General features: G+C 40.9%; 93 protein-coding genes (2 of these 93 cut by a window edge). 61 read left to right on the top strand and 32 right to left on the bottom strand.

What is annotated here, in order from left to right; genetic code table 11:
• From prc to MTF66_RS05850, 15 genes are all read left to right on the top strand, one after another.
• On the top strand, positions 1–1405 hold the 3' portion of the coding sequence (prc, locus tag MTF66_RS05920) for a carboxy terminal-processing peptidase (RefSeq protein WP_058585112.1). It extends 620 nt beyond the left edge of the window; 1405 of the gene's 2025 nt are visible here — the last part of the coding sequence; the start codon falls outside the window, past its left edge; the stop codon is at positions 1403–1405.
• Between the two features lie 178 nt (positions 1406–1583).
• Entirely contained in the window at positions 1584–3065 is a 1482-nt protein-coding gene (nhaC, locus tag MTF66_RS05915) for a Na+/H+ antiporter NhaC (protein ID WP_248526720.1), read from the top strand.
• Between the two features lie 41 nt (positions 3066–3106).
• The gene (pepN, locus tag MTF66_RS05910) at positions 3107–5701 is read left to right on the top strand and encodes an aminopeptidase N (protein WP_248526719.1); all 2595 of its coding nucleotides are present in this window, start codon (positions 3107–3109) and stop codon (positions 5699–5701) included.
• Entirely contained in the window at positions 5701–5922 is a 222-nt protein-coding gene (locus tag MTF66_RS05905) for a DUF2835 domain-containing protein (RefSeq protein ID WP_082401568.1), read from the top strand. Before pepN ends, MTF66_RS05905 begins: the two co-directional genes overlap by 1 nt.
• 298 nt (positions 5923–6220) lie before the next feature.
• A complete protein-coding gene (locus MTF66_RS05900; RefSeq protein ID WP_248526718.1) occupies positions 6221–8305 on the top strand; it encodes a DUF1302 domain-containing protein in 2085 nt (694 codons plus the stop codon).
• A gap of 12 nt (positions 8306–8317) precedes the next feature.
• Positions 8318–9682, top strand: coding sequence for a DUF1329 domain-containing protein (locus MTF66_RS05895; protein WP_248526924.1), 1365 nt, complete (start codon positions 8318–8320; stop codon positions 9680–9682).
• Between the two features lie 123 nt (positions 9683–9805).
• On the top strand, positions 9806–10810 hold the full coding sequence (locus MTF66_RS05890; protein ID WP_248526717.1) for a YCF48-related protein: 1005 nt from the start codon (positions 9806–9808) through the stop codon (positions 10808–10810).
• Positions 10810–13134, top strand: a complete 2325-nt coding sequence (locus MTF66_RS05885) for an RND family transporter (protein WP_248526716.1) — start codon at positions 10810–10812, stop codon at positions 13132–13134. Before MTF66_RS05890 ends, MTF66_RS05885 begins: the two co-directional genes overlap by 1 nt.
• Positions 13135–13346: 212 nt before the next feature.
• A complete protein-coding gene (locus MTF66_RS05880) occupies positions 13347–18185 on the top strand; it encodes an NAD-glutamate dehydrogenase (protein WP_248526715.1) in 4839 nt (1612 codons plus the stop codon).
• Positions 18186–18299: 114 nt separating this feature from the next.
• Positions 18300–19310, top strand: coding sequence for a quinone-dependent dihydroorotate dehydrogenase (gene pyrD / locus MTF66_RS05875; protein WP_054561585.1), 1011 nt, complete (start codon positions 18300–18302; stop codon positions 19308–19310).
• A 120-nt stretch (positions 19311–19430) separates the two neighbouring features.
• Positions 19431–19961: a cell division protein ZapC domain-containing protein gene (locus tag MTF66_RS05870; protein WP_055022164.1), complete on the top strand. Its 531-nt coding sequence runs from the start codon at positions 19431–19433 to the stop codon at positions 19959–19961.
• Between the two features lie 78 nt (positions 19962–20039).
• Positions 20040–22157 carry a bifunctional 23S rRNA (guanine(2069)-N(7))-methyltransferase RlmK/23S rRNA (guanine(2445)-N(2))-methyltransferase RlmL gene (rlmKL, locus tag MTF66_RS05865; protein WP_248526714.1) on the top strand — a complete coding sequence of 706 codons (2118 nt, stop codon included), beginning with the start codon at positions 20040–20042 and terminating at the stop codon, positions 22155–22157.
• The gene (locus MTF66_RS05860; RefSeq protein ID WP_248526713.1) at positions 22150–22383 is read left to right on the top strand and encodes a glutaredoxin family protein; all 234 of its coding nucleotides are present in this window, start codon (positions 22150–22152) and stop codon (positions 22381–22383) included. The genes rlmKL and MTF66_RS05860 overlap by 8 nt, the downstream gene beginning before the upstream one ends.
• 14 nt (positions 22384–22397) lie before the next feature.
• Positions 22398–24308 (top strand): ABC transporter ATP-binding protein, encoded by a 1911-nt coding sequence (locus tag MTF66_RS05855; protein WP_062564472.1) that lies wholly within the window; start codon positions 22398–22400, stop codon positions 24306–24308.
• A gap of 11 nt (positions 24309–24319) precedes the next feature.
• The gene (locus tag MTF66_RS05850; protein WP_248526712.1) at positions 24320–26056 is read left to right on the top strand and encodes a DUF3466 family protein; all 1737 of its coding nucleotides are present in this window, start codon (positions 24320–24322) and stop codon (positions 26054–26056) included.
• A gap of 92 nt (positions 26057–26148) precedes the next feature.
• Here MTF66_RS05850 and MTF66_RS05845 read toward each other — a convergent pair whose 3' ends face one another.
• Positions 26149–26658, bottom strand: coding sequence for a DUF2062 domain-containing protein (locus MTF66_RS05845; RefSeq protein WP_054561579.1), 510 nt, complete (start codon positions 26656–26658; stop codon positions 26149–26151).
• 309 nt (positions 26659–26967) lie between these two features.
• On the opposite strand from MTF66_RS05845, the gene MTF66_RS05840 reads away from it, so the two are divergent.
• Genes MTF66_RS05840 through tcdA form a run of 7 tightly spaced genes read left to right on the top strand, consistent with a single transcriptional unit; the run spans position 26968 to position 34089 of the window.
• Positions 26968–28908 (top strand): DNA internalization-related competence protein ComEC/Rec2, encoded by a 1941-nt coding sequence (locus MTF66_RS05840; protein WP_248526711.1) that lies wholly within the window; start codon positions 26968–26970, stop codon positions 28906–28908.
• Positions 28909–28967: 59 nt separating this feature from the next.
• Positions 28968–30710 carry a lipid A export permease/ATP-binding protein MsbA gene (gene msbA, locus MTF66_RS05835; protein ID WP_248526710.1) on the top strand — a complete coding sequence of 581 codons (1743 nt, stop codon included), beginning with the start codon at positions 28968–28970 and terminating at the stop codon, positions 30708–30710.
• Positions 30710–31687 (top strand): tetraacyldisaccharide 4'-kinase, encoded by a 978-nt coding sequence (lpxK, locus tag MTF66_RS05830; RefSeq protein ID WP_248526709.1) that lies wholly within the window; start codon positions 30710–30712, stop codon positions 31685–31687. The genes msbA and lpxK overlap by 1 nt, the downstream gene beginning before the upstream one ends.
• Complete coding sequence (locus MTF66_RS05825; RefSeq protein ID WP_248526707.1) at positions 31677–31874, top strand: Trm112 family protein; 198 nt, start codon at positions 31677–31679, stop codon at positions 31872–31874. Before lpxK ends, MTF66_RS05825 begins: the two co-directional genes overlap by 11 nt.
• Complete coding sequence (kdsB, locus tag MTF66_RS05820) at positions 31862–32617, top strand: 3-deoxy-manno-octulosonate cytidylyltransferase (RefSeq protein ID WP_248526706.1); 756 nt, start codon at positions 31862–31864, stop codon at positions 32615–32617. Before MTF66_RS05825 ends, kdsB begins: the two co-directional genes overlap by 13 nt.
• 2 nt (positions 32618–32619) lie before the next feature.
• Positions 32620–33294: a TIGR01621 family pseudouridine synthase gene (locus MTF66_RS05815; RefSeq protein WP_248526705.1), complete on the top strand. Its 675-nt coding sequence runs from the start codon at positions 32620–32622 to the stop codon at positions 33292–33294.
• Positions 33295–34089, top strand: coding sequence for a tRNA cyclic N6-threonylcarbamoyladenosine(37) synthase TcdA (gene tcdA, locus MTF66_RS05810; protein WP_054561573.1), 795 nt, complete (start codon positions 33295–33297; stop codon positions 34087–34089).
• A 3-nt stretch (positions 34090–34092) separates the two neighbouring features.
• On the opposite strand, the gene MTF66_RS05805 is transcribed toward tcdA, so the two are convergent.
• The 3 genes from MTF66_RS05805 to MTF66_RS05795 all read right to left on the bottom strand — a co-directional run bounded on the left by MTF66_RS05805 (position 34093) and on the right by MTF66_RS05795 (position 37132).
• Positions 34093–34506, bottom strand: coding sequence for a SufE family protein (locus MTF66_RS05805; protein ID WP_054551375.1), 414 nt, complete (start codon positions 34504–34506; stop codon positions 34093–34095).
• 13 nt (positions 34507–34519) lie between these two features.
• Positions 34520–35734, bottom strand: a complete 1215-nt coding sequence (locus tag MTF66_RS05800) for an aminotransferase class V-fold PLP-dependent enzyme (RefSeq protein WP_248526704.1) — start codon at positions 35732–35734, stop codon at positions 34520–34522.
• Between the two features lie 111 nt (positions 35735–35845).
• On the bottom strand, positions 35846–37132 hold the full coding sequence (locus MTF66_RS05795) for a citrate synthase (RefSeq protein WP_054551373.1): 1287 nt from the start codon (positions 37130–37132) through the stop codon (positions 35846–35848).
• 409 nt (positions 37133–37541) lie between these two features.
• Between MTF66_RS05795 and sdhC the strand changes: the two genes are divergently transcribed.
• The 9 genes from sdhC (at position 37542) to argA (ending at position 49091) form a co-directional block, all read left to right on the top strand.
• On the top strand, positions 37542–37919 hold the full coding sequence (gene sdhC, locus MTF66_RS05790; RefSeq protein WP_082401567.1) for a succinate dehydrogenase, cytochrome b556 subunit: 378 nt from the start codon (positions 37542–37544) through the stop codon (positions 37917–37919).
• Positions 37910–38257: a succinate dehydrogenase, hydrophobic membrane anchor protein gene (sdhD, locus tag MTF66_RS05785; protein ID WP_054551371.1), complete on the top strand. Its 348-nt coding sequence runs from the start codon at positions 37910–37912 to the stop codon at positions 38255–38257. Before sdhC ends, sdhD begins: the two co-directional genes overlap by 10 nt.
• On the top strand, positions 38258–40030 hold the full coding sequence (sdhA, locus tag MTF66_RS05780) for a succinate dehydrogenase flavoprotein subunit (RefSeq protein ID WP_058585092.1): 1773 nt from the start codon (positions 38258–38260) through the stop codon (positions 40028–40030). It abuts the gene before it with no gap.
• 10 nt (positions 40031–40040) lie between these two features.
• Positions 40041–40757, top strand: coding sequence for a succinate dehydrogenase iron-sulfur subunit (locus MTF66_RS05775; RefSeq protein ID WP_058585091.1), 717 nt, complete (start codon positions 40041–40043; stop codon positions 40755–40757).
• Positions 40758–40841: 84 nt separating this feature from the next.
• Positions 40842–43661, top strand: coding sequence for a 2-oxoglutarate dehydrogenase E1 component (locus tag MTF66_RS05770; RefSeq protein WP_055021956.1), 2820 nt, complete (start codon positions 40842–40844; stop codon positions 43659–43661).
• A 3-nt stretch (positions 43662–43664) separates the two neighbouring features.
• Positions 43665–45176 (top strand): 2-oxoglutarate dehydrogenase complex dihydrolipoyllysine-residue succinyltransferase, encoded by a 1512-nt coding sequence (odhB, locus tag MTF66_RS05765; protein ID WP_248526703.1) that lies wholly within the window; start codon positions 43665–43667, stop codon positions 45174–45176.
• Between the two features lie 177 nt (positions 45177–45353).
• The gene (sucC, locus tag MTF66_RS05760) at positions 45354–46520 is read left to right on the top strand and encodes an ADP-forming succinate--CoA ligase subunit beta (RefSeq protein ID WP_054561566.1); all 1167 of its coding nucleotides are present in this window, start codon (positions 45354–45356) and stop codon (positions 46518–46520) included.
• The gene (sucD, locus tag MTF66_RS05755) at positions 46520–47392 is read left to right on the top strand and encodes a succinate--CoA ligase subunit alpha (protein WP_054561565.1); all 873 of its coding nucleotides are present in this window, start codon (positions 46520–46522) and stop codon (positions 47390–47392) included. Before sucC ends, sucD begins: the two co-directional genes overlap by 1 nt.
• A 358-nt stretch (positions 47393–47750) precedes the next feature.
• Positions 47751–49091: an amino-acid N-acetyltransferase gene (gene argA / locus MTF66_RS05750; protein WP_217876624.1), complete on the top strand. Its 1341-nt coding sequence runs from the start codon at positions 47751–47753 to the stop codon at positions 49089–49091.
• A gap of 286 nt (positions 49092–49377) precedes the next feature.
• Here argA and MTF66_RS05745 read toward each other — a convergent pair whose 3' ends face one another.
• Positions 49378–50448: a DUF3083 family protein gene (locus tag MTF66_RS05745; protein WP_058585090.1), complete on the bottom strand. Its 1071-nt coding sequence runs from the start codon at positions 50446–50448 to the stop codon at positions 49378–49380.
• A gap of 228 nt (positions 50449–50676) precedes the next feature.
• Here MTF66_RS05745 and glnS point away from each other — a divergent pair, with 228 nt between their 5' ends.
• Complete coding sequence (gene glnS, locus MTF66_RS05740; protein WP_248526702.1) at positions 50677–52344, top strand: glutamine--tRNA ligase; 1668 nt, start codon at positions 50677–50679, stop codon at positions 52342–52344.
• A 247-nt stretch (positions 52345–52591) separates the two neighbouring features.
• Here the strand turns inward: glnS and MTF66_RS05735 are convergent, their stop codons facing one another.
• On the bottom strand, positions 52592–55006 hold the full coding sequence (locus tag MTF66_RS05735) for a TonB-dependent receptor domain-containing protein (protein ID WP_248526923.1): 2415 nt from the start codon (positions 55004–55006) through the stop codon (positions 52592–52594).
• Between the two features lie 154 nt (positions 55007–55160).
• Between MTF66_RS05735 and MTF66_RS05730 the strand changes: the two genes are divergently transcribed.
• Positions 55161–55688, top strand: a complete 528-nt coding sequence (locus MTF66_RS05730; RefSeq protein ID WP_248526701.1) for a YaeQ family protein — start codon at positions 55161–55163, stop codon at positions 55686–55688.
• Here MTF66_RS05730 and yfaE read toward each other — a convergent pair.
• The 5 genes from yfaE to ubiG all read right to left on the bottom strand — a co-directional run bounded on the left by yfaE (position 55685) and on the right by ubiG (position 61220).
• On the bottom strand, positions 55685–55957 hold the full coding sequence (gene yfaE, locus MTF66_RS05725) for a class I ribonucleotide reductase maintenance protein YfaE (protein ID WP_248526700.1): 273 nt from the start codon (positions 55955–55957) through the stop codon (positions 55685–55687). The two genes, MTF66_RS05730 and yfaE, sit on opposite strands and share 4 nt — an antisense overlap.
• Entirely contained in the window at positions 55957–57087 is a 1131-nt protein-coding gene (nrdB, locus tag MTF66_RS05720) for a class Ia ribonucleoside-diphosphate reductase subunit beta (RefSeq protein WP_248526699.1), read from the bottom strand. The genes yfaE and nrdB overlap by 1 nt, the downstream gene beginning before the upstream one ends.
• 70 nt (positions 57088–57157) lie before the next feature.
• Complete coding sequence (nrdA, locus tag MTF66_RS05715) at positions 57158–59443, bottom strand: class 1a ribonucleoside-diphosphate reductase subunit alpha (RefSeq protein ID WP_248526698.1); 2286 nt, start codon at positions 59441–59443, stop codon at positions 57158–57160.
• Positions 59444–59835: 392 nt separating this feature from the next.
• A complete protein-coding gene (locus MTF66_RS05710; protein ID WP_063528553.1) occupies positions 59836–60510 on the bottom strand; it encodes an HAD family hydrolase in 675 nt (224 codons plus the stop codon).
• A complete protein-coding gene (gene ubiG / locus MTF66_RS05705; protein ID WP_058585083.1) occupies positions 60510–61220 on the bottom strand; it encodes a bifunctional 2-polyprenyl-6-hydroxyphenol methylase/3-demethylubiquinol 3-O-methyltransferase UbiG in 711 nt (236 codons plus the stop codon). Before ubiG ends, MTF66_RS05710 begins: the two co-directional genes overlap by 1 nt.
• Before the next feature lie 176 nt (positions 61221–61396).
• Here ubiG and gyrA point away from each other — a divergent pair, with 176 nt between their 5' ends.
• The 10 genes from gyrA (at position 61397) to MTF66_RS05655 (ending at position 72913) form a co-directional block, all read left to right on the top strand.
• Complete coding sequence (gene gyrA, locus MTF66_RS05700) at positions 61397–64093, top strand: DNA topoisomerase (ATP-hydrolyzing) subunit A (RefSeq protein WP_175082000.1); 2697 nt, start codon at positions 61397–61399, stop codon at positions 64091–64093.
• Positions 64094–64162: 69 nt separating this feature from the next.
• Positions 64163–65251, top strand: coding sequence for a 3-phosphoserine/phosphohydroxythreonine transaminase (gene serC, locus MTF66_RS05695; protein WP_248526697.1), 1089 nt, complete (start codon positions 64163–64165; stop codon positions 65249–65251).
• A gap of 2 nt (positions 65252–65253) precedes the next feature.
• Positions 65254–66534 carry a 3-phosphoshikimate 1-carboxyvinyltransferase gene (gene aroA / locus MTF66_RS05690; RefSeq protein ID WP_248526696.1) on the top strand — a complete coding sequence of 427 codons (1281 nt, stop codon included), beginning with the start codon at positions 65254–65256 and terminating at the stop codon, positions 66532–66534.
• A 104-nt stretch (positions 66535–66638) separates the two neighbouring features.
• On the top strand, positions 66639–67346 hold the full coding sequence (gene cmk / locus MTF66_RS05685; protein ID WP_058585079.1) for a (d)CMP kinase: 708 nt from the start codon (positions 66639–66641) through the stop codon (positions 67344–67346).
• Positions 67347–67444: 98 nt separating this feature from the next.
• Positions 67445–69112, top strand: a complete 1668-nt coding sequence (gene rpsA / locus MTF66_RS05680; protein ID WP_054551350.1) for a 30S ribosomal protein S1 — start codon at positions 67445–67447, stop codon at positions 69110–69112.
• A 65-nt stretch (positions 69113–69177) separates the two neighbouring features.
• The gene (ihfB, locus tag MTF66_RS05675) at positions 69178–69465 is read left to right on the top strand and encodes an integration host factor subunit beta (protein ID WP_036968575.1); all 288 of its coding nucleotides are present in this window, start codon (positions 69178–69180) and stop codon (positions 69463–69465) included.
• A 20-nt stretch (positions 69466–69485) separates the two neighbouring features.
• A complete protein-coding gene (locus tag MTF66_RS05670; RefSeq protein WP_054551349.1) occupies positions 69486–69767 on the top strand; it encodes a lipopolysaccharide assembly protein LapA domain-containing protein in 282 nt (93 codons plus the stop codon).
• A 2-nt stretch (positions 69768–69769) separates the two neighbouring features.
• Positions 69770–70906 carry a lipopolysaccharide assembly protein LapB gene (gene lapB, locus MTF66_RS05665; protein ID WP_058585078.1) on the top strand — a complete coding sequence of 379 codons (1137 nt, stop codon included), beginning with the start codon at positions 69770–69772 and terminating at the stop codon, positions 70904–70906.
• Between the two features lie 32 nt (positions 70907–70938).
• Positions 70939–71643, top strand: coding sequence for an orotidine-5'-phosphate decarboxylase (gene pyrF, locus MTF66_RS05660; RefSeq protein ID WP_248526695.1), 705 nt, complete (start codon positions 70939–70941; stop codon positions 71641–71643).
• 343 nt (positions 71644–71986) lie between these two features.
• Positions 71987–72913: an FRG domain-containing protein gene (locus MTF66_RS05655; protein ID WP_248526694.1), complete on the top strand. Its 927-nt coding sequence runs from the start codon at positions 71987–71989 to the stop codon at positions 72911–72913.
• Between the two features lie 253 nt (positions 72914–73166).
• Here the strand turns inward: MTF66_RS05655 and MTF66_RS05650 are convergent, their stop codons facing one another.
• From MTF66_RS05650 to MTF66_RS05635, 4 genes are all read right to left on the bottom strand, one after another.
• Positions 73167–73880: a hypothetical protein gene (locus tag MTF66_RS05650; RefSeq protein WP_248526693.1), complete on the bottom strand. Its 714-nt coding sequence runs from the start codon at positions 73878–73880 to the stop codon at positions 73167–73169.
• 64 nt (positions 73881–73944) lie between these two features.
• Complete coding sequence (locus tag MTF66_RS05645; protein WP_248526692.1) at positions 73945–74601, bottom strand: hypothetical protein; 657 nt, start codon at positions 74599–74601, stop codon at positions 73945–73947.
• A gap of 563 nt (positions 74602–75164) precedes the next feature.
• A complete protein-coding gene (locus MTF66_RS05640; protein ID WP_239963304.1) occupies positions 75165–75995 on the bottom strand; it encodes a S1 RNA-binding domain-containing protein in 831 nt (276 codons plus the stop codon).
• Between the two features lie 2 nt (positions 75996–75997).
• On the bottom strand, positions 75998–77323 hold the full coding sequence (locus MTF66_RS05635) for a DEAD/DEAH box helicase (RefSeq protein ID WP_248526922.1): 1326 nt from the start codon (positions 77321–77323) through the stop codon (positions 75998–76000).
• A gap of 199 nt (positions 77324–77522) precedes the next feature.
• Between MTF66_RS05635 and MTF66_RS05630 the strand changes: the two genes are divergently transcribed.
• The 6 genes from MTF66_RS05630 (at position 77523) to MTF66_RS05605 (ending at position 86039) form a co-directional block, all read left to right on the top strand.
• Positions 77523–78530 carry a rhodanese-related sulfurtransferase gene (locus MTF66_RS05630; protein ID WP_054561544.1) on the top strand — a complete coding sequence of 336 codons (1008 nt, stop codon included), beginning with the start codon at positions 77523–77525 and terminating at the stop codon, positions 78528–78530.
• A gap of 162 nt (positions 78531–78692) precedes the next feature.
• Positions 78693–79121, top strand: a complete 429-nt coding sequence (locus tag MTF66_RS05625; RefSeq protein WP_248526691.1) for a hypothetical protein — start codon at positions 78693–78695, stop codon at positions 79119–79121.
• 131 nt (positions 79122–79252) lie between these two features.
• Positions 79253–80269: an efflux RND transporter periplasmic adaptor subunit gene (locus MTF66_RS05620; protein ID WP_282454036.1), complete on the top strand. Its 1017-nt coding sequence runs from the start codon at positions 79253–79255 to the stop codon at positions 80267–80269.
• Between the two features lie 2 nt (positions 80270–80271).
• On the top strand, positions 80272–83349 hold the full coding sequence (locus tag MTF66_RS05615) for an efflux RND transporter permease subunit (protein ID WP_130166322.1): 3078 nt from the start codon (positions 80272–80274) through the stop codon (positions 83347–83349).
• Between the two features lie 84 nt (positions 83350–83433).
• Positions 83434–85332, top strand: coding sequence for a DUF294 nucleotidyltransferase-like domain-containing protein (locus tag MTF66_RS05610; protein ID WP_248526690.1), 1899 nt, complete (start codon positions 83434–83436; stop codon positions 85330–85332).
• On the top strand, positions 85332–86039 hold the full coding sequence (locus MTF66_RS05605) for a 3'-5' exonuclease (RefSeq protein WP_248526689.1): 708 nt from the start codon (positions 85332–85334) through the stop codon (positions 86037–86039). Before MTF66_RS05610 ends, MTF66_RS05605 begins: the two co-directional genes overlap by 1 nt.
• Before the next feature lie 104 nt (positions 86040–86143).
• On the opposite strand, the gene MTF66_RS05600 is transcribed toward MTF66_RS05605, so the two are convergent.
• From MTF66_RS05600 to MTF66_RS05580, 5 genes are all read right to left on the bottom strand, one after another.
• Positions 86144–87718, bottom strand: a complete 1575-nt coding sequence (locus tag MTF66_RS05600; protein ID WP_248526688.1) for a BCCT family transporter — start codon at positions 87716–87718, stop codon at positions 86144–86146.
• A gap of 331 nt (positions 87719–88049) precedes the next feature.
• Complete coding sequence (asnB, locus tag MTF66_RS05595) at positions 88050–89717, bottom strand: asparagine synthase B (protein WP_248526687.1); 1668 nt, start codon at positions 89715–89717, stop codon at positions 88050–88052.
• Positions 89718–90086: 369 nt separating this feature from the next.
• On the bottom strand, positions 90087–91022 hold the full coding sequence (locus MTF66_RS05590; RefSeq protein WP_248526686.1) for a biotin-dependent carboxyltransferase family protein: 936 nt from the start codon (positions 91020–91022) through the stop codon (positions 90087–90089).
• The gene (gene pxpB / locus MTF66_RS05585; protein ID WP_248526685.1) at positions 91019–91687 is read right to left on the bottom strand and encodes a 5-oxoprolinase subunit PxpB; all 669 of its coding nucleotides are present in this window, start codon (positions 91685–91687) and stop codon (positions 91019–91021) included. Before pxpB ends, MTF66_RS05590 begins: the two co-directional genes overlap by 4 nt.
• A 152-nt stretch (positions 91688–91839) precedes the next feature.
• Positions 91840–93363, bottom strand: coding sequence for a leucyl aminopeptidase (locus tag MTF66_RS05580; protein ID WP_248526684.1), 1524 nt, complete (start codon positions 93361–93363; stop codon positions 91840–91842).
• A gap of 157 nt (positions 93364–93520) precedes the next feature.
• Between MTF66_RS05580 and msrA the strand changes: the two genes are divergently transcribed.
• On the top strand, positions 93521–94798 hold the full coding sequence (gene msrA / locus MTF66_RS05575; protein WP_248526683.1) for a peptide-methionine (S)-S-oxide reductase MsrA: 1278 nt from the start codon (positions 93521–93523) through the stop codon (positions 94796–94798).
• Positions 94799–94859: 61 nt separating this feature from the next.
• Here msrA and MTF66_RS05570 read toward each other — a convergent pair whose 3' ends face one another.
• Together MTF66_RS05570 and MTF66_RS05565 are read right to left on the bottom strand one after the other, a co-directional pair.
• Positions 94860–95324, bottom strand: coding sequence for a hypothetical protein (locus MTF66_RS05570; protein ID WP_248526682.1), 465 nt, complete (start codon positions 95322–95324; stop codon positions 94860–94862).
• 195 nt (positions 95325–95519) lie between these two features.
• On the bottom strand, positions 95520–95939 hold the full coding sequence (locus MTF66_RS05565) for a hypothetical protein (RefSeq protein WP_055197213.1): 420 nt from the start codon (positions 95937–95939) through the stop codon (positions 95520–95522).
• Positions 95940–96478: 539 nt separating this feature from the next.
• Here MTF66_RS05565 and MTF66_RS05560 point away from each other — a divergent pair.
• From MTF66_RS05560 to MTF66_RS05540, 5 genes are all read left to right on the top strand, one after another.
• Entirely contained in the window at positions 96479–96907 is a 429-nt protein-coding gene (locus MTF66_RS05560) for a hypothetical protein (RefSeq protein WP_248526681.1), read from the top strand.
• A gap of 96 nt (positions 96908–97003) precedes the next feature.
• Positions 97004–97444, top strand: a complete 441-nt coding sequence (locus MTF66_RS05555) for a DUF695 domain-containing protein (protein ID WP_239964823.1) — start codon at positions 97004–97006, stop codon at positions 97442–97444.
• Positions 97445–97483: 39 nt separating this feature from the next.
• Positions 97484–97927, top strand: a complete 444-nt coding sequence (locus MTF66_RS05550; RefSeq protein WP_248526680.1) for a hypothetical protein — start codon at positions 97484–97486, stop codon at positions 97925–97927.
• Positions 97928–98031: 104 nt separating this feature from the next.
• On the top strand, positions 98032–98556 hold the full coding sequence (locus tag MTF66_RS05545) for a hypothetical protein (RefSeq protein WP_248526679.1): 525 nt from the start codon (positions 98032–98034) through the stop codon (positions 98554–98556).
• A 75-nt stretch (positions 98557–98631) separates the two neighbouring features.
• The gene (locus MTF66_RS05540; RefSeq protein ID WP_248526678.1) at positions 98632–99549 is read left to right on the top strand and encodes a DUF5700 domain-containing putative Zn-dependent protease; all 918 of its coding nucleotides are present in this window, start codon (positions 98632–98634) and stop codon (positions 99547–99549) included.
• Positions 99550–99618: 69 nt separating this feature from the next.
• On the opposite strand, the gene MTF66_RS05535 is transcribed toward MTF66_RS05540, so the two are convergent.
• Positions 99619–100041 carry a hypothetical protein gene (locus MTF66_RS05535; RefSeq protein ID WP_248526677.1) on the bottom strand — a complete coding sequence of 141 codons (423 nt, stop codon included), beginning with the start codon at positions 100039–100041 and terminating at the stop codon, positions 99619–99621.
• Between the two features lie 344 nt (positions 100042–100385).
• On the opposite strand from MTF66_RS05535, the gene MTF66_RS05530 reads away from it, so the two are divergent.
• Both MTF66_RS05530 and MTF66_RS05525 read left to right on the top strand, forming a co-directional pair.
• The gene (locus tag MTF66_RS05530) at positions 100386–100838 is read left to right on the top strand and encodes a hypothetical protein (protein ID WP_248526676.1); all 453 of its coding nucleotides are present in this window, start codon (positions 100386–100388) and stop codon (positions 100836–100838) included.
• A 98-nt stretch (positions 100839–100936) separates the two neighbouring features.
• The gene (locus tag MTF66_RS05525) at positions 100937–101284 is read left to right on the top strand and encodes a hypothetical protein (RefSeq protein ID WP_248526675.1); all 348 of its coding nucleotides are present in this window, start codon (positions 100937–100939) and stop codon (positions 101282–101284) included.
• Positions 101285–101329: 45 nt separating this feature from the next.
• On the opposite strand, the gene MTF66_RS05520 is transcribed toward MTF66_RS05525, so the two are convergent.
• The 9 genes from MTF66_RS05520 to MTF66_RS05480 all read right to left on the bottom strand — a co-directional run bounded on the left by MTF66_RS05520 (position 101330) and on the right by MTF66_RS05480 (position 110905).
• Positions 101330–102208: a LysR family transcriptional regulator gene (locus MTF66_RS05520; protein ID WP_062564433.1), complete on the bottom strand. Its 879-nt coding sequence runs from the start codon at positions 102206–102208 to the stop codon at positions 101330–101332.
• Positions 102209–102596: 388 nt separating this feature from the next.
• On the bottom strand, positions 102597–103253 hold the full coding sequence (locus MTF66_RS05515; RefSeq protein ID WP_054561524.1) for a 3-oxoacid CoA-transferase subunit B: 657 nt from the start codon (positions 103251–103253) through the stop codon (positions 102597–102599).
• Positions 103254–103264: 11 nt separating this feature from the next.
• Complete coding sequence (locus MTF66_RS05510; protein ID WP_248526674.1) at positions 103265–103963, bottom strand: CoA transferase subunit A; 699 nt, start codon at positions 103961–103963, stop codon at positions 103265–103267.
• Between the two features lie 11 nt (positions 103964–103974).
• Positions 103975–104880, bottom strand: coding sequence for a hydroxymethylglutaryl-CoA lyase (locus MTF66_RS05505; protein WP_248526673.1), 906 nt, complete (start codon positions 104878–104880; stop codon positions 103975–103977).
• Positions 104880–106844, bottom strand: coding sequence for an acetyl/propionyl/methylcrotonyl-CoA carboxylase subunit alpha (locus MTF66_RS05500; RefSeq protein WP_248526672.1), 1965 nt, complete (start codon positions 106842–106844; stop codon positions 104880–104882). Before MTF66_RS05500 ends, MTF66_RS05505 begins: the two co-directional genes overlap by 1 nt.
• An 8-nt stretch (positions 106845–106852) precedes the next feature.
• The gene (locus MTF66_RS05495; protein WP_058585053.1) at positions 106853–107623 is read right to left on the bottom strand and encodes an enoyl-CoA hydratase/isomerase family protein; all 771 of its coding nucleotides are present in this window, start codon (positions 107621–107623) and stop codon (positions 106853–106855) included.
• Between the two features lie 10 nt (positions 107624–107633).
• Positions 107634–109241, bottom strand: a complete 1608-nt coding sequence (locus MTF66_RS05490) for a carboxyl transferase domain-containing protein (protein ID WP_187489625.1) — start codon at positions 109239–109241, stop codon at positions 107634–107636.
• 9 nt (positions 109242–109250) lie between these two features.
• Positions 109251–110426, bottom strand: a complete 1176-nt coding sequence (locus MTF66_RS05485; protein WP_054561519.1) for an isovaleryl-CoA dehydrogenase — start codon at positions 110424–110426, stop codon at positions 109251–109253.
• A gap of 44 nt (positions 110427–110470) precedes the next feature.
• On the bottom strand, positions 110471–110905 hold the full coding sequence (locus tag MTF66_RS05480) for a MerR family DNA-binding transcriptional regulator (RefSeq protein ID WP_054553803.1): 435 nt from the start codon (positions 110903–110905) through the stop codon (positions 110471–110473).
• A gap of 341 nt (positions 110906–111246) precedes the next feature.
• On the opposite strand from MTF66_RS05480, the gene MTF66_RS05475 reads away from it, so the two are divergent.
• The 4 genes from MTF66_RS05475 to MTF66_RS05460 form a co-directional block, all read left to right on the top strand.
• Entirely contained in the window at positions 111247–112428 is a 1182-nt protein-coding gene (locus MTF66_RS05475) for an acetyl-CoA C-acyltransferase (protein ID WP_248526671.1), read from the top strand.
• 91 nt (positions 112429–112519) lie between these two features.
• Positions 112520–114010, top strand: coding sequence for a CoA-acylating methylmalonate-semialdehyde dehydrogenase (locus MTF66_RS05470; protein WP_248526670.1), 1491 nt, complete (start codon positions 112520–112522; stop codon positions 114008–114010).
• A gap of 109 nt (positions 114011–114119) precedes the next feature.
• A complete protein-coding gene (locus MTF66_RS05465) occupies positions 114120–115277 on the top strand; it encodes an acyl-CoA dehydrogenase family protein (RefSeq protein WP_248526669.1) in 1158 nt (385 codons plus the stop codon).
• Positions 115278–115287: 10 nt separating this feature from the next.
• On the top strand, positions 115288–115343 hold the start of the coding sequence (locus tag MTF66_RS05460) for an enoyl-CoA hydratase (protein ID WP_135924626.1). 724 nt of this gene lie beyond the right edge of the window; only the first 56 of its 780 coding nucleotides appear in the window; the start codon lies at positions 115288–115290; the stop codon falls past the right edge of the window.

The following is a 115343-nucleotide window of genomic DNA, read 5'->3' as shown; positions in this document are numbered from 1 at the left end:
AGATGCGTTTCAAATCGTGATGAATTCATTCGCACGAAGCATTGAAGCGCATACCTCTTATTTATCACCTCGTCGCGCTGAGCAATTCAAGATGGACATGGATCTTGAATTAGAAGGTATTGGTGCGGTACTTAGTTATGACGAAGATTACACGGTAATCCGTAGCCTAGTACCTGGCGGTCCGGCTGATAAGTCTGAACAAATTAAAGCAGATGACCGAATTATTGGTGTTGCCCAAGAAGGTGAAGAATTTGTTGATGTGATTGGCTGGCGTTTAGATGACGTAGTTGATTTAATCAAAGGCCCTAAAGGGACAAAAGTTCGCCTGCAATATCTAAAAGGGGCTGATGCTCACGGTACACCAAAAGTGGTTGAAATCACGCGTGATAAAATTCGCTTAGAAGACCGCGCTGCAAAATCTGAAGTATTTGAAGCAAAATATTCAGACTTAACCAGCAAAATTGGTGTGATTGAAATCCCTGGTTTCTACAACAATTTATCACAAGACGTTAAAGTTGAAATTGCAAAATTAAAAGAAGCCAAAGTAGACGGTATCATCATCGATTTACGTCAAAACGGCGGCGGTTCACTTTACGAAGCGACTCAGCTTTCTGGCTTATTTATCGATCAAGGTCCTGTAGTACAAATTCATACGCTAAATAATCGTATTGAAGAGCAAAAAGACCGTGACGGCGTTACTTTTTATGATGGCCCATTGACTGTGTTAGTTGACCGCTACAGTGCATCTGCATCAGAGATTTTTGCAGCTGCAATGCAAGATTACGGCCGTGCTATTGTGATTGGTGAGCAAACCTTTGGTAAGGGTACTGTACAGCAGCACAAACCACTTGGCCGTGCTTATGACCTATACGACCACCCATTAGGTAGCGTGCAATATACCATTGCAAAATTCTACCGAATTAACGGCGGAAGCACACAGCACAAAGGCGTTATTCCAGATGTGTCATTCCCATCGGCAATTGAGCCATCAGAGTGGGGCGAGAGTCAACAAGATAACGCCTTACCTTGGGATAGCATCATACGTGCTAAGTACAACTCTGTTGATAACCTAAAACCAGCGATTGCTTACGTTAATAAGCTTCATGATGCGCGTATTGCAGATGAGCCTGAATTTGGTTATGTGTTTGCTGACATTGAGCGCTATCAAGAAGAGAAAGACCGTAAGACTATCTCATTGGTTGAAGCGACGCGTCTAAAAGAGAAAGACGAAGGTGAAGAACGCGCGTTAGAACGTGCTAATGAACGACTTGTTCGCCTTGGTGAAAAGCCAGTAGAGAAGCTTGACGATTTACCTGATAGCCTTGACGAGCTAGACCCTTTCTTAGAAGAAGCGGCATTAATCACCCAAGATTATATAAAATATGGTCGTATCGCTAAGAAATGATTAGCAATTAATTAGCAATATCGATTAATAAAAAGGCGCTTAAGCGCCTTTTTTGCTACCTAAAACAGGTTAGATTGGTATAATCACAAAATCTGGCTGCATAAGGCCACTGAAGTTTTGCGTCAAAGCTTACAATAATAATTAAACACGCCACATAAGACGTGTAGGAGACTATCTTTTGAATTCAATTGAAGAGAAGCCAATTAAACAGGCCAGTTTTTTAGATGCTTTAATCCCAATTACTGTGCTCGTGTGCCTACTAGGCGCTGCTGTTTATTTATTCGGTGATAACTCATCATCGGGTCCTAACCAAATCGCTTTATTATTCGCTACATTTACCGCGGCATTAATTGGCTTAAAAAATGGTTACACCTGGAAGAAACTAGAACAAGCCATGATTGAGGGGATCACCTTATCCCTTGGAGCAATTATTATACTGTTAATGGTTGGGGCCTTAATCGGTACTTGGTTGTTATCAGGAACTGTACCCACTCTAATTTACTATGGCTTACAAATTATCAATCCAAGCTGGTTCTATGCCGCTAGCTGTTTGATTTGTGGCATTGTGGCTATGAGTATTGGTAGCTCTTGGACTACAGCCGCGACTATTGGTGTGGCGTTATTAGGTGTTGCAACTGGTCTTGGTTTAGAGCAAGTCGTCACGGCAGGGGCGGTGATTTCCGGTGCCTACTTTGGTGATAAATTAAGCCCGCTTTCTGAAACAACGAACCTAGCACCAGCAGTGGCAGGGGCTGATTTATTTGAGCATATCCATCACATGCTTTGGACTACAGTGCCAAGCTTCATTATTGCGTTAATTATTTTTATTTTTATGGGCTTTAATGCCGGCGGTTCTGCTGAAGCTGGACGTATTGATGAAATCGTTAATTTATTAGAACAAAACTTTAATATTGGTTTTGAAATGCTAGTACCACTGGTGGTGTTGCTGTTTTTAGCAATTCGTAAAATGCCAGCTTTCCCAGCTATTTCGATTGGTGCGGTGTTAGGTGCAATTTGGGCTATGTTATTTCAATCAGATTTAATTAATAGTCAAATTGATGCATCACAAGGCCAAGCAATTGGTTACTTCAAATTAGTTTGGACAACATTCTTCGATGGTTTCAGCATTAACACTGGCGATGAAAAAATGGATTCACTATTAAGCGGTGGTGGTATGGCTGGCATGCTCACAACCACTTGGCTGATTATGACGGCCTTGATGTTTGGCGCTATCATGGAAAAAACCGGCTTACTTGATATGTTCGTTAAGAGCATCTTAAAAATTGCTAAAAGCACGGGTTCTCTTATCACTGCAACGATTGCAACCTGTATTGGTACCAATGCGGTTGCAGCTGACCAATATATCGCGATTGTTGTTCCTGGACGTATGTTTAAAGACGAATATGAAAAACGCGGTTTAAAGCCTGTTAACTTATCTCGCACATTAGAAGATGGTGGCACAATTACTAGCCCACTTATTCCTTGGAATACCTGTGGTGCCTACATGCAAAGTGTTTTACTAATCAATCCATTTGACTATGCAATGTACGCGTTCTTTAATTTAATTAATCCATTCTTAGCGGTTGTTTATGCCTATTTTGGTATTAAAATTTTACGTATTACCCCAAAACATCTTAAACAAGAAGCTAACGCCGAATAAACTATTTAGGCCCTGCTAAGCAGGGCCATTTGGAGTCAGTAATGTCTGCTACGAGTAAACCTCAAGCTCAATATTTAAAAGATTACCAAGCCCCACAATTTTCAATCCAACATATCGATTTACGCTTCGAATTAGCCCCTTTAAAAACATCAGTGCAGTCAACAATGACAATCAATCGTACCGATGAAAGCAATGCAGATCTTGCGCTAGATGGTGTTGATTTAACGCTAATTTCATTGATGGTTGATGACAAAGCGTATGATGATTACACGCTTGAAGATGAAAAGCTGATCATCCATAACTTACCTGAAAGCTTTATTCTGAAAATTGAAAACCATATTGATCCGCAAACGAATACCTCTTTAGAAGGTTTGTACTTGTCGGGTGGTGCTTACTGTACGCAATGTGAAGCTGAAGGTTTTAGAAAGATTACCTATTACCTTGACCGCCCAGACGTACTTGCCAGCTTTGATGTCACAATTATTGCCGACAAAAAGTACACTCACTTACTGTCTAATGGTAACCAAATTGAATCAGGTAACTTAGATGACGGTCGTCATTTTGTAAAATGGCAAGACCCATTTAAAAAGCCTAGCTACTTATTTGCATTAGTCGCCGGTGATTTTGACGTATTACGTGACCACTATACGACACAGTCTGGACGAAAAGTTGAATTAGCTTTGTTTGTTGATAAAGGTAATTTATCAAAAACGCCTCATGCCATGACTTCTTTAAAGAAATCAATGCAATGGGATGAAGAGCGCTTTAACCTTGAATACGATTTAGATATTTACATGATTGTTGCCGTTGATTTCTTCAACATGGGCGCAATGGAAAATAAAGGCTTGAATATCTTTAACTCTAAATGTGTTCTGGCGAATCAAGAAACAGCCACAGACAAAGATTACCATACGATTGAATCTATTGTAGGGCACGAGTACTTCCATAATTGGACCGGCAACCGTGTTACTTGCCGTGACTGGTTCCAACTGTCGTTAAAAGAAGGCTTAACAGTTTTCCGTGACCAAGAGTTTAGTAGTGATTTAGGCTCTCGTGCACTTAATCGCATTGATGCGGTTAAAGTCATGCGTACTCACCAGTTTAGTGAAGATGCAGGCCCAATGGCGCACCCAATTCGCCCTGAAAAAGTTATTGAAATGAATAACTTTTATACTGTGACTGTGTATGACAAAGGGGCTGAAGTTATTCGCATGATGCACACCTTACTGGGAGAAGATAAGTTCCAGCAAGGTATGGCATTGTATTTCGAGCGCCATGACGGACAGGCTGTTACCTGTGATGATTTTGTGGCTGCCATGAGTGATGCATCTGGCATTGATTTAACGCAATTTAAGCGCTGGTATAGTCAAGCGGGTACACCTAAGCTCAATGTTGAGCAAGCGTATGATGAACAAAACCAGACTTTCACATTAAGTATTGAGCAGTTTGCACCTGATAATCAGCCTAACAATGCCTTACTGCATATTCCTTTTGCTATTGAGCTTTTAGATAGTGAAGGGCAGTCGTTACCCCTTGTGATTGATAATCAGCCACAAGATTCGGTATTGAATGTCACAGAAAAAACACAGCAGTTTGTTTTCGAGGGCATTAAACAGCGCCCAGTCGCAGTGCTACTAGAAGATTTCTCTGCGCCATGCATCGTTAATCAAAATACATCTGCCGCTGATCTGTTACATATTATGCGTTTTGCTCGCAGTGACTTTTCACGTTGGGATGCTCAGCAGCGCTTATTTACTAATGAAATGAAAGCGGCGATTGCCAGTGGTGAAGCTTGCTTATCTGATGATATCTTGTCGGCATTAAAGCTATTAGTTGATAATCGTGAAGGTGACCTTGCATTGATTGCTGAGCTGTTAAAACTGCCTAGCTACGATACTCTTGCAGCAGAATATGCCGTCATCCCTGTTGATGACATTATTGCTGTTCAAAATGCATTTGAATCGCAAATTGCCAACTTCCTAACAGAATCATTGGTTAATTGTTATAACGCGCTTGAAGATGATGGTTCAACATCTGCTACAGCCGTTGCAGTGCGTGCTCTTAAGCAACTTTGTTTACACTATTTAGCGAAAACAAATCACAGCGATGTTAATGGCCTTATCGAAGAGTCTGCCCACAGTAATAATATGACCAATGCACTTGCTGCATTAAGTGCTGTTGTAAAAGCAAATCACTCACTATGTGATACGCTTTTAACAGAGTTTGATGCGAAATGGCGTCATGATGTGCTCGTTATGGATAAATGGTTTGCATTGCAAGCGATGAAAGATTCAGCAACGAGTATCAGCGATATTAAAGCGCTCTATGATCACCCAAGTTTTGACTTTGGTAATCCTAACCGTGTTCGTGCTTTGGTTGGTAGCTTTAGTCACTTTAATATTACTCAATTCCATCGAGCCGATGGTGAAGGGTACCAGCTATTAGGTGACTTATTAGTGAAGCTTAATGATATTAACCCGCAAAATGCATCACGCATGCTAACGCCATTTATGTCATGGAAACGCTATGATGAAAATCGTTCTGCGGCAATGAAAGCACAACTTCAACGTTTAGCTGATTTAGACGGCCTCAGTGATGATTTGTTTGAAAAAGTAGAGAAAGCACTCGAAAGTTAATGACAGAGTACTATTTTGCCTTGTATCTGAGTTACTCAGAGTGTCTTGATTACTATCATGGTAAATATAAATCTGTGCAAGTCACAGAAGATGGTGGTAAGACAGTTCGCTTTGACGCTCACCATTTGCGTCCTTTTATTTCTTCACTAGGAATAAGAGGGCGCTTTAGGTTGACATTAACGGCTGAAAATCAGTTTTTAAAACTCGAGAAAATTAGTTAAAAAAGCAGCATTAGCTGCTTTTTTTGTAATATTTGTCGTCCAAAATGCTAAATTTCACTGTCCCCAATTCGCTAAATTTATTATATTTTTGTTAATTCGATTTGTTCTATTGTTAATTTACGTGTATAAAATATCTGGTATGACGTCTTACCAATACGTAAACGTCACATTTTTAAATAAATATTAACCGATTGAACGCGTTCTATATTGTAATTTTACTGTTTCGCTTCTATCGTTAGAAAGATACTAAAAACAACAATTTGATCACAAAACAACCCGTTACAGGGGGATGAACACAATGATAAAACGATCGCTTTTTGTTAAAAACAAAATAGCTTTGGGACTCGCGGTGGCTACACTCGGACTCTCAAGCACATCTTTGCATGCGGCAAACTTTGAGTTAGGTGACTTCGATATACGTTTTGACTCTAACTTTTCTTATGGCCAAAGCATTCGTGTTGAAGACCGAGATTTTCAACATATAGGTAAGAGTAATAATCCTTCATTTGACTGGACGGGTTATCATTCTGCTTTAAATCCAATTTATTCTTCTGCTGATGTATGGAACCAACCAGGTGCATACTCAAATAATGGTGATGCAGGTAACCTCAATTTTGATAGTGGTGATTCATTCTCAAAATTATTAAAAGGTAACCATGAGTTATCAATCAGCAAAGATAATTTTGGTTTCTTCACTCGCTTTATGTACTTCTACGACTTTGCCTTGATGGATGGTGATTACGCTTATAGCAACCCAACATCAGGTAACAAAGTTGACCCATGTGACGATGACGACACAAAAGAACAAGTGTGTGCTGATTTACGTTTACTAGACGCTTATGTTTGGGCAAACTTTGATTTAAATGAAGGCCGTAACCCGCTGTCTATTCGTTTAGGCCAACAAGTTGTGAACTGGGGTGAGAGTACCTTGATTTCTCATGGTATTAACGTTAACCCAGTTGATATCGATCGTTTAAAAGCGCCAGGTGCAGAGTTAAAAGAAGCTTTCATACCTGTTGGTATGCTTTGGGCATCACTAGGCATTACAGATAACTTAACGCTAGAAGGTTTCTACCAATATGAATGGCATGAAACACGTCTTCCAGCGGCTGGTACATACTTCTCGACCAATGATTTCGCGTCAGAAAATGGTTATCAGCAAAATATCCAATTGGGCTTCACGTCTAACCCGGATATCGATTTAGCATTCTTAACTGAAAGCTTAAATAATTTAGATGACATTGTTCGCTCGCAAGGTGTTGATCCTACATCTGCACAAGGCCAAGCAATGATGGCGCAAATGTACCTAGCTTACCCAACCAAAGTGGCGTTAAAAGGCAAAGGTGGTGCAGGTAAAAATGAGCCAGACGATGGTGGCCAGTATGGTTTACGTTTAGGTATGTACTTACCTGAATTAAACGACACTGAAGTGGCGTTATACCACATTAACTATCATAGCCGTCGTCCGGTAATTTCTGGTCAGGTATCAAACTTCACTGATGCGGCAATCGCTGCTGATATCGGTATGTTATTAACTACAGATATCACAGAAGATAATGTAACTAATCTTCAAGCATTCACTAAAGGTCAGTTAGAATACCCAGAAGATATTAAACTGTACGGTCTTAGCTTCAATACATCAGTAGGCGAAACGGCACTTGCTGGTGAATTTGCATTCCGTCAAGATGAGCCTCTGCAAATTGATGACGTAGAGCTTTTATATGCGGGTATGCCAGAGCAATTAGCAGTTGCAGGTATTCGTCCTGACTTTGCTGGTATTTCACAAATGAGCCCAGGCGATGCTACAAGCGTTGTAGGCCCTGGTGAAGTAGCACAAGGATTTATCCTACGTAACACTGCACAATTACAATTTACAGCAACACACCTATTTGGCCCTTCACTTGGAGCTGATAGCTGGGCGGTAGTTGGTGAAATTGGTGGTGTACGCATTAACGATATGCCAGATTACGATGAGCTTCGTTTAAATGTTGCTGGTACTGGTCGAAGCGGTATTATGCAAGGCCCATTAAGTGATGATTATTCAACTCTTCACTTAGGTCTTTCTAATGGTCCTGAAACGAATCCGTTCCCAACGGCTTCTGCATGGGGTTATCGTTTAATTGCGAAAGGTGATTATTATAACTTCTTCAGTGGTGTTAACTTCTCTCCACGTTTTGTGTTCTCGCACGATGTGAATGGTATTACACCTGATCCAATGTTCTTATTTGTTGAAGACCGTAAATCGCTCGGTGTTACTATGAACTTCAACTATCAAAATGCGTGGTCGTTCGACTTTAGCTACAACTCATTCTGGGGTGGTGGCGCAACGAATACTTTCTCTGACCGCGATTATGTATCTTTCAATATTAAATATTCAATCTAAGGGTAAATTATGATTATTAGAAAACCTACCCTCATTGCTGCAGCATTTTGTGGCGTTTTCGCAAGCTCAAGTGTACTTGCAAAAATTACCGCTGATGAAGCGGCACGTTTAGGTAAAGATTTAACACCAATTGGCGCAGAAAAAGCTGCGAATAAAGATGGTTCTATCCCAGCTTGGGATGGTGGTATCACAACACCACCTGCTGGTTATAAAGCGGGAATGCATCATCCTGATCCGTATGCTGATGATAAAATCTTATTCACGATTGATAAATCGAATGTAGCTGAGTACAAAGATTTCTTAAGCCCAGGTCAAATTGAATTATTCAATACTTATCCTGATACGTTTAAGATGAACATCTATCCAACACGTCGTAGCGCGTCTTATCCTCAGTTTGTATATGATGCAACTAAAAAGTATGCAACGACAGCTGAGTTAGTAGAAGGCGGTAACGGTATTAAAAATACTGCTGTGGGTGTTCCGTTCCCAATCCCTAAAGATGGCTTAGAAGCTATTTGGAACCACTTATTACGTTTCCGTGGTTTATCAATTGAGCGCTCTGGTGGCCAAGCTGCACCGACAGCATCTGGTTCATATAACTATGTAGGTTTTGATGAGCAACTGTTAGTTGAGTATTCATCACCTGAAGCAACGCCTGAAAAGCTACAAGAATCTAATATTTTGTTTAAGTTTAAGCAAAAAGTAACTGAGCCAGCGCGTCTTGCCGGTACTGCGTTACTAGTTCATGAAACAATGGACCAAATCTTAACGCCACGCCAAGCATGGACATACAACTCAGGTCAGCGTCGTGTTCGTCGTGCACCTAATGTTGCCTATGATGCACCGGGAACAGCAGCTGATAGCTTACGTACAACTGATGACTTTGATATGTTCAACGGTTCTCCAAATCGTTACAACTGGACATTAAAAGGTAAGCAAGAGCTTTATATTCCTTATAACAGCTATAAGCTTCACAGTGACAAACTAAGCTACGATGATATCCTGCAAGCAGGCCATATCAATCCTGATCATGTTCGTTATGAAAAACACCGTGTTTGGGTTGTTGAAGCGAATCTGAAAGAAGGCACGCGTCATATTTATAAGAAACGTGTTTTCTATATTGATGAAGATAGCTGGCAAGTACATGTAGCGGATATCTATGATAACCGTGATCAAATGTATCGTGTAGCGATGGCGCATGGTCTTAACTACTATGAAGTACCGACTCATTGGAGTACGCTAGAAGTTTACCATGACCTTAACTCTCGTCGTTATTTAGCGATTGGTTTAGACAACCAAGAAAAAATGTATGATTTCTCACAATCATTCAACGATAACGAGTTTACTTCAAGCGCATTACGTCGCGAAGGTCGTTAATCAAATTAAGGCACCTGACTCCAGGTGCCTTTTGCAATTCGCGTAAGTCATCAGTACACGCAATAGATTTCTCAGTGGCTTTTTTGACTTCTCTTTTTATTTTTTCGAAGGCGATTTATCTTTATGAAGTATTTGCTTTATGCCTGTCTTGCTTATAGTGCTTCATGTTTTGCTCAAGACATGCCTATGCCGCAACAAGCGATTAGCGCTGTTAACGCAAACAAAACTCTTCTCACCGACATTGAACTAGCTGGCCCAAATCTCATTGCAGTTGGCAAACACGGTGTAGTTATTACAAGTACAGACGCTCAAACCTGGCAACAAGCTAGTGTGCCTACTCAAGTGCTGCTAACAGCCGTTGATTTTTATAATAACGATTTAGGCTGGGCCTGTGGTCATGATGCAACCATCATTAATACTGTAGATGCAGGAAAAACCTGGCAGTTACAGCAATCTTTACCAAACATGGATAAGCCATGTTTAGATATTTTATTTACAACTGAAAAACATGGCTACGCAGTTGGTGCATATGGAATGTTTTTTGAAACTAACGATGGTGGCCAAACTTGGCAGAAACGTTTTTTAGATAGTCTGTTATTTGAAGAAGACCGTGAATACCTAAATGATTTAAAAGACAGTGACCCAGAAGGCTATGAAATTGAAACTGCTTCAATACTGCCGCATTTTAATCGCATCGTTAAAACTGAGGAGAGTTTGTTTCTAGCCGGTGAAATGGGTTTAATGGCACAAAGTTCCGATAATGGTCAAACATGGCAGCGTCTTGAAGAGATCTATATGGGCTCTTTCTTTACGTTTGCGTCAACTGCAGATCAAGGTGGTGAAGATCTAGTTGCAGGCCTTCGAGGCAACATTTTCACTCGCCAAGCAGGCAGTGATCAATGGCAACAAATACCACACGACAATTATGCAACCGTGAATAGCGCGATTAAATACAACAACCAGTGGTTATTATTTGCCAACAGCGGGGTGATTTTCCAAATTGAGGATGGCCAATTATCAGAACAACAAATGGCCGATGGTAAATCGTTACTTGATGGTGTTGTGTTTCAAGACAAACTAGTTATGGCTTCAGAAAATGGCATTAAAGTGAAGGAGTTGAATCCGTAATGCGTGGTTTTTTAGATATTTTAGAAAGAGCGGTGTTTCGTCATCGCTTATTCGCAATTATTTCCTTTGCTTTGATCACTTGCTTCTTATTATTCAAAGCAACACAAATTCAATTAGACGCGTCGTTTAATAAAAATATTCCGCTTAATCATGACTACATGAAAGTTTACACCAAACATGAAAAACAGTTTGGCGGAGCTAACAGCATTTTAATTTCTGTCTGTGATGCAGATGGTGATATTTTTAATGAGGAATTTTTCACCCAACTTAAAGCAGTTCATGATCAGCTTTACTTTATTCCTGGTGTAAATCGCCCATTAGTAAATTCAATCTTCGCACCGAGTGCGCGTTTTGTTGAAGTGGTTGAAGATGGTTTTGCTGGCGGTCCAATTATTCCGGCAAACTTCACTGCTGATAAACGTGGTCTTGCAGTTGTAAAAGAAAACATCGAAAAAGCAAAAGTCGTTGGCCGTATGATTGCCAGTGACTATTCGTGTGCAATGGTAACCGCCCAACTACTCGAAACTGATCCACAAACGCAAGAAAAACTCGACACTTTAGCGTTTGCAGAAAAGCTAGAAACACAAGTTCGTGAACCGCTAAGTACTGACAAGGTCAGTATTCATATTATTGGTTTTGCGAAAATGGCAGGGGATGTAGCAGAGGGTGCTAAAGGGGTACTGTTATTTTTTGCTATTGCCATTGCTTTCACATTCGTAATGGTTTGGCTGTTCTGCCATTCTTTAAAACTGACTATTTTACCAATTGCCTGTTCAATCATTGCTGTTGTTTGGCAGTTAGGCTTGCTTTCAAGCTTAGGCTTTGGTTTAGACCCTATGTCAATTTTAGTGCCGTTTTTAGTGTTTGCGATTGGTGTAAGCCATGGCGTGCAAATGATTAATGACATCGGTAAAAAAGTGTCTACGGGTAGTTCAACTCGGGTTTGTTGTCAGGCAAGCTTTAGAGCACTTCTGATCCCAGGTGGTATTGCACTGCTATCAGATACAATTGGTTTTTTAACCTTACTCACCATTGATATTGGTATTATTCGTGAACTTGCTATCACAGCGAGTTTGGGTGTAGCGGTAATTATTTTCACTAACTTAATTTTATTACCTGTATGGGCATCGTACATGCGCTTTGAAGGCTCTGTGCATATTCAAGCAGGTACTCACACTGACAAACCAAATCTACTAGACAAGTTACGCGAGCTATTAGTAAAAGCGACTGATCGTAAAACAGCTGGTTTTATTATCGTCTTAACGGCTGTGTTATTTGCAGTGGGTTACTGGCAAGCTGACAAAATGCGTATTGGTGACTTACATGCTGGTGCGCCATCTTTGCACCAAGATGCTCGCTACAACCAAGACACCTTTTTGATTTCTGATAAATACACTATTTCATCAGATATCCTAAAAGTGATTGTTGAAGCTTATCCTGCTGCGTGTACTGAGCATGATGTTATGGAGCGTATTAGTCGTTTCCAATGGCAGATGGAAAACGTTGATGGGGTACAATCCGCTGTGAGCTTAAGCTCAGTTGCGCAATCTGTGAATGCCGGCTTCAACGAAGGTAACCTAAAATGGCAAAGCCTGCCGCGCAACACGGCAAGTTTAGTGCAAGCTACTTCACGGGTTGAAACAAGCTCAGGTTTACTTGATGGAAACTGCTCTGTAATGCCTGTGATTATTTTCTTAAATGACCACAAAGCAGAAACAATTGACCATGTGGTAGCTAAAGTTAAAGAGTTTGCTAAGGCTGAAGAAACCGATGAATTAAAGTTTAAGTTAGCGTCAGGCCCTGTCGGTGTAATGGCTGCAACGAACGAATCTGTATCAGCTGCACAGCTACCTATGATGCTTTACGTTTACGGCGCCGTAATCCTGCTATGCTTAATTAGCTTTAGAAGTGTTAAGGCAACGGTCGCGGTTGTATTACCTCTGTATATTGTATCAACCTTAGCGCAAGCGTTGATGGTACAACTTGAAATAGGTTTAACAGTATCGACATTACCTGTTATCGCTTTAGGCGTTGGTATTGGTGTCGATTACGGGATTTACATACTTTCATCAATGATGGGGCAGCTAAAACAAGGTGTGGCACTGGAAGTAGCTTATCGTAATGCATTAGCAGAGCGTGGTAGTGCAGTGCTGTTCACAGGTATTACCTTAGCCATTGGTGTTAGCACATGGATTTTCTCTGATCTGAAGTTCCAAGTGGATATGGGTATTCTGCTAACCTTCATGTTTTTGGTTAACATGTTGGGTGCAGTACTACTTTTACCTGCAATTGGTAGCTTCCTCTGGACTGACCAGAAAAAATAATGTGAATAATTGTGCTCCAATATGGCCAGTAATGGCCATTTATATCTATATTTTGTGAATAGATGACCAAATAGCTGAAAAGCTTAAAATGATTTCATCGAAAAGGCTGTTTATTAGCTGTAAAAGAGTTAGAATTTACCTGACTCCACGCTAATAAATGGCTGTACAAATATTCTACTAATCGATAAGTAGTATAGATTAAGGAACATACAATGACACGAAATGAAGGGCAAGCCTCGGTTATCTTAGATAATGTCTGTAAGCTGATCCAGAAAAAAGTTCACGCTGATAATGTGTTACTCGTTGAGAAATTCGCCAAAGCCTTGTACAGCAATATGTCTAAAGAGGATTTGGCTCATCGCAACGATAGTGACTTATATGGCGCTGCACTAAGCCTATGGAACTCGCTAGAAAAAAATAATTCTGATGACGCGGTTGTCCGTGTTTTCAATCCTGAAGTAGCAAAAGATGGCTGGCAGTCATCGCACACTATTGTTGAAATCATCGCGAAAGACATGCCTTTCCTCGTTGATTCTGTGCGCATGGCCATGACTCGCGCAAACATCGCTTCTCACTTATTACTTCACTCTCCGCTGAAAATCCAGCGTGATAAAAATGCTAAAATCACCGGTATTTCAAGCTTAAAAGCAGAGCAAGAATCAACGTCGACAAAAACTGTGTTCTTTATCGAAATTGATCGTCAAACAGATGCAAAAGTAATTGAGTCTTTCAAAAAAGAACTTGAGTCTGTGTTAGTTGACGTATCTATCGCTGTAGAAGATTGGCAGCCAATTCGTGAAAAGCTAATTGCGGTTACGAAAGACTTACCTAAACGCCACCATAATAATAACGAAAGCGAAGTTGCAGAAACGGTAGAGTTTTTAGACTGGTTAGCTAAAGATAACTTTACGCTAATGGGTTACCGTGAGTATGAACTTTCGCCAGTGCAAGGTGATTACCAGTTAAAAGGTAAAAAGGGCACTAGCCTTGGTCTAATGAAAAACACAGACGAAGAGCATAGCCGTTTACTTTCTGAGTTACCTGAAGTAGCTCGCCAAGAAGCGCGTAGCAGTAACTTATTAATTTTAACGAAAACAAATTCAGTGTCTCGTGTACATCGACCTGCATACATTGACTACGTGGGTATTAAGCGTTTTGATGATGAGGGCAATGTAATTGGTGAAGACCGCTTCCTTGGTTTATTCTCATCAAGCTTTTACAACAACAGCGCCGCTGATGTACCTGTACTGAAAAGTAAGATTAACCGCATTATGGAAATGTGTGACTTTGCTAAAGGCACTCATGCATACAAAGCGGTATTAAATATTTTAGAAACGTATCCACGTGATGAGCTTGTGCAAGCACGTGAAGCTGAACTACTTGAAGTTGCCATGGGCGTATTACAAGTACAAGAGCGTGATATGTGCCGTATTTTTGTGCGTAAAGACGCATATGGCCGTTTCTTCTCTTGCATGGTATATGTTCCGCGTGAGCGCTATAACACGGCTCTACGTCGTGAAACGCAACGTATCTTAGCCAATGCATTTAATTCTGACGAAAAAGTCGAATTTACTACTTTCTTCTCTGAGTCAACATTAGCCCGTACACATTACACGGTGCGTGTGACTGACAATAATATTGAATATAACGTGAAAGACATCGAAAACAACCTAATTGAAGCTGCCCGTACTTGGGAAGATAGACTCCAATCTGCACTACTTGAAAGCGCAGGTGAAGCACGCGGTAAAGAACTAAACCGTAAATATGCACAAGCGTTTGCAAGTGCCTATAAAGACCAGGTTCTACCAAGTGCAGCGGTTGTTGATATTGAAAAGCTAGAACTTCTAAACGACGAGAACAAACTTGAGATGTTGTTCTACCGTCCACAAGAAGAAGCAAACACCAATGTTGTTCGTCTAAGCTTATTCCATAAAGATGTACCAATTCACTTATCTGACGTAATGCCAATGTTAGAAAACTTTGGTTTACGTGTAGTAGGTGAAACACCTTACTCAGTGAAAACGACTGACGGTAAAGTTAATTGGATCATGGACTTCACCATGCTAATTGACAACAAAGGCATTGCTGACTTTGATAAAGTGTCAGCGCGTTTCCGTGCTGCATTAACAAATGTGTGGAATAACCGCTTAGAAAACGATGGTTTCAACCGTTTAGTATTAATGGGTGGCTTAACAGGTCGTGAAGCGTCTATTCTTCGTGCCTACGCTAAATACATGCGTCAAATTGGTGTAACTTTCTCGCAAACTTACATCGAAAGCACATTTGCAAATTACCCACACATTGCATCGCAAATCGTTAACTTATTTACTAAAAAGTTCTCAGTTAAGAACCCTGGCAGTGAAAAGACACTTGAGAAGCTAGTTGCACAAGTTAACCTTGAACTAGAAAACGTAGCAAACCTAGATGATGACCGTATCATCCGTTTATACGTTGATATGATCAATGCAACTCTTAGAACGAACTTCTTCCAAAAAGAAGCGGACGGCCAATTTAAATCATACGTATCGTTCAAAGTTCAACCTTCTATGATCCCTGAAATGCCATTACCACTGCCTGCGTTTGAGATCTTTGTATACTCGCCGCGCGTTGAAGGTGTGCATTTACGTGGTGGTAAAGTTGCTCGTGGTGGTTTACGTTGGTCTGACCGTCGTGAAGATTTCCGTACTGAAGTGCTGGGTCTTGTTAAAGCGCAACAAGTTAAAAACACGGTTATCGTGCCAGTAGGTTCGAAAGGTGGTTTCGTCTGTAAACAGCTACCGACAGACCGTGAAGCATTCTTCAAAGAAGGCCAAGAGTGTTACAAGATTTTCATCCGTGGTTTATTAGATATCACAGATAACATTGAACGTGGTGAGATTGTTCCACCAGTTAATGTTGTTCGTCATGATGAAGATGACCCGTATTTAGTTGTTGCTGCCGATAAGGGTACTGCGACTTTCTCTGATATTGCTAACGGCATCGCAAATGAATATAACTTCTGGCTAGGTGATGCATTCGCATCAGGTGGCTCTGTAGGTTACGACCACAAGAAAATGGGTATCACAGCAAAAGGTGCGTGGGAATCTGTTAAACGTCATTTCCGTGAAATGGACATTGACTGTCAAACAACTGATTTCACTGTTGTGGCAATCGGCGATATGGCGGGTGACGTATTTGGTAATGGTATGCTGCTTTCTAAGCATATTCGCTTACAAGTAGCGTTTAACCACATGCACATCTTTGTTGATCCAAACCCAGATGCAGCGACATCTTACCCAGAGCGTGAGCGTTTATTTAATCTACCGCGTTCTTCTTGGGAAGATTACAATAAAGACCTCATTTCTCAAGGTGGTGGAATTTTCTCTCGTGCGGCTAAATCAATTAGCTTAAGCCCAGAAATGAAGAAAATGCTTGGCACTAAGAAAGCGAGCATGACACCTAACGAGTTAATCAAAGCAGCTCTAATGATGGAGTTTGATTTACTTTGGAATGGTGGTATCGGTACTTACATCAAGAACTCTAAAGAGACTGATGCTGATGTTGGTGACCGCGCGAATGATGCACTTCGTATTAACGGTTCTGAGCTTGGTGCGAAGATCTTAGGTGAGGGCGGTAACTTAGGTGCGACACAATTAGGTCGTATCGAATTTGCGGCTAAAGGCGGTCGTGTTAACACTGACTTCATCGATAACGTAGGTGGTGTTGCGTGTTCAGATAACGAAGTAAACATCAAGATCTTACTTAATGGCCTAGTTGCTGAAGGTGACTTAACACGTAAACAGCGTGATGAGTTACTTTATTCAATGACTGATGAAGTATCTGAGTTAGTATTAAAAGACTGTTATCGTCAAACGCATACCTTATCGATTACTCAATCAAAAGGTACGTCAACGCTTAAAGAAAAAGTACGTTTCATCCATGCCCTTGAAAAAGATGGCAAGCTTAACCGTGCAATCGAGTTCATTCCAACGGATGAAGAACTTGCAGAGCGCGCAGCAGCGGGTAAAGATTTAACTCGTCCAGAGCTTTCTGTACTTGTTTCTTACGCAAAGATGGTTCTTAAAGAGTCTCTAGTGGTTGATGAAATCACTGAAAACCCTTACTACCGTCAGTTATTAGTTAAGTCGTTCCCAGTACCACTTCGCGAGAAGTTCAACGATGCAATGGATAACCACCCACTTCGTAAAGAGATTATCGCAACGAAACTTGCAAACAACATCGTTAACGATATGGGTCTTAACTTTATGGTTCGTATGCACGAAGAAACAGGTGCTAACGAAGCTGAAATCGCACTTTGCTACTCAATTGCAAAAGAAGTGTTCCAGATGCCAGAAACATGGTCATCAATTGTTGCACTAGATAATAAGATCCCAGCAGCTGTACAAACAGAAATGCTATATCAATTACGTCGTACGGTTCGTCGTGCAACACGTTGGTTCTTACGTCATCGCAATAAAGCACAAACGATTGAGCAAGCAATTGAGTTCTTTGCACCAACATTTGCTGATTTAAGTGAAAACTTAAACAGCTACATGGTTGAAAAAGAAAGCGAGCGCCTAGTTAAAGCGGCAGAGAAGCTAATTGACAGCAATGTACCAAAAGCACTTGCAACACGTATTGTGTCACTATCAAGCTTATTCTCTGTAATGGACTTAGCTGAAATCGCTAACAATTCAGAGCGTAGCATTGATATGGTTTCTAACACCTACTTCAAGCTAGGTGCGCGTATGGGCTTACATTGGTTCCTTGACCAAATCACCAACCAACCAGTTGCGAACCACTGGCAAGCACTTGCTCGTGCTTCTTACCGTGAAGAGCTGGATTGGCAACAACGTACATTATCAGCTGTGGTACTTAATAGTTTTGCTGCTGACAGCAAAGACATTGATGCACAAATTGATGAGTGGATGGATAACCAAGATCTACTATTACAACGTTGGAAGCAGATGCTTTCTGAGTTCAAAACATCGCAAAGCCATGATTTTGCGAAGTTCTCAGTGGCACTTCGTGAACTAATGTTGTTAAGCCACAACTGTGACACTTCCAAATAAGTGAAAAGTCGTTAAAATACATACCCCAGCTCGCTGGGGTATTTTTTTGCCCTTAATTTGCAATGGTCCGTTTATAAACGGCTACTTTGTTTATTTTTACCTAAGGAACAAACCATGTTTTATGATCTAGCTCGCCGTTTTATGTTTACCCGTGATGCGGAGTGGGCTCATGAATTTGCACTTAATAATTTACGCCGATTTGCTCATACGCCATTGAGTGCTGCGTGGTCTCAATCTGTCCCTAATAAACCCGTCAACTTTTTAGGTTTAGAGTTTAAAAACCCAGTAGGTTTAGCGGCTGGCTTAGATAAAAATGCTGAGTGTATTGATGCATTTTCGCAAATGGGTTTTGGTTTTGTTGAAGTAGGTACTGTTACACCACGTCCTCAAGCGGGTAATGACAAGCCACGTATTTTCCGCTTACCTGAATCAAATGCGATTATTAACCGCATGGGCTTTAACAATAAGGGCGTTGATAACCTAGTTAACAATGTTAAAGCAGCGAAATACGACGGTATTCTAGGTATTAATATTGGTAAAAATAAAGATACACCAAACGAGCAGGGTAAAGATGATTACATTCACTGTATGCGTAAAGTATTTGAGCATGCATCGTATATCACAGTAAATATTTCTTCACCGAATACCCCAGGTCTTCGTGATTTACAATACGGCGAAGCGCTTGATGACTTATTGCAAAGCTTAAAGAATGAACAGCTTGATCTAGTGGCCAAACATAACAAGCAAGTGCCTATGCTAGTTAAGATCGCCCCTGATCTTGATGAAGTACAAATCGGCCAAGTTAGTGAGTCATTGATCAACAATAAGATCGATGGTGTTATTGCTACAAACACCACACTTGAGCGTGCAATGGTACAAGGTCAACAATACGCAAATGAAGCGGGTGGTTTATCAGGCCAGCCTGTGCGTCAGCGTTCAACCCATGTGGTTAGTGAACTTAAGCGTTTAACCGAAGGTAAACTACCTATCATTGGTGTGGGTGGCATTGACGATGCGGATTCGGCAAAAGAGAAATTTGCAGCAGGTGCAGACCTTGTACAAGTTTATACTGGTTTCATTTATAAAGGCCCAGAATTGGTAAAAACGATCCTTAACAGCTTATAAGGATCAGTTATCTAAGCAATTGATCATTAATAAAATGTTCTAAGAAATCATTTTATTAATGGTCTGCTTTAGTTATAATTTGTGATTATGCGCACAGTATTTATTCGTTAGGGAGGAGACATGTTACAAGCATCTAAGCAATGGAAATGGCTTGCTTGTGCAAAAAATAATCGTCTTTTGGTTGACCTAGACCAAGATATGCAACTGTGCACGCCTTACAAACTTCGCCAACTCACCGATGCTGTTTTACAAGAGCCTAACTTTAGCCTTGAAGACGCTGCATTTTATCAGCAAGTTTATCAATACCTCGAAACTTTCTCACTATGGAACCCTGCAGAGCTTTGCCAAATCGCGCTAAATGCCACTGCGGTCAAATTTCATTTAAAGCCAGTACTTGCAAAAAGTTGGTTCTTTCATGAGTATCATGGCAGCCAGCCAAGTGTTGAAGCGGTTGTTAAATTGTGCTCACAGGCACAAGAAGGTGAGTTTTTAATTGTTGACCACTCAAGCGAAGCCTCAGTGTGTATTAACCTAAGCCAACACTTTCAACTAGACGAAAACCTTTCTCTTGAACAGTTTGAGGCTATTAAGGTTTTAAATAACCGTATCCATCCTGTTTATATTCAACAAAAACAGTTTAAATCTGCCTAATATCCCTGCAAATGTTGGCGTTTTTGTTCGCCAAGCTATGCTATAATCCTGCGCAATTAGCATTTAAGGGTTTTTACTTTGCAATTTATCGCACTTACTTCTATCGGAATAGAAAATTTACTTGTTGATGAGCTTACAGCACTTGGTGCCGAAGTCTCAAAACAAACCGTGGGCTCTGTACGTTTTGAAGCAGATAGCTTATTAGCACAAAAGATTTGTTTATCGAGCCGTTTTGCGACTCGTATCATGATGCTGATAGAAGAAAAAGAAGGCGTAAAAGACAAACACAGCCTTTATCAATTTGCACGCTTACAGCCTTGGCAGGAGTGGTTTGGCCCTAAACAAACCTTTGCTGTTGATTTTAGTGGTACAAATAACGACTTAAAAAATACGCAATTTTCAGGTCTAGTTGTAAAAGATGCGATTGTTGATTACTTCGCGGATTTATTCGAGCAACGTCCGGATGTTGATAAATACAATGCCAATGTGCGTGTTGTAGCAAGGTTGAACCGTCAAGGTGTTGCGCTTTATATCGATTATTCTGGCCCGCGTTTATCTGAGCGTGGTTATCGTCAAGATCAAGGCAAAGCGCCGATTAAAGAGCATTTAGCTGCAGCTCTTGTGAAACGAAGTGGTTGGCTTGAAAACGTACAGCAACCTTTATTCGATCCATGTTGTGGCTCTGGTACCATTTTAATTGAAGCTGCAAGCATGGCACGCAATGAAGCGCCGGGCTTATTCCGTGAAGGTTTTGCCTTTGAGCGCCTGCCTAGTTTCCGAATTCAAAAATACAAAGAATTAAAAGCAGAACTAACTGCACAAATTACAGATCCTAAACTTTGGCTTATTGGCCATGATATTGACGGCAGTGTGATTTCAAAAGCTCAAGAAAACGCAGAGCGTGCTGACCTTGGTAGTGTGATTAAGTTTAAACAAAGCGATGCCACTAAATTAACCTCAGTTGCGAAACTATCTGGTGTGGTGATTTCAAACTTACCTTATGGTGAACGTTTAGGCTCAATGGCTGAGCTGGTTAACTTACACCGTAGCTTAGGTGTTGGCTTCAAAAAGCACTTTAATCATTGGAAACTTGCTTTACTTGGCACTGACGAAAGCTTATTTAAGTTATTAAAGTTAGTTAAGTTAAAACGCTATAAGTTTAAAAATGGCCCGTTAGATGTTGTATTAAATCTTTACCAACTTGACGATAAACAAGTAGAACTTAGCAAAGAAGATAAGCCGGCTCTTAATTTTGAAGGTTCAACAGCCTTTGCAAACCGTTTAAAGAAAAATAAGCAAAATTTAAAGAACTGGTTAAAGCAAAATGAAGTAAGCTGCTACCGTGTTTATGATGCGGATATTCCAGAATATAACGTAGCTGTTGATGTATACGATGATTCAGCGGTTATTTTTGAATATGCTGCACCGAAAGAAATCGATGACAATACGGCTCAAAAACGTTTGCAAGATGTGATCAGCTTGACCGCTGAGCAGTTAAAGATACCACCAGAAAATATTGCAGTTAAAGTGCGTAAAAAGCAAAAAGGTGAAGAGCAATATACCAAGGTAGCAAAACAAAATCGTACTCAAGTAGTTGAAGAGTTTGGCGCTAAGTTCAAAGTAAACTTATTTGATTATTTAGATACTGGTTTGTTCTTAGATCACCGATTAGCTCGTCGTTATATTCAACAAAACGCACAAGGCAAACGTTTCTTAAACTTGTTTGCTTATACAGGCAGCGCATCTGTGCATGCTGCTGTGGGTGGTGCTAAAGCCATTACCACGGTTGATATGTCAAAAACCTACTTAAAGTGGGCGCAAGAAAACTTTGCTCTGAATGATATCAGTAATACCCGTTATCGTTTTGAGCAAGCAGACTGCTTGAAGTGGCTTGAGTATGCACAAGGCCAATATGATTTAATTTTCTTAGATCCACCGACGTTCTCAAACTCAAAACGTATGAAAGATGCGTTTGATGTACAACGCGACCATATCAAACTACTTACCTGGGTTAAGAAAATTTTAAGCCCGAACGGTACGCTTATATTCTCAAACAATAAGCGTGGCTTTAGTATGGATGAAGTAGGGCTAATGGGTCTGGGTTTAAAAGCAGAAAACATTTCTGACAAGACTTTATCACCAGATTTTAAACGTAATAAGCAAATTCATAATAGCTGGCTTATTACTCATGGCTAATTTTACCCTGTACCACACTGATGGCTGTCATCTGTGTGAAATGGCCGATGAATTATTAATTGCTGCAAACGCTTCGTTTGTAGCAAAAGACATTATGGACAGTGAACAGCTGATTGAACTTTACCAAACCAGTATTCCGGTTGTGGAATCTCATCAAGGCGAGAAATTATTTTGGCCTTTTGATGCTGATCAATTAGCGCAATTTATTGCTGATAATAAAGAATAAGAGTAGTAATCACGATGGATTTAATCAGAATAGCCAAAGCTCAACTCGCTTATGGTACGCATCCACTACTAGATGATGCCGATGCCGTTATTGAGTCAGGTGAGCGTGTTTGTATCGTTGGTCGAAACGGTGCTGGTAAATCAACACTACTAAAAGTGCTTGATGGCCAAGTGACATTGGATGATGGCGAAATCAACCAATTAGGCGGTATTCGCATTTCTCGTTTAGAGCAAGATCCACCAAAAGGGGCGGCAGGCTCAGTATTTGATTATGTAGCGCAGGGCATGCCTGACATCGCTAACTTACTGATAGAATATCACCAAGTTAGTAATCAAATGCAAACAGACTATAACGATAAATTACTTAACAAATTAGAGCGTTTATCTAATCAATTAGAAACTGTTGATGGCTGGCGTTTTGATACCCGTATTCAGCTCGTTTTATCTCGTTTAGAGCTAGATCCAGAAGCCAAGCTTGAATCATTATCGGGTGGTTGGTTACGTAAAGTTGCTCTTGCAAGAGCCTTGGTTAGTGAACCCGATTTACTGCTACTTGATGAGCCTACCAACCACTTAGATATGAGTAGTGTTATTTGGCTTGAGCAGTTTTTAAAAGAGTTTAAAGGCGGTATCGTTTTTATTTCTCACGACCGTGCATTCATTCGAGCAGTTGCAACCCGTATTCTTGATTTAGATCGCGGTAAACTGGTTTCGTACCCAGGCGATTATGCGACATATCTTGAGCAAAAAGCGCATGATTTAAAAGTAGAAGAAACACAAAACGCACTATTTGATAAACGCTTAGCAGAAGAAGAAGCGTGGATCCGCCAAGGTATTAAAGCACGTAGAACGCGTAATGAAGGCCGTGTACGCGCTTTAAAAGAGTTACGTAAAGAGCGTAAGCAGCGTGTTGATCAGGTAGGTAAAACCGACTTCAATATTGAAACAGCGGATCGTTCAGGTAAATTAGTATTCGAAGCGAAAAACATCTGTCATGCATTTAAAGATAAAGTGATCGCGAAAGATTTCTCGACCCTTGTTATGCGTGGCGATCGTGTTGGCCTTGTTGGCCCAAATGGTATTGGTAAAACAACACTGCTTAAAATTTTATTTGGTGACTTAACAGCAGATAGCGGCAGTGTTAAGCAAGGTGTTAACTTAGAGTTTGCTTATTTTGACCAATATCGTCAAAAGCTTGATGAAGAAGCCACAGTACAAGATAACGTAGCTGAAGGTAAGCAAGAAGTGATGATGGGCGGGCGCTCACGTCATGTGCTAGGTTACTTGCAAGACTTCTTATTCCCACCGGCAAGAGCGCGTACGCCAGTAAAAGCGCTTTCAGGTGGTGAGAAAAACCGCTTATTATTAGCAAAGTTATTTTTAAAGCCATCTAACATAATTGTTCTCGATGAGCCAACCAATGACCTCGATATTGAAACTTTAGAGCTCTTAGAGGAGATCATTAACCAATATCAGGGCACTGTACTGATTGTAAGCCATGACCGTGAATTTATTGATAATACCTGTAATTCTGTATGGGCATTTGAAGGTAACGGCAAGATCACCGACATTGTTGGTGGCTATAGCGACTATGAAGCGTATGCAGCTCATTTAGCTGAGCAAGAAAAACAACAACAGCAACAAATTAAACAAGAAAAGCCGGCCGTTGTTAGCCAAGATAAAACACCAAAGAAAAGTAATAAACTCTCTTACAAATTAAAACTTGAATTAGAAGAATTACCCAGTAAAGTGGAACAACTTGAAAAAGCGTTAGACGCTCAGCAAGTTGTGGTTAATGACCCTGACTTTTTTAAGCAAGATGCTGCAATTACAACAGAAGCATTGAACCATTTAGCCGAGTTAGAGTCTGAGCTTGAAGTCGCTTTTGAGCGCTGGGAAGAACTCGAAGATTTAAAGAATCAGTAGTAAGGATTAAAATGAAATACAAATTACTCGCTGCCAGTATTTTAGCCACCCTAAGTACCTCAGCGATGAGCGCAACCTATAAATTAGAAGAATTAGGTGGAATTGATGGCGCTAAATTTAACTACGTAACAGATGTTAGTGAAAACGGTCACATCATAGGCTTAGCAAATGGCCTTTACAAATTACCCGTTGATGTCTCTTATATCGATTTTACAGATTCGTCGATCAAAGATGCTTATGATACAGCTAAAAAGCAGTATGAACTCATTGATAAAGAAATTACATTCACGCTTGATGATATTGAGAATAACGATGTGGTAAATACAAATGCCGATGCTCATGCATTTATGGTAAGTTTTTTAACAGGTCGTTCAACTGACTCAGAATATCAAAAATTATCAAGTGCAATTACAACACTTTACACATCTGAAGGTGCTTCAGAACAAGTTTTATTTGATGAACAGTCTCTTGATTTTGACGGCTTAACACGCTCGACTTCTAACTTACTAAATGCTGTAACAGATGACGGTGTAATGGTTGGTTGGGGCAGTGCACCTTACGAAAAAACATCGTTCACTCAAACAGATGAAGATGAAGAAGAAACCCACTTTTTAAGAGACTTCATTAGCCGTGCAATTGTTATCAGCGAAGACGGTGTGAAAGTTGAAATAGCACCAGAGTTTGATGAGTATGGTGGTGTTAGCTCAGCTAATGACATTATCAAAACAGCAAATGGCTATGAAGTTGTAGGTACTGTTTCAACGGATATTGCGGTTGATCCACTGGATGATATTACTGATAACTGTGACGGCGAAGATGAACCAGTTTCAGACTGTGTAGAAGCGTACAACCGTACTTATTCAACGGGTATTTATAATAAACGAGCTGTTAAGTGGACATTAGACAGTAATCTAAACATCACCAATACAGAAATGTATGGCTTAGGTTTAACGCCTGAAGATGACGAAGATTTCGCGTTCCGTAGTAACGCACTTGCGATCAACGAAAATGGTTTAGTGGTTGGTACGTCTGATGTGCGTTACAAGAGTAATAGTACACGTATTACTATGCCTGTTATTTTCGAAAATGGTGAAGTAAAAGAATTTATCGACCAAGAGGATGATTGGATTTCGGGTCAGCCTTTAGCGGTAAATAATGATAATGTTATTGTTGGCTACGCGAGCAAGCGTATCGACGGTACAACGCGTACAAAATTTTTCTACTACGATAAAAATAGCGATAGCGTTGTTTTCCCAACGGATTACTTCTCAAGCTCAAGTTCATTAGCTAACGATATCAATGACAATGGTATTGTTGTTGGTGAGGGCGAAACAGATATTTACAATACTTCTACGCGTCGTCGTGAAGGTTTCATGTACACCATTGGTGAAGATTCAGTTGTTAACTTAAACGATTTATTACCTTGTTATGAAGAAGATGGTGAGACTCGCTTTAAATACACGGTTGCTGAAGCGAAATCAATTAACAACAATAATGAAATCTTCGGTGTTGCGACTAAAACTGTTGAAAAGACAGATTCATTCGGTAACGTTGTAGTCGATGTTAATGGCAATATCGAATATGAAAGTGTCGCAGTGGCTGTTAAGTTAACACCAATTGACGGCAGCGTTGAAGAATGTCCTGCAGAAGAGATTGAACAATACGAGCGTCAATCAGCAAGCTTCCCTTGGTATGCATTATTGCTATTACCATTTGCAGCAGCACGTCGTGTATTTCGTAAGAAGTAATAATTAGAGAGTTGTTTGCAAAGCAAATAGCTTTCTTGCAAGAAATAAAAAACCCAGCTTTAAGCTGGGTTTTTTGTCTATACTGAAATCAGTTATTTTTTATGGCGATGTATCCATGCTTTACGGACTGAACGTTTCCAAAGCATGTCGGTACCAAAATAACCAATGATTGCCGCAGCTGTTGCACATATAAATGAGCCAACTAAAAATGCTGGGCCAATTGTTGTAAGGCTATCTATAAACCATTGCCAGCTTGGTTCAAATTGGAAGTGCTGCTGTGGTTGAGCAAGGGCAATGGTGCCTACAATATATGAACAATAGAAAATAGGAGGCATGGTCAGTGGGTTAGTGATCCACACTGTTGCAACAGAAATCGGTAAATTTACTCGAAATGGAATAGCCAGGGCGGCTGCAAGAACCATTTGAAAAGGAACAGGGATGAACGCAAAAAATAAACCAACTGCAAATGCACCGCGTGCTGAGCGTCTATTTAAGTGCCATAAATTGGCATCATGCAATAAACGACCAAAAATTCTTAAATACTTGTGTTCTTTTACCTTGTTATGATCAGGTAAAAAGCGTTGGATCGTTTTCTTAGCCATTTAAAGCAACCATTTACATCTATTTGGTTATGCAGCGGCTTTGTCATAGGCTGTTTTTTCACCCTATATACATTTGGCACTGCGGCGTTTTATATAATGAGTTTTGCTGTATTGCTAGCAGGTGCCTATTTTAAGCCTTTTTTAACTCTATTGTCAGGGTTTATTTGCGCTATTTTAGTAGTGATTTTTCATTACTTCATTTTTTACTCCATCTCTGACTGTCAAATCGATTATCAACAAAGCCGATTAGTTCGATTTGAGGTAGTTGAAACTTACAGTGAACAAAGCCCTTATTACATTAAAGCAAGTATGAAAAATATTGAATCTTGCTCTACAGGCATACGGCCTGCTCCTAATGCAATGCTAAGCATTACTTCAGATAAACCTGTTACTAGTGGAGATGAATTAAGCGCAGAACTCAAACTTAAACCTTACAGATCGGTAAAAAATTTCTATAGTTTTGATAGAGAACGGCAAGCATTACTTGAGCGAGTATTTTATAAAGGCCGAAGCGTAGGAGAGATAAGCTATTTAAATCATCATCGATATGACTCCCTTCGAGTGAGTTACCGGACATATATTGAAAAAGTGACGGCAAACACCCAATTACAATGGCTTTATTATGCGCTTTTAACCGGTGACAAAAGTAAAATAAGCTATGAAGATAGAAAACACCTACGTGAATTAGGTTTGTCGCATCTGCTTGCTATTTCAGGTCTTCATATCGGACTTATCTTTGCAGTCGGCTTTTATAGTAGTAAGTGGCTGTTAAGAGTGAGTCATTTACGCGTAAGACAATCAATTCAATTAAATAAGTTATTTGTTTTTGTAGGCTTCTGTTGCTCGTTCGTCTATGTCTATTTAAGTGATTTTATAGTTTCCGCAAGCCGAGCGCTGCTGATGTTAGGCTGTTACCTTGTTATTTATAACCTAGGGAAAAACCCAGTGCGTTGGCGTTCTATTTTGTACGCCTTGAGTGTTGTGTTGTTTATAGACCCATTTGCACTTTTGAACCCCGGGCTCTATTTCAGTTTTTTGGCCGTTACGATCATCTTTCTACTGACTAAAAACACAGTTAATTTGTCACTTGGTTTTTTAAAGCGATTTGCACAGCTATTGCGAGTTCAGTGCTCTTTATTTGTTGGTTTATTGCCTCTATCCTTATATTACTTCTCAGGGACTAGTGTCATAGGTTTATTGATTAACCTTATTGCTGTGCCCTTGGTTGGTGTGCTGTTATTACCTTTCTTAATTTTTTATAGTTTGGCTTCCAGTCTGCTGGATATTTCTGGTTTGTTATCAGTCGTCGACAGTGCGCTGTATTGTGGCTATCAATTACTACTTTCTATCCCTAGTGACTGGCGTTGGTTGTCGTTTAATGAGTTTAATTTTTTATTATTGATCATAAGTTACATAACACTTCTGCTGTTGTACTTTAGCCCAAATAAATATGTGTGCTTAATTCCTGTTTGTATATATGCCGTCGATAGTGAATTACAGCCAGAAGCTAAGTTTCAGTTGGATGTGTTTGATGTCGGTCATGGCTTAATGGTGATGGTAAGCCACAAAAATAAAGCGATAATTTATGATTTAGGCCCACAGTATTTTGGCCGTTATGATTATGTACACCGCGTATTACTTAATAACATCAATAAACAACAGTTATCTGTTATCGCAACAATAATAAGCCACTTAGATAACGACCATTCCGGCGGTTTAGCAAGTTGGAAAATGGTTGGCTTTCAACACACTCTAGCTATCTTTCATCCTCAGGGGCTGGGAAATAAGTGCAAAACAGCAACGCTCAAGCTTGATGAGCTTAAAATCAGAAGTTTTACAGCAAAGGTAGAAAGCGCTAGCCGTAATGATCAGTCGTGTTTATTAAAAGTAACTGGTTTTAATTATTCAGTGTTACTGACTGGGGATATATCCGCAGCGGCAGAAACTAAGCTTGTTGAAGAGGGGATGGATTTAGGAGCGACTATTTTAATAAGCCCCCATCATGGTAGTAATACCTCTTCAAGTTATGAGTTTATAGGTGCAGTAAACCCGGAAGTGGTTATCCATTCATCTGCTTATCAAGGGCAATGGCGCTTTCCTCATCCTGAGGTTGTAAACCGTTATAACCAACACCATATAAAGCAGTTATCGACGGCAGAGAATGGTCATATACGCATAAAATTTTATTCAGATACTTATCGCTTAGAATTTGCGCGAGAGCAGGAAAGTTATTGGTTCGAACAAGATTGACGTTTTGTTTTTACCCCCTAAAGGCTACAATAGTCGAAGTCTATGAATAAGAGAGTGTTATGGATCAAACTACATCCCAAATCTATAAGCGATTAATCAGTTATGTGGGTGACTATAAGTTAATCGCGTTTTTCGCCATTGTAGGCATGATTGGCTATTCAGCCATGGATGCATTGTTTATCAATTTAATGAAGCCCTTCATTGATGAAGGTTTAAATGATCGTAACACTGATGTTTTAACTTATGCACCATTTGTTGTAATTGCATTGGTATTAGGTCGTGGCATGTTTAACTATATGTCGTCGTACTGTTTAAGTTATGTAGGCTCTCAAGTTGTAAGAACGTTGCGCCAACAATTATTCGAACATATTTTACATCTGCCGGTGTCCTTTCATGATAAAAATTCAAATGGCGATTTAATCTCTAAAATCACCTTTGATACTGAGCAGGTTCAACAAGCCATTACTAAAGCCCTATTAATTGTTGTTAGAGAAGGGGCCTTTGTTGTTTTCTTACTATTTAATATGTTTTATACCAGTTGGAAGCTATCACTGATATTTTTAGTCATTATTCCGCTGGTGGCCGTGATCGTCGCCTTTGTGTCGAAACGTTTTCGTATGATTTCTAAAAAAATCCAATCTGCTATGGGCCAAGTAACTCGCAGCTCAGAGCAAATGCTATCTGGTCACAAGGTGATTCATGGCTTTGGTGGTCAACAGCAAGAGATATCGCAATTCTCGGCTATTAATAATCATAATCGTCAGCAGCGCATTAAAATGGATGCAACTAAAGCGTTAAGCGTTTCTGTTATCCAAATTTTGGCAGCAAGCGCGATGGCCGTGATTTTATGGGTTGTGTCTATGCCGTCGATGATTGATACCATCAGTTCAGGTGACTTCGTATTACTTATTTCATCAATGATGATGTTATTACGCCCACTGAAGCAACTTTCAAACGTTAATAGCGATTTACAACGTGGTATTTCGGCAGCGCAAAGTATCTTTTTAGTACTTGATGAAGAAGTAGAAAAAGACACTGGCACTTACAGCGTTGACAAAGTAACTGGGAAAATTGAAGTAAACAATGTGACCTTTAAATACCCAACGAAAGATGAGCCTGTATTAAAGAATTTATCACTTTCGATTAATGCTGGCGAAAGCATCGCATTGGTTGGCCGTTCTGGCTCAGGTAAATCGACCATCTCAAATTTATTACCACGTTATTATGAGCTTGAAGGTGATAGTGAAATTTTGCTTGATGGCGTCAACATTGCTGATTACAAACTGACAGATTTACGTAAGCAATTTGCACTCGTTTCACAGCAAGTGGTTTTATTTAATGACACCATAACGAATAACATTTGCTATGGCCTCGACCGCGAATTAACAAACGAGGAGTTAATGGCCGTTGCCAAGAAAGCCCATGTTTGGGAGTTTGTTAAAGACTTACCAGAAGGTTTAGATACCATGGTGGGTGAAAACGGCGTTATGTTGTCAGGCGGCCAGCGTCAGCGAATAGCCATTGCGCGTGCAATATTAAAAGATGCCCCTATTTTGATTCTAGATGAGGCAACATCTGCACTTGATACTGAATCTGAAAAACTGATCCAACAAGCACTTGATAGCTTAATGAAACAAAAAACATCGATTGTGATAGCACACCGTTTATCTACAATAGAAAACAGTGATTGCATTTATGTTATCGACCATGGTCAAGTTATCGAAAAGGGCACGCATAGCGAGCTGCTTGAAAAAGACGGTACCTATAGTGCGTTATGTAAAATGCAGTTTGGTGAGCAATAGTGAGTGTTATTGAAAAAAGCTGGTATAAAAAGCCAGGTTTAATCAGTGTTTTACTGTTTCCTTTCAGTGTGCTTTTTTGGCTTATCTCAAAACTTCGAGCTTTGTTTTATAAGCTTAATATTCTAAAAGCATTTAAAGCGCATGTTCCTGTCATTGTTGTTGGTAACATAAGTGTGGGTGGAAACGGCAAAACGCCATTTGTTATTTGGCTTGCTGAGTACTTACAGCAGCAAGGTTTAAAAGTGGCGGTGATCAGTCGTGGCTATGGTGGTCAGTCTGATTCGTATCCTTTGTTAGTGACTGAACAAACGAGTACAGCGCAAGCGGGTGACGAACCAGTACTTATTAAACGCCGCCTAGGTTGTGTTGTAATGGTTGGCCCTGACCGACAAGCCAGTATAAAAAAATTAGAACAACATGATATCGATGTCATTATTTCTGATGATGGCATGCAGCATTATAAAATGGCGCGTGATATCGAATGTTGTATTGTTGATAGTGAACGCCAATTTGGTAACGGTTTATTAATGCCTGCTGGTCCACTTCGTGAAACCAAAGCGCGCTTAAAATCGGTTGATTTAGTCATAGAAAATGGTGGCAACGCTCAAAGCCGCTATGATTTAGCATCAAGCCCATTTCGAACCGTAAGTAATTCAGAACTTGTCAATTCAGTTCAAGATAAAGGCCATGCGGTCAGTGCTATTGGTAACCCGAAACGCTTTGAAATAAGTCTTGAGCAGCAAGGCATTAACTTACTATCGACTCATCATTTTCGTGATCATTATGCCTACCAAGCAAATGACTTTAGCGATTTTGCAGATGACGCTGTATTTATGACAGAAAAAGATGCAGTTAAATGCTTTAGTTTTGCTAAACCAAATTGGTATTATTTACCTGTTGATGCAAAGCCAACAGCAGCAGTTATCGAAAAACTTAATTTATTATTAAAACAAAAAGGGATCCTCAATGGCCTTTGATACAAAATTACTTGAAATTATCGCTTGCCCAGTGTGTAAAGGTAAATTACGTCTTGATAAAGATAATCAAGAGCTTATCAGTACTGCTGCGAAACTAGCGTACCCAATCAAAGACGATATCCCGGTGCTTTTAGAAAATGAAGCCCGTGAATTAAGCCAAGAAGAGGTTGATAAGTGGAATTCGTAGTCGTTATCCCAGCTCGCTACGCATCGACGCGTTTACCAGGCAAACCACTTGCTGATATTTGTGGTAAACCTATGATCCAACATGTTTATGAAAAAGCGGTTGCTTCTGGTGCATCACAAGTTTATGTAGCGACTGATCATCAAACAGTGTTTGATGCAGTAAAGAACTTTACTGATAATGTATTAATGACACGTGAAGATCACCAATCAGGCACAGAACGTTTAGCTGAAGTTGTTGAACAGTTAAAACTTGAAAGTGACACTATTGTTGTCAACGTGCAAGGTGATGAGCCCTTATTGGCAAGCGAAAATGTATCTCAAGTTGCCATGTTACTTGCTGATTCTGATGCGCCAATGGCGACTTTGAGCACCAGCATTGATGAGGTTGATGATATATTTAATCCCAACTGTGTAAAAGTCATTAACGATGCAGACAACAATGCACTGTATTTTTCGCGTTCGCCAATCCCTTATCACCGTGATGCGATGATGAATGATGACCGAGATAAGCTAAATCTTGCTGATTTTGCGCGCCATATTGGTATATATGCTTATCGTGCTGGCTTTATTAAGGACTACATCGAATTACCAGAATCTCGATTAGAGCTTTTAGAGTCATTAGAGCAGCTTCGCGTACTTTATCATGGTCACAAAATTAAAATCGCAAAAGCTCTGTGTGCACCACAAGCAGGCGTAGATACCCATGAAGACTTAGCGCGCGTTATTGCAGTGCTTGGCAACTAAAAATGCATGATGTAAACAATGTTCATCTTCATGCCAGTGAAGATGACTTCTTTGTTTTTTATAAACCAGCAGGTGTGAGCTTTCATAGTGAACAATGTGCTGGTTTTGTCGTACTTGCTGAAGAGCTTGTTAATGAGAAGCTCTATCCGGTTCATCGGCTAGATAAAGTGACCTCTGGTTTGATCATTTTAGCCCGTAACAAAGAAGCTGCAGCCGAATTCACTTCGCTATTTTCTGATCATAAAATAAATAAGTTTTATCTAGCCGTTAGTGATACTAAGCCTAAGAAAAAGCAAGGTTGGATAAAAGGGGATATGCAAAAAAGTCGTCGTGGTGCATTTAAGCTGTTAAAGAGCCAAACGAATCCTGCTATCACACGCTTTTACTCAAAAAGTATTCGACCTGGGCTTCGTGCATACTTGTTAAAGCCATTCTCTGGTAAGACACATCAGCTTAGAGTGGCGATGAAAAGCTTAGGCGCTCCAATTCTAGGTGATAGTACCTATGCTGGTAGTAAAGACGAGCGCACAAACTTGCATGCCTATGCACTACAATTTAGCTATAAAGAGCAGCTTAAAGAGTATCGATGTGATTACACTTTAGGTACTCATCTTAATGAAGTTTTTAACTCAGACGAATTCAAAGAGTGGACCGCTCCTTGGACGTTGGATTGGTAAATGAAAGAAACAACACAAGACATCCGTTTTGGTGGCATTAAACGTTTATATGGCCATCAACAATTTGATTGGTTACAACAAGCACATTTTTGTGTCATTGGTATTGGTGGCGTAGGTAGTTGGGCTGCTGAAGCATTGGCTCGAACGGGTGTAGGACAACTAACCCTCATTGATTTAGATGATATTTGTGCAACCAATGTTAATCGGCAAATTCATGCTTTAACTGGCACCGTAGGCGAAGCAAAAGTAGAAGCGATGAAAACACGTTGTGAGCTTATAAATCCAGATATCAAAATTAATGTTATTGACGATTTCATTACACTAGATAACATTCGTGAGCATATTCAAGGTTTTGACTATGTGATTGATTGTATTGATGCTGTAAAAGAAAAAGCTGCGCTTATTGCTCACTGTAAACGCATAAAACTACCGGTTATTACCACCGGAGGAGCAGGCGGGCAAACCGACCCTAGTCAAATCAGTTTTGGTGACGTTGCAAAGACAACTCATGATCCATTGCTTGCAAAAGTACGTTATATTTTGCGAAAACAGTACAACTTTAGTAGCAATCCAAAGCGAAAATTTAACGTCGATTGTGTTTATTCTACAGAGCAGCTTGTATATCCAACCTCTGAAGGTGAGGTTTGCCAAGCAAAACAAGGTGCAGATGGCTCAATGAATATGGACTGTAATAATGGTTTTGGCTCTGCAACCATGGTGACAGGCAGCTTTGGCTTTTTTGTTGCAGCCAAAGCGATTAGAAAATACCTTGATAAAAAACAGCGTAGTTTATAAAACTTATTGTTTTTGTTCAGCCATGGTTTGAATTTTATCAACCATGGCTTTAATACCATTACCACGAGAAGGGCTCAAATGGCTAATTAGACCGAGTCGTTCAAATTCATCATAGGCATTAATTTGCGCTGCTTGCTCCGGTGTTAGACCATTGTATAAGGCTAAAATTAAAGCCAATAGTCCTTTAACGATGCGAGTATCTGAATCGCCCGCTAAAACCAGGCTGTTTTCAGTATGATCAAAGTCGATATATAGCCAAACTTTACTTTCACAGCCTTTAACTAGAGCATCATCTACTTTGAGTACTTCAGGCATAACAGGTAATTGCTTACCTAAGAGCATTATTTGGCGATATTTTTGCTGCCACCCAGCAGCGGTTTCAATGTTTTTACTAACGGCTTCAAACGCTGAATTCATAACTTATCCAAAATTAATCTAATAACTCGACACTACTTTTAACAGCACTGATAAAGGAATCGACATCAGCTTTATTGTTATATAACGCAAAACTTGCTCGTACAGTTCCTGGTATACCTAAATGGCTCATTATAGGTTGCGTACAATGATGGCCACTACGCACGGCAACGCCAAATCCATCAAGTAGGGTGGCTAAATCAAACGGATGTTCATCGCGATAATTAAAACTAATGTTACCGATGTTATCTGTTTGGTTTGAATAGATATTAATACCATCAATAGCTGATAATTGTTTTATCGCATAGTCAAAAACTGTATGCTCATGTTGACGCATTAGCTGAAAATCTAACGATGTTAAATAATTTATTGCCTCACTAAAGGCAATGACACCTGCAATATTGGGTGTTCCTGCTTCAAATTTACCCGGTGCATCACGAAAAGTGCTGTGTGTTAGGTTCACTGTTTCGATCATTTCGCCACCGGTTTGATATACATCGAGCGAATTTAACAGCTCAAATCGGCCATATAGGCCTCCTAAACCTGTCGGCCCGAGCATTTTATGGGCAGAAAATACGTAAAAATCACAGGAAATTTCTTGTAAATTAGGGCGTAAATGCATCGCTGCCTGCGCACCATCAACAACAGAAATAGCATTAATGGCTTTACATGCGCTAATGATTGGCGCTAAATCAGTGATGTTACCAAGGGTATTTGATGCATGGGTAATAGCGACAATTTTAGGCTTTTGTTGCTTGATAAATTCACTACAGTGCACGCTATTAATAATTAAATCATTTTCTATCGGCAAAATAATGACTTCTGCACCGGTACGCTGAGCTAGCTGTTGCCAAGGGACGATGTTAGCGTGATGTTCAATAGTAGATAGGGCAATTTTATCGCCAGGATTAAGCCTCGAAGCCAGACCATTTGCGATTAAATTAATCGATTCGGTTGCCCCTTTGGTCCACACTATCTCATTATTTTTTACAGAAAAATAATCTGCAAGTAGCGTTCGTGTATGCTCATATTGGCGTGTCGCGTTTTCACTGAGTGTATGGCGGCCGCGGTGCACATTGGCGTTCTCGTGGCTATAAAAACGGCTAAGAGCATTAATAACTGCCTGTGGCTTTTGCGAGGTAGCCGCTGAGTCTAAATACACCAAAGGCTGCTCATTGACTGTTTCATTCAGTATTGGAAAGTCAGCACGTATTTTTGTGATATCGAACATGAAAGGCCTTAAGCTACAAGAATGCGACGATTTTAATTACTTTGCACAAATAGACAAGTGCAGGGCAACAAAAAAGGCCGCATAGCGGCCTTTTTTAAACGCAAATTCGTATTAACGCTTGTCTGTTGGTACGTAATCGCGTGAAGTTTCACCAGTATATAACTGACGAGGACGGCTGATCTTGTGACCAGGTTGAGAAAGCATCTCATCCCAGTGAGAGATCCAACCAACAGTACGTGACATTGCAAAGATTACAGTGAACATACTTGTTGGAATACCGATTGCTTTTAAGATGATACCTGAGTAGAAATCTACGTTAGGGTAAAGTTTCTTCTCAACAAAGTATGGGTCTTCAAGTGCAATTTGCTCAAGCTTCATAGCGATATCAAGAAGTGGATCTTGAATGTTTAGCTCAGCAAGTACTTCGTGACATGTTTGACGCATTACTGTCGCACGTGGGTCGAAGTTTTTGTATACGCGGTGACCAAAGCCCATAAGACGGAAAGGATCAGACTTATCTTTCGCTTTAGCAACGTACTCGTCGATACGGTCAACAGAGCCGATTTCTTCTAACATGTTAAGACATGCTTCGTTAGCACCACCGTGCGCAGGGCCCCATAGAGATGCGATACCAGCCGCGATACACGCGTAAGGGTTAGCACCTGAAGAACCAGCTAGACGAACAGTTGACGTTGATGCGTTTTGCTCGTGGTCAGCGTGAAGCATGAAGATTTTGTCCATTGCTTTAGCAAGAACAGGGCTTACTTTGTATTCTTCAGCTGGTACTGAGAACATCATGTGTAAGAAGTTTTCAGCGAAGCTTAAGTCGTTACGCGGGTAAACAAACGGTTGACCTACATTGTATTTGTAAGCCATCGCAGCGATAGTTGGTAATTTAGCAACTAGCTTGATTGCGCTTGTTTTACGTTGTGTTGCATCAGTGATGTCTAAATCTTCGTGGTAAAAAGAAGAAAGAGCACCTACAACACCACACAGCATTGCCATTGGGTGAGCGTCAAAGCGGAAACCTTGGAAGAAGTTTGCGATTTTAGTATCAAGCATTGTGTTGTGCGTGATTTCTTGAGCAAACGCTTCGTATTGTTCTTTAGTCGGTAACTCGCCGTTTAATAGTAAGTAGCAAAGCTCGATGTAGTTTGATTCATCAGCTAATTGCTCGATTGGGTAACCACGGTGTAATAAAACACCTTTGCCGCCATCGATGTAAGTGATTGAAGATTCACAAGAACCGGTCGACATGAAACCTGGGTCGTAAGTGAAGTGACCGTGTGAACCTAACGTACGTACGTCGATTACGTCTTGGCCAGCAGTGCCTTGGTAAATTGGAAGTTCGATTGGATCAAGACCATCAATATGGACCGTGGCTTTCTTATCCGCCATCTATTTATCTCCTATTAAGATAACAACTCTGATTGTTATGTTCTGAATCTGTTTAAGCACATTCTTTTCATTTTAACGTGAAAGAGGGGTATAAAGTCAATTTTTATAAACATTATGCACAAATGGATAATAAATATTCTGCCAGGATTAAATATTATACTATTGGCTAATTCGCAAACGTCTCTTACTAAACAAGAATTGTAAAAAGACCTTTGGCTATATATACTATCCAAGGTTTTATACCGTATTGTCTGTAGGTAAACTTTATTTTTACATTTGAGTTTTGCATAAGTGTGAACTTTTTGTGTATCAACACGGTTTACTTAGATAGTTCCATCGAAATTCATTTTGATGGGTTTTAGAAAAACAAGTAGATGAGCTCCTTAGTGGGCAAGATGGGCAAGTAACTGTGAAAAAGCAAAGACCTGTAAATCTAGATCTAACAACTATATCTATGCCGGCAACGGCTAAAGCATCAATTTTTCACCGCGTCACCGGTGTTGCATTATTTTTTGCTTTAACGTTTGTCATTTGGGCTTGGTCTGAGTCTCTTTCTTCTGCAGAAGGTTTTGAATTCGTCAAGGGTCTGTTCAGCGGATTCATTGCCAAATTCATAGCATGGGGCACCATTTCTGTATTGGCGTATCACTTAATCGGTGGTATCCGTCATATCATTATGGACATGGGTCACTGGGAAGAACTTGAATCAGGTAACTTCAGCGCTAAAGTTGCATTAGCTTTAGGTGTTGTAGCTGCAATTCTAGCAGGAGTGTGGATATGGTTTTAAATCAAGCAACTCTTAAACGTGATGGTGTACAAGATTTCGTATCACTACGTGCAACAGCATTAATAATCAGCGCTTACGCGATTTTTATTATCGGCTATTTTTTATGTACGCCAGAAGTCACTTTCGAAGCCTGGCAAGGCCTATTCTCTAACCTAGCAATGAAAGGGTTTACCTTAATTACCCTAGTTTGCATCATGGTTCACACCCGTATCGGCCTTTGGCAAGTTCTTACTGACTATGTTAAATGCGCTAAATTACGTGCTGTTTTAGGCTTTGTATTAAACCTTATGGCTGTTGCTTACGTAGCAATTGGTCTAATCGTTTTATGGGGTGTTTAAGTGAATTATTCTGTTCGTGAATTTGACGCTGTAGTGATTGGTGCCGGTGGTGCGGGTATGCGCGCAGCACTAGCTATCACTGAATCAGGCAAAACCTGTGCACTTATCTCAAAAGTTTTCCCTACACGTTCTCACACTGTGTCTGCACAGGGTGGTATTACGGTTGCTCTGGGTAACTCACATGAAGATAACTGGGAATGGCACATGTACGATACTGTTAAAGGTTCCGATTTCATCGGTGACCAAGACGCTATCGAATATATGTGTAAAACAGGCCCAGAAGCTATTACTGAATTAGAAAACATGGGTTTACCATTTTCTCGTTTTGAAAATGGCCGTGTTTACCAACGTCCTTTCGGCGGTCAGTCGAAAAACTTTGGTGGTGAACAGGCTGCACGTACTGCAGCAGCTGCTGACCGTACTGGTCACGCGCTATTACACTGTTTATATCAACAGAACGTTAAGAACAAAACTAACGTATTCTCTGAGTGGTACGCACTAGATTTAGTTAAAAACAGCGACGGTAACGTTGTTGGTTGTACAGCAATCGACATCGAGTCTGGCGAAGTTGTTTACTTCAAATCAAAAGCTGTTGTATTAGCAACAGGTGGTGCAGGCCGTATCTACGCATCGACAACGAATGCACACATCAATACTGGTGACGGTGTTGGTATGGCTACACGTGCTGGTGTTGCAATGCAAGATATGGAAATGTGGCAGTTCCACCCAACAGGTATTGCCGGTGCCGGTGTACTTGTGACTGAAGGTTGTCGTGGTGAAGGTGGTTACCTTCTAAACAAAGACGGCGAACGCTTCATGGAACGTTACGCACCAAATGCAAAAGACTTAGCGTCTCGTGACGTTGTAGCTCGTTCAATGATGACTGAGATCCGTGAGGGTCGTGGCTGTGAAGGTCCTTATGGTCCTCACATCAAGCTTAAGCTTGACCACTTAGGTGAAGAAACGCTTAACCTACGTCTTCCAGGCGTATGTGACCTTGCGAAAACGTTCGCACACGTTGATCCAGCTAAAGAACCAATTCCAGTTATCCCAACATGTCACTACATGATGGGTGGTGTTCCAACTAACGTAAATGGTCAAGCATTACAAATTGATGCAAACGGCCAAGAGAAAGTAGTTGAAGGTTTATTCGCTGTTGGTGAGATTGCTTGTGTATCTGTACACGGTGCTAACCGCCTAGGTGGTAACTCGCTACTTGACTTAGTTGTATTCGGCCGCGCTGCTGGTAACTTCTTAGGTAAGTACCTTAACGGTGTCGAAGCAGGTAAAGATGCGTCTGAATCAGACCTTGAAGCATCACTTGCACGCTTTAACCGTTGGGAAAGCTCTAAAGCTGGCCAAGGTGAAGACCCAGTACAAATCAAGAAAGACCTTCAAATGTGTATGCAACTTAACTTCTCGGTATTCCGTGAAGGTGATGCAATGGCAACCGGTCTTAAAGAGCTTAAAGAAATTCGTGAACGTCTTCAGTACGCTCGTCTTGACGACAAGTCAACTGAATTCAACACTGCACGTATCGAATGTCTAGAGCTTGATAACTTGATGGAAACAGCATACTCAACAGCAGTAGCTGCAAACTTCCGTACAGAAAGCCGTGGTGCACACTCTCGTTTTGACTTCCCAGATCGTGATGACGATAACTGGCTATGTCACTCTATCTATAACCCAGTTACAGATGAAATGACAAAACGTGAAGTAAACTACGCGCCGAAACTGCGTGAAGCTTTCCCACCTAAAGCACGTACATATTAGGAGCGAGACGATGGCACAAGTACAATTATCGGTTTATCGTTACAATCCAGATGTTGATAATGCACCACGTATGCAGGACTTCACGCTAGAGACGCAAGAAGGCCAAGATATGATGGTATTGGATGCGCTTATGCAATTAAAAGAGCAAGATCCAACATTATCATTCCGTCGTTCATGCCGTGAAGGTGTGTGTGGTTCAGACGGTATCAACATGAATGGTAAAAACGGTTTAGCGTGTATTACTCCTTTATCAACGCTACTTAAAGGTGGCAAAGGTAAAATCGTAATTCGTCCTTTACCAGGTTTACCTGTGGTACGTGACCTTGTTATTGACATGAGTCAGTTCTACACTCAATACGAAAAAGTTAAGCCTTACCTAATCAACGACACGCCTGCGGCGGGTGAGCGTCTTCAGTCAATCGAAGAACGTGATAAGTTAGATGGCTTATATGAGTGTATCTTATGTGCATGTTGTTCAACATCGTGTCCTTCGTTCTGGTGGAATCCAGACAAGTTCATCGGTCCTGCGGGTCTTCTTCATGCGTATCGTTTCTTGGCTGATAGCCGCGATACAGCTACTGAAGAGCGTCTTGCTGACCTTGACGATGCGTTCAGCGTGTTCCGTTGTCACAGTATCATGAACTGTGTTAGCGTGTGTCCAAAAGGTCTTAACCCGACCAAAGCAATTGGACAAATCAAATCAATGCTTTTAAACCGCGCTGTTTAAAGCTTGAATATGTAAGGTGGTTAAGTGATTAACCACCTTGTTTTTACAACAATTAATTTCTGCGCTAAAGAAAAGGGCTTATAAATGCACGAAGGTGTGATGAAGGCATGGCTAGAATCTTCTCACTTAAACGGCGGTAACGTTGCTTACGTAGAAGAGCTTTATGAAGCGTACTTAGATGATGCGACTTCTGTGCCAGAAGAATGGCGAGAAGTGTTCGAACAATTACCAAAAGTTGATGGTGTGGATGTTGACGTTAAACATTCAGAAGTTCGTTCACAATTTGCACAGCTTGCTAAAAACAAGCATAGAGAAGTAGTGGTAGCAGAGGGTGGCTCTGGCGATCCTAAACAGGTCAAGGTGCTACAACTTATTAATGCTTTCCGTTTCCGTGGTCACCAAAATGCCAACCTAGATCCATTAGGTATTTGGCAACGCGAACGTGTTCGTGATCTAGAATTAGAGTACCACGATTTATCTGAAGCTGATTTTGACCGTGAATTCAATGTGGGTTCGTTTGCTGTCGGTCGCGAAACCATGCCATTAGGTGAGCTATATCAAGCACTCAAAACGACTTATTGTGGGTCGGTAGGTGCTGAGTATATGCACATCACTTCAACTGAAGAAAAACGTTGGTTACAACAACGTTTAGAATCAGTGCAATCACGTCCAACGTTCTCTAAAGAAGAAAAGCTACGTATCCTTAAAGGATTAACAGCTGCAGATGGCCTTGAAAAATATTTAGGGGCTAAGTTCCCCGGTGCAAAACGTTTCTCACTTGAAGGTGGTGATGCGTTAGTACCAATGCTTAAAGAACTAATTCATCGTGCAGGTGAAAGCGGACAAAAAGAAGCTGTTATTGGTATGGCTCACCGCGGTCGCTTGAACGTACTAGTGAACGTCTTAGGTAAAAACCCATCAGAATTATTCGATGAGTTCGCTGGTAAACACAAAGACACATTAGGCTCAGGTGATGTTAAATATCACATGGGTTATTCATCTGACTTTGCAACTAACGGTGGCAACGTGCACATGGCACTTGCATTTAACCCGTCTCACTTAGAAATCGTTAACCCAGTGGTTATGGGTTCGGTACGTGCTCGTTTAGACCGTCTAGGTGATAAGTCAGGTATTAAAGCATTACCAATTACTATTCACGGTGACTCTGCAATCGCAGGTCAAGGTGTTGTACAAGAAACATTTAACTTATCGCAAACTAATGCATTTAGTTGTGGTGGTAGTATCCGTATCGTTGTAAATAACCAAGTTGGTTTCACAACGTCTAAACAGTCTGATGTACGTTCTACACCATACTGTACTGATATTGCGAAAATGGTTCAGGCACCAATTTTCCACGTTAACTCTGACGATCCTGAAGCGGTTGCATTTGTTACTCAAATCGCACTTGATTTCAGAAACCAGTTTAAACGTGATGTAGTGATTGATTTAGTATGTTATCGCCGTCATGGTCATAACGAAGCGGATGAGCCGAACGCGACTCAACCACTTATGTACCAAAAAATCAAAAAGCATCCAGTACCTCGTCTAATTTATGCAGATCAATTAGTTGCTGAAGGTTCATTCTCAGAAAATGAAGTTAAAGCACTTGCTGATGATTACCGTAACGGTTTAGACAAAGGCAACTGTGTTGTTGAAGAAATTCAACTAGAAACATCGCACTCTTCTGATTGGGCTAAGTTTGTTGGTCACGATTGGGATGTTGAGTACGATGCAACAGTATCGGTTGAAAAGTTAAAAGAGCTTGGCGAAAAAGTAGCAAGCTTCCCCGAAAGCCACAAAGCACAGTCGCGCGTTAAGAAAATCTACGACGACCGTAAGCTAATGGCAACAGGTGAAAAACCACTTGATTGGGGTATGGCTGAAACACTTGCTTATGCAACCCTTGTTGATGCGGGGACTGATATCCGTTTAACAGGTCAAGATTCAGGCCGTGGTACATTCTTCCACCGTCATGCTGTTGTTCATAACCAAACTGATGCATCAACATACTTGCCGCTGCAAAATATCAGCGAAAAGCAAGGTGCATTTGAAGTATATGACTCAGTTCTTTCTGAAGAAGCAGTACTTGCATTTGAATATGGTTACGCAACAGCTGAACCTACGTCACTTGTAATGTGGGAAGCACAATTTGGTGACTTCGCTAACGGTGCACAAGTTGTATTTGACCAATTCTTAAGTTCAGGTGAGCAGAAGTGGGGCCGTTTATGTGGTCTTACATGTTTACTTCCACATGGTTATGAAGGTCAAGGTCCTGAGCATAGCTCGGCACGTTTAGAGCGTTTCTTACAGTTGTGTGCTGATCACAACATGCAAGTATGTGTTCCTTCAACACCTGCTCAAGTTTATGCAATGCTTCGTCGTCAATCTGTACGTCCACTTCGTCGTCCATTGATTGTTATGACGCCTAAGTCGCTACTTCGTCACCCGTTGGCAACGTCTTCACTTGAAGAGTTATCTGAAGGTGTGTTCCACAATATGATCGATGAAATCGATGATATTGCAGCAGATAAAGTAGAACGCGTTGTATTCTGTAGCGGTAAAGTTTACTACGAACTACTGCAAGAGCGTCGTAAGCAAGAATTAAATAACATTGCTATTGTTCGTGTAGAACAATTATATCCATTCCCACACGCTGAGATGGATACAATCATGCAGCGTTACCAACACGTTAAAGATTTTGTTTGGTGTCAAGAAGAGCCGCAAAACCAAGGTGCATGGTATTGTTCTCAACACCACTTTGTTGACGCAATCCCTGCCGGTGCTAAATTAACTTACGCAGGTCGTAAAGCATCAGCATCACCAGCGTGTGGTTATATGTCAGTGCATAATAAAGAACAACAAGCGCTAATTGCAGATGCGCTTACTATTGAAAAGAAAGGATAAGCAATGAGCACAGAAATTAAAGTTCCTGTACTTCCTGAGTCGGTTGCTGATGCTACAGTTGCAACATGGCACGTAAGTGTTGGCGACAAAGTAAGCCGCGACCAAAACTTAGTAGATATCGAAACAGATAAAGTTGTTTTAGAAGTTGTTGCACCAAATGACGGTGTAATCACTGAAATTTCACAAGAAGAAGGTGCAACGGTACTTGGCGAACAAGTAATTGCATTACTTGGTGATGCAGATGCTGCACCAGCAAGTGACGACTCTGCTCAAGAATCTGCACCAGCTCAATCAGAAGACGCGCCAGCGGCGCAATCAGCACCAGCATCAGAAGGTAAAGAAGTGGACATTAAAGTACCTGTACTTCCAGAATCAGTCGCAGACGCGACAATTGCTACTTGGCACGTTCAACCAGGTGAAGCGGTAACTCGCGACCAAAACCTTGTTGACATCGAAACTGATAAAGTTGTTCTTGAAGTTGTTGCTCAAGAAGACGGTATCATGGGTGAGCACATTCACGCTGAAGGCGAAACAGTACTTGGTGAGCAAGTAATTGGTACAGTTAAAGCGGGTGCAGCACCTGCAGCCGCAGCGCCTAAAGCTGAAGCTGCACCAGCAAGCGAATCAAATGACAGCTCTGACGTATTAACGCCGTCAGTTCGTCGTTTAATCGCTGAGAAAGGCCTTGATGCATCAAAAATCAAAGGTACTGGCAAAAATGGCCGTGTAACTAAAGAAGATGTTGATACATTCTTAAAAGCACCGGCAGCAGCGCCTAAAGCAGAAGCAGCAGCGCCAGCAGCACCTATGGGTGACCGTACACAAAAACGTGTTCCTATGACTCGTTTACGTAAAACAATCGCTAATCGTCTTCTTGAAGCGAAAAACTCAACTGCAATGTTAACGACTTTCAACGAAGTTAACATGAAGCCAATCATGGACCTTCGTAAGCAGTATCAAGAAGTATTCGAAAAGCGTCACGGTATCCGTTTAGGCTTCATGTCTTTCTACGTGAAAGCAGTTACTGAAGCACTTAAGCGTTTCCCTGAAGTAAATGCGTCTATCGACGGTGATGACATTGTTTATCACAACTACTTCGACATCAGCATCGCGGTTTCTACACCACGTGGTCTTGTTACTCCAGTTCTTAAAGACTGTGACAAGCTATCAGTTGCTGAAATTGAAAAAGGTATCCGTGAGCTAGCGCTTAAAGGTCGTGACGGTAAATTATCACTTGATGATATGACAGGTGGTAACTTCACTATCACTAACGGTGGTGTATTCGGTTCATTACTATCTACACCAATCATCAATTTACCACAGTCTTCAATCTTAGGTATGCACAAAATCCAAGAGCGTCCTATGGCTGTAAATGGTAAAGTTGAAATCTTACCAATGATGTACTTAGCGTTATCTTATGATCACCGCCAAATCGATGGTAAAGAATCAGTAGGTTTCTTAGTAACAATTAAAGAGTTACTTGAAGATCCGACTCGTTTACTACTAGATGTTTAATCTGGTTGTATGAAAACTAAGCTGTGAACCTCGTTCACAGCTTTTTTTTTGCGCCTTTGGTCTAACTGGGGTTTTCATGTGGAGCCTTGGGATTTATACTAAGTGCGCAATTTGGGATAGCTGTTTATTTTGCATAAATATTCAGCTCTTTTAGTATAAAAAATTGGATAAAGCATCATGAATTTGCATGAGTATCAGGCAAAACAACTTTTTGCCGAATATGGTTTACCAGTTTCTCAAGGTTTCGCTTGCGATACACCTGAAGAAGCTGCAGCAGCTGCTGAGAAAATCGGCGGTGATATGTGGGTTGTTAAAACACAGGTTCACGCAGGTGGCCGTGGTAAAGCTGGCGGTGTTAAGCTAGTTAAAACAACTGACGAAGTTAAAGAGTTCGCTGCGAACTGGTTAGGTAAAAACTTAGTTACTTACCAAACAGACGAAAATGGTCAGCCAGTATCAAAAATTCTTGTTGAAAGCTGCACTGACATCGCTAACGAATTATACCTTGGCGCTGTAGTAGATCGTGCTTCTCGTAAAGTTGTTTTCATGGCATCTACTGAAGGTGGTGTTGAAATCGAGCAAGTTGCAGAAGAAACTCCAGAACTAATTCACAAAGCTGAGATCGATCCACTAGTTGGTCCTCAAGCTTACCAAGCTCGTGAGTTAGGCTTCAAACTAGGTTTAAACCCTACTCAAATGAAACAGTTCGTTAAGATCTTCATGGGTCTTGCTAACATGTTCAACGATTTCGATTTCGCTCTATTAGAAATCAACCCGCTAGTAATCACAGACGAAGGTAACCTTCACTGTCTAGACGGTAAAATCGGTGTAGATGGTAACGCGCTTTACCGTCAACCTAAAATCCGTGAAATGCACGATCCTTCACAAGAAGATGCGCGTGAAGCTCACGCTGCAAGCTTCGAGCTTAACTACGTTGCACTAGATGGTAACGTTGGTTGTATGGTTAACGGTGCAGGCCTAGCAATGGGTACTATGGACATCGTAAACCTACACGGTGGCAAGCCAGCTAACTTCCTAGATGTTGGTGGCGGTGCAACTAAAGAGCGTGTATCTGAAGCATTCAAGATCATCTTATCTGACGACAACGTTAAAGCTGTTTTAGTTAACATCTTTGGTGGTATCGTACGTTGTGACATGATCGCAGAAGGTATCATCGGCGCAGTTAAAGAAGTAGGTGTTAACGTTCCTGTAGTAGTACGTTTAGAAGGTACTAACGCTGAACTTGGTCGTGAAGTACTAGCTAGTTCTGACCTTAACATCATCGCTGCTGAATCACTAACAGACGCAGCTGAAAAAGTTGTTGCTGCTGCGGAGGGCAAATAATGTCTGTATTAATCAATAAAGATACAAAAGTTATCTGTCAAGGTTTCACAGGTGGCCAAGGTACTTTCCACTCTGAGCAAGCGCTTGAGTACGGTACACAAATGGTTGGTGGTGTAAGCCCAGGTAAAGGCGGTCAAACGCACCTTGGTCTTCCAGTATTCAACACTGTACGTGACGCTGTTGAAGCAACTGGCGCAACTGCATCAGTTATCTACGTACCAGCACCTTTCTGTAAAGATGCAATCTTAGAAGCTATCGATGCTGGCATCGAGCTAATCGTTTGTATCACTGAAGGTATCCCAACACTAGACATGGTTGACGTTAAAGTTAAGCTTGATGAAACTGGTGTTCGTATGATCGGTCCTAACTGCCCAGGTGTTATCACTCCGGGTGAAACTAAGATCGGTATCATGCCTGGTCACATCCACAAGCCTGGTAAAGTAGGTATCGTATCACGCTCTGGTACTCTTACTTACGAAGCGGTTAAGCAAACTACTGACGCTGGTTTCGGCCAATCAACATGTGTTGGTATCGGTGGTGACCCAATCCCTGGCACTAACTTCATCGACGTTTTAGAAATGTTCGAAAAAGACGAGCAAACTGAAGCTATCGTTATGATCGGTGAAATCGGTGGTACTGCAGAAGAAGAAGCTGCAGAATACATCAAGCACAACGTGACTAAACCAGTTGTTTCTTACATTGCGGGTGTTACTGCACCTCCAGGTAAGCGTATGGGTCACGCTGGTGCAATCATCGCAGGCGGTAAAGGTACTGCTGATGAGAAATTTGCTGCATTAGAAGCTGCTGGCGTAAAAACTGTACGTTCATTAGCTGATATCGGTAATGCACTTAAAGAGAAAACAGGCTGGTAATCAATTCTAATCTCTTAAAAAAGGCTCGCTTATGCGGGCCTTTTTTGTAATTTATACCAATCCGCAATAATACTTAATCATTTTGAGGGATTAAACCTGTCGCTACCTGCGTTAAAAATTTTTGATTTAGAACAACTAAATAACGAAATTTTTGTCTTGTTATCTACAAGGTTTTCTTGCCTCAAAATAGACTACTTAATTAACCGAATTGGCATTATCACTTCCTTCTACCCGACAAGAAAGCCCCAACCACAAATTAAGAATAATAATGCTTTATTTGTGAATATAAATTCTCTACACTTGTGGCTTGTATATCTGTTTTTATTAAAACATTCGACTTTAATAAGGTAAATATTACGTGCGTACCACAGAATTGGTAGATGGATTTCGCCAGTCAACCCCATACGTTAATGCTCACCGCGGTAAAACATTCGTTGTTATGCTTGGCGGAGAGGCGATCGATCAGTCTGGTTGTCGCAGCATCATCAACGATGTCGCGCTATTAACTAGTCTTGGTATTAAGATTGTTTTAGTGTTTGGTGCTCGCCCACAGTTTAACGCAGCGCTTGAGCAAGTTGGCATAACTAGTCAGTTTCATAATGAGATACGGGTAACTGATAACGCAACATTTGATGTAATTAAAAAAGTTGCGGGTGCAATGCAGTTCGATATAACCGCGCGTTTATCTACGTCTTTAAGTAGTACACCTATGTCTGGCTCATTTTTAAATGTGGTGAGTGGCAACTTTGTTATTGCTCAGCCTTTAGGTGTTGATGAAGGTGTTGACTATCATCATTCAGGTAGAGTGAGACGTATCGATGTTGCGGGTATTCGCCACCAGTTAGATAACAACGGAATTGTTCTGCTTGGGCCAATAGCGGCGTCTGTTACAGGTGAAAGTTTTAACTTAACTGCTGAAGAAATTGCTACCCAAGTAGCTCTCAAACTACGCGCCGATAAAATGCTTGGCTTTTGTAAAGAAGCCGGTATTTTGGATGAAAATGGTGAGGCGATTGCAGAGCTTATGCCAAATGAAGCTGAGCAGCTACTAGTAAACTATCGCAAGCAACCAGATTCATGTGTAAGCGCTACTGTATTCTTACAAGCTGCAATTGATGCTTGTCGAGGTGGCGTACATCGTTGCCATCTTGTTAGTTACAAAGAAGATGGCGCCTTATTACAAGAGCTGTTCTCTTTAGATGGTATTGGTACACAAATCGCTCCGCAAAGCTCTGAGCAATTACGAAGTGCAAGTATTGCTGATATTACCGGTATCATTAACCTTATCAGACCCCTTGAACAGCAAGGCTATTTGGTGCGCCGTTCTCGTGAACAGCTAGAAATCGAAATTGAACAATTTACGGTTATTGAGCGTGATGGGCTAATCATTGCTTGTGCAGCTTTGTATCCGTTTGCTGATGAACAAGTAGGGGAGTTTGCAAGTTTGGCTGTTCACCCTCAGTACCGAGATGCCGATCGCGGCAGTTATCTACTGAGGTTTATTATTAATAAAGCTAAACGTGCAGGTTATTCGCATTTATTTGCACTCACCACACGCAGCATTCACTGGTTTTTAGAGCAAAGCTTTGAAATAGTGACAGTTGATGAGCTACCTGCGAAGAAAAAAGCGCTTTATAACCATGAACGTCGTTCTAAAGTATTGCGTCTAGATTTAACTAAACTAAGTAATAAGAGGTGACGCATGCGTCACCTCTAATATACCCAAACCACCCCAAGGTGCGAGTTTCAGTTGGAATTAAAAGCAATTTAGGCAAGGCATTGATTGCAAGTAATAGTGGTTCTATTGTTAAAATCAATAACGCAGTATAAATTGCTTTTAAACCAACCCTTTGGGCGCTTCACAGGCACTTACTCTCATCGTTGTTACTTCTTAAAAGGGACTGCCATTCTTGCAAAGTAACGCCTTGATATTAAGCACCTGTGAAACGCTGAATTCTGCATCTTGAGGGGGCTTGGGTATACTCTTAATATTGGTAGTTAATGTGCTGATAAAAGCGCACGCGTAAATCTTGGCGAGTTGGATTAAATGCTAGCTCGTCAGTAACTTCATTTATCGCACTTTGCACTTGATTCATAAACTTACCATAACCAATGTCATGCTTGTCTTTATCGGCAGCGGCAATCACAAAATGTAGCGAATCTACAAGTTGATCTGCATCCCAATACTGTTGTAATTGCACCTGCTCAGAGCTGCAATCAAAGGTTAGTTTTTGCAGTTCGCTGTTACTTTGCGCGTTATCAATATTGCTATTACGAACAATAGGGCGGGTACCATTAGCGATGAAAGCGCCGAGTGTTAATCCGCGTTTATCACATGCACGTTTGAATGCATCAAAGATGTATTGATAAAACTGCGTATAATTCTCTTCGTTCAACATATGTTGAAATTGCGTTTTAATGGCGCGAGTTACTGGAATCGAAAACCCTGCGTATGTCATCTCGCTGTGTTCGTTTGGTAAATGACATTGGCGAGACTGGTAACGTGGATATAAGCTACGTAATTTATAGCCATAGCTTTCTTTGTGACCTTTTGCCTTAGCAAATAAATCATATGTTAGATGTTGGTGGTCACGAATTTTAAGAGGTGGTTGGCCGCTTAATAGCTTTTCTTGTAGTGAGTTGATCACTCTTTGCACATTATGATGAAAACTTGCCGCGTTAGCGCGAATATCTTCACCGGTCGCTAAGAATAATAAACGAATTTTTTTGCATTTTTGCTCACCATCAGCAAATACATTATGCGCTTCATGGTATTGTGGGTTATAGAAAAACAAAATCTGCTTAGCGGTTTCTAAGCTATATGCTTCATCATGGTAACGAACCACTGGCAGTTTATCGTTGGCGATGAGGTGTACATTATGTAATTCATACTCATCACATAGTGCAAATAACTCCCTTGCAAGACGCTTATAAGCACAGCTCACATTGGTAAACTGGGCAAAAAACTCATCAGTAGGTTTAAATTCAACTAACACATACTGGTTTGCACGTGCTGAGCTTGGAATATAGACTCGATGTTGATTGAGCGAAGCCATCTTTTTTCCTTATTGGTAGTGAAACTGACGGCACTATATCGCTAGTCAATGATCATTTTATTGCGTTAGAACAATTTTTTTACCGATTTTGTCGAGTCTGTGAACTATGTATTCAACAATCGACGTAATATCTTCAATAAACATGATGCAACCACTGTATGTTAGGGTTTGTTTTTGTAATAATGCATTAGTTTTGTCACCATGCAATATTCAGAGGATTATGCTCCTATGGCGGAAATTGAGAATCGCCCAAGTAACTTTATTAGAACGCGTATCGACGAAGATCTCGCAAGCGGTAAGCATGCGACTACACACACGCGTTTTCCACCAGAACCAAACGGTTTTTTACACATTGGTCATGCAAAGTCTATTTGTTTGAATTTTGGTATCGCCCAAGATTATCAAGGTCTTTGTAACTTACGTTTTGATGATACGAATCCAGAAAAAGAAGACATCAACTACGTAAATTCGATTAAAGAAGATGTGCAGTGGTTAGGTTTCCAGTGGGATGGTGAAATTAAATATTCATCTAACTATTTCGATGCGTTATACGGTTATGCTGTTGAGCTTATCGAAAAAGGCCTAGCATATGTATGTTTCTTATCGCCAGATCAAGCACGTGAATACCGTGGTACTTTAAAAGAGCCAGGTAAAAACAGCCCGTATCGTGATACATCAGTTGAAGAGAACCTAGCGCTATTTGAAAAAATGCGTAATGGCGAATATAAAGAAGGTGAGTGTGTACTGCGTGCTAAAATCGATATGGCAAGCTCATTCATGGTATTACGTGATCCGATTATTTACCGTGTACGTTTTGCTCATCACCACCAAACAGGTGACAAGTGGTGCATTTACCCAATGTACGACTTCACGCACTGTATTTCAGATGCGCTAGAAGGCATTACACATTCATTATGTACGCTTGAGTTCCAAGATAACCGTCGCTTATACGATTGGGTATTAGATAACATCAGCCTTGAGTGTCATCCGCAACAAATCGAGTTCTCACGATTAAATCTTGAGTACACTATTATGTCTAAGCGTAAATTAAACGACTTAGTGGTTAATGGTCATGTTGAAGGCTGGGACGATCCACGTATGCCAACGATTGCTGGTCTACGTCGTCGTGGTTATACACCTGCATCAGTACGTGAGTTCTGTTCTCGTATCGGTATCACTAAACAAGAGAATATGGTTGAAATGGGCATGCTAGAAGCCTGTATCCGTGAAGACCTAAATGAACATGCACCTCGTGCGATGGCTGTTCTTGATCCAGTGAAGGTTGTTATCGAAAACTATGACGCAGATAAAGTAGAGACGTTATCTGTTGCAAATCACCCGAATAAAGAAGAGATGGGTCGCCGTGACGTACCTTTCACTCGTGAGCTTTATATCGAGCGTGAAGACTTCCGTGAAGAAGCAAACAACAAGTTTAAGCGTTTAGTTCTTGATAAAGAAGTACGTTTACGTGGTGCTTATGTAATTAAAGCTGAGCGCGTTGAAAAAGACGAAAACGGCGAAATTACGACTATCTTCTGCTCTTATGATCCTGAAACTCTGGGTAAAAACCCAAGTGATGGCCGTAAAGTTAAAGGTGTAATTCACTGGGTATCAGCGAGTGAATCTATCACAGCTGAAGTTCGTTTATACGACCGTTTATTTAACGTGCCAAACCCAGCGGTAGCAGAAGACTTTAACGCAACACTAAACCCTGAATCACTAGTGGTTCTTGAAAATGCGAAAGTTGAGCCATCACTTGCAAATGCACAAGCAGAGCAGGGCTTCCAGTTTGAGCGTACAGGTTACTTCTGTCGTGATAGCAAAGCAGAAACATTAGTATTCAATCAAACTGTAGGTCTTCGTGATTCATGGGCGAAGATTGAACAAAAGGGCTAATACCAATTCGCAATAATACTTAATCATTTTGAGGGATTAAACCTGTCGCTAACGGCGTTAAAAATTTCTGATTTAGAACAACTAAATAACGAAATTTTTGCCTTGTTATCAACGAGGTTTTATTGCCTCAAAATAGACTACTTAATTAAGCGAATTGGTATAATAGCAACTTATTTAGTTTCTATGCTTAATAAAAAACCCTTTCACTTTAAAAGTGAAAGGGTTTTTTTATAACCATTAAAAGCGATTAGAAATAACCGCGAATGCCCAAGCTGAAATTACGACCAGGTAGTGGTGCTTTTTCTTTAATGAATGAGCTGTGTACGAAACCAAGTTCATCGGTTAAGTTGTCAACATTGATGTAAAGCTGTGTATCAACAGGGCCTAAGTCAAGTTGGTAGTTAGCTGATGCATCAAATAGGGTATAACCGTCAGTTTTTGTCTCGTAAGCAGTAATGTCAGACTGCTCAAAATAATGAGTACCGGTTAGGCTAAACTTCCAATCAGACACTGTGTACTGTAATTCAGAACCCAGTTTATTAGCAGGGATACGAGGTAAGTAACCTTCATCATCTTTTAGCTTAGCCGTTGTTGAATCACCAAACACTTTAACTAGCGCACTTGGCGTCACTTGATAGTGTACGTCAAATTCAATACCGTATAATTTCGCATCTTTACTTGTGAATTGGTAAACCGCCATTGCATCTTCATCTGCATCAGCAGCTGATTCTAAGCCATGCTCTTCATCGAAAACTAAACCGGTATTTTGCTGGTAGTAATAGTTTTCAATGTCGTTATAGAAGAAGTTAACTGTGTAACCAAAGTCACCAATGAAACGACGGAAACTTAAATCAAAGTTCGTTGCAGTTTCTTGCTCGATATCTTCTGGCTCAAAATGAATTTCGCCATCTTCAATATTATAACCAAGACCTAGCTCGTAAGTACCTGTTGAGATATGAATACCGTTTGATAGTAATTCAGCACTTAGTGGCGCACGTTCTGAACGAGATACACTTAAAGCAACACTTTGGCCTTCTTGATATTGCCAAATTGCACCTGCAGATAAGCTCAGGTTTGTGAAATCTTCACTGTAGTTAATGATTTCAGCTTCTTCTTCGTCATGGTGCTCTTCTTCCTCTTCATGATCGTGATCATGATGATGCTCAGCCATGCTTACAGCAGAATCGATTTGGTAATCTTCAAGGCGTGCACCTAGCTCAACGGTCACATCACCAAACTGGCGCTCTTCAAGAACGAATAACGCGTTTGTTTTAGTAACACTTGCTGGTGTAAAGGCTTCTTCACCATCTGCATCATAGTCAGACTCTGTGTAGTGATAACCAGCCATACCGTGCCAAAGGCCTAACTTGTGCTCAACGGTTGCACGTGCTTCGGTTGTTTTGTTTGTAAACACCGTGCCCACTGCACCATCTTCAATTTCAGCGTGTTTGTAGTCTGTGTAGCCAACGCGTAGTGAGATATTTTCAATCCAGTTATCATGAAGTGCATAGCTCATGTAACCTTGCCAGCGGTCTTGCTCTAGCTGTGCAAATACTGATTCTTCGTGCTCTTCTTCACCTTCATGCTCATCATGATCTTCCTCTTCTTCATGATGATGATGCTCATGAGCAGGAATACCGTAATCTGTTTCGATGCGACCGAATGACACACCTAGCGTTAGGTGATCGCCCACGTAACTAGTACCAAAGTTAACTGTTTGGCTATCGATAAAGGTGTTTTCTACGCTGTTAGCTGTTTCGTGTTCTTCATGCTCTTCACCTTCATGCTCCTCGTGCTCTTCATGTTCCTCAGGAAGCTCGAAGTTTGGCGTGTCATAATCGTGACCTTTGCGCTTTGTACCATCGAAATGGAAGTTGAAACCATCATTACCGGTTTCAAGTTTTGCAGCATAGGTGTTGGTATTTGATACTGTATCGTGTGTGTATTGTGCAGCACCAGTTAAAGACTCAATGTTATCGGTAGGAATACGGTTATCAACAACGTTCACAACACCACCGATAGCGCCAGAGCCATAAAGTAGGGTAGCAGGGCCGCGAAGTACTTCGATTTGCTCTGCTGCTAGGCTGTCATTTGATGTTGCGTGGTCAGGGCCGATACGAGATGCATCACTGCTATCAAGGCCATTTTGGGTGATCTTCACACGCGGACCATCTAAACCACGAATAATAGGGCTTGATGAAACTGGGCCAAAGTAGCTTGCATTAACGCCCGGTAAACCTTTTAGTGTTTCGCCTAATGTCGGTTTTGCTTTGTCTTTTAACTCATCACCGGCTAAAACATTCACTGGCGAAATCATTTCAAGACTATTTTTATGAAGTGCTGATGCATAAACAACAACAGTTTCAACTGATGTTGGTGTAAGCGTAACCACAACATTTTGGTCTTCGCCATTAATAGCAACACGCTTATCGATGAAATTGTTTTTACTGATGTGAAGCTGACCTTTATTGTCTACATCAATTTTAAACTGACCTTGTTTGTCAGTGACAACGCTTTGTGATTTGCCGTGTACATGTATTTCAGCATTGCTGATAGGTTGTTGGTTTTTATCTAATACTTGACCTGTGATCACAGCAGCCATTGTTGATTGAGAAAACAGCGCAGCGGCAACAGCACTAGAAAGAATTGAAACTTGTTTCATCATTACTACTTCTAAGTTTGTTGTTGAGTGTTGCGTTATAATATAACACCGCAATTTTTCATTCGCAATAACGTTATACTATAACTTTACCTTAAGTCGCGATTTTAACACCATACACTATACTTAGACTGTTACATTGAGATGGCCAAATCTTATGTCTGATAAAAATAGGGTATTCAAAGCAAATTTTACCATTGCTGATTTAAGAGAGCAGCGCAATCATAAAGAAGTGTTTACCACTGCTTGTGACCGTCGTGAAAGCTATCAACACTTTGTACTCAAGCTTTTAAGTTATTGCTTATTTTCACACAACGAAACAGCCATATTGAATGCAAGGTTCAGTCATGCTGAACCAGATGTGTCAATAAAAGCATTGGATGACCATTATCAAACATGGCTTGCTGTTGACCAACCAGATATCTTACAACTGAATAAAATTGCGAAGCGGGTTGATGAACTATGGGTCGTGACAACCTTAAATAACGACTGGCTCAAAGAAAATGAACACCAGTTGGAACTTATTAATAATGGTCATTTAATTGCGTTTGATGACATTTTCATTGAGGAATTAGCGAGTCATCTAACTAAAAATCTACAGTGGGATGTTACGATTGATCAGCAAATGGTGAGTGTGTCAGATAAAGAAAATTTCTACCAAACCAGTGAGCTTATTTGGCATTAAAGCTCAATTTTTATCTTTCCATTGGGTTTACTACAACACAGCAACACTTCGCCAGTTCTTACGAACGCAAGTGGTTCTTGATTGTAGCTCACATCACCTTCGACTAATTTTGCACGGCATGCGCCACAATAACCTTCACGGCATTGGTAGGGGACATCTATTTTATTTTGTTCTAGGCATTCAAGGAGAGATGAACAGCCAGAATCAAATTCAAGATTCTGGCTGTCTGTTCCTGCAAGGATAACCTCTGCAGTTTTGTTTGAGCTCATTACAGGTCGAAGTCACCAAAGTCAGATGCATCAACTTGAGAGTCAATTTGACCAACAAGGTAAGAGCTAATTTCAGCTTCTTGTGGAGCAACTTGAACGTTGTCAGATACTAACCAAGAGTTGATCCACGGAATAGGGTTACTCTTACTTTCGAAATGAGCTGGCAAGCCTACCGCAGTCATACGTGCATTTGTGATGTATTCAACGTATTGGCATAGGATATCTTTATTAAGACCAATCATAGAACCATCTTTGAACAAGTACTCTGCCCAGTCTTTTTCTTGTTCAGCTGCTTCAACAAACATCTGAATTGCTTCTTCACGACATTGTGCTGCAACGATCGCCATTTCTGGGTCGTCTTTACCTTCTTGCATAATGTTCAAGATGTGTTGTGTGCCAGATAAGTGCAGGGCTTCATCACGGGCGATTAGCTTGATGATTTTTGCATTACCTTCCATTAATTCACGCTCAGCGAAAGCAAATGAACATGCAAAGCTTACATAGAAACGAATCGCTTCTAGGATGTTAACCGACATCATTGCTAGGTAAAGTTGCTTTTTAAGGTCAAATAAGCTGATTTTAACTTCTTCACCGTTGATCACATGTTTACCTTCACCGTATAGGTTGTAAACAGAAATCATGCTGATTAAATCATCGTAGTACTTAGTTACCGCATCAGCACGCTCACTGATTTTCTCGTTGCTTACGATATCGTCAAAGATAAGCTCAGGAGATTGCGTAACGTTACGGATAATGTGTGTGTATGAGCGGCTGTGAATGGTTTCACTGAACGCCCATGTTTCAATCCAAGTTTCTAGCTCAGGAATAGACACAATAGGTAGTAACGCAACGTTAGGCGAACGACCTTGCACACTATCAAGTAGCGTTTGATATTTTAAGTTGCTTAAAAAGATGTGCTTTTCGTGCTCTGGTAACGCTTGGAAGTCAAGACGGTCTTTACTTACATCAACTTCTTCAGGACGCCAAAAGAACGAAAGTTGCTTTTCGATTAGCTTTTCGAAGATAGGGTACTTTTGTTGGTCGTAACGTGACACGTTTACCGTTTGGCCGAAAAACATCGGTTCTTGTAATTGGTTATTATGATTTCGGCTAAAAGTTGTATATGACATAGTGATTTCTCAAAAAACAGTCAGGACAAAGCGGGCTAATGAGCCCGCTTTTGTTATGTTATTAATTTAATTAGATTTTACAAGCGCCGCCTGCACAACCGTCATCTTCTACCTCTGGTGTTAACTCATCTTGAGAGTCTGATGCACCATCACGTGTGTTGTGATAGTACAGGGTTTTAACACCAAGTTTATACGCAGTCAGTAGGTCTTTTAATAGCACCTTCATAGGTACTTTACCGCCTTCGTACTTAGATGGATCATAGTTAGTGTTTGCAGAGATCGTTTGGTCAACGAATTTTTGCATAATACCAACAAGTTGTAGGTAACCATCGTTTGAAGGGATATCCCACAGTAGCTCGTAGTTATCTTTCAGGTTTTCATAATCTGGCACTACTTGCTTTAAGATACCATCTTTACTTGCTTTAACGCTGATATGACCACGTGGTGGCTCAATACCATTTGTCGCGTTAGAGATTTGCGATGATGTCTCTGAAGGCATAAGGGCAGATAGCGTAGAGTTACGCATACCATGCTCTATAATGCTTTCGCGTAGTGAATCCCAATCTAAGTGAAGTGGCTCTTCACAGAACTGATCTAGGTCACGTTTGTAAGTATCTGTCGGCATAATGCCTTGAGAATACGTTGTCTCGTTAAATTTAGGACACGCACCACGTTCTTTCGCTAACTCATTTGATGCTTTCATTAGGTAATATTGAATTGCTTCAAATGTTTTGTGAGTTAGGGCATTTGCGCTGCCATCTGAGTAACGCTTACCATTTTTCGCTAAGTAGTACGCGTAGTTAATAACACCAATACCTAGCGTACGACGACCCATAGTTGCGTTTTTCGCCGCAGGAACAGGGTAGTCTTGGAAATCAAGTAAGTTATCAAGTGCACGTACTGCAAGTTCAGCAAGTTCCTCTAATTCGTCAAGTGATTCAATTGCACCTAAGTTAAACGCCGACAGCGTACAAAGTGCAATTTCACCTTCTTCATCCATTACATTGCTAAGTGGCTTAGTTGGTAATGCAATTTCTAAACATAAGTTAGATTGACGAATTGGTGCCACAGTCGAGATGAACGGGCTGTGCGTATTACAGTGGTCAACGTTTTGTAAGTAGATACGACCTGTGCTCGCACGCTCTTGTGCAAACATTGAGAATAACTCAATCGCCTTAATACGTTTCTTACGAATTGACTCGTCTTGCTCGTACTTGATGTATAGCTCATCAAACTTCGCTTGATCTTCAAAGAATGCATCGTATAGACCCGGTACATCTGAAGGGCTAAATAATGTGATGTAATCGTCTTTGATTAAACGGCTATACATTAATTTATTGAACTGCACACCGTAGTCAAGGTGACGTACACGGTTATCATCAACACCACGGTTGTTCTTAAGAACAAGTAGGTTTTCAACTTCTAAGTGCCAAAGTGGATAGAACAGCGTTGCTGCACCGCCACGAACACCACCTTGTGAACAGCTCTTAACTGCTGTTTGAAAGTGTTTATAAAACGGAATACAACCTGTGTGGTACGCTTCGCCGTTACGAATAGGGCTACCAAGCGCACGAATGCGACCGGCGTTAATACCAATACCTGCACGTTGCGAAACATATTTAACAATCGCAGACGATGTTGCATTAATAGAATCTAGGCTATCACCACATTCAATAAGTACACATGAGCTGAACTGACGTGTAGGGGTACGTACACCAGCCATGATAGGTGTAGGTAATGAAATTTTGAATGTAGATACTGCATCATAAAAACGCTTGATGTAATCAAGGCGTGTCTCTTTTGGATAATCAGAGAATAAGCTTGCAGCAACTAAGATATATAAAAACTGTGCACTTTCGTAGATTTCACCAGTAACACGGTTTTGAACTAAATACTTACCTTCAAGTTGCTTTACAGCAGCGTAGCTGAAGTTTAAGTCACGGTTGTGATCGATGTAAGCATCTAACTCGTCAATTTCTTGCTCGGTATAATCAACAAGTAGGTGTTGATCATAACGCTTGTCTTCAACTAATTTCGTGATGTGATCGTATAAGCGTGGTGGCTCAAATTGACCGTACGCTTTTTTACGTAAATGGAATACAGCTAAGCGAGCAGCGAGGTATTGGTAATCAGGCGTATCTTTAGAGATCTGATCAGCTGCAGCTTTGATGATAGTTTCATGAATGTCATCGGTACGAATGCCGTCATAAAATTGAATATGTGATTTTAATTCAACTTGTGAGACAGACACATTCTCTAGACCTTCTGCGGCCCAAGCGATCACGCGATGGATCTTATCTAGATCAAGTGACTCTTTACGGCCGTCACGTTTGCTTACAGATAGCTGTTGGTTCATAGTTTTGCCTGTATTCCTTGGGAAATTATAGTTGTAAAGACAAAGGTATTCTTTATGTAATTATTATTATTAAACACCAGGGTGATCTAATTGAATAACATTTAGCCACAATATCTGGTGTTGTTTAAATTGCAGATCACAAGATAGTGTGGTCTGCGCTGTTTTGCAAGGGATAGAATTGCCCCATTTTGTGGATAACTATTGGATAAACGCATTGTGTTAGTGACCATTAACCTTTGAACATTCATAGACGACGAAATTTGTAGAAATCAACAAAAGATCCAGAAAATTTACCGTTTTTAAAAATAAATTTTGACTGATTTTTTTATCATCAATGAATGCTCAAAAGTAAATCAAATCACAATATATGGTGTTTAAGTTATCAAATAATACTATATATGGTTAAAACCATCTATTGGCGTTTGCCAATTGAAATCCGCTTGCCAGCCAAGTGCAGCGTCTACACTGGGTATATAACCCCATAACGCTGTTGCGCTGTACATATTGGCCGCTTTTGCAGCTTGAATATCACGTTCAGCATCACCGATATACAAACAACGGCTCGGATCAACGTCTAAGATCTCAGCGGTGTGTAATAGTGGATCCGGTGATGGTTTTGACACAGCTAATGTATCGCCACTCACAACCGCTTTTGCATCACGCAAAGAGGGAATAGCTTGTACTAAGGGCTCAGTTAAAAAGCCGGGCTTATTAGTCATAATGCCCCACTTTATATTGTTTTGCTCAAGTGCAATTAAAAGCTGTTCTATGCCATTGAAACATTTACTGTGTACAGCAATATCTTCGGCGTAGTAATCAAGAAGCTGTTGGCGCAAGGCGAGTTGTTCAAGTTCAGGCCATTTATCACCAAAGCCCACTTCTAATAATGCATTTGCACCGTTAGAAGCAGCAGGGCGATAAACATGCTCAGCAACAGGCGCTACATTGGCGTCTGCTAACACTCGGTTTAATGCACCACCTAAGTCATCCGCGGTATCGAGTAGTGTGCCATCTAAATCAAAGATAAAAGCATCAAAATCGATAGAGGGTGCTTGCACACCACTCATCAGGCTAGTTTCTCAAAGTGGAGGATGTAATTAACACTTACATCATCATTTAAGCTGTACTGCTTAGAAAACGGGTTATAGTGAAGGCCGGTACTGGCGCGTACTTTTAATCCCGCTTCTTCTGCCCATGCAATAAGCTGTGCAGGTTTGATAAACTTTTTATGATCATGAGTACCTTCAGGTACCATTTTTAAAAGCTTTTCAGCACCGACAATAGCAAACAAATAAGCTTTTGGTGTTTTATTTAATGTTGAAAAGAATACATCGGCGCCCGGTTTAGCAAGCTCTGCTACAGCACGAATAATAGAAGCAGGATCTGGAACATGCTCAAGCATTTCCATACAAGTCACTACATCAAAGCGAGCAGGGTGCTCAGCAGCGAATTGCTCTGCAGGTACTTTTATATAATCAACAGGTACGCCTGTTTCTAAACTATGTAACTTAGCAACGGTAAGTGGCTCTTGGCCCATATCGATGCCGGTTACTTTAGCGCCCATACGCGCCATACTTTCACTTAAGATGCCGCCACCACAGCCAACATCTAAGGTTTCCTTATCAAATAAGCCGCCTACTTTATCAGCGACAAAATCCAAACGTAGAGGATTTATTTCATGAAGGGGTTTGAACTCTCCGTCGCGGTCCCACCAACGTTCTGCGATGGCTTCAAACTTTGCAATTTCTGCATTATCTACATTTTGATGCTCGGTCATAAAAAACTTCCTCGTTAATCTGAGGCCATTATATAGGGGGAAATTAATAAATCGCAAAGATTTAGCGCCTGTAAATCTAAATAAATTGTGATAGCATGGTCTGGAAATAATAACTAAAGCTCTTAAGACGGCGGTTTGCCTCTTAATGAGTCAATACTGAAGGAATGTGAAATCAAATGACTGATCTCGCCAATGAAATTCTGCCAGTCAATATTGAAGATGAATTAAAAAACTCCTACCTTGATTACGCGATGAGTGTAATCGTAGGACGTGCATTGCCAGACGTACGTGACGGCTTAAAGCCTGTTCACCGCCGCGTTCTATTTGCAATGAACGAACTCAATAATGATTGGAATAAACCTTACAAGAAATCAGCACGTGTTGTTGGTGATGTAATCGGTAAGTACCACCCACATGGCGACAGCGCGGTATATGACACCATCGTTCGTATGGCGCAGCCTTTCTCATTACGCTACATGCTTGTTGACGGCCAAGGTAACTTTGGTTCTGTTGACGGTGACTCTGCGGCAGCAATGCGTTATACGGAAGTCCGTATGGCGAAAATGTCACATGAATTATTAGCTGATTTAGAAAAAGAAACGGTTGATTACGTACCGAACTACGACGGTACTGAGCAAATTCCTGACGTATTACCTACTAAAGTACCTAACTTATTAGTAAATGGTTCTTCGGGTATCGCGGTTGGTATGGCGACAAACATTCCACCTCATAACTTAACAGAAGTTATCAATGGTTGTTTAGCGCTTATTCAAAACCCAGATATGTCAATTGCTGACCTTATTGAATATATCCCAGGTCCAGATTTCCCGACTGCGGCGATTATCAATGGTAAAAAAGGCATTGAGCAAGCGTACTTAACCGGCCGTGGTAAAGTATATATCCGTGCTCGAGCTGAAATCGAAGTTGACGAAAAAACCGGTCGTGAAACAATCATCGTTCACGAAATCCCTTATCAAGTTAACAAAGCACGCCTTATCGAAAAGATCGCAGAGCTTGTTAAAGATAAGAAGATTGAAGGTATTAGCGCACTACGTGATGAATCAGATAAAGACGGTATGCGTATCGTTATCGAAATCAAACGTGGTGATGTTGGTGAAGTAATCTTAAACAACCTATATGCACAAACTCAGTTACAAACTGTGTTTGGTATGAACATGGTTGCACTTGATAACAACCAACCTAAGTGTTTCAACTTAAAAGAAATGCTTGAAGCGTTTATCGTGCACCGTCGTGAAGTTGTTACACGTCGTACTGTATTCGATTTACGTAAAGCCCGTGACCGTGCTCACACGCTTGAAGGCCTAGCGATTGCCCTTGCGAATATCGACCCAATTATCGAACTTATTCGTAAGTCACCAACACCAGCAGAAGCGAAAGCTGCACTAACAGCACGTCCTTGGGAACTAGGCACTGTTAAAGCAATGCTTGAAAAAGCAGGTGAAGATAACGTAGCACGTCCTGATTGGTTAGCGGCTGATCTAGGTATCCGTGACGGTCAGTACTATTTATCTGAGCAACAAGCACAAGCAATTCTAGACCTACGTTTACACAAACTAACAGGTCTTGAGCATGAGAAGATCTTAGACGAGTACCAAAACTTACTTGATCTAATTGCTGAGCTTTTACACATTCTTTCAAGCCCAGAGCGTTTAATGGAAGTTATCCGCGATGAGCTAGTAGAAATTAAAGAGCAATATGGTGACGAACGTCGTACTGAAATCAGTGCAGCTGCTCACGATATTAGCCTTGAAGACCTAATCAATGAAGAAGACGTTGTTGTAACGCTTTCTCACGAAGGTTACGTTAAGTATCAACCATTATCTGACTACGAAGCACAGCGTCGTGGTGGTAAAGGTAAATCAGCAACGAAGATGAAAGATGAAGACTTCATCGAACGTCTATTAGTTGCTAACACGCACGATACAATCCTGTGTTTCTCAACAGCAGGTCGCTTATATTGGTTGAAAGTTTATCAGTTACCATTAGCAAGCCGTGCAGCGCGTGGTAAGCCAATTGTTAACTTATTACCACTTGAAGCAGATGAGCGTATTACTGCTATCTTACCAGTACGTGAGTACGAAGAAGATAAATACATCTTCATGGCAACTGCGTTTGGTACAGTTAAGAAAACACCACTTACAGCATACAGCCGTCAACGTGCGAGCGGTATCATCGCTGTTAACCTAAATGAAGGCGATAGCCTAATTGGTGTTGATATCACTGATGGCACGAATGAAATCATGCTATTCACTGATGCTGGTAAAGTTGTTCGCTTTAAAGAAGCGGAAGAGTCAGAAGTTGTTGATGAAAACGGTAACCCAGTTCTAGACGAAAACGGTAACCCAGAAATCCGCTTCAAAGGTGTACGTCCAATGGGTCGTACAGCAACAGGTGTTCGTGGTATTAAGATGGCTGACGACCAACGCGTTGTGTCGTTAATCGTACCTAAGTCAGATGGTGCAATCCTAACTGTGACAGAAAACGGTTACGGTAAGCGTACAGCACTTGAAGATTACCCATCGAAGAGCCGTGCAACACAAGGTGTTGTATCAATCAAAGTAAGCGAACGTAATGGCGCTGTGGTTGGTGCAGTACAAGTTGACGATAACGACGAAATCATGATTATCTCGAATCGCGGTACCTTAGTACGTACCCGTGTAAACGAGGTTTCTACGGTTGGTCGTAATACTCAAGGCGTTATTTTGATACGAACTATTGACGAAGAGCAAGTAGTTGGTTTACAACGTATCGAAGAAATCGAAGTTGATGAGCTTGAAGCCATCGAAGGCGAGGCCGTTGAAGTAGTCGATACCAATACTGAAGAAACGGGTGATAACCCACCTTCAGAATAACATTGATTTAAAAAGCGGCTTCGGCCGCTTTTTTTATCCGCACTATAATTACTGGAATGAGGCAAAGTAATGACTAAGTATAATTTTTGTGCAGGACCGGCAATGCTACCGCCGGCAGTTATGCAAAAAGCACAAAAAGAATTTATAGATTGGCAAGGTTTAGGTGTCTCTGTGATGGAAATTAGCCATCGCAGCAGCGACTTTTTAGCGCTTACCACAAAATGTGAAGCAAGCCTGCGTCGTTTAATGAATATTAGCGATGAGTTTGAAGTTTTATTTATGCACGGCGGCGGCCGTGGTCAATTCAGTGCTGTGCCACTGAATCTTCACCTTGATGATAAGCCAGCCGTTTACTGTGAAAACGGTGTGTGGTCTAAAGGGGCTACTTCAGAAGCGGCAAAATTCACTGCAGTTGAAAGTATCAATGTACGTGATGATGAGCAGCAAAATGGCCTGTTCTCTATTAAACCAGCAAGCAGCTGGGAATTACCTGCTGATGCGTCTTACATTCACTATTGTCCGAATGAAACCGTAGATGGCATTGAAATTTTTGACGTACCATCACACCCATCAGCACCGATTGTGGCTGATATGTCATCGACTATTTTATCGCGCGAGTTTGATGTAAATCAGTTTGATCTTATTTACGCTGGGGCACAAAAGAATATTGGCCCGTCTGGTTTATCGATTGTTATTGTTCGCAAAACGCTTCTTGAGCGTGAAGGTCTTGCAAAGCCAGGTATTCTTGATTACGCCTTAGAAGCCAAACAAGGCAGCATGTATAACACACCACCGACATTTGCGTGGTACTTAGCTGCTGAAGTATTTGAATGGCTTGAAGCAAACGGCGGCGTTAAAGCGATGGAAGAACAAAACATCGCAAAAGCAGAGCTTCTTTACAACTACATTGATAGCTCAGATTTTTACAGCAACAAAGTTGCTAAGCATTGCCGTTCGCGCATGAACGTTCCGTTTTGGTTAAACGACGAATCACTGAATGATAAATTCATTAGTGAGTCAAAAGAAGCAGGATTATTAGCCCTTGAAGGTCACCGTATTGTCGGTGGTATGCGCGCAAGCATTTATAATGCGATGCCACTTGAAGGTGTTCAAGCCTTGGTTAATTTTATGGAAGAATTCGCCAAGGAGAACAGCTAATTATGGAACAGCTTCGTCTTGAACCGATTACAAAGGTAAATGGTAGTGTGACACTACCAGGCTCAAAAAGCTTATCAAACCGTATTTTGTTACTAGCTGCTCTTGCTGAGGGCACAACGGTTGTTGAAAACCTACTAGACAGTGATGACATTCGTCACATGCTAGGTGCATTAAATCTTTTAGGCGTAAATGTATCGCTTAATGAAGATAAAACAGTGGCCACCGTAGAGGGTGTTGCAGGAAAATTTAAAACTCCGAGCGAGCCTTTATTTTTAGGTAATGCCGGAACTGCTTATCGTCCACTGACAGCGGTTTTAGCTGCTGTAGAAGGGGAGTACCAGCTGGTGGGCGAGCCTCGTATGGAAGAGCGCCCAATCGGCCATTTGGTTGATGCACTGCAAGCACTCGGTGGTGATGTTGAATACCTTAAGCATAAAGATTATCCACCACTGGCCATTAAAGGCGGCAAAATCAACGGTGGCAAAGTTGAAATTGATGGCAGCATTTCTAGCCAGTTCCTAACAGCGTTACTAATGGCTGCACCATTATTTAATGGCGATACAGAAATCACCATCAAAGGCACACTGGTATCAAAGCCTTACATCGATATTACCCTAGATGTAATGAAGCGCTTTGGTGTTACAGTAAGCCATGACAACTACGAAACGTTTTACGTTAAAGGCTGTCAGCAGTATCAAGCACTTGAGCGTATTATGGTTGAAGGTGATGCATCAAGCGCCTCTTATTTTGTTGCGGCGGCTGCAATAGCAGGTGGCGAAATTGAAATTAACGGGGTAGGTGCGGCATCTGTTCAAGGTGATATTGGTTTTGCCAAAGTCATGGAACAAGTAGGCGCTAAAATCGATTGGTACGATGAAAAGCTGGTGGTACGTAAAGGCGAGCTAAACGCGGTCGATATTGATGCCAATGCAATCCCTGATGCGGCAATGACACTAGCCACTGTTGCGCTTTTTGCTAAAGGTAAAACAGCTATTCGTAATATCTATAACTGGCGTGTAAAAGAAACAGATCGCTTATATGCCATGGCGACTGAGCTTCGTAAAGTTGGTGCAGAAGTGGTTGAAGGTGAAGATTTCATCGAAATTACACCACCAGACACATTTAACGATGTAGCGATTGATACCTATAATGATCACCGTATTGCCATGTGTTTTGCAATGGTTGCCGTTGGCGGAAAGCCGATAACCATTAACGATCCTAAGTGTACATACAAAACTTTTCCAACGTTTTTCAAAGTACTAGAGTCTGTCTCAAGTCAATAAAACAGAAGAAAATATAAAAAGTTACATTCTAAATGCGGATCTATTTCTAGAACTGGCGTATAATACCGCGGTTTTATTTTGGTGTGCATTGCAGGAGGTTATAAATGCAGGCGTTATCAATGCCCGTAATCACCATCGATGGCCCAAGTGGTTCAGGTAAAGGAACTGTTTGTCGCTTGTTAGCCGAGAAATTAGGTTGGGATGTATTAGACAGTGGAGCGATTTACCGTGTGCTGTCACTTGCAGCGCTTCATCATCAAATTGAACTAGATAATGAAGATGCGCTAGTTCCGTTAGCTGCAAACTTAGATGTACAGTTTTTGGTCGATAGCCAAACGCATACTTCTAAAATTGTCTTGGAAGGCGAAGACGTCACAACCACAATTCGTAACGAAGAAGTGGGTGCTGCGGCATCAAAGATTGCTGCATTACCACGGGTGAGAGAAGCATTATTACGTCGTCAACGTGCGTTTCGTACTGAGAGCGGCTTAATTGCCGATGGTCGTGACATGGGCACAGTTGTGTTCCCAGATGCACCATTGAAGATTTATTTAACCGCATCAGCTGAAGAGCGCGCTCGTCGTCGCTTTGCTGAGTTGAACGAACGCGGTCTTGATGTTACACTAAGTGGTCTACTTGAGGACATAAAAGCTCGCGATCACCGTGATATGACGCGTGAAGTTGCGCCGCTTGTTCCTGCAGAAGACGCTATTGAGCTCGATACTAGCGAGCTTAATGCAATGCAAGTGTTTGATAAAGTTGTAACTTTACTCGACGAAGCAGTACTTGCAGGAAAGCTTCCAAAAGCTTAAAAGTAATTTATTAAGGTGCCGGCAGGAAGCTAGTGCTATTTTAACAACCCCATGCAGCATGGTTGCTAATTGGTTATTTAATTATTTAGAGACGTATAATGTCAGAAAATTTTGCGCAGTTATTTGAAGAAAGCCTTAAGGGTTTTGAAGCAGAGCAAGGCTCTATCGTTAAAGGTACTGTTATCTCAATCGAGAACAACATCGTACTTGTTGATGCTGGTCTTAAATCTGAAAGTGCAATCCCTGCTGAGCAATTCAAAAATGCTGCTGGTGAACTAGAAGTTGCTGTTGGCGACGAAGTAGATGTTGCTTTAGACGCAATCGAAGACGGTTTCGGTGAAACTATCCTTTCTCGTGAGAAAGCGAAGCGTCACGAAGCGTGGATCCGCTTAGAAAAAGCATGTGAAGAGCAAGAGACTGTTACTGGTGTTATCAACGGTAAAGTTAAAGGCGGTTTCACTGTTGAAGTTGATTCAATCCGTGCCTTCCTACCTGGTTCACTTGTTGATGTTCGTCCAGTACGTGACACAACTCACCTTGAAGGTAAAGAGCTTGAGTTCAAAGTAATCAAGCTTGACCAAAAACGTAACAACGTTGTTGTTTCTCGCCGTGCAGTTATCGAATCAGAGAACTCACAAGAGCGTGAAGAACTTCTTGCTAACCTTGTTGAAGGTCAAGAAGTTAAAGGTATCGTTAAGAACCTTACTGACTACGGTGCGTTCGTTGACCTTGGTGGTGTTGACGGTCTACTACACATCACAGACATGGCGTGGAAGCGTGTTAAGCACCCTTCAGAAATCGTTAATGTTGGCGACGAAATCGCAGTTAAAGTTCTTAAATTCGACAAAGAAAAGACTCGTGTATCTCTAGGCCTTAAACAGCTTGGCGAAGATCCATGGGCAGCTATCGCTGGTCGTTACCCAGAAGGTTCTAAGCTTTCTGGTCGTGTAACTAACCTTACTGACTACGGTTGTTTCGTTGAAATCGAAGAAGGCGTAGAAGGTCTAGTACACGTTTCTGAAATGGATTGGACTAACAAGAACATCCACCCTTCAAAAGTTGTTTCACTAGGTGACACTGTTGAAGTTATGGTTCTTGAAATCGACGAAGAGCGTCGTCGTATTTCTCTTGGTCTTAAGCAATGTATTGCTAACCCATGGCAAGAATTTGCTCGTCTACAAAACAAAGGCGACCAAGTTACTGGTAAGATCAAATCAATCACTGACTTCGGTATCTTCATCGGTCTTGAAGGCGGTATTGACGGTCTTGTTCACCTTTCAGACATTTCTTGGAACACGCCAGGCGAAGAAGCTGTACGTGAATTCAAGAAAGGCGACGAAATCACTGCTATCGTATTACAAGTTGACCCAGAGCGTGAGCGTATCTCTCTAGGCGTTAAACAAATCGAAGCTGACCCATTCAATAACTACCTGGACGCAAACAAAAAAGGTGCTATTGTTAAAGGTAAAGTGACTGAAGTTGATGCGAAAGGCGCAACTGTTGAGCTAATCGAAGGCGTTGAAGGTTACATCCGTGTAGCTGATATCGCTCAAGAGCGTGTTGAAGATGCTACTACTGTAGTTTCTGCAGGCGACGAAATCGAAGCGAAATACGTTGGTGTTGATCGTAAGAACCGCACTTTAAGCTTATCTGTTAAAGCTCTTTTCGAAGCAGAAGAGAAAGAAGTACTAGAGAAGCTTAAGAAAGAAGAGCCAGCGTTCGAAAACGCTATGGCTGCAGCATTCAAAAATGCTCAAAAAGACTAATATCTAGTCTTTTGAAATTGGAAGGGCAGTTTTGCCCTTCCTTTACCACTCTTTAAGGAAACGCTATGACTAAGTCAGAATTGATAGAACAACTTGCCGAGCAACATGCACACATCCCTGTGAAAGATGTTGAAAATGCCGTTAAAGAAATTCTTGAACAAATGGCCGGATCATTATCTAGCTCAGATCGCATCGAGATCCGTGGCTTTGGAAGTTTCTCATTGCATTATCGTTCTCCTCGCACAGGTCGTAATCCAAAGACTGGCGAAACAGTTGAGTTAGACGGTAAGCACGTACCACATTTTAAACCAGGTAAAGAATTACGTGACCGCGTAAATGCGAGTATTGCCTAGTTTTATACAGGAGTAGTTACTTGTTTAGGGTATTAAAAATTGTATTAATTGCGCTGTGTTTATTTATTGCGTTTGTACTTGGTTCACAGAATCCACAATTGGTGCAAATCAATTATTTAATCGCCAGTAATACTTTGCCCCTAGCTGTTGTAATAAGTATCTGCTTTATTTTAGGTGTCGCAATTGGTTGTTTTATAAGCTTTACACTGTTTTCTCAGTTAAAGTGGCAAAATTATCGCTTAAAGAAAAAATTAGCGCCTGAAAAAAACAATAAAAAGCTTGTTGCTAATAAAGACACCTAATCATGATTGAGCTTCTGTTTTTACTTTTACCCGTTGCAGCCGGTTACGGTTGGATAATGGGTAAAAACAGCGCTAAAAACCAAGCTCATCAGCTTAATCGCCAAATTACCTCTGAATATTCTAAAGGCCTTAAATTTCTCTTAGACAGAGAAGAAGACCAAGGCTTAGAGCACCTTATTAATCTACTCGAAGTTGCCGCTGATTCTGTTGAACACTATTCAACGCTTGCAACTATGTTCCGCCGCCGTGGCGAACTTGACCGCGCCATTAAAATTCATGAGCTGCTATTAAAACATCCAAGTCTTGATGAGCAACAAGCTGCAACTAGCCGCTTAGAACTTGCTGAAGATTACATTATGGCAGGCTTGTTAGATGGTGCAGAAGAGCATTTAGTATGGCTTGTTAAGGCAGGCTATAAAGAAGCCTTAGAGCCAATTATTAATCTTTATTCACAAACCCGTGAATGGGAAAAGGGCATTAACATGTACGAGGCTCACAGTGAATTGTTCACTAAACCTCAGCATGTAAAAGCGATTGCCAATTTTTACTGTGAAGCGGCCTTACAAGACAATGATACGCAAATTATGCGTAAAGCTATAAGCTTAAACCATAAAGCTATTCGCCCATTGTATGAGCTTGGCCACAGTGCTTTTACCAAAGAAGATTATGTAAAAGCAATTTACTATTGGCGCGAGCTTATTAGCCAATTCACGTTTTTTGCTCCGGTGTTTATTGAAGAATTGGCGCTCAGTTATCAAAAGCTTAATTTAACGCATCAGTTTTACGAATTACTCAATGAACTGCTCGATAAAGGTGGCGTATTAATAAAAATAAAACACTGCCAAGCTTTACTTGAGCAAGGTCACATAGAGCAAGCAATCAAATTTTTAACGGATAGTTTAAAGCGTCATCCGACTATTCGTGGCTTTAGCTTTTTATTACAGCTACTTGCCAAACAAAACAACGATATTAAAGATGTACTCGATCAAATTGATAAGCTAGTAACGTCTTATATCGCAACCAAACCTGATTTTCAGTGCCAACACTGTGGCTTTACCAGTCATACCATTTATTGGGTATGTCCATCTTGTAAGCACTGGGAAACAATTGTTCCAAGCCGTGGCATAGACGGCTTTTAATTCATATTAGTCCATTAGTTTTTAGGAAAGTTATGTCTGTCGAAGATTCAAAAAAAGTATTAATTGCCCTTGATTATGATGATCAACAAACAGCTCTTGCGTTTGTAAAGCAATTATCGCCTGATACGTGTCGCCTTAAAGTAGGCAAAGAAATGTTCACGTATTTTGGCCCTAGCTTTGTTAAGGAACTAATCGACTTAGGTTTTGATGTATTCTTAGACCTAAAATTTCACGATATTCCAAACACAGTGGCTAAAGCTGTAACAGCAGCTGCAAAAATGGGTGTATGGATGGTTAACGTACATGCCTCTGGTGGCGTTGAAATGATGACTAAAGCAAAGCAAGCTTTAGAGCAGTTTGGTGATGACGCACCATTATTGATTGCAGTAACCGTACTAACCAGTATGGATGCTGCAGAACTTAGTCGTTTAGGTGTAGATAAAACGCCAGAAGAGCAAGTAATTTATCTAGCAAAACTTGCCAAAGAATCAGGCCTTGATGGGGTAGTGTGCTCAGCACAAGAAGCGAAAAAGCTAAAAGCAGAACTTGGCGCAGGCTTTAAACTAGTTACTCCGGGTATTCGCCCAGCAGGCAGCGATGCAGGCGACCAAAAGCGCATCATGACACCAAAACAAGCCGTAGAAGATGGTAGCGACTATTTAGTTGTAGGCCGCCCAATTACTCAATCGGCAGATCCAGTTGCAACACTAAAAGAAATTAACGACTCACTAAAATAACCTCGTTATTTAAAATAGTCTCTAAAGAGCATTGTATGTGTGATTTATATCGCGCTATATACAATGCTTTTTTTGTTTGTGGCAATTATCCTAGGTTATCTACATGTTAGGATCAGCAGACAGAGCAAACTCGTGTTTGGACATAACTGAGTCAGGATTTTAGCTAATTTGACAGCTGGAGTTTCAATCTAGAATAAGATTTATATTTGCTGGTAGCGCAGCGACTCCAGTGAAAGGCCTCTCTCACATTCTTATAGTTTTTTTGTTTTTTGACCGTTTAAGATTTATTTAACTGTTAGAATATATTTAATATAAAATTTCGAATTACAAACGAGGTAATGTGGTGAATTTTCCAACGTTTGATTATAGAGCATGGTATAAAACCGATGTCGATTCATTGGAGCAGATAGAAGCTTTATTTTTCAATGAAAATCCACATAATGATATTTATTATCGTGGGATGGCCAATTATGATTTTATTTGTATTTCAACTTTTTACCGCTATTACATCAACAGTCGAAGACTAGATTGGCGTGAGGTTGATGTAGGCTTCAATGCAATGGTGAATTTACCTGAAATCGATGAAAATGAATATAAGAACCTATCGTTTAGCATCCTAGATGATTTTTATACAAACATGCTTGATCTTGGTTCTGTAGAAATTTCTTATGAGTCAATTGCCTATTTAGCTCAGCATTATGGCTTACCAACTGATCTGATTGATTTTAGCTATGATCCAAAGATTGCTTTGTATTTTGCCTGTTGTGAATTGCCTGAAAGTGACTGTAGCATCTACATGTTTGATATCTATTCACATGTTAAAAATATGATGGCTTTAGCTGGTCAAGGTCCATCAGCTGAAATTGGTTATATGCTCAAGGAAGATGGTACGCATATGACCAATGATGAGCGAGCACAAGTATTTAAAGATTATTGTACGACCTTGAGTAAAGATGGTGCATCAACAGTGACACCAATCATTAAAGGTGACGATATCCGCTTCAGTGAACGCATCATTAATCAGAAAGGGGCGTTTATTTACCATCGTAGTGAAGTTCCTATGGATCAGTTGATGTATACCGCTTCAACTGATACCTATTACAGTGGCCGTAGAATCTATAAGATCACTAAAGAATTAAAGCCCCAAATTCTACAAATTCTAGATGAACGCTTTGGTATTAACAAAGCATACATTTACCCATCAATGGATCTTAATCTAACTATCATCGATAAAGCAGCTTCCATGACTAAGGAAAAGTTTAATCTGTAGGTATTTTCTGTAAGTTGTATTTGGTAAATACAACAACTAATACATTTTGGGGCAAGTACTTGCTGGCGCAGGTCCTATTGAATCGAAGCTGGACAAAAGCGATTTAAGTCACAGGTTGCATTAGGTGTACTTCACATAAAAACTTCTAAGGGCAACACCCTGTTAAAGGGCTAATTAATTCTTTGGCTAAAATGAGAAGCGAAGAGAAGCCGAGCCAAATGTGTCGCTGTCGTTGCCCCGCTTGTACAGCTTGTTATAAACCACTTACATCAATTTTTTTACTTTTGATATTAGAAATAAGCCAATTATATCTGTTTTCTAATTCAATTTTTTTGAGCTCTAAATTATGTACTTTTTTATCAAAATCTTTTGCTAGTTGCTGCCCTGAAGCTGCAAGTAACTCCATTATATCAACGAAGCTAATAATGATTCTCTTGAAAATAAGAGTATCTTTTTTTGTTAAAGTCCAGATTTTAGTTGTTACAGATTGATTCTTTTGGAAATCATCTGAATTCAATGCAATAGACCACTGTCCATGAGCTAGTTTGTTTCGAATTTCAATGATCGTTCTAATATCAGTGTCGCACAACTCTTTTATATATTTATATCTGTGATAATTTGTATGCCCAAGGTTTAGCAGGTTAAGTTCTTTATAAGTACCATTCAAATAATGCTTCCTAAATAAAACATCAATTAGTTCAAGCCATTTATCTATTTCTGATCGCTTACTCAAAACATCATTTTTAATTTTATTTGTTATCTGTTTTTCATAAATGTGAGTAATGTAACCTAAGGCAGGCTCCAAATAGGATGCATATAAGATTATCAACATACGCACATTAGTTTCTTCTAAATCAGTCTTATTCTCTTTTATAGCTTGGTTCAAGCTACGATTTATTTGAATGAAAGCTTTTTTAATTTTCTTTTTATTTTTTGCGTGAGCTTTTGCTATTTGAAGTCTTTCCATGAATTCTCCGATAAAAGTCTAAAGATGTAGTACCTCAAGCAGGAACTTAGCCTTGCTGCGTCCTCTAGCTTGACTTATTAGTAGTTGCCAGCAGTTTGGCCATGGTTTCAATATCATTAGCGACATCATTAAACCCAAAGTAGTTTGTTGGATGCTCATATGCACTGTCTCTATGCATGTCACTCGGAGAGTAATCAGGCAAACGACTGCGAAGTTCATCTCTTAGTAGAATTGCATCAACCTTGAATCGACGCTCATATTCAGCGTTTCTCTCATTGGATAACCTTGAACTAGCACTTGTAAACTTATGCCAAAGTTTATTCTTTTCTTCTTCTGATACAGCTTTAGTCATTTCGACCCACTCATTGTTATGGACGGCCTCATCTTCGCGCTTGTATCTTTCAATAAACTCCCTCAGGTTTTTTACAAAATCTAAGGATTTTTCTTTTAAAGTCACTTCAGAAGAGTCAACTACTTCAAGAGCTTTCTCATCATACTTTAATGCTCGATCTTTATATGATTCGGCTTGTTCTGATTTTAGATGAATTCGTTCTTTCAGGGTCTCATTTGCTGCCTTAACTTGATCAATTACTGTAGAAAATTTCCATTTTGCAGCTAAATACGCGAGGCCAAAAGTAATAGTAGTTAGGATGAAAAATGTAAATGGCGCTTGAGAAATGACCGCCCATTCTTTGGCAATATACTCAAATAATTTATCCATGCTTGTTCCTTAAGACTGCAAATAATTTTTAGTGCACTCGCCGCACATCTTTCTGCCGATGTCACGCTCATGTATTAATAAATCTATTTGTAACAAATAACTTAAGGTACTGCCAACTCTAATTTTTATTGGTACTAAATAAAGTCAGAAAAAAGAAAATGCGATCACAAGTTCTAAATTATATCGCTGATTATATGTTGATAAGTCAATATTCATACGCAACATCCAAGATCACCTAAAATGGATTACATCTCATATTCATTTTCATAAAAAGCTTCAACCTGCTTTAATGGGGGATAAATTAATTAATCCGGAAAGGCTGCTTATGGAACCATACCAACTTTCACTTTTAAATAAAAATACTCAAAATAGCGTTTGAGATGTATGTCATAAAATGGTAAAGCTAACAAAACCAATAAGAATAAAAAAAGAGTAAAGCTTTCACTTTACTCTTTCAGATAATTCAATATCTTGTTGACTGGCAACTGGCAACTGGCAACTGGCAACTGGCAACTGGCAACTGGCAACTGGCAACTGGCAACTGGCAACTGGCAACTGGCAACTTATTTCAATCTAATCGACGTCGCTTCAATATCAATCAAACCTTGCTTAAACAAACCGCCAATGGCTTTTTTGTAGTTTGCTTTACTGGTTGAGAAAGTCTTTTTAATTGCTTCTGGGTCTGACTTATCACCTAGGTGAAGTACGCCGCCTTCGGCTTTTAATTTAGCTAAGATTTTTTCGCCTAAGTCGTTTACTTTGCCCATGCCTGGCTTTTCAAGTAATACGTCGATTTTGCCATCTTCACGTACTTTTTGAATAAAGCCTTTTAAGCGTTGGCCAACAAACAGCTTTTTAAATACCGTGTTGTAGTAAACAACGCCAATGTGAGCTTCGTTTACAAGTACTTTGTAGCCAAGGTCTGTTTTACCCGCTACGATTAGGTCAACTTCTTCCATTACAGAGTAAGTTGGTTCATCTTTCGATAAAAACTTATTAAAGTTGCTAGATGCACAAATACGTTGGCTGGCGTTATCTAGGTATAAACGTACAAGATACGAAAAGCCGTCTTTCATTTTTGGCTTTTGTTCGTTGTATGGCGCTAGTACGTCTTTTTCGAGGCCCCAATCCATAAACGCACCAGTGCTGTTGATGGCTTTAACACGTAGTAGGGCAAATTCGCCTACCTCAGCTAAAGGTTTTTTTGTAGTGCCGGTTGGGTGACCTGCGTGATCTAAGTAAATAAATACTTGCACGCTGTCGCCAGCTTCTAGTTCGTAATCAATCTCTTTGCTTGGTAAGAATACTTCGCCTAAATCACGGCCATCTAAATAAGCACCTTCGTTAGACATTTCATTAACGAAAAGGGTTTGTGTGGTTCCTAAAATACTCATTATTATTCCTGTTCTGGCTTTTTCTTACGGCGCATTGGAGAAAAGCCATCTACATCAATTGGTGCTTGAATAGGGGCTTTTGGCTTTTTAGGGGCTGCTTTGCGTTTTGGTTTTGCAGGTTTAGCAGCCACTTTTTTCTCTGCTTTTTTCCAAACTGTATTTGGTTTTTTCTCACGCAGACCTTTAAATTTACCAACAAGACCGTCTACAGTGAAAAAGCTTAATTCATCATTTAAAAATGCTTTAATTGCTTTGTAGCTTGGCCAATCTTTCGGGCCTACTAACGAAATAGCAGTTCCTTTAAAGCCTGCGCGACCAGTACGACCAATACGGTGCACATACTCTTCAGCATGTTTTGGTAGGTCAAAGTTAATTACGTGGGTCACGCTTAATAAATCAAGACCACGTGATGCAACATCGGTGGTGATTAAGATTTTAAAGTTTTCACGGCTGAAGGCATCCATGATTTCATGGCGTTTGGTCTGCGTTAAGTCACCCGCAAGCGCTTGCGCTTTAAAGCCTTTATCGTTTAACAGTTGGCTTAAACGCTGAGTGTCGGCACGTGTTGCTGTGAAAATAATGCATTGGCCAACATTGTCTTGTTTTACAAAGTGCTCAAGTAGGGCTTCTTTGTGATCTAGATGATCAGCTAAATAAAGCTGCTGAGTAATGTCACTATGTTGCTCGTTTGAAGCACTTAACAGAATTTGTTTTGGTGAACGTAAAAGGTTACGTGATACAGCATCAACTTGTGCATGGTCAAGGGTTGCTGAGAACAATAACGTTTGGCGTAAACGGTGATCAGCAAGCTCGTTAATCATTTTAACTTGATCAGTAAAGCCTAAATCTAAGATACGGTCAGCTTCATCAAAAATTAACAGCTCTAAGCCTGAAAGCTGTAATGAGCGTTGACTCAAATGGTCAGCTAAACGACCTGGTGTACCTACTACAAAATGTGGGTCTTTGCGTAGTGCTTTAATTTGGTCATTAAAGTTTTCACCACCCAGTACTTTTACAGCACTAATGTTTGTGCCAGCAATTAATAGCCTTAATTGGCTGTACACTTGGGTTGCTAATTCGCGGGTAGGCGCAACGATTAAAACGCGAGGATCGCGTTTACTGAGTGCTTTTTGCTTCATTACACGCTGTACAGCAGGTAATAAAAACGCCAGCGTTTTGCCCGATCCTGTTTTTGACTGTGCAAAAATATCATGGCCTGCGATAGCTGTTGGTACCGCGTGAGCTTGAATGTCAGTGGGCTGGGTGATGCCTTGATGCGCAAGTTGTTTTTCGAGGCGTGTATCAATCCCAAGTTCAGTAAAATGCAATGCGTAATCTCCGATGAGCAAAATTTGTAAATCCTGTTCATTATAACGCACTTGCCTCACTTGGAGACAGTAAAAACACAGCTATTTCGCATCAGTTTTTGCAATTACCGCTAATTCGCGTAAAATACGCGCCCTCAATGCGCCGGATTTGCGATTCGGTTAACGCCCCACATGGGCATTTAAAGCAAAAGGTAAAACCATGACTGCTGTTCATAAAGACAATGTAACTAGCGAGCACTTTGTTGTTTGCGCACTTTACAAATTTGTAGCCCTTCCTGATTTTGAAGCGATTCGCCAACCACTACTAAAGGTAATGGAAGACAATGAAGTACGCGGTACTTTGTTACTTGCGGCTGAAGGTATTAACGGTACTGTTTCTGCTAAACGTGAAGGTATCGATAACCTACTTGCATGGTTAGATTCACAACCAAACCTAGACAACATTGTGACTAAAGAGTCATACGATGACGAATGCCCGTTCTACCGTACTAAGGTAAAACTGAAAAAAGAAATCGTAACTATGGGTGTTGAAGGTATCGACCCACGTGAAGTAGTGGGTACATACGTTAAGCCAGCTGAGTGGAATGCATTAATTTCAGACCCTGAAGTGATTCTTATTGATACGCGTAACGATTACGAAATCGAGATCGGTACTTTCCAAAATGCGGTTGATCCAAACACTAAAACATTCCGTGAATTCCCTGCATGGGCGAAAGAAAACCTAGACCCAGAAAAGCACAAGAAAGTTGCTATGTTCTGTACCGGTGGTATTCGCTGTGAAAAATCAACTGCGTACATGAAAGAGCAAGGCTTTGACGAAGTATTCCACCTTGAAGGCGGTATTCTTAAGTACTTAGAAGAAGTACCAAAAGAAGAAACCATGTGGGAAGGTGAGTGTTTTGTATTTGATAACCGTGTAGCAGTAAATCACGATTTACAAAAAGGCTCTTACGACCAATGTCACGCATGTCGTATGCCTATCACTGAAGAAGAAAAGCAAAAGCCTGAATACATGGAAGGTGTATCGTGTCATCACTGTCACGACAGCCTAACAGAAGAGCAACGTGCACGTTTTGCTGAGCGTCAAAAGCAAATCGAATTAGCACAAGCGCGTGGTGAAGGTCACATTGGTAACGAAGCGCAAGAAGTTCTTCGTAAGCGTAAAGAAGCTAAAAAAGCGCAAAAAGAAGCACAGCGCCAACAGTAATTCTTAGCTTTATGAATTGATAGAAACCCCAGCATAGTCTGGGGTTTTTTTATGCCTGTTCGTTTTAGCTACATACAGTTTTTTACACATCTTAAACAGTCTCTAACTGACCTTAGGAATACTATTTAACTTAAGTTTTTATACTGATGGGATGAGAATAGAATGAATAAATTACTGCTAGGTTTACTATTTTTAGGTGGCTGCGCGACACAAGGGGTAGATAGAGCAGACCAAAATGTGATGATTAAACGCTTTTATGCAAAAGTCACATCAGTTCAGCCAGTTAAGCTATCATCGAACGTTAAAACGGGTATCGCAGCAGGCTCTACAATCGGCTTTGTTGATCAGCTAGATGGCAACCACGAAGAGATGATTGCAGGCGCAGTCGCTGGGGCACTTGTTGGCGGTCTTGTAACAGCTATATCTGAAGGAAGTAATGATGCCTTTGAATATTCATTAAGATCAGAGCAAGAAGGTAGCTTTACGCTAATTCAAAAGGAACAAATAACTGATCAATCTGATTGTGTAGAGGTAACCATTGCAAGCGAAGCACACATAAAAGAAGTCGATTCATCACATTGTCGTTTCTAATTAGAAAACACAGGCGAGGTATGGGTTTATTTCACCTTGGCTAATTGTTTATTAAACGAAGTCAGCTTTTTATTGATCACAAAGCTGTTACACTTCGTAACAATTAAAACGATTCTTATTTAGGTGAAATTTTGACAATTGGCAAATTACATACATGGACTTTAATTGCCTGTATTAGTTGTGTTTCCGTCGCTGAGGCGGCTAATGTAGTAGTAGAATCAGTGTCTGTTGAAAAGTCTAAACAACAGATAAAAGCCGTGGGTAATGCAGAAGCGATTCACTCAGTCACTCTTTATCCAGCCGTTGGGGACAGAGTCACCGCTGTTTACTTTAAACCAGGCGATAACGTTGCCAAAGGTGACTTACTATTAGAACTTGATTCACGCAGACAAAAAGCAGCGTTGATCGAAGCTGAAATTACTTTAAAAGATGCTGAGCGCACCATGAAAAGGCTTGAAGAAAGCCACGCCCGTGGTGCGGTACCACAAAGTGATTTAGATGATGCCAAAACACTTTATGAGCTAGCAAAAGTTCAGTTAATGCAAGCGAAAACGGAGCGTGAAGACCGCGAAATTCGTGCTCCTTTTAGTGGCGTTATGGGCTTAACTGACATTGAAGTAGGCGACAGGATCACAACCCAAACAGCCATTGCGACTATCGATGATATTTCTGAGCTTTACATTAATTTTAATGCCCCAGAGGCGGCTATCTCAGTGCTTAAGCAAAAATCCTCGGTCGAAGTGGTGCCTTGGTTAGGCGATAAAGCTTACACGGCTAAGGTGGCAGAGCTTGATTCGCGTATTAATGCGCAAACCCGCACTCTTAGAACAAAAGCCAAACTTGACAATAATGCCCAGCAATTTATGCCGGGCATGAGCTTTCGTGTACACATAAATATTCTAGGTGAAGAGCTTGCCGTAGTACCCGAAGCTGCCATGATGTGGGGTGCAGCAGGCCCTTACGTATGGAAGAGCGTCGATAAAAAAGCAACTCGCGTTGATGTAAAAATTGAGCAGCGCTTAGCAGGGCGTTTATTAGTCTCTGGTGGCTTAAACGAAGGCGACTTATTGGTGACAGAAGGAGTTCAGCGCTTAAGACCTAATCAAGAGCTTAATTTCATCAATGAAGTGCAGCTAGCCAAGGAGTAATGATGAAACAGCAACCTATGATGGAAGACTTACCATCAATGGCGATACGTCGCCCTGTTTTAATAGTGGTACTTAACTTACTCATTATTATTGCGGGTATTGCTGCAATAGCAGGGGTTGAAGTACGTGAGCTACCTGATGTTGATAGACCACGTATTACCGTATCAGCGTCTTTTCCTGGTGGTTCACCGGAGACTGTAGATACCGAAGTAACTAGTAAGCTCGAAGGGGCGGTTGCAAGGGTAAGTGGTGTAAAGTCGATTCGCGCGCAAAGTGAAGAAAACAACGCTCGTATTGTGGTTGAGTTTCGCCCTGGTGTTAATTTAGATGATGCTGCAAACGAAACACGCGAATCGGTAGCCCGTGTGCAGCGAGAGTTACCCGAAGAAGTTGAGCGGGTATCAATTATTAAAGCCGATAATGATGCCGAAGCGGTTGTATCGTTAACGGTATCAAGTGATAGCTTATCCCTTGAGGCACTGACAGAGCGTGTTGATGTTGACTTAGCCCCGCAGTTTTTAACCATTCCTGGGGTTGCCGATGTTCGTTTAAATGGCGACCGCGAACGGGTACTTAGAGTGCGTATCGACCCACTTAAGCTAAGCAGCTTTAACCTTACGGTACCTGATATTGCCGACGTACTTCGCCAAGCCCCCTTTGATGTGCCTGCGGGTAGTTTAAAATCAAGCGATCAACAGGTGATCGTGCGTGCTGATGCAACGTCAATCTCTGCTGAACAAGTAGCCGATATCATCGTTCGTGACGATACCCGTATTGGCGATGTTGCGGCTGTTTACTTTGGCCCAGCCGATCCGCGTTCATTCGTAAGGCTTAATGGTACACCTGTGATTGGCATGGAAATTATTCGTCAGGCGCAATCTAATACCATTGAAATTTCTGATGAAGTGCTAACTTTAATTGAGCGCATGCGAGTACGTTTTCCTGAAATGGAATTTACTCTAACCTCTGACGATGCTCAGTTTATCAGAAGCTCAGTTGATGAAGTTATTAACTCGTTGTTACTAACCGTGCTGTTAGTGGTGATCACACTGTGGGTGTTTATTGGCTCATGGCGCGCAACGCTGGTTCCTGCATTTGCGATACCTGTTGCATTAATTGGCTCTTTAGCACTTATTTGGGCGCTTGGTTTCTCGATTAATATTCTTACCTTGCTTGCACTCGTGTTAGCTACTGGCCTAATTGTAGATGATGCCATTGTGGTAAGTGAAAATATACAACGTCAGCGGGGCTTGGGTCTTGGTCGCCGTGCAGCGGCAGTGGTTGGTACTCGTGAAGTATTCTTTGCTGTTGTTGCAACAACCGCCGTATTAGCTGCGGTGTTTGTGCCAATTGCCTTTTTGCCTTCAACAGCAGGGCGACTATTTAGAGAGTTTGGTGGGGTATTAGCAGGCGCTGTGATCATTTCAAGTTTTGTAGCGCTGTCTTTGGTTCCTGCGCTGACATCAAAACTTAAATTAAAGCAGGGCGGTTTTCATCCATTTGCAAAAGTTGGCCATGTGTTAGCCGCTGTTTATAAGCGCACAATACACGGTGTACTTGAGCATGCATGGATTACCTTCTTTGCATGTTTGTTGGTTGCTGCAGGCTCTGGGGCACTGTATTTCAATTTAGATAACGAGTTATTACCAACAGAAGATCGCGGTAAAATTCGTATTTTTGCTCGTGGTCCTGATGGTGTTGGCTTGAACTTTATGGACAGGCAAGCGGTGCAAATGGAAGATATCTTACTGCCGTATGTCGAAAGTGGTGATATTGAGTCTATTTACACTGTGGTTGGGCAGTGGGATCCAAATATTGTATTTATTACTGTGCCGCTAAAACATTGGGACGAACGTCATTTTAGTCAGCAAGAAATTATTAATAAAATACGTGAGCCTTTAGGGAATATTCCTGGTGCTGCTGGTTACCCAGGTGGTTCAAATAGTTTGAACTTGCGTGGTCAAGGCGGTGGTATTGAGCTTGCGTTATTGGGCCAAGACTACCTCGAGATATTTAAAGCCGCGCAAGACTTCTCTGCTGAAATTGAAAAAGCAGTGCCAGAAGTGGCACCTGTACGTATTTCATATCAGCCGTCACAGCCACAATTACGGGTAAATATTGATAGACGTCGTGCTGAAGAGCTTGGCGTATCGCTTAGTGATATATCTGTAACACTTCGCGCTGCAATTAATGGTGATGATATTGCCGATTTAAACATTGGTGACCAATCAATCCCGATTATGTTGCAAGCACAAAACCAAACCATCACAAACCCGAGCGATTTAGCTAACTTGTATGTTGGTGGCCGTAATGGTCAGTTAGTGCCACTTAGTAGTGTAGCAACGATTACTGAAGAAGGTGTTGCAGCTGAGCTTGAGCGCCACGCGCAGCGCCGTGCTATTGAACTGAGTATGGAAATGCCTGAGGGCGTAACTATTGCTGAGCTGGTAACAAAAATTCGTGATATTTCAGAGCAATCTCTGCCTGCTGGCATCAGCTTGGCGTTTAAAGGTGAGGCATTAACCTTTGAAGAAACTGCCAATGAAGTATTAGTAACCTATGTTCTGGCCTTTTTAATTGTTCTTCTGGTATTGGCAGCGCAATTTGAAAGTGTGAATAGTGCAATCGTTGTTATGATCACTGTACCGTTTGGTATTACATCTGCGATTTTAGCGCTGTATTTAACAGGTACATCATTAAACATTTACTCGCAAATTGGTTTAGTAATGCTGATTGGTCTAATTGCTAAAAATGCCATCTTGCTGGTGGAGTTTGCTGACCAATTACGTGACCAAGGCCGCTCGGTTAGAGTTGCGGTAGAAGAGGCTGCACTAGTGCGCCTTCGCCCAATCGCAATGACACTGGTTTCAACTTTATTGGGTGCATTACCACTTATTTTATCTACCGGTGCAGGGGCAGAGGCTCGTAACGCCATTGGTTGGGTAGTATTTGGCGGTTTAGCACTGGCGGTGTTATTTACCCTCTATTTAACGCCTGTTATTTATCTTGGTTTAGCCCGCTTTACTAAACCGAGGGGAGATGAGTCGAAACTTCTGGCTGAAGAGTTAGAAAAGGCTTAATCCTACTTAATTGGCTATTTTTTCTTTGAAAAAATAGCCAATTACCCTCACAATTAAATCAAATGGTTTAATCTAGGTACGCGTATGCAAGCCGAACACGTCGATATTGCCCAATTTCTTTCTGATCATGCTCCTTTTGATGATCTTCCTGAAGAGGCGGTAAATAAACTCGCTGCACAAATCGAAATCGCTTATTTTCGCGCAGGCACAGAAATATTAAATTATGGCGAAGATATCGCTGATTTATATGTCATACGCAGTGGTGCCGTTGAAATGTATCGCCGTGACGGTGATTTATACAACCGTTTAACTGTCGGTGGGATCTTCGGTTCAATGGGCCTTCTTATGAACCGTAAAGTGCGTTTCCCGGCAAAGGCGCTTGAAGATACCTTAGTTTATTGCATCAATGTTGAGTTGTTTAATCAATACTGCGACGAATACGAAACATTTGCTGATTTTTTTGAAGCCGATGGTAATGTGCGCCTTCACCAAGCAATTGTTGAACAGGCAGACAGCAACGATTTAACAACCGCCAAGGTTAAGTCGCTTCTTCATCGTGATGTTGTCACTGTGGCAAAAGATGCCTCTGTGCAAATGGTTGCGCAATTGATGACGCAAGAGTCGGTATCGTCTGTGCTGGTTACTGATGCCGATAAACCAATCAGTGATGATCCTGATGACGATGACGGCCAAGTAGTTGGCATTATTACAGACCGTGACTTACGTACCAGTGTGATTGCTGAAGGTTTAAGTTACGAAGCCCCAGCCGCGCAAATAATGCAAAAAGACTTAGTACTGCTTGATAGCAATGCGTATGTGTTTGAAGCCGTGCTTGCAATGCTCAGAGATAACATTCACCACCTACCTGTAGTCGTTAAGAAAAAACCGATTGGCGTTATTTCGTTATCAGATATTTTACGCTACGAGTCGCAAAGTAGCTTATTGTTAGTACGCGGCATATTAGCTCAGCAATCGGTTGAAGATTTAGCTCACTATGCAAGGCAGCTTCCAAATGTGTTTGTACGCATGGTTAACGAAGACGCTAACTCACACATGATTGGTACCGCAATGGCTGTAATAGGCCGTACCTTCAAACAGCGTTTACTTGATTTAGCTGAAGAAAAGTTTGGCCCACCGCCGGTTCCTTATTGCTTCATTGCTCTAGGTTCAATGGCGCGTGATGAGCAATTAATTGTGACCGACCAAGATAATGCCATTATCCTTGATAATAGTTTTAACGAGGAATTACATGACGAGTACTTCCAGAATTTGGCTGATTTTGTTTGTGACGGGTTAGCTGAGTGTGGCTATAAGTACTGTGAAGGTGAAATTATGGCGTCATTTAAAAAGTGGCGTTTAACACTTGAACAGTGGAAAGAGCAATTTGCAGGTTGGATGGCCGAACCTAAACCGCAAGCTTTATTACATAGCTCGATCTTTTTTGATTTAGACGGTGTTTACGGTAAAAACAAATGGGCCGATGAGCTCAAGCGCTTTATCGCAACAGAAGGGCGTAAGAATAAACGTTTTCTAGCTAACCTTGCCGCGAATGCCCGAAACAGAACACCGCCTTTAGGTTTCTTTAAAGACTTTGTGTTAGAGCATAATGGTCAACACAAGCGATCTATGAACTTAAAACGCCGAGGTACTGCGCCTTTATCTGATGTAATACGCGTTCATGCATTAGCAACAGGTAGCCGTAAACAAAATTCATTCGAGCGTTTAGAAGATATTATCGAAGCTAAACTACTCCCTGAAGGTAAAGCACAAGATTTACGAGATGCCCTGGAGTACATTGCCATGATCAGAATAAGGCACCAAGCATGGCAAATAGAAAAGCTTGATGAAGCGCCAGATAACGACCTTGAACCTCATTTACTTTCTCCTTTTGAGCAGCGAAACCTTAAAGAAGCGTTTGCCATTTTAGATAAAGCGCAGAGCTTCCTTAAATTCAGGTATTCTGCCAACACAGGAATAAAGTAATGGCAGAACAAGGCGCAAAACTTGATTGGCCGACTCGGTATCAACAGTTATTAGCACAGAGTAAACAGCCACTAATTCAAGCGTTTTATGAAGCAGCTATTTGTGATTTAAACATGCGAATTAGTGATGTTCCCCTAGTAGCGCTTGACTTTGAGACAACCGGTCTAAATTATCAAAATGACGATATAGTCAGTGTAGGTTTAATCCCATTCAATACTAAGCGTATTTTTTGTAAAGATAGCCAACATTGGATTGTTCAACCAAGGCGTAAGCTTGCTGAAGAGTCGATTGTTATTCATGGTATAACCCATTCAGAAGTGAGTGATGCACCTGACTTTTCAACAATTATGGAGCCTTTGTTAGCAGCATTAAAAGGCAAAATTATTGTGGTTCATTTTGCTCCTATTGAACGTCACTTTTTATATCAAGCGTTGCAAGCACGCTTAGGCGAAGGCCTTGAATTTGCTGTTATAGACACGCTAGATCTGGAAACGCGTGCTCTTCGAGCAAAGCAGGGGTTACTTGGGCGATTATTAAAGTCTAAACTGGATTCAGTGCGCTTAGCAGACTCTCGCATTCGTTATTCGTTACCTGCATATCAAAACCACAATGCACTTAATGATGCCACAGCTACCGCAGAGCTGCTACAAGCGCAAATAGCTTATCACTACCGCCCAGATACGCCGCTAAGCGAATTACTCATATAGCGCTCGTAGCAACGACTTTATGCCAAGTAATTTAAATTAATTGAGCAAAGCTTATAAATAAAAAACGCCGCTAATGCGGCGTTTTTCATTATTTAACGGCAGGTTTAGTTTCTTGGTTCTGTTCGTAAGCCAAGGATTAAACTCACACACATTAATAGCAATACAAAGGTAAACGGTAAGCCCGTAGATACGGCGCCTGCTTGTAATGCTTCGATAGCTTGTGTGCCACCAATCCAAACAAGTGCAGCTGCAATAGCACCCTCGATTGTAGCCCAGAAGATACGTTGTGGCACTGGCGCGTCAACTTTACCACCGGCAGTGATTGAGTCGATTACTAATGACCCTGAGTCAGATGACGTAATAAAGAACACGAGTACTAGTACAATTGCAATGAATGAAAGCACTTGCGACATTGGTAGGGCTTCAAACATTTGGAACATAGCAAGTGGTACATCAGTTAAGCCTTTTTCACCTAGTACGCCCACTTTATCAATAACTTGTTCAATTGCGATACCACCATAAATAGACATCCAGAAGATAGTCACAACAGTAGGAACTAGTAATACGGCAACTAAGAACTCACGAATTGTACGGCCTTCAGATACGCGCGCAATGAACATACCTACAAACGGTGACCACGAAATCCACCAAGCCCAATAGAACACAGTCCAGCCATGCATCCATGTTTCATCTTCACGGCCATGTGGGTTACTCAATGGAACAATGTTTTCAACATAACCCATTATTGTATTAGGTAGGTTACCAAATGCCGCTGAAAAACCGACAAGTGCAACAAATACGAGTAATACAAAAGCGATCAGCATGTTCACGTTACTTAGCAGTTTTACACCGCCGTCTATACCGCGAACAACAGAGATTACAGCGAGTAACGTCACACCAACGATAACGCCGATTTGCAGGCCAATTCCGCTATCAGTACCAAATACATGATTAATACCAGCAGCGGCTTGTTGAGCGCCTAAACCAAGAGACGTTGCAAGACCAAATAGTGTGGCAAGTACTGCGAGAATATCAATAAGGTGACCAGGCCAGCCCCACGCTTTGTCACCTAAAATTGGGTAGAAAATTGAGCGAATAGATAACGGCAAACCTTTGTTATAACAAAAGAATGCGAGTGAAAGCGACACAACGGCGTAAATTGCCCAAGGGTGTAAACCCCAATGGAACATAGTTGCACCCATTGCCATTTTGGCTGCTTCTGGCGTGTTTGCTTCAACACCGAGTGGTGTTTCGTACCAGCCTGTAAAGTAAGCTACAGGTTCTGCTACGCCCCAGAACATTAAGCCTATACCCATACCTGCAGCGAAAAGCATTGCGAGCCAAGAAATACGAGAGTGAGTAGGACGCGCTTCTTTACCACCAAGGCGGATATTACCGTATGGTGAAACAATTAACGCCAAGCAAAACAATACGAATAAGTTTGCTGACCACATAAAAAAGCCATCAAAGTTATTAATAATGTCATTCTTAATACCATTCAGGGTTGTTTTTGCTGTTTCAGCATCTGAAACAAGTGTTGCCACTAAAAATAGGGCAATTAAACCAGCACTAATGCCAAATACAGGGTTGTGCACATCAAAACCCCATTTTTGTACATTGTCCTGACCGACGGTGTAGTCGGTATTGTCGATGCTGTACTTATCATGATGTTCGCTCATGAATACCTCTTGTTGTAGTTATATCTAGCAGAAAGCTAAACGGCCGGTTGGCACAAGCTCGGCTAACACAGTTTTACGTATGAAACCAAAAAATAGTTTGTAGACGAACTAAATTTGTACCAAAGTCTAGTCTTTAGTGTAGGAGTTAGAGAAAAAATGTAAATGGTTTTGTCCCTAAATAGCCGAATAAATGCAGTTTTTTTCATTTTTTGTTGGAATTGTGAACAAATTGCTGCAGGTGAGGAATAATTTGATGACAGTTATATTTCAAAGCAAATTATTTCATTTGAGATGAAAGTGCTGCAAACACAGGGCTTGCAGCACAAAGTTACTACTTTTTGTAAGCGTCGTTATGAACGCCAGCAGCACGACCTGAAGGGTCAGCATTATTTTGAAATGATGCATCCCAAGCAAGAGCTTCAGGAGTAGAACAAGCAACTGATTTGCCATGGGGAACACATTTCGCAGCTGCATCACCAGGAAAGTGCTCTTCGAAAATACTACGATAAAAATACGCTTCTTTAGAATCAGGCGTATTAATCGGGTATTTGTATTTAGCATTAGCAAGGTCTTGATCGCTAACTTGATCGTTCACATACTCTTTTAAAGTATCAATCCAGTTATAGCCTACACCATCAGAGAACTGCTCTTTTTGACGCCAAAGTACTTCGTCTGGCAGGTAGCCGTCGAACGCTTCACGAATAATGTGTTTTTCGATTTTGCCATCTTTACACATTTTCGCTTCAGGGTTCGTTCGCATCGCTAAATCAACAAACTCTTTATCTAAGAATGGCACACGTGCTTCAACGCCCCATGCAGCCATTGATTTATTAGCACGTAAGCAATCGAACATGTGCAGTTTAGAGACTTTACGGTTAAGCTCTTCATGAAACTCTTGCGCATTTGGCGCCTTGTGGAAATAAAGGTAGCCACCAAAAAGCTCATCAGCACCTTCACCCGACAACACCATTTTAATACCCATGGCTTTAATTTGGCGCGCCATTAAATACATAGGCGTTGAGGCACGAATAGTTGTTACGTCGTACGTTTCTATGTGATAAATCACTTCACGTAGGGCATCAATACCTTCTTGGATAGTAAAATGAATAGGGTGGTGAACAGTGCCAATCATGTCAGCTACTTGTTGTGCAGCAGCTAAATCTGGTGAGCCCTCAAGACCCACAGAGAATGAGTGTAGTTTTGGCCACCAAGCATCTGACTCGTCATTATCTTCGATACGTTTCGCAGCAAAACGTTGTGTGATAGCAGAAATTACAGATGAATCTAAACCACCAGATAGAAGTACGCCATATGGAACGTCACACATTAATTGACGTTTAACAGCTGCCTCTAGGCCTTCTTTAACATCGCTCGCTTTAGCTTCGTTGTCTTTAACTGCATCATAGCTTTGCCAATCACGGCTGTAGTACTTACGAAGTTGACCATCTTTGCTCCACAAGAAGTGACCCGGAGGGAACTCTTCAATATGTTTACAAATTGGCGATAATGCTTTTAATTCTGAGGCAACATAAAAGTTACCATGCTCATCATGACCCGTATAAAGCGGAATAATTCCGATATGGTCACGACCAATTAAGTAGGCATCTTGCTCTTCGTCGTATAAACAAAACGCAAAAATACCATTTAAATCGTCTAAAAACTCAGGGCCTTTTTGTTTATATAAAGCCAAAATAACTTCACAGTCTGACTGAGTTTGAAAAGTAAAATCAGTTTCTAAGCTAGCAGCTAACTCTTTGTGGTTATAAATTTCACCGTTAACAGCAAGAATATTTGTACGCTCAGGGTTGTACAAAGGCTGTGCACCACTCGATACGCCAACAATCGCTAGACGTTCGTGCACTAAAATAGCTTTATCTGATGAATACACGCCAGACCAATCAGGCCCGCGGTGCCTTAATAGTTTTGACATCTCAATTGCTTGGCTACGCAATTGAGCGGGATCAGATTTAATATCTAATACCCCAAAAATTGAACACATAGTGACTCCTCATTCCAAATATGTGCGCAGTTAACAGAATTTATATAACTGCGAATGTTTGTTTTAACAGAAATAATTACCTAAGTCACACAGGTTTTTTAATTAATTGAGAATAAAATATGCACCCGCACTTACCTCTTTGCACCAGCATGGGGTAAGTGGTTAAAGGGTGAGCAGTTTAAATGCTTGATTTGTGCAAATTGGATGATAATGAGTGTGGAATAGAGGCTTTTGTTACTAAACTATCTGCACAGCTTTGGTGCAAAGGAATGCGTAGGATTTTTACCTTTTTAAATGTATAGACAAGCTATGAAGGCAACGCGAGCAAAGACTTTCTTTGCTCGCTTTTTAAATACCAATAAATTAACGCTATTTATTAATATAGTTTAGCGCTATCGCAAGTTGATTTAAGTGCGCAGTTAGCTTTTCTTGTGCCTCGTGGGCTTCGTTGAGTGTAACAAACTTAAAGTGAAGGAAATCGCCTGGTTTTAATTGTGCAAAGTGACGAAGATCCGCTTCTATTACAGTACCAAGTAATGGATAACCGCCCGTTGTTTGCGCATCGTTTAATAGCACTATGGGTTCACCATTTGGCGGAAGCTGAATACAGCCAGGAGCAACAGCCATAGAGGGTAATGAAACATCATGGCTGATATCACACTCATCACTTAATAGTCTTGTGCCCATGCGGTTACTATTAGGCGATACATGCCAAGAATGATTTATAAAGTTAACGATGGTTTCTTTTGGTAACAGTGCTGCATGTGGTGCAGCATGAATACGAATTTGTGTACTTTTAGGTGGTAGCATGGCACCTAAGCCAATTTTGGTATTGTACCTTGGCGTTATATCAAAACTATCGCCAGCCTGTAGTGCTTGACCGGTTAAGCCACCAAAACCCGCTAATATATCTGTTGAGTAAGAATCTAAAATAGGCTCAGGTAAATGCCACTCGCCGCCAATAGCAAGGTAGCTTCTAAAACCATGACGCGCTGCATTAAACTTTAATACATCGCCTTTTTTTATGTAAAAACTCCAGCCAGGATCAACAGGGTTGCCATTTACTGTGGCTTTCATATCTGTGCCATGCAGAGCAATGTAGAAATCATTATCGAACTGAATTTCGGCCAGACCCAGAGTGATCTCAATAACCGGGTTGTTATCGTCGTTGCCAACTAAACGGTTTGTAATAACTTGAGCGTAAGGGTCTATGCAACCTGATTGACCAATGCCTAAATGGCGAGAGCCTGTGCGGCCTTGATCTTGTATAGACATTTGCATGCCAGGTTTGATGATAGTGATCATTTTAACACCTCCTGAATAACAAACTCTAAAGTATCACCGGGTTCAATAGCACATGGCGAGGCTGCATTGATATCAAATAGACGAAAATCTGTATGACCAATAATTTGCCAGCCACCAGGGGAGCTTTCAGGGTAAATACCGGTTTGATCGCCGCCGATAGCAACAGAACCTTTTGGAACAGAGAGCCTTGGTTCAGCATGACGAGGTGTGTAAAGTTGTGGATTTAAACCATCTAAATAAGCAAAACCGGGTTTAAAGCCTAAAAAAAGCACGTGATATTCGGCACTGCTGTGCATTTGAGCAACATCATCAACAGAAAGATTATGATGTTTAGCAACATGCGCTATATCAGGCCCATATTCACCACCATAACGAGTCGCAAGTTTATGATGACGTGAGTTAAAGTCAGTGGCTTTAAGTTCGTGCCATTGTTCTAGTAATCGTGGCAGCCAACCAGCAAGTTGAGCGGGCTCTTTTAGATAAAGCGTTAAATTATTATTGGCAGGGACTACATCAACAAAGTCATTACTGCTTTGGCAATATTGGGCTAATGCCCATATTTTCTTTTGCGTAGTGAGTGTGTCGCTTGCTATTTCATAGGCATCAAAAAAGATGCTATGCGTAGTGAGCGCCATAATTTTAGGTGTACTATTGGTCGTCGTCATTGCGTATCAATCTTATTATTATCCCTTAATGCTTATTAGCATATAGGCTGTTTGTTGATGATGTAAATGTGTCTTTAGTGTTAATTAGAAAAACTCAAGACAATCAAGTGGCTATAATGGCTTATAGCCACTTGATAAAGTGCAATGCCTAATTACTGTGCGTTATTTAGTAACCAATTAGACAGTAAACGTACGCCATAGCCTGTACCGCCTTCAGCTAATTCATCTTTTGCTTTAGAATTTAGCGCGTTACCAGCAATATCAATGTGAACCCAACGTGTGTCACCGGCAAAGTTTTGTAAGAAACTCGCTGCTGTAGTAGCACCTGGGCCATGTGAACCGATGTTTTTAAGATCAGCAATGTCTGACTTTAACGCATCTTCATAACCTAGAGGTAAACGCCATAGGTTTTCGTTTACTTGCTTTCCAGCAACAGTTAGTTGCTCTACAAGGGTGTCGTCGTCAGAGAACACTGCTGCATAGTCATTACCTACAGCACGAATTTTAGACCCGGTTAGGGTAGCAACATCAACCATAATACTTGGTTTGTACTTGTCGCGGGCATACCACATTGCATCACTTAATACTAAACGGCCTTCAGCATCTGTATTTACAATCTCAACGCTTAAACCTTCAGCGGTTCTCACAACGTCACCCGGCGCTACAGCAAATTGCGATACCATATTAGCTGCCATGCCCATGACAGCAACAACATTTGTGTCGGCTTTAGCCAGTGCCATTGCTTTAACAGTACCTAGTACTGCAGCTGCACCTGCCATGTCTGATTTCATGCGGGCGATTGAAGCACCTGTTTTAAGGCTGTAACCACCAGAATCAAAGGTAATACCTTTACCCACTAACGCGATAGGGGTGTTTTTATTACCTTGGTAATGTGCAACCACTAAACGTGCACCTTCTTCACTACCACGGCCAACTGCCTCAAGTGCACCCATGCCAAGCTTTTTCAGTTGCTTAGGCTCTAAAACAGTAATTTTAACACCTAACTTTTTAAGCTCTTTTGCTGCTTTAGCAAAATCAACCGGCGTCATTTCTGTAGCAACTTCAGACGTTAAGTCACGTGCTAAAAATACACCTTGTTCAATGCTTTGTAGTAATTTATGGGTTTTGACCGCTTGGTCTAAGTTTTCAACATCTAATGTGTAGTTAACAACGTGGCTGTCTTGTTCTTTTTTGTATTGCTCAAAACGGTGGTCACGTAAATTTGCGCCATGTGCAAATTCTGCTGCATATTTAGCATTGATTGCGCTGTCTTTTAGCTCTGAAAAATCAAGACTAACATTTGCTTGTTTAGCCGACTGTAATTTAGCGTGAACGTTACCACCTAGTTTTGCTATTTTTGCTGCATCTAGTTTTGGCTGCTCTCCTAAGCCAACTAGTAAGATGCGTTGATGGTCGCTACCATTTGGTGCGATAACTTCTAACGTTTTGCCATAGCCTGCTTTAAAGTCACTAAATTCAATGACTTTATTTAGGTGAGTTTGGGTTTCTGGATTTAAATAATTAAAGTTAGCAACTTGGCTATCTGTATCTAAAAATAAAACTAAGGTGTTGTCGTTCGGTTTAATTGATTTTGCAAAAGTGAACTCTGCGGCATTCACTTGCGTAGCAAGTGTTAATCCTAATGCAATAGCAGATAAGCTGTGTGCAATTTTCATTTTTTAATATCCCAATGTTAAAAAGCTGTGTTTTACCGTAAATAAGGTTAAGAGTTAAATTGTTAGCGGTGAATCGCTGTTTGCATGCGTTTAAGTTGAAATTATTAATACCTATGCTCGGTCTGTTTTAAATACAGGCTTTTAAGAGGAAATTAGTATGACAATTAAGTCGATGTTACTGACACTATTCACTTGCAGTGCCGTTTTTACCACCAGTTCAATTGAAGCTGAAACAATGCCAGATAACGCGACAGGGCATATTGAAACCATTGTGCTTGGTTCAGGTTGCTTTTGGGGAGCAGAAAAACGATACGAAGCATTGGATGGTGTATTGGATGCGGTATCTGGCTATGCCGATGGGCATGGATTTAAAGCGACCTACAAGAACATAACACGTAGCTCACGACGCTTTGATAAAAACAATTATGCAGAAGTTGTTAAAGTGACATACAACAGTAACGAGTTAACAACACAATCGCTTTTAAAGCATTATTTTGAAAATCATGATCCAACTCAGCTAAATCGCCAAGGGAATGATGTTGGTACTCAATACCGCTCTACAATTTTGGTAAGTAATAATGAGCAACTCGAGATTGCCAATAAACTTAAAGATGAATACCAAAGCAAATTAACCGCAGCAGGCTACGGCAAGATTGTGACTGTGATAAAGCCGCTTGATGCGTTTTATGCTGCTGAGGATTATCACCAAGATTATTTAAAGAAAAACCCCAATGGCTATTGCCCTGATCATTCAACGGGCGTTGTATTCACACCAGTAGAAAAACAGCAGGTTGATAACACAGCCTTATTGGCCGGTAAGCAAATCGTAGTGATAGATGCTAAAGGTTATTGCCCATACTGTGAAAAGTTTAAAAAAGAGGTCGCTAATGAGTACATGGGCTCGATACCTATGACATTCCGTCATGCTGATCAACTTGATGGCTTAACGATTAAAACGCCAACTTGGGCAACACCTACGTTATTATTTATAGAAAATGGCGAAGAGGTTTATGGTCGCCAAGGCTATGTTAGCAAAGGTGAGTTTTACAAAGCCTTAGGCGCATTTAAACTAGGTGACAGTGAAGCCTTTAGAGTGGCGTTTCATGCAAGAACAGACAGCCCATTTTGTAAGCAATACGATATCTTTAAAAATACACCCGACGGTATTTTTATTGATAAGCTAAGTGGAGCGCCGCTTTTTGATACCCGAGATAGATTTAACTCAGGCACTGGCTGGCTTTCATTTACACATCCAGTAAAAGACAGTGTAACTATGCATGAAGACAACAGTTATGGAATGCAGCGTATTGAGCTTAAATCAAAAAGCTCGGGTATTCATTTAGGGCATTTGTTCCCTGGTGAAGGGCCAAGAGGTAAAGACAGGTACTGCATTAATGCAACAGTGCTTGATTTTGTGCCAAGAGATAAATCTTAAAAAGTAACTGATGTAAGAAAACCAGCCGACATGGCTGGTTTTCTTTTAGCCTGATGACTTATTACCACAATTTTAATTCCTGTTTCGCGAGATTTAAGTTAAACGACACGAGCTCATTATTATTGAGCTGCACAGCCTCATAAAAGTCAGCAATGGCCGCTGTATCATTTTTCGCCATTAGTCGAGCAATGCCTCTATTACTTAATGCATAAGATGTCAGTTCATTACGTTTATAGTGCGGGGCATTGACCTTTTTTAGCATCGCGATTGCTTGCGAGCAATCTTGTTCAGCTTTAGCAAACTGTTTTAGTTTCACACCAGCAACACAGCGGTTAAACGGCACGATATAGTTGTTAGCTTCGTTCATTGTCTCTAAAGAATTAGCAAAGTTTCCTTGCATAATTGCTTTTGAGCTTGCGTTATCTTCAACAACCATGAGTTTAAAGTCGTTGTTGTTGGCGAATACAAAATTTGAACAAACAAATAATATCAACCACAGGCAGGGTTTTAGATTTAATTTAAACATTGTTTTCTCCTTGTTAGCGTAAGCGTTGTGCTTACTCTATAAAGTTAGAAAACAGGGTAGAAAACTGACAAACGATATAATCGCACCCATAAGGTGAAGAAAAGTATTCTATTACGCAGATATTTTAGACGAAAAAAAGCCCGGTCAGAACACACAAGAACCGGGCTTTCGACAACAATTTGCTTGGGGTAACTTTTACAGCGCTAGGTTTTGTTTTGCGCGGCTTAAGTTGTGGTTAACAAGTTCGTTTTTAGAAATTTGCACTGCTTCATAAAAGTCAGAAAGAGCAGCAGTATCGTTTTCAGACATGATGCGTGCAACACCACGGTTACTAAGTGCAAACGATGTTAATTCACGGCGTTTGTAACCTGGTACTTTACTTGTGCTTAGAAGAGAAATTGCTTGTGTACACAGGCTTTCCGCTTCTGAAAAATTCTTTTCTTTAACGCTTAATGCACAGCGGTTGAAGGCAGTTTCGTATTGGCTAGTTGCATTGTCGTTAGATTGAGCTTGCTCAATAACCATCAGTTTATAATCAGCTTGATCGGCTACTGCCATCGCTGAGCAAGTTAATAAAGAGCTAAGTGCAATAGTTTTTACAAGTGTTTTTAACATGATAGTTTTCCTCTGAATAAGTTGGTGTTTCTTGCCAACGAGTGAACTTTAAAATATTCCTATAAGCTAAACAAACGATTAAATTAAAACTGATAGATGAAGAAATTTAATCTATAGAGTAATTACTCAGGGTTCAGGGTTTTACTGCGGTGTAGAGGAGGTGAAGTTGTATTATTCCTGTATTGGAAAGTGAAATTAGCTTAGCTGAGTGCTGATAATTTAATGCCGTCACTTCATGTACAAATGTTATTTGGGTTTATGGGACGCGGACGTACTGTTAGAACAGTAGCAAAAGGTAAGTAACTTTGTTAAAAATTGTCTTTTAAGTAATATTCTGTCGAATTGTTTAGGTGATATTGTTTTTATAGCGAAAAAATTTGGTTTAATGGCAAGAGATAAACCAAATTGGATTCACGTTAAATAAAAAACTTTGTCTCTAACATAACGATAAGATTACAAAATTTGAATTCTGTTCATTTACACTCATTTTAACCTACCGTTAAAGCTAATTAAGTTGGCGAAACAACTCAAGGAAAGGCATGGATAAATTTATTTGGGAGATTACTGTTCAAGATATTAATGAACATGCTGTTTGGCTTTTTAAGTACTGTAAGGAAGATTCTGTTGATGAAACGATTGTAACACCAGCATCTGAAGCTGATACATTAAACCCACATAATCAGTTACTTGTAAAATCACAGTTTACTGATGCTTATGGCAATAAATTCTTGGGTTACATTAATATTGGCTTAGCCGGGATTGAGTATACGCAACCATGTATGTTTGTTGATGATGAACCAGTTGGCTTTTGGTTTGGCATATCAACACCCAATACAATTGATTTACCAAAACTAAACTTTCCAATTCAGGCTGTTTCAGAGCCTATCTATGGCCTGCCTTCTCAAATTGAGACAATTAGTGGTTATGGCTATTTAGACATGCACTCAAACAAAACCTATCTTGATTAAGCCTGATTAATCGCTTTATTCTGTTTAGGATGTATTTTACTCAAAATTTTTGAAATATAGATTTGGACATAAACTTCTATAAAAAGGAATTCATTAATGAAGATCGCAGCAGCCAATTCAGCACCATGGAATATAGCAGAAAGTGATAATGGCGGTATGCCTAGACTAATACGTTATCGAACTGATCTGGTACCTTTTATCGCAAGCAGTGATTATCCTCAAAGATTAGTTATCATATGGGAGTACGATGCAGATAACCTTAATGGAATGCCATCAACTGAGCAAAGTGAAACGATGAAATGTTTTGAGGACGCTTTAGATGCGACTCTTGACTCAGATCGTATAGCTGTCTTAGCGTTTGTACTTACTTGTAATGGAAGCCGTGAATGGCATTACTATATTAATCGTGTTGAAGAAGTCGGTCTTAGAATCAATACGGCCTTATCTGAGTTTCCAAAGCTACCTATACACCTGCAGGTTGAAAATGATCCTGAGTGGGAGCAAATTAGCCTTGTATACCAAATCTGCGGTGTTTAGCTAAACCAATTAAATGTTGTTCAAAGGATTTGATCCACGATGAATAAATTAATTATTTCAAGTTTAATGCTTGTTAGTATGATTGCATTTTCTGCACATGATCAAATTATGCAATGGGGGGATTTAGCATCAATTAATAGTGAATTAATCGAAGATAAAGCAAGAACATTTTTGTTGCGTGAGAAGCCTGAACTAAAAAATGTTGCTGTTAAATTTGTTCAAATCGATGCTCAAATCCATAAAAACGAAGGCCCAACTTTGAATGTGGTGTTTATACATGCAAACTCCTTTAAACCAATCGAGCAAAGTGAACTTTACGATGAGTTAAAGAATTCCAGTGAAATCAAATATTGTATGGAATTTATCCTCATCTTTTTTTCAAAAAATGGCGAACCAGAGAAATTGGTCGTCAAAGATGTTTTGCTTAGTAAAGATATAGATTCTTCGAAGAAAGGTTTTTGGGACACATACAATTCATTTTAACGCAGAAACAATGAGTTAAGATTTAAATCTTATTTTTACTTCTTGGTATGCTTGCAAGAAATATTAACATTCTATTTTGAGTTTATATTTTTAAGGACAGAATTATGAAAAAAGGATTGTTATCGGTCGGATTATTATTTTTATCAAATCTTGCTTTTGCAGATTGTAAAGCAGCACTTGAAGAAAGGTTAAAAGACGATTTAAACCTCACATACCAACAATTTGATCAGACATACGATGCTGGGTTTAGGTTATTAGAAAAATTAGGTTGCCATACTGAAGCCGCAATTCTGATAAAACGTTTTATCTCTCACAATAATTCAAAAGAAAGCTCATTAACTTGGCATTTAGCTCAAATGGAAGGGTTAGCGGGTGACTATCAACAAGCGGTTTTTCACGCTAAAAAAGTATTGGATCCCGATGAAGAGCTAAGTGGTTCAAAAATGTATTGGAATGACTTTGTGTTAGGAAACATCGCTTTTTGGAATAAAGACAAAGCAAAACTAAAACAACACATAGTGAATATTGAAAACGGACAAAGTTTTAAACCTAACCAGATAAACCTGAACTACCTGAATCAGTTACTCAAAAACTTTAATTTAAGTTACAAACAGGCATTATCTGAGTAACCAACCACTTAGACATGAATTATCGAATCTTCAACATATACGACTTTAACCTAACAAATATTTCTAACTATAATTATGCAAAAATTATCTAAATTTCTTTTACTCTTCAGTCTCATACCTGGAGTGCTTTCATTTAAGACGCTTGCTAACAACCAGTCAGCTGATTTAGAAGTCATTAATCTGGCTGATGATTTTTATACTTTATATCAGTCAAGCAAGGCGTTGAGCGCAGAAAATAGAGCAGAGCAGTTTTCTCAAAATTTCACCTCTCAATTTGCGCCTTTTTATAGTGATAAAAGCTTTGTTGAAGCTATTGAGGGTTTCAGTGAAATAGAAGAACTCTATTTATCAAAAAATAGGCGTTTATCTAAAGATTTAAACAGCAGTATGGAATCATTTATTGCTACTTTCCCTGATTTCAAATCTGAAACCCCCATTTACATACTCCACTCATTAGGAAGGTTCAATGGGGCAACGCGACAGTTAAATGGTAAGTCTTACTTAATGTTTGGTGTAGACCTCATGGCCAAATATCATACCTGGAAAAACGATACGCCATTCTTTCATCACGAGTTATTTCATGTTTATCATGAAAAATTATTTCACTGTAAGGATGAGCTATGGTGCTCTATTTGGACTGAGGGATTAGCTACTTACGTTTCATATAAATTAACTCCGTCAGCCAGTGATGATGAATTGATGCTAAACATACCTAGCAATCTGGTGAAAAAGATTCGCTCAAGACAGCTCGATTCTCTCGCTGACCTCAAGGAAAAGTTTTATTCGAAAAAACCTGAAATATATTCTTCATTTTTCAACTTCGCAAAGGACGAGACAAAGCTGCCATACCGAAGAGGTTATTACCTAGGTTTTATTTTAGCTAAAGAAATTGGCAAAAATTACAGCTTAGAGCAATTGGCAAAAATGGATAAAAAGACAGTAGAGAGCTTATTACTAAAAGAGCTTGATTCATTAATAGAATCACAAGATTAAAAAACGAAACTCCTATACGACAAAACCCAGCCGAAGCTGGGTTTTGAGACAACACAATTCTGTGAGAACTTATAACGCTAAGTTCTTTTTCGCACGAGTTAAGTTGTGCTCAACTAACTCGTTACCTGAAATTTGTACTGCTTCGTAAAAGTCTGACAATGCCGCAGTGTCGTTTTCAGACATGATGCGTGCAACACCGCGGTTGCTTAACGTAAACGACGTTAGTTCGCGACGTTTATAGCTAGGTACTTTACTCGTACTTAGTAAACTAATTGCTTTTGAGCATAGTGTTTCAGCTTGAGAGAATTTTTTCTCTTTAACACTCAAAGCACAGTCATTAAATGCTTGTTCGTATTGACGGTTCTGTGCAACATCAGCAGTGATAGATTGGTCAATTACCATCAATTTGTAGTCACTCTGATCAGCCACTGCCATAGCTGAACAAGTTAATAAAGAGCTAAGTGCAACGCGTTTCATAAGTGTACTAAACATAATCTTTTCCTCTATTTGAATCGGTATCAATCGCCGACAAATGAACTTTAATTGAACAGCGCAAATTCAACAAACGATAAAAAATGACCTAATAGATGAAGAAATTTAACCTATAGACTTTAGTCTAATGTAATGAGTTAGTCTTAAAGCCGTCAGCTGTCAGCCGTCTGATCTGACCCCGATAAAGTAGACATGGGGTTTAAATAGCTAAAGTTTACGATAAAGAACAATAAAGTAGCAGAGTACGCAAAACAAACAAATTGTTGTTAATTAAAAATAAAATCGGTACTTTATGGTGGTATGTATAGTTGATGACTTAATTTATTCAGAATAAGCGTATAACCATGAAACTGATATTTGCGTTGTTACTTTTAGTGCCTGTTATTGCCAATGCAGCTGAAGATAAAGTTGCTGTTTATCTTAATTTTGAGCAGGCTTATTTGAGCAACGATGTATCTTTATTCGCGCCATTATTAAGTAAAAACTATACCATTAGACAAACATTGCATATTCCAGGCATAGGGTCAGATACTGTACCTGTTACTAAAGCTCAGTTACTTGAAGGCATGAAGCAAAACCCAAAGCCTAGTTCATTACCGCGCTCAAAAGCTGAATCAGTTAAAATAGAAACAATTTCAAAACAGCAATTCTGTGCAAGTTCTCAAACTTTAGATCAGGTTGTAGTAGCAGGTAAAAACTACGAAGAGAAAGAACTGCGTAAAGCATGCTTTAATCATAAAAACAATCGCTATGAAGCTATATCACATACCATTGATGTTTATTATAGAGAGCTTTGATTTTGATAGTTAACATTCAGAAATTTCCGTGTATCAAATAAACCTACTAACTGATATTAATTACGGACAAACCCTATAAATGAGATAAGGAAATAAATATGAACAAACAGTTAGGTTTAGTAGCAGGGGTTTTACTAGCATCAACAAGTTGTTTCGCAGCTGATAGTTTTCAAGTTGAAACATCTGTTTATAAAGCGAATGAGCTACTAGCATCGCCAGTAATGCTGGTGGAAGAAAAACAACCTGCGGCCATCTCTATAGGTGAGGGGTTTAGCTATGAAGTTAAAGTTACACCACAAAAAGAGAATACGGCGGCTATAGAAACATCAATCACACTCGCTGGCAGCTATTTTACACCTTCTTTTGTTGTGGAATATGGTAAACAGGCTTCTTTTGAGATTGGTGAAAACAAAGTGAGTATTTTAGTAACCAAGTCGAAAAGTTAAATTAGCAATAAATGACCCTCAACAAAATTGAGGGTCATTTATCTATTATTTTAGATGTTTAAAAGTATCAATCATCCATTTTATAAATAGCTCTAATTGTGCATTGGTTTCACTAGGATCGTGTTGCACTAAGTAATATTTATCTTTCGTTTTTAATGGCATATCGGTGAAATTAAATAACCACTGCTCATCAAACCAAGTCTGACTGATAGGTAAGGGGATTAGGGCAATACCCATACCCTGTTGCGCGGCACGTGCCACACCAAACATACTATCAACCTGAATAATTTGCTTTGGTGCAAAATCATCAATACCAGCATGCTCTGCCCATTGGTGCCAAGCCCAAGGACGCGCTTTATGAAGTATAAGAGGTACTTCATTTAATGCCTGAAACGGGTTTTCTTGCCATGCTTGCCAGTTTTCTTTATTGCAAGCTGGTGTATACGATAGCGAAAATAGCTCATGTACAACGCCTTCGTGCGGTTTAGATGAAGACAATACAATCGACAAATCACTTTGCTTAGTCAGCTCTTTACGCGTTTTTAAGGTATTAAGCTGTAAGTTTGTATTTGGGTGCTCACTGGTCCATTCGCTCAGTTTTGGCATTAAAAGCTCACTGGCAAAAAACTCAGGTAGCGTAATACTGATCGTTACGTTTTCTTGTAACTGACTAAACTCATTGATGGTTTTTTCTAGCGCTTTGATCAGCGGTGATACAGAGTCATAAAAATTCTTCCCCGCAGCAGTTAGGCGGATAGAGCGGGTTTGACGTTCAAATAGTTCAATACCCAATTGTTCTTCTAATTGTTTGATCTGATGGCTTACGGCAGACGGTGTAAGGTAAAGTTGGTTTGCAGCATCTTTAAAGCTAAGGGTGCGTGCAGCAAAACAAAATGAGCGTAGGCCACGAATAGGTGTTTGCATAGTTAATTTCAGTAAGTCTCAATAGCGCTTGTTAGTTAATTAACTGCTAAGCAATTATTATCCCAAAATGTAAAAAAATAGAGAGTAAAGAATGAATATAGCTAACTCTTGCCATATTGTATAAAAAACAATCGTGAATCGCTCGTTTAATCTATGTTTAGGCAAATGTTTAGTATAAAAGTGATCTTAGCAGTTTTAGCTATTTCGTCATAGTCTCAGTATTAGATACTGCTAATTCACTAAAGCAGGGCATTTTATACTATTTATGTGACAAAATGGTGCGGCGAAAGGCTGACTTTAGATAAAAAAAATCCCTCTTGCGAGGGATTTTGGGTAACTCAGCGCCATTGGCACTGGGAATGAGGTCGGTACATGGGATGTGAGTGGCTTAAAAAGCCATCTCTGGAACATCACCTTCAACAAGCAATTTGCCTGCCGTTTTGCTAATAATTTCATCTACAGACACGCCCGGAGCGCGTTCAATTAGATGAAATGCGCCGTCTTTAACTTCTAGTACGGCTAAATCAGTTACGATTTTCTTTACACAGTTAACCCCAGTTAGCGGTAAAGTGCAACTTTCTAATAACTTAGAGTCGCCATGCTTGCTTGCATGAGTCATCGTAACAATAATATTCTTCGCGCCAGCAACGAGGTCCATCGCGCCACCCATGCCTTTAATTAGCTTCTTTGGGATCATCCACGATGCGATGTTACCGTTCTGGTCAACTTCAAATGCACCTAATACTGTTAAGTCTACATGACCACCCCGTATCATGGCAAAACTATCTGCACTATTAAATATTGCTGCACCTGTGGCTGCTGTCACGGTTTCTTTACCCGCGTTGATCATATCTGCATCAACTTGGTCTTTGGTTGGGTACGCACCCATACCTAATAAGCCATTCTCAGACTGCAACATAACTTCGATACCGTCAGGTACATAGTTAGCAACCAGAGTAGGGATACCAATACCTAGGTTTACGTAATAGCCATCTTGTAGTTCTTGTGCAACACGCATTGCAACTTGTTCACGTGATAATGCCATTTTATTGCTCCTTAATCGCGAGTTGTTACACGTTCAATGCGTTTTTCAAAGTCGCCTTTGATCACGCGATTAACATAAATACCTGGGGTATGAATTTGGCTTGGTTCAAGTTCACCTGGCTCAACAATCTCTTCTACTTCAGCAACAGTAATTTTACCGGCTGTTGCGGCCATCGGGTTGAAGTTCATTGCTGTGTGGCGAAATATAAGGTTACCATAGCGGTCGGCTTTCCATGCTTTAACAATAGCAAACTCACCTGTAATTGACTCTTCTAAGATATATGGGCGACCATCAAATTCTTTGACTTCTTTACCTTCGGCAACAGGAGTACCGTAACCTGTAGCAGTATAAAACGCAGGAATACCCGCACCACCAGCGCGCATCTTCTCAGCCAGTGTCCCTTGTGGTGTTAAAACAACATCAATTTCGCCATCGAGTAGTTGTTTTTCGAAAAGCGCATTTTCACCCACATAAGAAGCGATGATTTTTTTAATTTGCTTATCGTGAAGTAAAACCCCTAAACCAAAATCATCAACACCGCAGTTATTCGAAACAACGGTTAGATTTTTAGTCTGTTTACGCTTAATTTCACTGATAAGTCCCTCAGGAATACCACACAAGCCAAAGCCACCAGCGATAATTGTATCGCCATCTTTTAAACCTTCCATTGCAGCTTCATAACTTGAAACCACTTTATCGAAACCGGCCATGAGCCTACTCCTTAATTATTCTGAGTGTTCTTTAGAGCAAGTGATACCTTGCTGACAGGTTGTTTATTTAGTGCACTGCAAATAGCCCAACCAGCTTTCGCCAGTCTTTCTAAATCAATTCCATGCTCTATGCCAAGCCCTTGTAGTAAGTAAACTACATCTTCAGTGGCAACATTTCCTGACGCACCTTTGGCATAAGGGCAGCCACCAAGGCCTGCAACAGCACTATCAACCGTTGCTATACCGCGTGTTAGGGCGGTGTAAATATTTGTGAGCGCTTGTCCGTAGGTGTCGTGAAAATGTACAGCGAGTTTTGATTTATCAATATGTTGCAAGAGTAAATCTAATAACTCATCGACTTTTTTCGCCGTTCCCACACCTATGGTGTCGCCAAGGCTAATTTCGTAACAACCAAGCTCGAGTAATCGCTCTGATACTTTTAATACATCATTGTAGTCGACATCACCTTGATATGGACAACCCATGACGCAGCTAACATAACCTCTAACACGAATGTTATTCGCTTTGGCAAAAGCCATTACATCTTTAAAGCGGTCAATACTTTCATCAATAGAGCAGTTAATGTTCTTTTGACAAAACGCTTCACTTGCCGCTGTAAAGATAGCAAATTCTTGTATGCCGACTTGTTTTGCCGCCTCTGCACCCCGTAAATTCGGGGTGAGGGCACTTAAGTTAACATTAGGCAAATTTAACGCGTTAATTACATCGCTTGAGTCAGCCATTTGTGGCACCCATTTAGGTGACACAAAGGCGCCTGCTTCTATATCTTTAAGCCCAGCATCTGCAAGGGCGTTGATAAGCGTGACTTTATCTTGAGTGCTAACGGCAGCTTCATTTTGCAAGCCGTCTCTGGCGCCAACTTCTACAATGCGAACAAAATCAGGAAACTGTGCCATTACGCCTCCGGCTCTTCTACAATGGCGAGCATATCACCGTGGCTCACCAATTCACCTTCAGCAAAGCAATAGCTCGTTAGTACACCATCATGCGGGGCATTAAGGGTGTATTCCATTTTCATCGCTTCTATGATGACAACAGCGTCACCTTTAGCGACAGTACTGCCAACCTCAACTAAATGTTTAACTACAGTACCATTGAGTGGTGCAGCAAGTGGTAGTGCATCACTTTCGTGTTCACTAATATAGTGTTTATCAATCAGCTCAAGCACCGTTTGCTGTGCTTTGTACATTACTGTGATGTGAGAGTCTGCTTGATTAATATGAGCTACAACTTTTTCGCCATTAACGACTAGGTTTGCAAGGCCATTTTCAACCTTGCCCGAGGTTGTATAGTCAACTCCACCTAGGCTGATTTTAAAGCCATCTGAGGTCTTAACCGCATGAACGTTAAAATCTACAAATGGAATTGTTGTTTTAGCGTCACTGTTTAGCATAAAGCCTGTTAATTGTTGCCATGGGCTGCTGCTCTCACCTTTTAGTTGATGTGCATGCGCATAGGCTGCCACAACGGTTGCAATAAAAGACTGTTGCTCGTTTTTAGCAACAAGGCGCTCACCTTGGTCTTCAATAAAGTGCGTATCGGGTGCACCAGCTTGAAAAGTAGGGTGGTTAGCAAGGTTATGTAAGAAATTAACGTTACAGCTAAAACCTGCAAGGTGGAATTGCTCTAGTGCTTTTGATAAACGCCCAAGCGCTGCCTCACGGCTATCGTCATGAACAATTAATTTAGCAATCATAGGGTCGTAGAACGGGCTAATTTCATCACCCGCTGCAATCCCTGTATCTATACGTACAAACTCAGATTCGTTCGGTGTGAATAGGGCGTCAATGTGGCCAGAACACGGAATAAAGTCATTACTTGGATCTTCTGCATAAATACGTGCTTCAAAGCTGTGACCTTGTAGCTGAATATCTGCTTGGCTAAGTGGTAATGCTTCACCTGCCGCAATGTTGATTTGCCAATTCACCAAATCAACACCGGTTACCATTTCTGTTACTGGGTGCTCTACTTGTAAACGGGTGTTCATTTCCATGAAGAAGAATTCATCACCGCATAATAAAAACTCAACCGTACCCGCGCCGCGATAGTTAATCGCTTGGGCACAACGTACCGCAGCTTCACCCATTTCTTTACGAAGTTCATCAGATAAACCCGGAGCAGGGGCTTCTTCAATTACTTTTTGGTGACGACGCTGTAATGAGCAGTCACGGTCGCCTAAGTACACACAGTTACCATGACTATCGGCAAAAACTTGTACTTCAACATGGCGAGGTTTAGTGACATAGCGCTCTAAAAGCACTAAATCGTTACCAAAGCCGGCTTTTGCTTCACGTTTTGCGCCTTCAAATGCACCGGTAAAGTCTTTTGCGTGTTCTACAACTCGCATACCTTTACCACCGCCACCAAAGGCCGCTTTAATCAATACCGGGTAACCAATTTTTTCAGCTTCAGCTTGTAAGAACTCAGTATCTTGGTTGTCACCATAGTAACCAGGCACTAAAGGTACATTTGCTTGGTGCATAATTTCTTTAGCGCGGGTTTTTGAGCCCATGGCTTCAATACTTGATGCTGGCGGGCCTATAAAGGCGATATCATTTTTTTCACATGCTAGCGCAAAGTCACAGTTCTCAGATAAAAAACCATAGCCCGGGTGAATACAATCAACACCAGCTTGTTTTGCCACATCGATGATTTTGTCTGCCACTAAGTATGAGTCTTTACTTGGCGCAGGACCAATATGATACGCCTCATCAGCAAGCTTTACGTGCTGAGCATGTTTATCTGCATCTGAGTACACTGCAACCGTTGTTAAGCCCATTTGCTTTGCTGTACGCATAACTCGGCAGGCAATTTCACCACGGTTGGCAACGAGAATTTTTTTCAATGATTTTGTTGTCATAATGGTTCCTATTTCTGCCAGTTAGGGGCACGTTTTTCAAAAAATGCAGTTAGGCCTTCTTGGCCTTCTTCAGATACACGAATGCGCGCAATGCGCTCAGCGGTTAACTCAATCAGTGCATCATCTATTACGTTGCCAGCGACATCATTGATTAGCTGCTTCGCTGCTTTAACAGCAACAGGGCCATTATTAACAAGGCTTTGTAAGTGTTTATCGAGCGCTGTTTGTAAATCGCCGGTGATTTGGTGAATTAACCCCAGTTGCTTGGCTGTATGCGCGTCAAAAATCTCTGCCGTTAAAAAATAACGACGTGCAGCGCGTTCACCAATGGCTTTAATGACATAAGGGCTGATAACCGCAGGAATAAGACCAAGCTTTACTTCACTTAAGCAAAACTGTGCATCGTCTTGGCAAATTGCGATATCACAACACGCAATTAAGCCTAATGCACCGCCAAATGCAGCACCTTGTACGGCACAAATTGTTGGATGTGGGCTTGTAGCAAGAACTTTCATAAGCTTTGCTAGCTGCATAGAATCCGCTAAGTTTTCTGCAAAGTCATTGCCAGCCATCGACTTCATCCAGTTTAAATCAGCGCCAGCAGAAAAGTGCTTACCTTCGGTTTTTAAAACCAGTGCGCGCACATCACAGCTATTTGCGTGTTCAATTAAACGGATCAGCTCACTGATGACTTCTTCGTTAAATGCATTGTGTTTTTCTGGGCGACTTAGTACCAGTACAGCCACATTTGATTTTGTTATTTCTAGTGTTACTGACATAAGGCCTCCATTACATTCTAAATACGCCGAACTGCGAATCGCGCTCTGGTGCATTTTTAGCTGCACTTAAGGCAAGCCCTAATACATTGCGGGTATCAGCAGGATCGATAATGCCATCATCCCAAAGGCGGGCACTGGCGTAATATGGATGACCTTGTTTTTCGTATTGCTCTATAATTGGCTTTTTAAACTCACTGACTTGCTCATCAGTCATGCTTTCGCCTTTTCGGGCTAAACCATCTTGTTTAACTTGTGCAAGAACGCCTGCTGCTTGTTCACCACCCATTACAGATATACGGGCATTTGGCCACATCCACATCATGGTAGGTTCAAACGCGCGGCCACACATACCGTAGTTACCCGCACCATACGAGCCACCAATTAACACGGTGAATTTTGGCACATCAGCACATGACACAGCGGTTACCATTTTCGCACCATGTTTGGCGATGCCTTCGGCTTCGTATTTTTTACCAACCATAAAGCCAGTAATGTTTTGTAAAAACACTAAAGGAATTTTGCGTTGTGCGCATAGTTGTATAAAGTGCGCGCCTTTTTGCGCTGATTCACTGAATAAAATGCCGTTGTTGGCAACAATACCGACAGGGTGACCAAAGATTGTTGCAAAGCCGGTTACTAGTGTTTCGCCAAAGTAGCGTTTAAATTCATCAAATGATGAATCATCAACAACACGAGCAATTACTTCGCGTACATCAAATGGCTTTTTAAGGTCAGTACCCACAATGCCGTAAATTTCGTTAATGTCGTAACGCGGCGGTTTAACATCATCAAGTAAGGGTGCAGTAGGGCGCTGATAGTTAATTCGTTCAATACATTGGCGCGCGATAGAAAGCGCGTGGGCATCGTTTTCAGCATAGTGGTCGGCAACACCGGATGTTTTACAGTGAACATCAGCACCACCGAGCTCTTCTGCACTCACTTCTTCACCCGTAGCCGCTTTAACCAGTGGCGGACCAGCTAAGAAAATTGTGCCTTGCTCTTTTACAATAATACTTTCATCAGCCATCGCTGGTACATAAGCACCACCTGCGGTACATAAACCCATTACGACTGCAATTTGTGGAATGCCTTTTCCAGACATACGAGCCTGATTATAGAAAATACGGCCAAAGTGTAATTTATCTGGAAATACATCATCTTGTTCAGGCAGGTTTGCACCGCCTGAATCAACTAAATAAATACACGGTAAATGACAACGCTCTGCGATATCTTGGGCACGTAGATGTTTTTTTACCGTTAGTGGAAAGTATGTACCGCCTTTTACGGTTGCATCATTGGCGATGATCATACATTCAACGCCTTTCACACGACCAATACCAGCAACAACACCGGCACATGGAATAGCTTGTTCGTACACACCAAAGGCAGCAAATTGAGAGATCTCTAAAAATGGCGAGCCTTCATCAAGTAGCGTTTCAATACGGTCACGAACAAATAACTTACCACGGCCTTGGTGGCGCTCAATAAGGGCAGGGCCCCCACCTAAACGGATATCAGCTACTTTTTCACGTAAATCACTTACGAGCGCTGCCATGTTGTCGTGATTTTGCAAAAATTGCGGATCGTGTGGATTTACACTCGATTTTAAAATCGTCATAACAAGGTCCTATCGGCTTTCAGTGAATAATTCGCGACCAATTAGCATGCGGCGGATTTCTGAAGTACCTGCGCCAATTTCATATAGTTTTGCATCACGTAATAAACGACCTGTCGCGTATTCGTTGATGTAACCATTACCACCTAAGATTTGAATAGCATCTAGGGCCATCTTAGTCGCAAGCTCTGCCGCATATAAAATAGCGCCAGCGGCATCTTTACGCGTTGTTTCGCCGCGGTCACATGCACGAGCTACTGTGTAAACATATGAACGAGCTGCATTCATTTGCGTGTACATGTCAGCAATTTTGCCTTGAATAAGTTGGAACTGACCAATTGGGCTATCAAATTGTTTACGCTCATGAATATAAGGAACCACAATGTCCATACATGCTTGCATAATACCAAGCGGGCCTGCAGCTAAAACAACACGCTCATAATCTAGGCCACTCATAAGGACTTTTACGCCTTCGTTTAAGTTACCTAGAATGTTTTCTGCTGGTACTTCGCAGTTCTCGAACACTAATTCACAGGTGTTAGAGCCACGCATACCAAGTTTGTCTAGCTTTTGTGCAGTAGAAAACCCTGGCGTGTTACGTTCAACGATGAACGCTGTAATGCCTTTAGGGCCAGCATTTAAATCTGTTTTTGCATAGATAACAAAGGTATCGGCATCTGGACCATTGGTGATCCACATTTTGTTACCGTTAAGTACAAATACATCGCCTTTTTTCTCAGCTTTTAATTTCATTGATACAACGTCAGAACCCGCATTTGGCTCACTCATCGCAAGGGCACCAATGTGCTCACCGCTGATAAGTTTTGGTAAGTACTTTTCTTTTTGTGCTTGTGACCCATTACGGTTAATTTGGTTAACACATAAGTTTGAATGAGCACCATAACTTAAACCAATCGATGCACTTGCACGGCTAATTTCTTCCATTGCGATTACGTGCTCAAGGTAACCAAGGCCAGCACCGCCAAATTCTTCAGGCACTGTCATTCCTAATAAACCCATTTCGCCAAGCTGTGGCCAAAGTTGATTAGGGAAGGCATTGTCTACATCTGTTTGTTCTGCAAGTGGGGCAATTTCTTGGCTAGCAAAGCTATTTACATGATCGCGGATCATGTCTGCTGTTTCGCCAAGTCCGAAGTTCATTTCTTTATAAAGTGAAATAGTGCTCATAATGTGTGTTCCTGTGAGAGTCTGTTGACGAGATTGTTGTCAGGTTATTCGTCTAAATTATTAAGGGTTTCACGACAGCGACGTTCTGCAGTCACCAATTCCATTAGTACAACTTTAATGTCGTCCATCTGTTGGCTCAGGTCCGCTTTTTTCTCTGCGATAAGGTCAAGCATAGTGACTAGCTGTTTAGCGCTCGATTTATCTGCATCGTAAAGTTCAAACAAACGGCCCGTTTCAGCCAAGGTAAAACCTAAGCGTTTACCACGTAGAATAAGTTTTAGTCTTACTTTGTCGCGTTTTGAATAAATACGGGTTTGACCATTGCGATCAGGTGAGATCAGGCCTTGGTCTTCATAAAAGCGGATAGAGCGGGTCGTTATATCAAATTCTTTTGCTAGTTCGCTGATACTAAACGTTTGCTCATTGCTAGCAGGTTCAACTGCTGCGCTTTCAAAGTTTGTTTGATTGTCTTGTTTCATGATTTATTTACCTCATTCGAATAACACCAATATAAGTGAAGTTTACGTAAAGGTAAAGGGTGATTTGGGAGTTATACTTTAGACTTATAAAGATAACTGGTTGGATTTGTTGAAAAGCTTTATTTATCTAGCCTTGTAAGCAGATGTTTGATTTTTCATACAACAAAATACAGATAAGTTTACAGTTTTACCGGCCGCAAAAATGTTGATTTTAGATTTACGTTGGCGTAAACGTAAATATTATGTATGCTGAATTAAATCGAAATTAAACTATAACAAATTAACTGTTTGGTTACACATGATTTGAACACATGATGTTAACCACTTACATGGAGCCAATTATGACTACTGAAGCCGTTGTTATTGTTGCCGCAAAACGTACCCCTATGGGTGGTTTTATGGGCGCACTAAGTGGTGCACACGCAACTGATTTAGGTGCTACAGCTATTAAAAGTAGCTTAGAGCAAGCCGGTTTATCTGCCGATAAGATTGACGAAGTGATCATGGGCTGTGTATTACCAGCTGGTCTTGGTCAAGCACCTGCACGCCAAGCAATGTTAAAAGCGGGCCTTAATCAAGGTACTGGCGCAACAACAATTAACAAAGTATGTGGCTCTGGCTTAAAAGCCGCAATGTTTGCTCATGACTTAATTAAATCAGGCTCTATCAACTCAGCGGTTGCTGGTGGTATGGAAAGCATGAGTAATGCTCCTTATATGTTACCAAATGCACGTTCAGGTATGCGTATGGGTCATGGCGAAGTAAAAGATCACATGATGTGTGATGGCCTTGAAGATGCTTACGACAACAAAGCAATGGGTTGTTTTGCACAAGACACTGCCGATCAGTATTCAATTGGCCGTGAACAAATGGATAACTTTGCACTTAACTCACTGACTAAAGCGAATAGCGCGATTGAAACTGGCGCATTTGCAAACGAGATTGCCGCGCACACTATTTCTACACGCAAAGGTGATGTGACCGTTGCGATTGATGAGCAACCAGGCAATGCACGTCCTGATAAAATCCCAGGTTTACGTCCTGCATTCAAAAAAGACGGCACTATTACAGCTGCAAACTCGTCATCAATTTCTGATGGTGCAGCAGCGCTTGTGTTAATGCGTGAATCAGATGCTAAAGAACAAGGTTTAACACCACTTTGTCGTATCGTTGCTCACAGCACACATTCTCAAGCACCAAGCGAATTTACTTTAGCACCGGTTGGCGCAATGCAGTCGCTTTTAGAAAAAGCTGGTTGGTCTATTAATGATGTTGATTTATGGGAAATCAACGAAGCGTTTGCCATGGTGACTATGCTTGCAATTAACGAGTTAAAACTTGATGAAAGCAAAGTAAACGTAAACGGCGGTGCCTGTGCACTTGGTCACCCAATTGGTGCAAGCGGCGCGCGTATCTTAGTTACCTTAATTCATGCATTAAAGAATCGTGGTCTTAGCAAAGGTGTTGCCTCACTGTGTATCGGTGGTGGTGAAGCTGTTGCTATGGCAGTCGAAGCTCTTTAATCGCTTTAGAATTTTAATCTCTCACAGCCGCAACGTATTTTAAAAACTATCATGTTGCGGCCTCTTTATACCCACTGGGGAGGAGTGCCTCATGCACCAAGTACCTTTATTTATCAACGGCGAATTTACCCAATCAAGTTCATCGCAGCTGATTGATGTTATCAATCCTGCAAACCAAGAAGTGTTAGCTCAAGTTCCGTGTGCAACAGATGCTGAAATGGATGCAGCCATTGCCTCTGCAAAAGAAACATTTAAAACATGGAAAGAAGTGCCTATTTCTGAGCGTGCGCGCATTATGATGAAATACGCTGCACTACTAAAAGAAAACCATGACGAGCTTGCGACGATTATTTGTCATGAGTTAGGTAAAACATTTGAAGACGCCAAAGGCGATGTTTGGCGTGGTATTGAAGTTGTTGAGCAAGCAGCCAATGCACCATCACTGATGATGGGCGAAACAATGGAAAACGTAGCGCGTAAAATCGATACTTATTCTTACATGCAACCACTAGGTGTATGTGCGGGTATTACGCCATTTAACTTCCCTGCGATGATCCCATTATGGATGTTCCCACTGGCTATTGTGTGTGGTAACACCTTTATTCTGAAACCATCAGAGCAAGATCCACTAACACCAATGCGTTTAGCTGAACTATTTGTTGAAGCGGGAGCACCAAAAGGGGTGTTACAAGTTGTTCATGGTACAAAACCACAAGTTGACCGTTTATTAGAAGACCCAGCAGTGCGTGCTATTTCATTTGTTGGTTCGTGTGGTGTAGGTGAATACATCTATTCAAAAGGCACAGCAAACCTTAAACGCGTACAAGCTTGTGTAGGTGCAAAAAACCACATGGTTATTATGCCAGATGCAAGTAAATCGCATGTTGTAAACAACCTAGTAGGTGCGTCTGTAGGTGCTGCTGGTCAGCGCTGTATGGGTATTTCGGTTGCTGTATTTGTAGGTCAAGCAAAAGACTGGGTTGATGAAATTAAAGCAGGCTTTGAAAACGTACGCCCAGGTGTATGGGATGATGCTAACGCAGCTTACGGCCCACAAACATCAAAAGCAGCTAAAGATCGTATTTTATCACTAATCGCAAGTGGTAAAGAACAAGGTGCAACGTGTTTAATTGATGGCTCTTACTTTACTGTTGAAGGTTACGAGCAAGGTAACTGGGTTGGTCCAACGTTATTTACTGATGTAACAACCGAGATGGATTTATACAAAGAAGAGATCTTTGGTCCTGTACTGGCTTGTATGTTTGTAGATACTCTTGAAGAGGCGATTGAGCTTATCAATAACTCGCCGTACGGTAACGGTACTTCGTTATTCACATCAAGTGGAGCTGCTGCACGTAAATTCCAACATGAAATCGAAGTAGGTCAAGTTGGTATCAACGTGCCAATTCCTGTGCCACTACCGTTTTTCTCTTTCACAGGTTGGAAAGGCTCATTCTACGGCGATCAACACACCTATGGTAAGCAAGGTATTCGTTTTTACACAGAAACAAAAACAATTACTTCACGTTGGTTCGAGGATGATATCGCCTCAGGTCCGAACATGAGTATCAACCTTAAATAAGCCGTAATTAATTTACTGCTGAGCGAGCACACGCTCGCTCAAAGAACACACATTTAAACGACAACAATCGTTATTCACACAAGAATAAGACAACAAATAGAGGTCTACTATGGACTTTAATTTAACCGAAGATCAGCAAGCGTTTGCTGAAACAGCCCGTCAGTTTGCAGAGTCTGAACTTGCTCCACATGCAGCTAAGTGGGACCAAGAACACATTTTTCCTAAAGACACCATTAAAGCAGCCGGTGAGCTTGGCTTTTGTGGTTTATATACCCCAGAAGAAGCGGGTGGCTTAGGTTTATCTCGCTTAGATTCAAGCATTATCTTTGAGCAGCTTGCCATGGGTTGTACAGCAACCACCGCTATGTTGACCATTCATAATATGGCTACGTGGATGATTGCAAGCTTTGGTACTGATGACGTTAAATCCCAGTACTGTGAGCAATTAGTAATGGGTGAGTTACTTGCTTCTTACTGTTTAACGGAGCCAGGTTCTGGCTCTGATGCAGCATCACTAAAAACTAAAGCGGTTAAAGAGGGCGATGAGTATGTGATCTCAGGCTCTAAAATGTTTATTTCGGGCGCAGGTGAAACTGATTTACTTGTGGTTATGGCGCGCACTGGTGGTGAAGGCGCAGCCGGTATTTCGGCATTTGTAGTGCCTGCTGACGCAGCAGGTATTGAATACGGTAAAGCTGAAGAAAAAATGGGCTGGAATGCACAGCCAACACGTTTAATTAGCTTTGAAGGTGTCAGAATCCCTGCGGCTAACTTATTAGGTCAAGAAGGCGAAGGCTTTAAGTTTGCAATGCAAGGCTTAGATGGCGGTCGTATTAATATTGCTACCTGTTCATTAGGTACAGCACAAGCAGCTCTTAACACTGCACGCGAATACTTAAAAGAACGTGAGCAATTTGGTAAGCCATTAGCTGCTTTCCAAGCACTGCAATTTAAAATTGCCGACATGAATACCGAGCTTGTTGCCGCTCGTCAAATGGTCCGCTTAGCCGCATTTAAACTTGATACGGGTGACAGCGAAAAAACCACTTACTGCGCTATGGCAAAGCGTTTTGCTACAGATGTTGGTTTTAAAGTATGTGACGACGCACTACAAATTCACGGTGGTTACGGTTACATCAAAGAATACCCATTAGAGCGTCATTTCAGAGACGTACGTGTGCATCAAATTCTTGAAGGCACAAACGAAATAATGCGTGTGATTATCGCACGTCGTATCTTAGCTGAGTCAGCTGGCGACATTCTATAAGGAGCATACTATGTCTAATCCATCGATTGATTTAAATATTGAAGGTAACGTAGCGGTTTTAACCAT

It is taken from the genome of Pseudoalteromonas sp. 2CM39R (genome assembly GCF_023161845.1).
Note: the sequence above shows the minus strand (reverse complement) of the source record. Positions and strands in the feature narration are given on the sequence as shown.

What these genes read in the sequence shown, in the direction of transcription:
- pepN (WP_248526719.1), top strand. Translation starts at nt 3,107, where the DNA reads ATGTCTGCTACGAGTAAACCTCAAGCTCAATATTTAAAAGATTACCAA.
- MTF66_RS05905 (WP_082401568.1), top strand. Translation starts at nt 5,701, where the DNA reads ATGACAGAGTACTATTTTGCCTTGTATCTGAGTTACTCAGAGTGTCTT.
- MTF66_RS05900 (WP_248526718.1), top strand. Translation starts at nt 6,221, where the DNA reads ATGATAAAACGATCGCTTTTTGTTAAAAACAAAATAGCTTTGGGACTC.
- MTF66_RS05890 (WP_248526717.1), top strand. Translation starts at nt 9,806, where the DNA reads ATGAAGTATTTGCTTTATGCCTGTCTTGCTTATAGTGCTTCATGTTTT.
- MTF66_RS05885 (WP_248526716.1), top strand. Translation starts at nt 10,810, where the DNA reads ATGCGTGGTTTTTTAGATATTTTAGAAAGAGCGGTGTTTCGTCATCGC.
- MTF66_RS05880 (WP_248526715.1), top strand. Translation starts at nt 13,347, where the DNA reads ATGACACGAAATGAAGGGCAAGCCTCGGTTATCTTAGATAATGTCTGT.
- pyrD (WP_054561585.1), top strand. Translation starts at nt 18,300, where the DNA reads ATGTTTTATGATCTAGCTCGCCGTTTTATGTTTACCCGTGATGCGGAG.
- MTF66_RS05870 (WP_055022164.1), top strand. Translation starts at nt 19,431, where the DNA reads ATGTTACAAGCATCTAAGCAATGGAAATGGCTTGCTTGTGCAAAAAAT.
- MTF66_RS05860 (WP_248526713.1), top strand. Translation starts at nt 22,150, where the DNA reads ATGGCTAATTTTACCCTGTACCACACTGATGGCTGTCATCTGTGTGAA.
- MTF66_RS05855 (WP_062564472.1), top strand. Translation starts at nt 22,398, where the DNA reads ATGGATTTAATCAGAATAGCCAAAGCTCAACTCGCTTATGGTACGCAT.
- MTF66_RS05850 (WP_248526712.1), top strand. Translation starts at nt 24,320, where the DNA reads ATGAAATACAAATTACTCGCTGCCAGTATTTTAGCCACCCTAAGTACC.
- MTF66_RS05845 (WP_054561579.1), bottom strand. Translation starts at nt 26,658, where the DNA reads ATGGCTAAGAAAACGATCCAACGCTTTTTACCTGATCATAACAAGGTA.
- MTF66_RS05840 (WP_248526711.1), top strand. Translation starts at nt 26,968, where the DNA reads ATGAAAAATATTGAATCTTGCTCTACAGGCATACGGCCTGCTCCTAAT.
- msbA (WP_248526710.1), top strand. Translation starts at nt 28,968, where the DNA reads ATGGATCAAACTACATCCCAAATCTATAAGCGATTAATCAGTTATGTG.
- MTF66_RS05825 (WP_248526707.1), top strand. Translation starts at nt 31,677, where the DNA reads ATGGCCTTTGATACAAAATTACTTGAAATTATCGCTTGCCCAGTGTGT.
- MTF66_RS05815 (WP_248526705.1), top strand. Translation starts at nt 32,620, where the DNA reads ATGCATGATGTAAACAATGTTCATCTTCATGCCAGTGAAGATGACTTC.
- tcdA (WP_054561573.1), top strand. Translation starts at nt 33,295, where the DNA reads ATGAAAGAAACAACACAAGACATCCGTTTTGGTGGCATTAAACGTTTA.
- MTF66_RS05805 (WP_054551375.1), bottom strand. Translation starts at nt 34,506, where the DNA reads ATGAATTCAGCGTTTGAAGCCGTTAGTAAAAACATTGAAACCGCTGCT.
- MTF66_RS05800 (WP_248526704.1), bottom strand. Translation starts at nt 35,734, where the DNA reads ATGTTCGATATCACAAAAATACGTGCTGACTTTCCAATACTGAATGAA.
- MTF66_RS05795 (WP_054551373.1), bottom strand. Translation starts at nt 37,132, where the DNA reads ATGGCGGATAAGAAAGCCACGGTCCATATTGATGGTCTTGATCCAATC.
- sdhD (WP_054551371.1), top strand. Translation starts at nt 37,910, where the DNA reads ATGGTTTTAAATCAAGCAACTCTTAAACGTGATGGTGTACAAGATTTC.
- MTF66_RS05775 (WP_058585091.1), top strand. Translation starts at nt 40,041, where the DNA reads ATGGCACAAGTACAATTATCGGTTTATCGTTACAATCCAGATGTTGAT.
- MTF66_RS05770 (WP_055021956.1), top strand. Translation starts at nt 40,842, where the DNA reads ATGCACGAAGGTGTGATGAAGGCATGGCTAGAATCTTCTCACTTAAAC.
- odhB (WP_248526703.1), top strand. Translation starts at nt 43,665, where the DNA reads ATGAGCACAGAAATTAAAGTTCCTGTACTTCCTGAGTCGGTTGCTGAT.
- sucC (WP_054561566.1), top strand. Translation starts at nt 45,354, where the DNA reads ATGAATTTGCATGAGTATCAGGCAAAACAACTTTTTGCCGAATATGGT.
- sucD (WP_054561565.1), top strand. Translation starts at nt 46,520, where the DNA reads ATGTCTGTATTAATCAATAAAGATACAAAAGTTATCTGTCAAGGTTTC.
- MTF66_RS05745 (WP_058585090.1), bottom strand. Translation starts at nt 50,448, where the DNA reads ATGGCTTCGCTCAATCAACATCGAGTCTATATTCCAAGCTCAGCACGT.
- glnS (WP_248526702.1), top strand. Translation starts at nt 50,677, where the DNA reads ATGGCGGAAATTGAGAATCGCCCAAGTAACTTTATTAGAACGCGTATC.
- MTF66_RS05735 (WP_248526923.1), bottom strand. Translation starts at nt 55,006, where the DNA reads ATGAAACAAGTTTCAATTCTTTCTAGTGCTGTTGCCGCTGCGCTGTTT.
- MTF66_RS05730 (WP_248526701.1), top strand. Translation starts at nt 55,161, where the DNA reads ATGTCTGATAAAAATAGGGTATTCAAAGCAAATTTTACCATTGCTGAT.
- yfaE (WP_248526700.1), bottom strand. Translation starts at nt 55,957, where the DNA reads ATGAGCTCAAACAAAACTGCAGAGGTTATCCTTGCAGGAACAGACAGC.
- nrdB (WP_248526699.1), bottom strand. Translation starts at nt 57,087, where the DNA reads ATGTCATATACAACTTTTAGCCGAAATCATAATAACCAATTACAAGAA.
- nrdA (WP_248526698.1), bottom strand. Translation starts at nt 59,443, where the DNA reads ATGAACCAACAGCTATCTGTAAGCAAACGTGACGGCCGTAAAGAGTCA.
- MTF66_RS05710 (WP_063528553.1), bottom strand. Translation starts at nt 60,510, where the DNA reads ATGAGTGGTGTGCAAGCACCCTCTATCGATTTTGATGCTTTTATCTTT.
- ubiG (WP_058585083.1), bottom strand. Translation starts at nt 61,220, where the DNA reads ATGACCGAGCATCAAAATGTAGATAATGCAGAAATTGCAAAGTTTGAA.
- gyrA (WP_175082000.1), top strand. Translation starts at nt 61,397, where the DNA reads ATGACTGATCTCGCCAATGAAATTCTGCCAGTCAATATTGAAGATGAA.
- serC (WP_248526697.1), top strand. Translation starts at nt 64,163, where the DNA reads ATGACTAAGTATAATTTTTGTGCAGGACCGGCAATGCTACCGCCGGCA.
- aroA (WP_248526696.1), top strand. Translation starts at nt 65,254, where the DNA reads ATGGAACAGCTTCGTCTTGAACCGATTACAAAGGTAAATGGTAGTGTG.
- cmk (WP_058585079.1), top strand. Translation starts at nt 66,639, where the DNA reads ATGCAGGCGTTATCAATGCCCGTAATCACCATCGATGGCCCAAGTGGT.
- rpsA (WP_054551350.1), top strand. Translation starts at nt 67,445, where the DNA reads ATGTCAGAAAATTTTGCGCAGTTATTTGAAGAAAGCCTTAAGGGTTTT.
- ihfB (WP_036968575.1), top strand. Translation starts at nt 69,178, where the DNA reads ATGACTAAGTCAGAATTGATAGAACAACTTGCCGAGCAACATGCACAC.
- lapB (WP_058585078.1), top strand. Translation starts at nt 69,770, where the DNA reads ATGATTGAGCTTCTGTTTTTACTTTTACCCGTTGCAGCCGGTTACGGT.
- pyrF (WP_248526695.1), top strand. Translation starts at nt 70,939, where the DNA reads ATGTCTGTCGAAGATTCAAAAAAAGTATTAATTGCCCTTGATTATGAT.
- MTF66_RS05650 (WP_248526693.1), bottom strand. Translation starts at nt 73,880, where the DNA reads ATGGAAAGACTTCAAATAGCAAAAGCTCACGCAAAAAATAAAAAGAAA.
- MTF66_RS05645 (WP_248526692.1), bottom strand. Translation starts at nt 74,601, where the DNA reads ATGGATAAATTATTTGAGTATATTGCCAAAGAATGGGCGGTCATTTCT.
- MTF66_RS05640 (WP_239963304.1), bottom strand. Translation starts at nt 75,995, where the DNA reads ATGAGTATTTTAGGAACCACACAAACCCTTTTCGTTAATGAAATGTCT.
- MTF66_RS05630 (WP_054561544.1), top strand. Translation starts at nt 77,523, where the DNA reads ATGACTGCTGTTCATAAAGACAATGTAACTAGCGAGCACTTTGTTGTT.
- MTF66_RS05625 (WP_248526691.1), top strand. Translation starts at nt 78,693, where the DNA reads ATGAATAAATTACTGCTAGGTTTACTATTTTTAGGTGGCTGCGCGACA.
- MTF66_RS05615 (WP_130166322.1), top strand. Translation starts at nt 80,272, where the DNA reads ATGAAACAGCAACCTATGATGGAAGACTTACCATCAATGGCGATACGT.
- MTF66_RS05610 (WP_248526690.1), top strand. Translation starts at nt 83,434, where the DNA reads ATGCAAGCCGAACACGTCGATATTGCCCAATTTCTTTCTGATCATGCT.
- MTF66_RS05605 (WP_248526689.1), top strand. Translation starts at nt 85,332, where the DNA reads ATGGCAGAACAAGGCGCAAAACTTGATTGGCCGACTCGGTATCAACAG.
- MTF66_RS05600 (WP_248526688.1), bottom strand. Translation starts at nt 87,718, where the DNA reads ATGAGCGAACATCATGATAAGTACAGCATCGACAATACCGACTACACC.
- asnB (WP_248526687.1), bottom strand. Translation starts at nt 89,717, where the DNA reads ATGTGTTCAATTTTTGGGGTATTAGATATTAAATCTGATCCCGCTCAA.
- MTF66_RS05590 (WP_248526686.1), bottom strand. Translation starts at nt 91,022, where the DNA reads ATGATCACTATCATCAAACCTGGCATGCAAATGTCTATACAAGATCAA.
- pxpB (WP_248526685.1), bottom strand. Translation starts at nt 91,687, where the DNA reads ATGACGACGACCAATAGTACACCTAAAATTATGGCGCTCACTACGCAT.
- MTF66_RS05580 (WP_248526684.1), bottom strand. Translation starts at nt 93,363, where the DNA reads ATGAAAATTGCACACAGCTTATCTGCTATTGCATTAGGATTAACACTT.
- msrA (WP_248526683.1), top strand. Translation starts at nt 93,521, where the DNA reads ATGACAATTAAGTCGATGTTACTGACACTATTCACTTGCAGTGCCGTT.
- MTF66_RS05570 (WP_248526682.1), bottom strand. Translation starts at nt 95,324, where the DNA reads ATGTTTAAATTAAATCTAAAACCCTGCCTGTGGTTGATATTATTTGTT.
- MTF66_RS05565 (WP_055197213.1), bottom strand. Translation starts at nt 95,939, where the DNA reads ATGTTAAAAACACTTGTAAAAACTATTGCACTTAGCTCTTTATTAACT.
- MTF66_RS05560 (WP_248526681.1), top strand. Translation starts at nt 96,479, where the DNA reads ATGGATAAATTTATTTGGGAGATTACTGTTCAAGATATTAATGAACAT.
- MTF66_RS05555 (WP_239964823.1), top strand. Translation starts at nt 97,004, where the DNA reads ATGAAGATCGCAGCAGCCAATTCAGCACCATGGAATATAGCAGAAAGT.
- MTF66_RS05550 (WP_248526680.1), top strand. Translation starts at nt 97,484, where the DNA reads ATGAATAAATTAATTATTTCAAGTTTAATGCTTGTTAGTATGATTGCA.
- MTF66_RS05545 (WP_248526679.1), top strand. Translation starts at nt 98,032, where the DNA reads ATGAAAAAAGGATTGTTATCGGTCGGATTATTATTTTTATCAAATCTT.
- MTF66_RS05540 (WP_248526678.1), top strand. Translation starts at nt 98,632, where the DNA reads ATGCAAAAATTATCTAAATTTCTTTTACTCTTCAGTCTCATACCTGGA.
- MTF66_RS05535 (WP_248526677.1), bottom strand. Translation starts at nt 100,041, where the DNA reads ATGTTTAGTACACTTATGAAACGCGTTGCACTTAGCTCTTTATTAACT.
- MTF66_RS05530 (WP_248526676.1), top strand. Translation starts at nt 100,386, where the DNA reads ATGAAACTGATATTTGCGTTGTTACTTTTAGTGCCTGTTATTGCCAAT.
- MTF66_RS05525 (WP_248526675.1), top strand. Translation starts at nt 100,937, where the DNA reads ATGAACAAACAGTTAGGTTTAGTAGCAGGGGTTTTACTAGCATCAACA.
- MTF66_RS05520 (WP_062564433.1), bottom strand. Translation starts at nt 102,208, where the DNA reads ATGCAAACACCTATTCGTGGCCTACGCTCATTTTGTTTTGCTGCACGC.
- MTF66_RS05515 (WP_054561524.1), bottom strand. Translation starts at nt 103,253, where the DNA reads ATGGCATTATCACGTGAACAAGTTGCAATGCGTGTTGCACAAGAACTA.
- MTF66_RS05510 (WP_248526674.1), bottom strand. Translation starts at nt 103,963, where the DNA reads ATGGCCGGTTTCGATAAAGTGGTTTCAAGTTATGAAGCTGCAATGGAA.
- MTF66_RS05505 (WP_248526673.1), bottom strand. Translation starts at nt 104,880, where the DNA reads ATGGCACAGTTTCCTGATTTTGTTCGCATTGTAGAAGTTGGCGCCAGA.
- MTF66_RS05500 (WP_248526672.1), bottom strand. Translation starts at nt 106,844, where the DNA reads ATGACAACAAAATCATTGAAAAAAATTCTCGTTGCCAACCGTGGTGAA.
- MTF66_RS05495 (WP_058585053.1), bottom strand. Translation starts at nt 107,623, where the DNA reads ATGTCAGTAACACTAGAAATAACAAAATCAAATGTGGCTGTACTGGTA.
- MTF66_RS05490 (WP_187489625.1), bottom strand. Translation starts at nt 109,241, where the DNA reads ATGACGATTTTAAAATCGAGTGTAAATCCACACGATCCGCAATTTTTG.
- MTF66_RS05485 (WP_054561519.1), bottom strand. Translation starts at nt 110,426, where the DNA reads ATGAGCACTATTTCACTTTATAAAGAAATGAACTTCGGACTTGGCGAA.
- MTF66_RS05480 (WP_054553803.1), bottom strand. Translation starts at nt 110,905, where the DNA reads ATGAAACAAGACAATCAAACAAACTTTGAAAGCGCAGCAGTTGAACCT.
- MTF66_RS05475 (WP_248526671.1), top strand. Translation starts at nt 111,247, where the DNA reads ATGACTACTGAAGCCGTTGTTATTGTTGCCGCAAAACGTACCCCTATG.
- MTF66_RS05470 (WP_248526670.1), top strand. Translation starts at nt 112,520, where the DNA reads ATGCACCAAGTACCTTTATTTATCAACGGCGAATTTACCCAATCAAGT.
- MTF66_RS05465 (WP_248526669.1), top strand. Translation starts at nt 114,120, where the DNA reads ATGGACTTTAATTTAACCGAAGATCAGCAAGCGTTTGCTGAAACAGCC.